Origin of the sequence: Nocardioides jishulii, assembly GCF_006007965.1 — a bacterium.
In the GTDB taxonomy this organism is placed as follows: domain Bacteria; phylum Actinomycetota; class Actinomycetes; order Propionibacteriales; family Nocardioidaceae; genus Nocardioides; species Nocardioides jishulii.
The window spans coordinates 1361240-1476582 of record NZ_CP040748.1; the positions used below are offsets into that span (position 1 = coordinate 1361240).

General features: G+C 70.4%; 103 protein-coding genes and 1 tRNA gene (2 of these 104 running past the window's edge). 72 read left to right on the plus strand and 32 right to left on the minus strand.

The annotated features are described in order from the left end of the window. The 13 genes from FCL41_RS06405 to pyk form a co-directional block, all read left to right on the plus strand. Window positions 1–155 carry the final stretch of an ABC transporter ATP-binding protein gene (locus tag FCL41_RS06405; RefSeq protein WP_137066693.1) on the plus strand. 1660 nt of this gene lie to the left of the window's left edge, so only the last 155 of its 1815 coding nucleotides appear in the window; its start codon lies beyond the left edge, outside the window; its stop codon occupies window positions 153–155. 67 nt (window positions 156–222) lie between these two features. Further along, complete coding sequence (gene hisI / locus FCL41_RS06410; RefSeq protein WP_137066694.1) at window positions 223–579, plus strand: phosphoribosyl-AMP cyclohydrolase; 357 nt, start codon at window positions 223–225, stop codon at window positions 577–579. Beyond that, the gene (locus tag FCL41_RS06415; protein ID WP_137066695.1) at window positions 572–1195 is read left to right on the plus strand and encodes a Trp biosynthesis-associated membrane protein; all 624 of its coding nucleotides are present in this window, start codon (window positions 572–574) and stop codon (window positions 1193–1195) included. The genes hisI and FCL41_RS06415 overlap by 8 nt, the downstream gene beginning before the upstream one ends. A gap of 61 nt (window positions 1196–1256) precedes the next feature. Further along, the gene (locus tag FCL41_RS06420) at window positions 1257–1457 is read left to right on the plus strand and encodes an HGxxPAAW family protein (protein WP_137066696.1); all 201 of its coding nucleotides are present in this window, start codon (window positions 1257–1259) and stop codon (window positions 1455–1457) included. A 25-nt stretch (window positions 1458–1482) separates the two neighbouring features. Beyond that, on the plus strand, window positions 1483–1926 hold the full coding sequence (locus FCL41_RS06425; protein ID WP_212723170.1) for a DUF2752 domain-containing protein: 444 nt from the start codon (window positions 1483–1485) through the stop codon (window positions 1924–1926). A 103-nt stretch (window positions 1927–2029) separates the two neighbouring features. Further along, window positions 2030–2812, plus strand: a complete 783-nt coding sequence (gene trpC, locus FCL41_RS06430) for an indole-3-glycerol phosphate synthase TrpC (RefSeq protein WP_137066697.1) — start codon at window positions 2030–2032, stop codon at window positions 2810–2812. Further along, a complete protein-coding gene (gene trpB / locus FCL41_RS06435) occupies window positions 2809–4029 on the plus strand; it encodes a tryptophan synthase subunit beta (protein WP_137066698.1) in 1221 nt (406 codons plus the stop codon). The genes trpC and trpB overlap by 4 nt, the downstream gene beginning before the upstream one ends. Continuing rightward, complete coding sequence (gene trpA, locus FCL41_RS06440; RefSeq protein WP_137066699.1) at window positions 4029–4823, plus strand: tryptophan synthase subunit alpha; 795 nt, start codon at window positions 4029–4031, stop codon at window positions 4821–4823. Before trpB ends, trpA begins: the two co-directional genes overlap by 1 nt. Then, window positions 4820–5440: an SCO family protein gene (locus FCL41_RS06445; protein ID WP_137066700.1), complete on the plus strand. Its 621-nt coding sequence runs from the start codon at window positions 4820–4822 to the stop codon at window positions 5438–5440. The genes trpA and FCL41_RS06445 overlap by 4 nt, the downstream gene beginning before the upstream one ends. A gap of 17 nt (window positions 5441–5457) precedes the next feature. Beyond that, entirely contained in the window at window positions 5458–6369 is a 912-nt protein-coding gene (lgt, locus tag FCL41_RS06450; protein WP_137066701.1) for a prolipoprotein diacylglyceryl transferase, read from the plus strand. 149 nt (window positions 6370–6518) lie between these two features. After that, complete coding sequence (gene gltB, locus FCL41_RS06455; RefSeq protein ID WP_137066702.1) at window positions 6519–11066, plus strand: glutamate synthase large subunit; 4548 nt, start codon at window positions 6519–6521, stop codon at window positions 11064–11066. Next, on the plus strand, window positions 11059–12519 hold the full coding sequence (locus FCL41_RS06460) for a glutamate synthase subunit beta (protein ID WP_137066703.1): 1461 nt from the start codon (window positions 11059–11061) through the stop codon (window positions 12517–12519). The genes gltB and FCL41_RS06460 overlap by 8 nt, the downstream gene beginning before the upstream one ends. A gap of 155 nt (window positions 12520–12674) precedes the next feature. After that, window positions 12675–14123 carry a pyruvate kinase gene (gene pyk, locus FCL41_RS06465; RefSeq protein WP_137066704.1) on the plus strand — a complete coding sequence of 483 codons (1449 nt, stop codon included), beginning with the start codon at window positions 12675–12677 and terminating at the stop codon, window positions 14121–14123. 66 nt (window positions 14124–14189) lie between these two features. Here the strand turns inward: pyk and FCL41_RS06470 are convergent. Beyond that, window positions 14190–14263 (minus strand) — tRNA-Leu (locus FCL41_RS06470). Between the two features lie 73 nt (window positions 14264–14336). Between FCL41_RS06470 and FCL41_RS06475 the strand changes: the two genes are divergently transcribed. The 5 genes from FCL41_RS06475 to FCL41_RS06495 all read left to right on the plus strand — a co-directional run bounded on the left by FCL41_RS06475 (window position 14337) and on the right by FCL41_RS06495 (window position 19235). After that, a complete protein-coding gene (locus FCL41_RS06475) occupies window positions 14337–14939 on the plus strand; it encodes an ANTAR domain-containing response regulator (protein WP_275403770.1) in 603 nt (200 codons plus the stop codon). 134 nt (window positions 14940–15073) lie between these two features. Further along, window positions 15074–16393, plus strand: a complete 1320-nt coding sequence (locus FCL41_RS06480) for a branched-chain amino acid ABC transporter permease (RefSeq protein ID WP_212723171.1) — start codon at window positions 15074–15076, stop codon at window positions 16391–16393. A gap of 11 nt (window positions 16394–16404) precedes the next feature. Continuing rightward, window positions 16405–17526 carry a branched-chain amino acid ABC transporter permease gene (locus FCL41_RS06485; RefSeq protein ID WP_239021814.1) on the plus strand — a complete coding sequence of 374 codons (1122 nt, stop codon included), beginning with the start codon at window positions 16405–16407 and terminating at the stop codon, window positions 17524–17526. After that, the gene (locus FCL41_RS06490) at window positions 17519–18478 is read left to right on the plus strand and encodes an ABC transporter ATP-binding protein (protein WP_137066705.1); all 960 of its coding nucleotides are present in this window, start codon (window positions 17519–17521) and stop codon (window positions 18476–18478) included. The genes FCL41_RS06485 and FCL41_RS06490 overlap by 8 nt, the downstream gene beginning before the upstream one ends. After that, window positions 18471–19235 carry an ABC transporter ATP-binding protein gene (locus FCL41_RS06495; RefSeq protein WP_137066706.1) on the plus strand — a complete coding sequence of 255 codons (765 nt, stop codon included), beginning with the start codon at window positions 18471–18473 and terminating at the stop codon, window positions 19233–19235. Before FCL41_RS06490 ends, FCL41_RS06495 begins: the two co-directional genes overlap by 8 nt. Window positions 19236–19443: 208 nt before the next feature. On the opposite strand, the gene FCL41_RS06500 is transcribed toward FCL41_RS06495, so the two are convergent. Further along, complete coding sequence (locus tag FCL41_RS06500; RefSeq protein WP_212723172.1) at window positions 19444–20769, minus strand: ABC transporter substrate-binding protein; 1326 nt, start codon at window positions 20767–20769, stop codon at window positions 19444–19446. Window positions 20770–21045: 276 nt separating this feature from the next. Here FCL41_RS06500 and FCL41_RS06505 point away from each other — a divergent pair, with 276 nt between their 5' ends. Beyond that, the gene (locus tag FCL41_RS06505) at window positions 21046–21621 is read left to right on the plus strand and encodes a GNAT family N-acetyltransferase (protein ID WP_170970302.1); all 576 of its coding nucleotides are present in this window, start codon (window positions 21046–21048) and stop codon (window positions 21619–21621) included. 21 nt (window positions 21622–21642) lie between these two features. Here FCL41_RS06505 and FCL41_RS17245 read toward each other — a convergent pair whose 3' ends face one another. Next, window positions 21643–22104, minus strand: coding sequence for a PaaI family thioesterase (locus FCL41_RS17245; protein WP_420846566.1), 462 nt, complete (start codon window positions 22102–22104; stop codon window positions 21643–21645). A gap of 72 nt (window positions 22105–22176) precedes the next feature. Here FCL41_RS17245 and polA point away from each other — a divergent pair, with 72 nt between their 5' ends. Then, on the plus strand, window positions 22177–24852 hold the full coding sequence (gene polA / locus FCL41_RS06515; protein WP_239021815.1) for a DNA polymerase I: 2676 nt from the start codon (window positions 22177–22179) through the stop codon (window positions 24850–24852). A 31-nt stretch (window positions 24853–24883) separates the two neighbouring features. On the opposite strand, the gene FCL41_RS06520 is transcribed toward polA, so the two are convergent. After that, window positions 24884–26137: a lipopolysaccharide biosynthesis protein gene (locus tag FCL41_RS06520; RefSeq protein WP_137066709.1), complete on the minus strand. Its 1254-nt coding sequence runs from the start codon at window positions 26135–26137 to the stop codon at window positions 24884–24886. 114 nt (window positions 26138–26251) lie between these two features. Between FCL41_RS06520 and FCL41_RS06525 the strand changes: the two genes are divergently transcribed. Together FCL41_RS06525 and FCL41_RS06530 are read left to right on the plus strand one after the other, a co-directional pair. Beyond that, a complete protein-coding gene (locus FCL41_RS06525) occupies window positions 26252–27493 on the plus strand; it encodes an acyltransferase family protein (protein ID WP_137066710.1) in 1242 nt (413 codons plus the stop codon). Then, the gene (locus FCL41_RS06530; RefSeq protein WP_137066711.1) at window positions 27490–28614 is read left to right on the plus strand and encodes a condensation domain-containing protein; all 1125 of its coding nucleotides are present in this window, start codon (window positions 27490–27492) and stop codon (window positions 28612–28614) included. Before FCL41_RS06525 ends, FCL41_RS06530 begins: the two co-directional genes overlap by 4 nt. Before the next feature lie 20 nt (window positions 28615–28634). Here FCL41_RS06530 and FCL41_RS06535 read toward each other — a convergent pair whose 3' ends face one another. Further along, complete coding sequence (locus FCL41_RS06535) at window positions 28635–29384, minus strand: class I SAM-dependent methyltransferase (protein WP_137066712.1); 750 nt, start codon at window positions 29382–29384, stop codon at window positions 28635–28637. A 170-nt stretch (window positions 29385–29554) separates the two neighbouring features. Between FCL41_RS06535 and FCL41_RS06540 the strand changes: the two genes are divergently transcribed. Genes FCL41_RS06540 through FCL41_RS06550 form a run of 3 tightly spaced genes read left to right on the plus strand, consistent with a single transcriptional unit; the run spans window position 29555 to window position 37117 of the window. Further along, window positions 29555–33541: an alpha-(1->3)-arabinofuranosyltransferase domain-containing protein gene (locus FCL41_RS06540; protein ID WP_137066713.1), complete on the plus strand. Its 3987-nt coding sequence runs from the start codon at window positions 29555–29557 to the stop codon at window positions 33539–33541. Further along, window positions 33538–35406, plus strand: coding sequence for a hypothetical protein (locus tag FCL41_RS06545; protein ID WP_137066714.1), 1869 nt, complete (start codon window positions 33538–33540; stop codon window positions 35404–35406). Before FCL41_RS06540 ends, FCL41_RS06545 begins: the two co-directional genes overlap by 4 nt. 10 nt (window positions 35407–35416) lie before the next feature. Beyond that, entirely contained in the window at window positions 35417–37117 is a 1701-nt protein-coding gene (locus FCL41_RS06550) for an MmpA family trehalose lipid delivery protein (RefSeq protein ID WP_137066715.1), read from the plus strand. Between the two features lie 413 nt (window positions 37118–37530). Here FCL41_RS06550 and FCL41_RS06555 read toward each other — a convergent pair whose 3' ends face one another. Continuing rightward, on the minus strand, window positions 37531–38619 hold the full coding sequence (locus FCL41_RS06555) for a glycosyltransferase family 4 protein (protein WP_137066716.1): 1089 nt from the start codon (window positions 38617–38619) through the stop codon (window positions 37531–37533). Between the two features lie 99 nt (window positions 38620–38718). On the opposite strand from FCL41_RS06555, the gene FCL41_RS06560 reads away from it, so the two are divergent. Together FCL41_RS06560 and pgfA are read left to right on the plus strand one after the other, a co-directional pair. Continuing rightward, window positions 38719–39492 (plus strand): class I SAM-dependent methyltransferase, encoded by a 774-nt coding sequence (locus FCL41_RS06560; RefSeq protein ID WP_239021816.1) that lies wholly within the window; start codon window positions 38719–38721, stop codon window positions 39490–39492. Window positions 39493–39619: 127 nt separating this feature from the next. After that, window positions 39620–40579: a cell envelope lipid trafficking protein PgfA gene (gene pgfA / locus FCL41_RS06565; protein ID WP_137066717.1), complete on the plus strand. Its 960-nt coding sequence runs from the start codon at window positions 39620–39622 to the stop codon at window positions 40577–40579. Window positions 40580–40689: 110 nt separating this feature from the next. On the opposite strand, the gene FCL41_RS06570 is transcribed toward pgfA, so the two are convergent. Next, window positions 40690–41529, minus strand: a complete 840-nt coding sequence (locus FCL41_RS06570) for a class I SAM-dependent methyltransferase (RefSeq protein WP_239021818.1) — start codon at window positions 41527–41529, stop codon at window positions 40690–40692. Between the two features lie 74 nt (window positions 41530–41603). On the opposite strand from FCL41_RS06570, the gene FCL41_RS06575 reads away from it, so the two are divergent. The 3 genes from FCL41_RS06575 (at window position 41604) to coaE (ending at window position 44989) form a co-directional block, all read left to right on the plus strand. Then, the gene (locus FCL41_RS06575; protein ID WP_239021819.1) at window positions 41604–42515 is read left to right on the plus strand and encodes a phosphotransferase family protein; all 912 of its coding nucleotides are present in this window, start codon (window positions 41604–41606) and stop codon (window positions 42513–42515) included. A 239-nt stretch (window positions 42516–42754) separates the two neighbouring features. Beyond that, window positions 42755–44230 (plus strand): 30S ribosomal protein S1, encoded by a 1476-nt coding sequence (gene rpsA, locus FCL41_RS06580; RefSeq protein WP_137066718.1) that lies wholly within the window; start codon window positions 42755–42757, stop codon window positions 44228–44230. A gap of 123 nt (window positions 44231–44353) precedes the next feature. After that, entirely contained in the window at window positions 44354–44989 is a 636-nt protein-coding gene (coaE, locus tag FCL41_RS06585) for a dephospho-CoA kinase (RefSeq protein WP_212723175.1), read from the plus strand. A 39-nt stretch (window positions 44990–45028) separates the two neighbouring features. Here the strand turns inward: coaE and FCL41_RS06590 are convergent, their stop codons facing one another. Together FCL41_RS06590 and FCL41_RS06595 are read right to left on the minus strand one after the other, a co-directional pair. Beyond that, window positions 45029–45994 (minus strand): sigma-70 family RNA polymerase sigma factor, encoded by a 966-nt coding sequence (locus FCL41_RS06590; protein WP_137066719.1) that lies wholly within the window; start codon window positions 45992–45994, stop codon window positions 45029–45031. Between the two features lie 211 nt (window positions 45995–46205). After that, complete coding sequence (locus FCL41_RS06595; RefSeq protein WP_137066720.1) at window positions 46206–48383, minus strand: S9 family peptidase; 2178 nt, start codon at window positions 48381–48383, stop codon at window positions 46206–46208. A 98-nt stretch (window positions 48384–48481) separates the two neighbouring features. Here FCL41_RS06595 and FCL41_RS06600 point away from each other — a divergent pair, with 98 nt between their 5' ends. Genes FCL41_RS06600 through FCL41_RS06610 form a run of 3 tightly spaced genes read left to right on the plus strand, consistent with a single transcriptional unit; the run spans window position 48482 to window position 50636 of the window. Further along, window positions 48482–49171 (plus strand): LamB/YcsF family protein, encoded by a 690-nt coding sequence (locus FCL41_RS06600; RefSeq protein ID WP_137066721.1) that lies wholly within the window; start codon window positions 48482–48484, stop codon window positions 49169–49171. Window positions 49172–49182: 11 nt separating this feature from the next. Further along, a complete protein-coding gene (locus FCL41_RS06605; RefSeq protein ID WP_239021820.1) occupies window positions 49183–49806 on the plus strand; it encodes a 5-oxoprolinase subunit B family protein in 624 nt (207 codons plus the stop codon). Continuing rightward, window positions 49803–50636, plus strand: a complete 834-nt coding sequence (locus FCL41_RS06610; RefSeq protein ID WP_212723176.1) for a 5-oxoprolinase subunit C family protein — start codon at window positions 49803–49805, stop codon at window positions 50634–50636. The genes FCL41_RS06605 and FCL41_RS06610 overlap by 4 nt, the downstream gene beginning before the upstream one ends. A gap of 15 nt (window positions 50637–50651) precedes the next feature. Here FCL41_RS06610 and FCL41_RS06615 read toward each other — a convergent pair whose 3' ends face one another. Next, window positions 50652–51965 carry a DNA polymerase IV gene (locus tag FCL41_RS06615; RefSeq protein ID WP_137066722.1) on the minus strand — a complete coding sequence of 438 codons (1314 nt, stop codon included), beginning with the start codon at window positions 51963–51965 and terminating at the stop codon, window positions 50652–50654. Window positions 51966–52122: 157 nt separating this feature from the next. Here FCL41_RS06615 and FCL41_RS06620 point away from each other — a divergent pair, with 157 nt between their 5' ends. Together FCL41_RS06620 and FCL41_RS06625 are read left to right on the plus strand one after the other, a co-directional pair. Then, window positions 52123–53094, plus strand: coding sequence for a DUF4192 domain-containing protein (locus FCL41_RS06620; RefSeq protein ID WP_170970306.1), 972 nt, complete (start codon window positions 52123–52125; stop codon window positions 53092–53094). Window positions 53095–53140: 46 nt separating this feature from the next. Further along, a complete protein-coding gene (locus FCL41_RS06625) occupies window positions 53141–54604 on the plus strand; it encodes a glutamate-cysteine ligase family protein (RefSeq protein ID WP_137066724.1) in 1464 nt (487 codons plus the stop codon). A gap of 34 nt (window positions 54605–54638) precedes the next feature. Here FCL41_RS06625 and FCL41_RS06630 read toward each other — a convergent pair whose 3' ends face one another. Beyond that, the gene (locus tag FCL41_RS06630; protein WP_137066725.1) at window positions 54639–55106 is read right to left on the minus strand and encodes a hypothetical protein; all 468 of its coding nucleotides are present in this window, start codon (window positions 55104–55106) and stop codon (window positions 54639–54641) included. Window positions 55107–55230: 124 nt separating this feature from the next. Between FCL41_RS06630 and FCL41_RS06635 the strand changes: the two genes are divergently transcribed. After that, window positions 55231–55629, plus strand: a complete 399-nt coding sequence (locus FCL41_RS06635; protein ID WP_137066726.1) for a universal stress protein — start codon at window positions 55231–55233, stop codon at window positions 55627–55629. A 44-nt stretch (window positions 55630–55673) separates the two neighbouring features. After that, window positions 55674–56234, plus strand: coding sequence for an HhH-GPD-type base excision DNA repair protein (locus FCL41_RS06640; protein WP_137066727.1), 561 nt, complete (start codon window positions 55674–55676; stop codon window positions 56232–56234). A 29-nt stretch (window positions 56235–56263) separates the two neighbouring features. Here FCL41_RS06640 and FCL41_RS06645 read toward each other — a convergent pair whose 3' ends face one another. Then, on the minus strand, window positions 56264–57022 hold the full coding sequence (locus FCL41_RS06645; RefSeq protein ID WP_137066728.1) for an HNH endonuclease family protein: 759 nt from the start codon (window positions 57020–57022) through the stop codon (window positions 56264–56266). Window positions 57023–57194: 172 nt separating this feature from the next. On the opposite strand from FCL41_RS06645, the gene FCL41_RS06650 reads away from it, so the two are divergent. From FCL41_RS06650 to FCL41_RS06660, 3 genes are all read left to right on the plus strand, one after another. After that, complete coding sequence (locus FCL41_RS06650) at window positions 57195–58706, plus strand: RNA polymerase sigma factor (protein ID WP_239021821.1); 1512 nt, start codon at window positions 57195–57197, stop codon at window positions 58704–58706. Between the two features lie 126 nt (window positions 58707–58832). Further along, complete coding sequence (locus FCL41_RS06655; RefSeq protein WP_137066729.1) at window positions 58833–60041, plus strand: SGNH/GDSL hydrolase family protein; 1209 nt, start codon at window positions 58833–58835, stop codon at window positions 60039–60041. An 88-nt stretch (window positions 60042–60129) separates the two neighbouring features. Further along, window positions 60130–60672 (plus strand): hypothetical protein, encoded by a 543-nt coding sequence (locus FCL41_RS06660; RefSeq protein ID WP_137066730.1) that lies wholly within the window; start codon window positions 60130–60132, stop codon window positions 60670–60672. A gap of 9 nt (window positions 60673–60681) precedes the next feature. Here FCL41_RS06660 and FCL41_RS06665 read toward each other — a convergent pair whose 3' ends face one another. Both FCL41_RS06665 and FCL41_RS06670 read right to left on the minus strand, forming a co-directional pair. Further along, window positions 60682–61158 (minus strand): DUF456 domain-containing protein, encoded by a 477-nt coding sequence (locus tag FCL41_RS06665; protein ID WP_137066731.1) that lies wholly within the window; start codon window positions 61156–61158, stop codon window positions 60682–60684. 120 nt (window positions 61159–61278) lie between these two features. Continuing rightward, window positions 61279–61482 (minus strand): DUF7455 domain-containing protein, encoded by a 204-nt coding sequence (locus FCL41_RS06670; RefSeq protein ID WP_137066732.1) that lies wholly within the window; start codon window positions 61480–61482, stop codon window positions 61279–61281. 183 nt (window positions 61483–61665) lie between these two features. Between FCL41_RS06670 and FCL41_RS06675 the strand changes: the two genes are divergently transcribed. Then, the gene (locus FCL41_RS06675; protein WP_137066733.1) at window positions 61666–63738 is read left to right on the plus strand and encodes a DNA gyrase/topoisomerase IV subunit B; all 2073 of its coding nucleotides are present in this window, start codon (window positions 61666–61668) and stop codon (window positions 63736–63738) included. A 136-nt stretch (window positions 63739–63874) separates the two neighbouring features. Continuing rightward, entirely contained in the window at window positions 63875–64216 is a 342-nt protein-coding gene (locus FCL41_RS06680; protein ID WP_137066734.1) for a hypothetical protein, read from the plus strand. A gap of 25 nt (window positions 64217–64241) precedes the next feature. Here FCL41_RS06680 and FCL41_RS06685 read toward each other — a convergent pair whose 3' ends face one another. The 4 genes from FCL41_RS06685 to FCL41_RS06700 all read right to left on the minus strand — a co-directional run bounded on the left by FCL41_RS06685 (window position 64242) and on the right by FCL41_RS06700 (window position 69747). Next, window positions 64242–64628, minus strand: a complete 387-nt coding sequence (locus FCL41_RS06685; protein ID WP_338088669.1) for a beta-class carbonic anhydrase — start codon at window positions 64626–64628, stop codon at window positions 64242–64244. A gap of 102 nt (window positions 64629–64730) precedes the next feature. After that, window positions 64731–66539, minus strand: coding sequence for an MFS transporter (locus tag FCL41_RS06690; RefSeq protein ID WP_239021822.1), 1809 nt, complete (start codon window positions 66537–66539; stop codon window positions 64731–64733). Continuing rightward, window positions 66536–67243, minus strand: a complete 708-nt coding sequence (locus FCL41_RS06695) for an LppX_LprAFG lipoprotein (RefSeq protein ID WP_137066736.1) — start codon at window positions 67241–67243, stop codon at window positions 66536–66538. Before FCL41_RS06695 ends, FCL41_RS06690 begins: the two co-directional genes overlap by 4 nt. Next, complete coding sequence (locus FCL41_RS06700) at window positions 67240–69747, minus strand: DNA gyrase/topoisomerase IV subunit A (protein WP_137066737.1); 2508 nt, start codon at window positions 69745–69747, stop codon at window positions 67240–67242. Before FCL41_RS06700 ends, FCL41_RS06695 begins: the two co-directional genes overlap by 4 nt. Window positions 69748–69824: 77 nt before the next feature. On the opposite strand from FCL41_RS06700, the gene FCL41_RS06705 reads away from it, so the two are divergent. From FCL41_RS06705 to FCL41_RS06715, 3 genes are all read left to right on the plus strand, one after another. Further along, window positions 69825–72554: a bifunctional acetate--CoA ligase family protein/GNAT family N-acetyltransferase gene (locus FCL41_RS06705; RefSeq protein WP_137066738.1), complete on the plus strand. Its 2730-nt coding sequence runs from the start codon at window positions 69825–69827 to the stop codon at window positions 72552–72554. Between the two features lie 103 nt (window positions 72555–72657). Beyond that, window positions 72658–73257 (plus strand): DUF5998 family protein, encoded by a 600-nt coding sequence (locus FCL41_RS06710; protein ID WP_137066739.1) that lies wholly within the window; start codon window positions 72658–72660, stop codon window positions 73255–73257. Continuing rightward, on the plus strand, window positions 73254–74375 hold the full coding sequence (locus FCL41_RS06715; protein ID WP_137066740.1) for an alkaline phosphatase family protein: 1122 nt from the start codon (window positions 73254–73256) through the stop codon (window positions 74373–74375). The genes FCL41_RS06710 and FCL41_RS06715 overlap by 4 nt, the downstream gene beginning before the upstream one ends. 42 nt (window positions 74376–74417) lie before the next feature. Here FCL41_RS06715 and FCL41_RS06720 read toward each other — a convergent pair whose 3' ends face one another. Continuing rightward, window positions 74418–75071 (minus strand): thymidine kinase, encoded by a 654-nt coding sequence (locus tag FCL41_RS06720; protein ID WP_137066741.1) that lies wholly within the window; start codon window positions 75069–75071, stop codon window positions 74418–74420. A gap of 60 nt (window positions 75072–75131) precedes the next feature. On the opposite strand from FCL41_RS06720, the gene FCL41_RS06725 reads away from it, so the two are divergent. Both FCL41_RS06725 and FCL41_RS06730 read left to right on the plus strand, forming a co-directional pair. Beyond that, window positions 75132–76142, plus strand: coding sequence for an aldo/keto reductase family protein (locus FCL41_RS06725; RefSeq protein WP_137066742.1), 1011 nt, complete (start codon window positions 75132–75134; stop codon window positions 76140–76142). Beyond that, window positions 76139–76951 (plus strand): sulfurtransferase, encoded by an 813-nt coding sequence (locus FCL41_RS06730; protein WP_137066743.1) that lies wholly within the window; start codon window positions 76139–76141, stop codon window positions 76949–76951. The genes FCL41_RS06725 and FCL41_RS06730 overlap by 4 nt, the downstream gene beginning before the upstream one ends. 26 nt (window positions 76952–76977) lie before the next feature. Here FCL41_RS06730 and FCL41_RS06735 read toward each other — a convergent pair whose 3' ends face one another. From FCL41_RS06735 to FCL41_RS06745, 3 genes are all read right to left on the minus strand, one after another. Continuing rightward, window positions 76978–77829: an MOSC domain-containing protein gene (locus FCL41_RS06735; RefSeq protein WP_137066744.1), complete on the minus strand. Its 852-nt coding sequence runs from the start codon at window positions 77827–77829 to the stop codon at window positions 76978–76980. Beyond that, the gene (sepH, locus tag FCL41_RS06740) at window positions 77826–78806 is read right to left on the minus strand and encodes a septation protein SepH (RefSeq protein ID WP_170970307.1); all 981 of its coding nucleotides are present in this window, start codon (window positions 78804–78806) and stop codon (window positions 77826–77828) included. The genes FCL41_RS06735 and sepH overlap by 4 nt, the downstream gene beginning before the upstream one ends. Window positions 78807–78972: 166 nt before the next feature. Continuing rightward, the gene (locus FCL41_RS06745; RefSeq protein WP_137066746.1) at window positions 78973–80277 is read right to left on the minus strand and encodes a D-arabinono-1,4-lactone oxidase; all 1305 of its coding nucleotides are present in this window, start codon (window positions 80275–80277) and stop codon (window positions 78973–78975) included. 60 nt (window positions 80278–80337) lie between these two features. Between FCL41_RS06745 and FCL41_RS06750 the strand changes: the two genes are divergently transcribed. From FCL41_RS06750 to FCL41_RS06760, 3 genes are all read left to right on the plus strand, one after another. Beyond that, window positions 80338–81450, plus strand: a complete 1113-nt coding sequence (locus FCL41_RS06750) for a ferrochelatase (RefSeq protein WP_137066747.1) — start codon at window positions 80338–80340, stop codon at window positions 81448–81450. Further along, window positions 81447–82286, plus strand: a complete 840-nt coding sequence (locus FCL41_RS06755) for an inositol monophosphatase family protein (protein WP_137066748.1) — start codon at window positions 81447–81449, stop codon at window positions 82284–82286. Before FCL41_RS06750 ends, FCL41_RS06755 begins: the two co-directional genes overlap by 4 nt. Window positions 82287–82450: 164 nt before the next feature. Continuing rightward, window positions 82451–82741, plus strand: coding sequence for a DUF4193 domain-containing protein (locus FCL41_RS06760; protein ID WP_137066749.1), 291 nt, complete (start codon window positions 82451–82453; stop codon window positions 82739–82741). Between the two features lie 139 nt (window positions 82742–82880). Here FCL41_RS06760 and FCL41_RS06765 read toward each other — a convergent pair whose 3' ends face one another. Both FCL41_RS06765 and FCL41_RS06770 read right to left on the minus strand, forming a co-directional pair. Next, window positions 82881–83195 carry a DUF4235 domain-containing protein gene (locus FCL41_RS06765; protein ID WP_137066750.1) on the minus strand — a complete coding sequence of 105 codons (315 nt, stop codon included), beginning with the start codon at window positions 83193–83195 and terminating at the stop codon, window positions 82881–82883. 32 nt (window positions 83196–83227) lie between these two features. Then, window positions 83228–83695, minus strand: a complete 468-nt coding sequence (locus FCL41_RS06770; RefSeq protein ID WP_239021823.1) for a DUF3093 domain-containing protein — start codon at window positions 83693–83695, stop codon at window positions 83228–83230. 76 nt (window positions 83696–83771) lie between these two features. Between FCL41_RS06770 and dut the strand changes: the two genes are divergently transcribed. Genes dut through FCL41_RS06790 form a run of 4 tightly spaced genes read left to right on the plus strand, consistent with a single transcriptional unit; the run spans window position 83772 to window position 86010 of the window. Continuing rightward, window positions 83772–84251, plus strand: a complete 480-nt coding sequence (gene dut / locus FCL41_RS06775) for a dUTP diphosphatase (RefSeq protein ID WP_137066751.1) — start codon at window positions 83772–83774, stop codon at window positions 84249–84251. A gap of 25 nt (window positions 84252–84276) precedes the next feature. Beyond that, the gene (locus FCL41_RS06780) at window positions 84277–84894 is read left to right on the plus strand and encodes a DUF3710 domain-containing protein (RefSeq protein WP_170970308.1); all 618 of its coding nucleotides are present in this window, start codon (window positions 84277–84279) and stop codon (window positions 84892–84894) included. A 1-nt stretch (window position 84895) separates the two neighbouring features. After that, entirely contained in the window at window positions 84896–85258 is a 363-nt protein-coding gene (locus FCL41_RS06785; protein ID WP_137066753.1) for an OB-fold nucleic acid binding domain-containing protein, read from the plus strand. Next, window positions 85255–86010 carry a DUF3159 domain-containing protein gene (locus FCL41_RS06790; protein ID WP_137066754.1) on the plus strand — a complete coding sequence of 252 codons (756 nt, stop codon included), beginning with the start codon at window positions 85255–85257 and terminating at the stop codon, window positions 86008–86010. Before FCL41_RS06785 ends, FCL41_RS06790 begins: the two co-directional genes overlap by 4 nt. Window positions 86011–86093: 83 nt before the next feature. Here the strand turns inward: FCL41_RS06790 and FCL41_RS06795 are convergent, their stop codons facing one another. Further along, window positions 86094–86765 carry a potassium channel family protein gene (locus FCL41_RS06795; RefSeq protein ID WP_137066755.1) on the minus strand — a complete coding sequence of 224 codons (672 nt, stop codon included), beginning with the start codon at window positions 86763–86765 and terminating at the stop codon, window positions 86094–86096. 1 nt (window position 86766) lies between these two features. Continuing rightward, window positions 86767–87417, minus strand: coding sequence for a potassium channel family protein (locus FCL41_RS06800; RefSeq protein ID WP_420846573.1), 651 nt, complete (start codon window positions 87415–87417; stop codon window positions 86767–86769). 85 nt (window positions 87418–87502) lie between these two features. Between FCL41_RS06800 and FCL41_RS06805 the strand changes: the two genes are divergently transcribed. The 14 genes from FCL41_RS06805 to FCL41_RS06870 all read left to right on the plus strand — a co-directional run bounded on the left by FCL41_RS06805 (window position 87503) and on the right by FCL41_RS06870 (window position 103108). Beyond that, on the plus strand, window positions 87503–89551 hold the full coding sequence (locus FCL41_RS06805; protein ID WP_420846567.1) for an APC family permease: 2049 nt from the start codon (window positions 87503–87505) through the stop codon (window positions 89549–89551). Beyond that, window positions 89548–90690 (plus strand): class I SAM-dependent RNA methyltransferase, encoded by a 1143-nt coding sequence (locus tag FCL41_RS06810; RefSeq protein WP_137066758.1) that lies wholly within the window; start codon window positions 89548–89550, stop codon window positions 90688–90690. The genes FCL41_RS06805 and FCL41_RS06810 overlap by 4 nt, the downstream gene beginning before the upstream one ends. A 191-nt stretch (window positions 90691–90881) precedes the next feature. Next, entirely contained in the window at window positions 90882–93719 is a 2838-nt protein-coding gene (locus FCL41_RS06815) for an aconitate hydratase (RefSeq protein ID WP_137066759.1), read from the plus strand. Window positions 93720–93892: 173 nt separating this feature from the next. Beyond that, the gene (locus FCL41_RS06820; protein ID WP_137066760.1) at window positions 93893–95263 is read left to right on the plus strand and encodes a hypothetical protein; all 1371 of its coding nucleotides are present in this window, start codon (window positions 93893–93895) and stop codon (window positions 95261–95263) included. Then, window positions 95250–95762 (plus strand): SigE family RNA polymerase sigma factor, encoded by a 513-nt coding sequence (locus FCL41_RS06825; RefSeq protein ID WP_137066761.1) that lies wholly within the window; start codon window positions 95250–95252, stop codon window positions 95760–95762. The genes FCL41_RS06820 and FCL41_RS06825 overlap by 14 nt, the downstream gene beginning before the upstream one ends. 91 nt (window positions 95763–95853) lie before the next feature. Then, complete coding sequence (locus FCL41_RS06830) at window positions 95854–96180, plus strand: thiamine-binding protein (RefSeq protein WP_137066762.1); 327 nt, start codon at window positions 95854–95856, stop codon at window positions 96178–96180. Continuing rightward, the gene (locus FCL41_RS06835; protein WP_137066763.1) at window positions 96177–96527 is read left to right on the plus strand and encodes a VOC family protein; all 351 of its coding nucleotides are present in this window, start codon (window positions 96177–96179) and stop codon (window positions 96525–96527) included. Before FCL41_RS06830 ends, FCL41_RS06835 begins: the two co-directional genes overlap by 4 nt. Before the next feature lie 103 nt (window positions 96528–96630). After that, entirely contained in the window at window positions 96631–97248 is a 618-nt protein-coding gene (locus FCL41_RS06840) for a GNAT family N-acetyltransferase (protein ID WP_137066764.1), read from the plus strand. A 34-nt stretch (window positions 97249–97282) separates the two neighbouring features. After that, on the plus strand, window positions 97283–97654 hold the full coding sequence (locus FCL41_RS06845; RefSeq protein ID WP_137066765.1) for a hypothetical protein: 372 nt from the start codon (window positions 97283–97285) through the stop codon (window positions 97652–97654). A 44-nt stretch (window positions 97655–97698) separates the two neighbouring features. Beyond that, on the plus strand, window positions 97699–98556 hold the full coding sequence (locus tag FCL41_RS17405) for an NUDIX domain-containing protein (protein ID WP_137066766.1): 858 nt from the start codon (window positions 97699–97701) through the stop codon (window positions 98554–98556). A 5-nt stretch (window positions 98557–98561) separates the two neighbouring features. Then, window positions 98562–98861, plus strand: a complete 300-nt coding sequence (locus FCL41_RS06855; RefSeq protein ID WP_137066767.1) for a hypothetical protein — start codon at window positions 98562–98564, stop codon at window positions 98859–98861. 40 nt (window positions 98862–98901) lie between these two features. Beyond that, window positions 98902–99546 carry a 4a-hydroxytetrahydrobiopterin dehydratase gene (locus tag FCL41_RS06860; protein WP_137066768.1) on the plus strand — a complete coding sequence of 215 codons (645 nt, stop codon included), beginning with the start codon at window positions 98902–98904 and terminating at the stop codon, window positions 99544–99546. Between the two features lie 108 nt (window positions 99547–99654). Beyond that, window positions 99655–101559, plus strand: coding sequence for a 1-deoxy-D-xylulose-5-phosphate synthase (gene dxs, locus FCL41_RS06865; protein ID WP_137066769.1), 1905 nt, complete (start codon window positions 99655–99657; stop codon window positions 101557–101559). Window positions 101560–101575: 16 nt separating this feature from the next. Further along, window positions 101576–103108, plus strand: a complete 1533-nt coding sequence (locus FCL41_RS06870; protein ID WP_212723177.1) for an amino acid permease — start codon at window positions 101576–101578, stop codon at window positions 103106–103108. A gap of 55 nt (window positions 103109–103163) precedes the next feature. Here the strand turns inward: FCL41_RS06870 and FCL41_RS06875 are convergent, their stop codons facing one another. From FCL41_RS06875 to FCL41_RS06890, 4 genes are all read right to left on the minus strand, one after another. Beyond that, window positions 103164–104276, minus strand: a complete 1113-nt coding sequence (locus FCL41_RS06875; protein ID WP_137066770.1) for a hypothetical protein — start codon at window positions 104274–104276, stop codon at window positions 103164–103166. Next, entirely contained in the window at window positions 104276–104812 is a 537-nt protein-coding gene (locus FCL41_RS06880; protein WP_137066771.1) for a SigE family RNA polymerase sigma factor, read from the minus strand. The genes FCL41_RS06875 and FCL41_RS06880 overlap by 1 nt, the downstream gene beginning before the upstream one ends. 266 nt (window positions 104813–105078) lie before the next feature. Then, window positions 105079–107163 (minus strand): 3-hydroxyacyl-CoA dehydrogenase NAD-binding domain-containing protein, encoded by a 2085-nt coding sequence (locus FCL41_RS06885; protein WP_137066772.1) that lies wholly within the window; start codon window positions 107161–107163, stop codon window positions 105079–105081. Next, window positions 107163–108362, minus strand: a complete 1200-nt coding sequence (locus FCL41_RS06890; protein WP_137066773.1) for a thiolase family protein — start codon at window positions 108360–108362, stop codon at window positions 107163–107165. The genes FCL41_RS06885 and FCL41_RS06890 overlap by 1 nt, the downstream gene beginning before the upstream one ends. Before the next feature lie 237 nt (window positions 108363–108599). On the opposite strand from FCL41_RS06890, the gene FCL41_RS06895 reads away from it, so the two are divergent. The 3 genes from FCL41_RS06895 (at window position 108600) to FCL41_RS06905 (ending at window position 112051) form a co-directional block, all read left to right on the plus strand. Further along, complete coding sequence (locus FCL41_RS06895; RefSeq protein ID WP_137066774.1) at window positions 108600–109535, plus strand: proteasome assembly chaperone family protein; 936 nt, start codon at window positions 108600–108602, stop codon at window positions 109533–109535. Window positions 109536–109537: 2 nt separating this feature from the next. Then, entirely contained in the window at window positions 109538–110395 is an 858-nt protein-coding gene (locus tag FCL41_RS06900) for an acyl-CoA thioesterase (protein WP_137066775.1), read from the plus strand. A gap of 162 nt (window positions 110396–110557) precedes the next feature. Further along, window positions 110558–112051, plus strand: coding sequence for a VCBS repeat domain-containing M23 family metallopeptidase (locus FCL41_RS06905; protein ID WP_137066776.1), 1494 nt, complete (start codon window positions 110558–110560; stop codon window positions 112049–112051). A gap of 41 nt (window positions 112052–112092) precedes the next feature. Here the strand turns inward: FCL41_RS06905 and FCL41_RS06910 are convergent, their stop codons facing one another. After that, on the minus strand, window positions 112093–112938 hold the full coding sequence (locus tag FCL41_RS06910; RefSeq protein ID WP_137066777.1) for a MaoC/PaaZ C-terminal domain-containing protein: 846 nt from the start codon (window positions 112936–112938) through the stop codon (window positions 112093–112095). Between the two features lies 1 nt (window position 112939). Continuing rightward, window positions 112940–114274 (minus strand): 3-oxoacyl-ACP reductase, encoded by a 1335-nt coding sequence (locus tag FCL41_RS06915; RefSeq protein ID WP_137066778.1) that lies wholly within the window; start codon window positions 114272–114274, stop codon window positions 112940–112942. Window positions 114275–114529: 255 nt separating this feature from the next. On the opposite strand from FCL41_RS06915, the gene FCL41_RS06920 reads away from it, so the two are divergent. Further along, window positions 114530–115343, plus strand: the 5' portion of a protein-coding gene (locus FCL41_RS06920) for an acetyl-CoA C-acetyltransferase (RefSeq protein ID WP_137066779.1). The gene runs 467 nt beyond the window's last position; only the first 814 of its 1281 coding nucleotides appear in the window; it begins with the start codon at window positions 114530–114532; its stop codon lies beyond the right edge, outside the window.

Genomic DNA, 115343 nt, shown 5'->3' on the forward strand with positions numbered 1-115343 from the left:
CGCATCGCCTCAGCACCGCCGAGCAGGCCGACGAGGTCGTCGTGGTCGACGCCGGACGCGTCGTCCAGCGCGGCTCGCACGCCGAGCTGGTCACCCAGCCCGACCTGCCCTACGCGCGCCTGCACGCCTCCTGGGTGGCCCAGCACGGACGGTGAGGCGTCGCCGGGCCCACCGCAGGAGTCCGGCACGGACGTCTCACCCGGCACCGGCGATACTGGGGGCGTGACTGCACTCGACCCCGACATCGCCGCCAGGCTCAAGCGCAACTCCGACGGGCTGGTGCCCGCCGTCGTGCAGCAGCACGACAGCGGCGAGGTGCTGATGCTCGGCTGGATGGACGACGAGGCCCTGGCCCGCACCCTGTCGACGGGCCGCGCCACCTACTGGTCGCGCAGCCGTCAGGAGTACTGGGTCAAGGGGGAGACCTCCGGCCACGTGCAGTGGGTCAAGGAGGTCCGCCTCGACTGCGACAAGGACACCCTGCTGGTCAAGGTCGACCAGGAGGGGGCGGCCTGCCACACCGGCGACGCGACCTGCTTCGACGCCGACCTGCTCCCCGTGGTGACCGGTCGTGGCTGACCGGTCCTTCGGTCCCACCGTCCTCGCCGGTCTGGCGGGGGCGGGTCTGGCCGCCACGGCGGGGCACCGTGACTGGGTCGAGCTCACCGCCCCCGGCGGTGGGCAGGCCGCGGCCGACTGGTTCTGGCAGAACGCGCCCGGCCTGGGCCAGATGCCGGCCTCGGGGGCGCTCGGCCTGGTGGCGCTCGCCTCCTGGGGCGTGCTGCTGGTCAGCCGTGGTGCCTGGCGCCGCGTGGTGGCTGCCGTGGGCCTGCTGGCGTCGCTGGGGCTCGCCGCGGTCTGGGTGACCGGCCTGCTCACCTTGCGCGACGACGTCTCCGCCGAGGTGCGAGGCGCCGACCTGGCCGCGGGCTGGTCGGTCGAGTGGACCTCGTGGTTCGTGCTCGCCGGGATCGCCCTCGTGCTGCTCGTGCCGGCGCACGTGGTGGCCCTGGTGCGCCTGCCGCGCTGGCCGGCGATGGGCAGCCGGTACGACGCTCCCACCATCCGCTCCGGCTCGCGTCCGGCAGTCGCCCCGTCACCCGCGCCGGCGGCCGACCTGTCCGAGGAGGACCCGGCCGACGTGTGGAAGGCCATCGACGAGGGCCGCGACCCGACCGAGCGGGCCGACCCCTAGACTGGCCCCCGACCCGTCGCTGCGGGTCTGACGTACTCGTCCTTCATCAGGAGCACATCTCATGGCTGACAACCACGGCAACACCCCCGCTGCTTGGACCGCGGTGGCGGTGGCGATGGTCGGGTTCGTGATCGGAAGCGTGGCGCTCATGCTGTCGCCCGTCTCCATGCCCCTCTTCTGGGTCGGCCTGGTCATCGCCGTGCTCGCCCTGCCCCTCTTCATCGTGATGTCGAAGATGGGCTTCAACGAGGAACGCCACTGACCCGAGCCGAGAGGCCGTGGTCCACGTGACCCCCACGGGGGACGTGGGCGGGACGAATGCTCCCGCCACGCGTGCACGCCGACTGCTTCCCGTCCTCGCGACGGGGGCGGTGGTGGGTGTCGCGGCCCTCGCGCTGCACCTGCGTGACCCGCACGTCCAGGGGAGCTGGGGCTTCTGCCCCACCGCACTGGTCGGTCTGGCCTGTCCGTTCTGCGGCAGCCTGCGTGCCGTGCACCACCTCACGGACCTCGACGTGGCGGCGGCCGCCTCCAGCAACCTCGTGCTGGTGGTCGCGGCGCCGTTCGCGGTGGCGCTGTGGACCGGAGCCCTGGTCCGGGCGTGGCGCGGACGTGCGCCGCTGCTGCCGAGCCTGCCCGCCCCGGCCTGGTGGGCCATCGGGGTGGCGCTCGCCCTCTTCGCCCTCCTGCGCAACCTTCCCCTGCCTCTGGGGGAGTGGCTGGCCCCCTGACCGTGCCGGCCGGCTCGTCGGCCGGGGCCGGACTGGTGCCCCGATCTCACCGTCGGGGTGAGAGGCTTGTCCCTGTTGTCCCGTCAGCCTTGGAGGAATCCGCGTGTCCGTCCTCGACGACATCGTCGCCGGTGTCCGGATCGACCTCGCGCGACGGGTGTCCGAGACCCCGCTGCGCGACCTGCGGGCCGCGTTGGCCGACGTCGACGCCCCGCGCGACCCGATGCCCCACTTCGCCGCACCCGGCTCCAGCGTGATCGCCGAGGTGAAGCGCAGCAGCCCCAGCAAGGGTCACCTCGCCGACATCCCCGACCCGGCCGACCTGGCCGCCGCGTACGCCCGTGGCGGCGCCGGCGCCATCTCGGTGCTGACCGAGGAGCGCCGCTTCAAGGGATCCCTCGACGACCTGCGGGCAGTGCGCGCCGCGGTGGACGTGCCGATCCTGCGCAAGGACTTCATCGTCGAGTCCTACCAGCTGGTCGAGGCGCGGGCCGCCGGTGCCGACCTCGCGCTGCTGATCGTGGCGGCGCTCGACGACGACACCCTGCGACGCCTCCACGACGAGGCCCGCGAGCTCGGGCTCACCGTGCTGGTCGAGGTCCACGACGAGGCGGAGACCGAGCGGGCCGTGGCCCTGGGGGCCGAGCTGATCGGTGTCAACGCCCGCAACCTCAAGACGTTGGCGGTCGACGACGCCACGTTCTCGCGGCTCGCGCCGCTCATCCCCGACGACCGGGTCAAGGTGGCCGAGTCGGGCATCAACTCACCCGCCGACGTGGCCGGCTTCGTCTCCCAGGGCGCCCGTGTCGTGCTCGTGGGCGAGGCGCTGGTCAAGGACGGCGACCCCGAGAACGCCGTACGCACCATGACGGGAGTAGGACTGTGACCTCGCAGGCAGGGCGTTACGACGCCGACGAGAGGGGCTTCTTCGGCGACTTCGGTGGCCGGTTCATGCCCGAGGCGCTGGTCGCCGCCCTCGACGAGCTGACCGACGCCTGGACTGACGCGATGGCCGACCCCGCCTTCATCCAGTCCTTCGACGACATCCTGGCCGACTACGCGGGTGCGCCCAGCAGGCTCTACCACGCCGAACGGCTGTCGGCGCAGTACGGCGCCCGCATCCTGCTCAAGCGCGAGGACCTCAACCACACCGGCGCCCACAAGATCCGCAACGTGATGGGTCAGGCCCTGCTCACCAAGCGCATGGGCAAGACGCGCGTCATCGCGGAGACCGGAGCCGGGCAGCACGGCGTGGCCAGTGCCACCGCCGCCGCCTACTACGGCCTCGACTGCACCGTCTACATGGGTGCCGTCGACACCCGCCGCCAGGCGCTCAACGTGGCGCGCATGCAGATGCTTGGTGCCACCGTCGTGCCGGTCGAGTCGGGCAGCGCGACCCTGAAGGACGCCATCAACGAGGCGCTGCGCGACTGGGTCGCCAGCGTCGACCACACCGCGTACCTCTTCGGCACCGCAGCCGGTCCGCACCCGTTCCCCAGCATGGTCCGTGAGTTCTGCCGGGGCATCGGCGACGAGGCCCGGGCCCAGTGCCTGGAGCAGTACGGCCGCCTGCCCGACGCGATCACCGCGTGCGTGGGCGGTGGTTCCAACGCGATCGGTCTCTTCACCGCCTTCCTCGACGACGAGGACGTCGCCATCTACGGCTTCGAGCCCGGGGGAGACGGCGTCGAGACGGGCCGCCACGCCGCGACGATCCACGCCGGTGCCTCCGGCGTGCTGCACGGTGCACGCACCTTCGTCCTGCAGGACGAGGACGGCCAGACCGTCGAGTCGCACTCGATCTCGGCTGGGCTCGACTACCCGGGCGTCGGCCCGCAGCACTCGCACCTGGCCCGGGTCGGACGCGCGACCTACCTGCCGGTGACCGACGCCGAGGCGATGGACGCGATGGCCCTGCTGGCGCGCACCGAGGGCATCATCCCTGCCATCGAGAGCGCCCACGCCCTTGCCGGGACGCTGCAGGTCCTCCCGGACCTGGTGGCGGAGAAGGGCCCGGAGACCACGGTGATCGTCAACCTCTCCGGCCGCGGCGACAAGGACATGGGGACCGCCATCGAGTGGTTCGGACTCGGAGGATCGTGATGAGCACCGCCACCGCCTTCGCACGCGCGAAGGCCGAGAACCGTGCGGCCCTGGTCGGCTACCTCCCCGCAGGCTTCCCCGACGTGCAGGGCTCGATCGACGCCATGAAGGTGATGGTCGACTCCGGCTGCGACGTGATCGAGGTGGGCCTGCCCTACTCCGACCCCGTCATGGACGGCCCGACGATCCAGGCCGCCGCCCAGCAGGCGCTCGACGCCGGCGTACGCACGAAGGAGGTGCTGGCCGTCGTCGAGGCCGTCGCGGCGACCGGCGTGCCGACCGTCGTGATGACCTACTGGAACCCCGTCGAGCGGTACGGCGTGGAGCGGTTCGCCGCAGACCTCGCCAGCGCTGGCGGCGCAGGGCTCATCACCCCCGACATCACTCCCGACAGCGGTGAGGAGTGGATCGCCGCCGCCGACGCCCACGACCTGGACAAGGTCTTCCTGGTGGCGCCGAGCTCGACCGACTCCCGCATCGCGATGACGACTGCGCAGTGCCGCGGATTCGTCTACGCCACCGCCGTCATGGGCGTCACCGGCGCGCGCGCCTCCACCAGCGACCTGGCAGGCCCGCTCGTGGCGCGCACCAAGGCCACCACCGACCTTCCCGTCGGGGTGGGGCTCGGCGTGAGCAACGGCGCCCAGGCGGCGGAGATCGCCCAGTTCGCCGACGGCGTCATCGTCGGCTCCGCCTTCGTACGGGTGCTCCAGCAGCACGCCGACGACCCGGCGACCGGGCTCCGTGCGCTCGCGGCGCTGACCGAGGACCTGGCCAACGGGGTGCGCGCATGACCCGCTTCGTCACGAGGTGTGCCCTCGGCCTGGCAGCCACGCTGCTGGCCGCCGGGGCGACGGCGTGCAGCCCTGCTGCCCAGCAGGAACCGTCGGAGGCGGGGATCCACGGCGCCGAGCTGGACCAGCCCTACGCCGCCTCCACCGCCGAGCTCACCACGACGTCGGGGGAGAAGCGCTCCCTGGCTGACGTGGACAACGACCTGACGCTCGTCTTCTTCGGCTACACCCACTGCCCCGACATCTGCGGCGTCGTGATGTCGACCATCGCCTCCGCCCTCACCCAGGTCGACGAGGACCTGCGTGACCGGGTCGACATGGTCTTCGTGACCACCGACCCGGCCCGCGACGACGCGAAGGTGCTGCGCGGCTACCTGGACCGCTACAACCCCGAGTTCGAAGGGCTGACCGGCGACCTCGACGCCGTCGTGGAGTCCGGCCGGTCGGTCAAGGTGGCCGTCGAGGAGGGCGAGAAGCTTCCCAGCGGTGGCTACGAGGTGGTCCACTCCGACCACGTCGTCGGCCTCGACGCCGAGGGCCAGGGTCAGATCGTCTGGACCAAGGACATCTCCGCCAAGCAGATGGCCTCCGACATCGAGACCCTTCTGACCCGCTGACCGTTGACGGAGACACCATGCTGAGCACGCTCGTCGCCCTCACCATCCCCAGCCCCGACCAGGGCGTGTGGCAGCTGGGGCCGTTCCCGCTGCGTGCGTACGCGCTCTGCATCATCCTGGGCGTCGTCGTGGCGGTCTGGATGGGGGAGCGGCGGTGGGTCGCGCGTGGTGGCCAGCCCGGTGACGTGCAGGACCTCGCCCTGTGGGCGGTGCCGTTCGGCCTCGTCGGTGGACGGCTCTACCACGTCGTCACCGACCACCACCTCTACTTCGGGGAGGGCAACGACCCGATCTCCGCGCTCTACGTGTGGCGGGGAGGCCTGGGCATCTGGGGTGCGGTGGCACTCGGTGCCGTGGGGGTGCTGATCGGGGCCAGGCTCAAGGGCATCAAGGTGCTGCCGTTCCTCGACGCGATCGCTCCGGGCGTGCTCCTCGCCCAGGGCATCGGACGATGGGGCAACTGGTTCAACCAGGAGCTCTACGGCCGGCCGACCGACCTGCCCTGGGGGCTGGAGATCGATGACGCGCACCGGCCCTACGAGTACCTGGGTGCCGACGTCGCCTTCCACCCGACCTTCCTCTACGAGAGCCTGTGGGCGCTCGCGGGGTGCCTGCTGCTGCTCTGGCTCGACCGCCGACGCACCTTCGCCCCCGGCCAGCTGGTGGCGCTCTACGTGATGGTCTACACGCTGGGTCGCGGTTGGATCGAGAGCCTGCGCATCGACTCGGTGCAGTACGACGACCTGCTCGGCCTGCGCCTCAACACCTGGACCTCGATCGTCCTCTTCGTGGTCGCACTCGTCTGCTTCGTGCTGCTGGGTCGCCGGGCCGCCCGCCATGACGTCGGCGACACAGGCGGCAGTGCGGCAGCGGGCGAGCGCCCCTCCGAGAAGGCCGTTGACGCGGGGCCGGAGGACGACCGATCCTGAGGGTGCGGGCCTCCTCCCGTGGTGGGGAGAACGGCTGCCGGGTGGTAAAGTTCCTCCGTCCGGGCCAACGTCGTCCCGCGAGATCTTCACATCGGTGGTCGCTCCTCTCGTTCTGAGGGTGTGGCCGACCACCCAGGACGACGGGAGAAATGCCCATGCACGCATTCCCGCCTCAGCAAGGGCTCTACGACCCCGCCTTCGAGCACGACTCGTGTGGCGTGGCGTTCGTGGCGACCCTGACCGGCGTAGCGAGTCACGACATCGTGGCGAAGGGCCTCGAGGCCCTGGTCAACATGGAGCACCGCGGTGCCGCCGGAGCCGAGACCAACTCGGGTGACGGTGCTGGCATCCTGATCCAGGTGCCCGACGCCTTCCTGCGGGAGGTCGTCGACTTCGACCTCCCCGCCGCTGGTGGGTACGCGGTCGGCACCGCCTTCATCCCGGGCGACGCCGCCGCCGTGGCCGACACCCGTCAGGCGATCGAGAAGATCGCCGTCGAGGAGGGCCTGGAGGTCCTGGGCTGGCGTGACGTGCCCGTCAACCCGGAGGTGCTCGGCGCGACCGCCCGCTCGGTCATGCCGACGTTCATCCAGCTCTTCGTCTCCTCGCCGGGCGCTGCCGTCACCGGCATGGACCTGGAGCGCCAGGCGTACTGCCTGCGCAAGCGCGCCGAGCGCCTGACCGAGGTCTACTTCCCGACGCTCTCGTCGCGCACGCTGGGCTACAAGGGCATGCTCACCACCGAGCAGCTCGGACAGGTCTTCCCGGACCTCTCCGACGAGCGGATGGCCTCGGCCCTGGCCGTCGTGCACTCGCGCTTCTCGACCAACACCTTCCCGAGCTGGCCGCTGGCCCACCCCTTCCGCTTCATCGCGCACAACGGTGAGATCAACACGGTCAAGGGCAACCGCAACTGGATGCGTGCCCGTGAGGCGCTCCTGGACTCCGACGCGTTCGGTGGCGACCTCGACCGCCTCTTCCCGATCTGCACCCCCGAGGCGTCCGACTCGGCCTCCTTCGACGAGGTCCTCGAGCTGCTCCACCTCGGTGGGCGCACCCTGCCGCACTCGGTGCTCATGATGATCCCGGAGGCGTGGGAGAACAACGCGCAGATGGACCCGAAGCTGCGGGCCTTCTACGAGTTCCACTCCACGATGATGGAGCCGTGGGACGGCCCCGCCTGCGTCGTGTTCACCGACGGCACCCAGATCGGCGCCGTGCTCGACCGCAACGGCCTGCGTCCCTCGCGCTACTGGGTGACCGACGACGGACTCGTGGTCCTCTCCTCCGAGGTCGGCGTGCTCGACATCGACCCGGCGAAGATCGTCCGCAAGGGCCGTCTCAAGCCCGGTCGCATGTTCCTCGTCGACACCGAGGAGCACCGCATCGTCGAGGACGACGAGATCAAGGCCGGCCTCGCCGCCGAGCACCCGTACGAGGAGTGGCTGAGCGAGAGCCTCATCAACCTCAACGACGTGCCCGACCGTGAGCACGTCGTGCACACGCACGCGTCGGTGACCCGTCGCCAGCAGGTCTTCGGCTACACCGAGGAGGAGCTGCGCATCATCCTCGCCCCGATGGCCAACACCGGGGGAGAGGCGCTCGGCTCGATGGGCACCGACACGCCCATCGCGGCCCTGAGCGACAAGCCGCGCCTGCTCTTCGACTACTTCCAGCAGCTCTTCGCGCAGGTCACGAACCCGCCGCTGGACGCCATCCGTGAGGAGCTCGTCACCTCGCTGTGGGGCACCGTCGGTCCGGAGTCCAACCTGCTGGAGCCCTCCCCGGACTCCTGCCGCCAGGTGGTCATCCCGTTCCCGGTGCTCTCCAACGACGACCTCGCCAAGCTCCGCTACCTGCACCAGGACAGCGAGCGCCCGGAGTTCGTCACCCACGTCTCCCGTGGCCTGTACGAGGTCGCCGGCGGCGGCGCCGCCCTCGCTGCGCAGATCGAGGAGATCTGCCACGAGGTGTCGGCCGCGATCGCCGACGGTGCGCGGATCATCGTCCTGTCCGACCGTCACTCGACGGCCGACCTGGCCCCGATCCCGTCGCTGCTGCTCACCGCGGCGGTGCACCACCACCTGGTGCGTGAGAAGACGCGTACGCAGGTCGGTCTGGTCGTCGAGGCCGCCGACGTGCGCGAGGTCCACCACGTCGCCCTGCTGATGGGCTTCGGCGCCGGGGCGGTCAACCCCTACCTGGCGATGGAGTCCGTCGAGGACCTGGCCCGTGAGGGTTACTACGTCAAGGTCGAGCCCGAGGACGCGGTCAAGAACCTCATCAAGTCGCTCGGCAAGGGCGTCGTCAAGGTCATGAGCAAGATCGGCGTCTCGACGGTCGCGTCCTACACGGGTGCGCAGATCTTCGAGGCCATCGGTCTGTCGAACGACCTGGTCGACAAGTACTTCACCGGCACCACCTCGAAGCTCGGCGGCATCGGCCTCGACACGATCGCCGAGGAGGTCGCCCTGCGCCACGCCCAGGCGTACCCCCGTGGCGGCGTGGTCGGCGCCAGCCGCGAGCTCACCACCGGTGGTGAGTACCAGTGGCGTCGTGACGGCGAGCCCCACCTGTTCGACCCGGAGACGGTCTTCCGCCTCCAGCACTCGACGCGTCAGGGCCGCTACGACATCTTCAAGCAGTACACCGCGCGCGTGGACGAGCAGTCCGAGCGCCTGATGACGCTGCGCGGCCTCTTCCAGTTCAAGGATCCGTCACAGACGGGCCGTGAGCCGATCTCGATCGATGAGGTCGAGCCGATCAGCGAGATCGTGAAGCGCTTCTCCACCGGCGCGATGTCCTACGGCTCGATCAGCCGCGAGGCGCACGAGACGCTGGCCATCGCCATGAACCGGTTGGGCGCCAAGTCCAACACCGGTGAGGGTGGCGAGGACCCGGACCGGCTCTACGACCCGGAGCGTCGTTCGTCGATCAAGCAGGTCGCCTCGGGCCGCTTCGGCGTCACGTCGGAGTACCTGACGAACGCTGACGACATCCAGATCAAGATGGCCCAGGGCGCCAAGCCCGGTGAGGGTGGTCAGCTGCCGGGCAACAAGGTCTACCCGTGGGTGGCCAAGACCCGACACTCGACCCCGGGCGTCGGGCTGATCAGCCCGCCGCCGCACCACGACATCTACTCGATCGAGGACCTGGCCCAGCTGATCCACGACCTGAAGAACGCGAACCCCTCGTCGCGGGTCCACGTGAAGCTGGTCTCCGAGGTCGGCGTCGGCACGGTGGCCGCCGGTGTCTCCAAGGCGCACGCCGACGTGGTCCTGATCTCGGGCCACGACGGCGGTACCGGCGCCTCGCCGCTCACCTCGCTCAAGCACGCCGGTGGTCCCTGGGAGCTCGGTCTCGCCGAGACCCAGCAGACCCTGCTGCTCAACGGCCTGCGTGACCGGATCGTGGTGCAGGCCGACGGCCAGCTCAAGACCGGACGTGACGTCATCATCGCCGCCCTGCTGGGCGCCGAGGAGTTCGGCTTCGCGACCGCTCCGCTGGTGGTCTCCGGCTGCGTGATGATGCGCGTGTGCCACCTCGACACCTGCCCGGTGGGCGTCGCCACCCAGAACCCGGTGCTGCGCAGCCGCTTCAGCGGCAAGCCCGAGTTCGTGGTGAACTTCTTCGAGTTCATCGCCCAGGAGGTGCGCGAGCTGCTCGCCGAGCTCGGTTTCCGCTCGATCGACGAGGCCGTGGGCCAGGTCGAGGTCCTCGACACCGTGCGTGCCGAGGGTCACTGGAAGGCTTCGGGGCTCGACCTCGCGCCGATCCTGCACAAGGTCGAGAACCCGCCGCAGTTCGCCGACCAGGACCTGCGCCGCACCAAGAGCCAGTACCACGCCCTCGACAAGGCCCTGGACAACGAGCTCATCCGGCTCGCCGCCCCGGCCCTGGAGAAGGCGGAGCCGGTGCGCGCCCGCGTCAAGGTCTCCAACGTCAACCGCACCGTGGGCACCATGCTCGGCCACGAGGTGACCAAGCGTTACCGCGGAGCCGGTCTGCCCGACGGCACGATCGACATCACCTTCACCGGTTCGGCGGGCCAGTCCTTCGGCGCCTTCGTGCCCAAGGGCATCACGCTCCGCCTGGAGGGTGACGGCAACGACTACGTCGGCAAGGGACTCTCGGGCGGTCGCATCGTGGTGCGCCCGGCCCGTGAGGCCACCTTCGACGCCAGCCAGCAGGTCATCGCGGGCAACACGATCGGCTACGGCGGCACGTCGGGCCAGATCTTCCTGCGGGGCCAGGTGGGCGAGCGCTTCTGCGTCCGCAACTCCGGCCTGACCGCGGTCGTCGAGGGCGTGGGTGACCACGGCTGCGAGTACATGACCGGTGGTCGTGTCGTGGTGCTCGGCCCGACGGGACGCAACTTCGCCGCGGGCATGTCGGGTGGCGTCGCGTACGTCCTCGACCTCGACCCCTCCCGGGTCAACCCCGAGCTGGTCGATCTCTCGCCCGTCCCCGACGCCGACGCCGCCGAGCTCGAGGCGATCGTGCGCGAGCACTTCGAGGAGACCGGTTCGACCGTCGCCGAGCAGCTGCTCGCCGACTGGCCCACCGCGGTGGGCCGCTTCACCGAGGTCATGCCTCGGGACTACCGCCGCGTGCTCATCGCACGCGACGAGGCCCTTGCCGAGGGCCTGGACGAGGACGAGGCCGCTGCGCGGATCATGGAGGTGCTTCATGGCTGACCCGAAGGGCTTCCTCAAGCACGACCGCCAGGTTGCTGGTCGTCGTGACGTCGAGGAGCGAGTCAAGGACTGGAACGAGGTCTACCCGGGCAAGGTGGGTCGCGCCCTGCTCCCGATCATCACCACGCAGGCGAGCCGGTGCATGGACTGCGGCATCCCGTTCTGCCACCAGGGCTGCCCCCTGGGCAACCTCATCCCGGAGTGGAACGACCTGGTCTTCCGCGACGACTGGGACGGGGCGATGGACCGGCTCCACAAGACGAACAACTTCCCGGAGTTCACGGGTCGTCTGTGCCCGGCGCCGTGCGAGACCGCCTGCGTCCTGGGGATCAACCAGAACCCGGTGACCATCAAGAACGTCGAGGTCTCGATCATCGACCGTGCCTGGGACTCGGGCTACGTCCGTCCCGAGGCGCCGGAGTGGCTCTCGGGCAAGACCGTCGCCGTCGTGGGTTCGGGTCCGGCCGGCCTGGCTGCGGCCCAGCAGCTCACGCGCGCCGGCCACACCGTCGCCGTGTACGAGCGGGCGGACAAGCCCGGTGGCCTGCTGCGCTACGGCATCCCCGAGTTCAAGATGGAGAAGGTGCACCTCGACCGTCGCCTCGACCAGATGCGGCGCGAGGGCACGATCTTCCGCAGCGGCGTGGAGGTCGGTCAGGGCACGCTCACGGGGGAGCGCCTGCAGCAGCGCTACGACGCGGTCGTCCTGGCCGTCGGCTCCACCGTGGCGCGCGACCTGCCCGTCCCCGGGCGTGAGCTCAACGGGATCCACCAGGCCATGGAGTTCCTTCCGCAGGCCAACCGCGAGGCCCTGGGCCAGACGGTCGAGGGCCAGATCCGGGCTGACGGCAAGCACGTCGTCATCATCGGTGGCGGTGACACCGGTGCTGACTGCCTCGGTACCTCGATCCGTCACGGCGCCGCCAGCATCACGCAGCTGGAGATCATGCCGGAGCCGACCCCGGACCGGCCCACGGGCCAGCCGTGGCCGACCTACCCGATGATCTTCCGGGTCTCCTCGGCGCACGAGGAGGGTGGCGAGCGGGTCTACTCGATCTCCACCACCGAGTTCGTGGGTGACGACGAGGGCAACGTCACGGCCCTTCGGGTGGTCGAGGTCGACGCCAAGTTCCAGCCCGTGCCCGGCACGGAGCGGGAGATCCCGGCTGACCTGGTGCTCCTGGCCATGGGCTTCGTCGGCCCCGAGCAGCCAGGCCTGGTCGAGCAGCTGGGCGTCGAGCTCGACGAGCGCGGCAACATCAAGCGCGAGAAGAACTACGAGTCGTCGGTCCCCGGCGTCTTCGTCGCCGGTGACGCCGGGCGCGGCCAGTCGCTCATCGTGTGGGCCATCGCGGAGGGGCGCGCTGCCGCCGCCGCGGTGGACGAGTTCCTCACCGGTTCCACCGAGCTGCCGTCCCCGATCCCGCCCACGGCTCGTCCGCTGGTGGTCTGACGGCGCGCTGCACGCACGCACGCACTGCACGCACTCGGCCGGGTCGCCCTCTGGGCGGCCCGGCCGAGGTCAATTCGTGACCGAAGGGGCTGCGTTCATCCCCTTGACACTTCGACGACACGGGGGGAGTCAGCCCGGACCGCTAGACTCGTCCCGTGCGTAGAGCAAAGATCGTCTGCACCCTTGGCCCGGCTGTCGACAGCCCTGAGAAGATCGCGGAGCTCCTCGAGGCGGGGATGAACGTCGCCCGCCTGAACATGAGCCACGGCGACCATGCCGAACACGCGCGGAGATACGCGATGGTCCGGGAGGTGAGCGAGCGGACCGGTCGTGCGATCGGGATCTTCGCCGACCTCCAGGGGCCGAAGATCCGCCTGGGCGCCTTCCGTGAGGGCTCGGCCGTCCTGATCCCGGGACAGGCGTGGACCATCACCACCCGCGACGTCGAGGGGGATGCCGACGAGTGCGGCACGACGTACCAGGGGCTGCCCGGTGACGTGCACCCCGGCGACCCGATCCTCATCGACGACGGCAAGGTCCGACTCGAGGTGGTCTCCGTCGACGGTCAGGACGTGCGGACCAAGGTGATCGTGGGAGGCCCCGTCTCGAACCACAAGGGGATCAACCTTCCCGGCGTCGCGGTCTCCGTGCCGGCCCTGTCCGACAAGGACACCGACGACCTGCGGTGGGCGCTGCACCAGGGCGTCGACTTCATCGCCCTCAGCTTCGTGCGCCATGCCGAGGACGCCGACGACGTGCGGGCGATCATGGCCGAGGAGGGCATCACCGTCCCGGTCATCGCCAAGATCGAGAAGCCCCAGGCGATCGACAACCGCGAGGCGATCATCGACGCGTTCGACGGACTGATGGTGGCGCGCGGCGACCTGGGCGTGGAGTGCCCCCTCGAGCAGGTCCCCCTGCTGCAGAAGACCCTGATCGATCTGGCCCGCCGTCACGCCAAGCCGGTGATCGTCGCCACCCAGATGCTCGAGTCGATGATCAACGCCCCGGCGCCGACCCGCGCCGAGACCTCCGACGTCGCCAACGCCGTGCTCGACGGCGCCGACGCCGTGATGCTCTCCGGTGAGACGAGCGTGGGGCGCCACCCGATCGCCACCGTCCGCACGATGGCGCGCATCGTCGAGAACACCGAGGACCACGGCCTGGCGCGCATGGCGGCGGTCGACTGGCAGCCGCGCACCAAGGGCGGCGTCATCTCCAAGGCGGCCGCCGAGGTGGCCGGCCGGATGGACGCCAAGTTCATGGTCGCCTTCACCCAGAGCGGTGACTCGGCCCGACGCCTGGCCCGCTACCGGGGCGCCATCCCGCTGCTGGCCTTCAGCCCCCTGGCCGAAACCGTGCGCCAGCTCTCGCTGAGCTGGGGCGTGGAGCCGCTCCAGACCGCTGACGTGGGCAGCACCGACGAGATGGTGCGCCAGGTCGACGAGGTGCTGCTGGCCTCCGGCCGGGTGCAGGAGGGGGACTTCATCGTCATCACCGCCGGCACGCCGCCGGGCATCCCCGGCTCCACCAACGCCCTGCGCGTCCACCGCATGGGAGACGCCATCAAGGGAGTGGCGCCGGCCTACCGGACCGAGGGCTGACCCACTGACTGACCCACCGCGTGACGAAGGGCGCTCGACCACTGGTCGAGCGCCCTTCGTGGTGCGTGCCCCGGGTGGGATTCGAACCCACACTGGACGGTGTTTGAGACCGCTTCCTCTACCGGTTGGGATACCGGGGCCAGCTCACCGCGACACAACTTACTGCAGACCCGTGGCGTCCACGCGCGCCGGGGGAGGGGATAACCTCGGTACGTGACTGCCGCCGCCCTCCCTGCTCCCACCGTCGTGATCGCCGAGGACGAAGCCCTCATCCGCATGGACCTGGCCGAGATGCTGGCCGAGGAGGGTTACGACGTGGTCGGGCAGGCCGCCGACGGGCAACGAGCCATCGAGCTCGCTGAGGAGCTGCGTCCGGACCTGGTCATCCTCGACGTCAAGATGCCCGTCCTGGACGGCATCGCGGCCGCTGAGCGCATCGCCGCCCAGCGGATCTGCCCGGTGGTGATCCTCACCGCGTTCAGCCAGCGAGAGCTGGTCGAGCGTGCCCGGGACGCCGGCGCCATGGCCTACCTGCTCAAGCCCTTCAGCAAGACCGACCTCGCGCCCACCATCGAGATGGCCGTCGCGCGGTTCGCCGAGGTCCGGGCCCTGGAGTCGGAGGTCGCCGACCTCGCCGAACGGCTCGAGACGCGCAAGACGATGGACCGTGCCAAGGGTCTTCTCCAGAACGAGCTGGGCCTGTCGGAGGTCGACGCCTTCCGCTGGATCCAGAAGACCGCGATGGACCTGCGCCTGTCGATGCGACAGGTCGCAGCGGGCGTCATCGAGCACGGTCCCGGGATCGCCCAAGGCTGACTTCTGCGGGGTCTCTCGCCCCAAGGTCACCATTTGGCATCACTGTGGCCGCTGAGGTGTGAGGTACTGCACAGCGGCTCGATTCCTCCCTACACTTCGGGTGCGTCCCAGAGGCGCGACGATGGGAGGAACGGGTGAAGAGTCATCCACGCACGTGGAGCGGTAACGGTCGACGTGGCGCGCTGACGCGCGCCGCTGCCCTGGCCATCGCGGTCGGCCTGACGTGGCTGCTGGCCCCGATGCCCGCCCACGCGGCCGACACCTTGTGCATGCCGACGCCGGAGGCGGGCTGCATCGCGGGCACGCTGCGTACGGAGGAAGGCGTCCTCGAAGGGGTCGACATCAAGCTCGTCTCCCCGTCCGGGGAAGAGCAGAGCGTCACCACGAGCGCGACCGGCAAGTGGAACCTCCAGGTCACCGAGGAGGGCCCCTGGGAGGTCACCATCGTCGAGGACACGTTGCCTGACGACGTGGCGACCGACGGCAAGGTGACCGCGCGAGCACGGCTCGGCGGCACCACCGCCGCGCTCATCGAGGTGCGGACGACCAGCTACTCCTCGGAGCGCAGCTTCGCCGAGTACCTCGCCCAGAGCACGGCCAACGGCCTCCGCCTGGGCCTGCTGCTGGCGCTGGCCTCGGTCGGCCTCTCCCTGATCTACGGCACCACCAAGCTCTCCAACTTCGCCCACGCCGAGCAGGTGACGCTCGGCGGCATGCTGGCCTACGGCCTGGTCAACGTGGGCGGCCTCAACCTCTGGCTGGGAGCCGCGTTGACCGTCCTCATCTGCGCGATGACCGGGTGGACCCAGGACCGGGTCATCTGGCAGCCGTTGCGACGTCGCGGGCTCGGCCTCACGCAGATGATGATCGTGACGATCGGTCTCTCGCTCGCCCTGCAGTACTGCTTCCAGTACTTCGTGGGTGCGGCCACCGTCCGGGTGGTCCGCGAGAACCCCAGCGTGACCGAGATCGGTCCCATCACGATGACCCAGCAGTCGTTCGCCGCCATGGCGATCTCGGTCGTGGTGCTCGCCGCGGTCGGCTTCGCGCTGCTGCGCACCCGGATCGGCCGGGCGACCCGAGCGGTCGCCGACAACCCGGCTTTGGCCGCCGCCTCCGGCATCGACGTCGACAAGGTCATCCGCCTGGTGTGGACGGTCTCTGCCGCTCTGGCCGGCCTGTCCGGGGTCATGTACGCCCTGGTCACCAACGGCATCAAGTGGGACTCGGGCATGCAGATCCTCCTGCTGCTCTTCGCGGCCGTCACCCTCGGCGGACTCGGCACGGCCTTCGGCGCCCTGGTTGGTTCGCTCATCATCGGCCTGGTCGTCGAGCTCGCCCCGGTCGTGGGCATCCCGGGTGACTTCAAGTACGCGACCGCCATGCTCATCCTCATCCTCCTCCTGCTGGTGCGGCCCCAGGGCCTGCTCGGCAAGGCGGAGCGAGTCGGCTAGAAGGGGACACGATGTCGATCGACGCAGAGGCTCGAAGCCTCACCGAAACGACCGAGTCGCGGCGCTCCCCGGCTCGTCGGGCACTCCTGATCGCCGCCTCGATGCTGGGGGGCTTCGTGCTCCTCCTGCTCGTGGGCGAGTTCGTGCCCGGCGAGGCCGGGTCGATCGCCCGGGCGATGGCCCGCGAGGCGATCAGCCCCCAGACCGCCGCAGTCGCCATCGCGGTCATCGGGCTCAACGTGCACTTCGGCTTCACCGGCCTGCTCAACATGGGTCAGGCCGGGTTCATGCTGCTGGGTGCCTACGGGTTCACCATCTCCCTGATCGAAGGCGTGCCCCTGGTCGGTGCCGTGCTGATCGGCCTGCTCGTGGCGGCGATCTTCGGCCTCGTGCTGGGCATCCCGACGCTGAAGCTGCGCGGTGACTACCTGGCCATCGTGACCATCTCGGCGGCGGAGATCATCCGCTACGTCGGTCGCTCGGCCCTGCTCACCGACGTGACGGGCGCCGCTCAGGGACTGCAGGGCAAGCGGTACCGCGACCCCTTCACCGAGCTGTCCTTCTTCGGTGACGGCGAGGCCAGCATCTTCTTCCTCGACTACCAGATGACCGGGGTCAACGGATGGTGGGTCCGGTTCGTCGCGTGGTCGCTCGTCGCGCTCTGCGTCCTGCTCGTCTTCCTGCTGGCCCGCAGCCCCTGGGGCCGCCTGCTGCGGGGCATCCGTGAGGACGAGTTCGCGATCATGAGCCTGGGCAAGAACGCCTTCGCGGTGAAGATGCAGGCGTTGCTGATCGGCGGCATGCTCGGAGCTCTCGGGGGCATGGTCTACGTGCTGCCGGCCTCGGTGCAGCCCGACTCGATGGGGCGCGCGATGACCTTCTTCGCCTGGACGGCACTGCTGCTCGGTGGGGCCGCCACCATCTTCGGGCCGGTGCTCGGCTCGATCCTCTTCTTCACCGTGCGCATCTTCATCAAGGGCACCGCCGACGTGGTCGTGCCCAGCGCCATCATGAACAGCCAGCAGACCGAGCAGTTCTCCTGGATCGTCGTGGGTGTCGCCCTGATGCTGCTGGTGATCTTCAGGCCTCAGGGGATTCTGGGCGACAAGAGGGAGTTGCGTTTCAATGTCTGAGAGCTCCACGCCCCGCGTCGTCCACGCGGATCCGGTTGCCCGTCGCGCCCTCGTGGAGGGCTTCGAGGCCCGCCCGGGCGGCGCCAAGCCCGATCCCATCCTGTCGGTCGACAACATCACCCGCTCGTTCGGCGGCATCACTGCCGTCGACGTCGAGCACCTCGAGGTGGAACGCGGCATCATCACTGCGTTGATCGGTCCCAACGGCGCGGGCAAGTCCACGTTCTTCAACCTCATCACGGGCTTCGACAAGCCCACGTCCGCCGGCAAGGGGGCGCAGTGGAGCTTCGAGGGCAAGAGCATGGGCAAGACCTCTCCGTCCCGGGTCGCCCAGGCCGGCATGGTCCGCACGTTCCAGCTGACCAAGGCCCTCAACCGGATGACCGTGCTCGACAACATGATGCTCGGGGCGACGGACCAGGCGGGGGAGAACCTCTTCAAGGCCTGGATCAAGCCGCTCTGGTCGGCCCAGGAGCGTGAGGTCGAGGCCAAGGCCAAGGAGCTGCTCGACCGTTTCAAGCTGCTGGACAAGAAGGACGACTACGCCGGAAGCCTCTCGGGTGGTCAGCGCAAGCTCCTCGAGATGGCGCGCGCGCTGATGACCGATCCCACCATGATCATGCTCGACGAGCCGATGGCCGGCGTGAACCCTGCGCTGACGCAGTCGCTGCTGGGCCACATCCAGAGCCTGCGTGACGAGGGCATGACCGTGCTCTTCGTCGAGCACGACATGCACATGGTGCGCCACATCTCCGACTGGGTGGTGGTGATGGCCGAGGGCAAGATCGTGGCCGAGGGCACGGCGGACGTCGTGATGAACGACTCCGCCGTGATCGATGCCTACCTTGGCGCCCACCACGACGCCGACCTGGGCGACGACTCGTTGCTCACCGACGAGACCATGGCCCAGCTGGCCACGGAGGTCAAGAAGCAGGAGAACGCGAATGAGTGACGCGACCTCGAAGCCGGTGGTCATCGAGACGCAGAACCTGGTGGGGGGATACCTCCCGGGCGTCAACATCCTCAACGGCTGCTCCATCAAGGCGCATGCGGGCGAGATGATCGGCATCATCGGTCCGAACGGCGCTGGCAAGTCGACGTTGCTGAAGGCCATGTTCGGCCTGGTCCAGGTGCACGAGGGCACGGTCCGGCTGCACGGCGAGGACATCACCAATGCGCGGACCAACCGTCTCGTGGAGATGGGCGTCGGCTTCGTGCCGCAGACCAACAACGTCTTCCCGTCGTTGACGGTCGAGGAGAACCTCAGGATGGGGCTCTTCCTGCGCCCCAAGAAGGTGAACGAGCGCCTGGCCGCGATGTGGGACCTCTTCCCCGTCCTGCACCAGCGCAGCAACCAGCAGGCCGGAGCGCTCTCCGGTGGTGAGCGTCAGTCCCTGGCGATGGCGCGAGCGCTCATGATGGAGCCGTCCGTGCTGCTGCTCGACGAGCCCTCCGCAGGGCTCTCGCCGGTGCGCCAGGACGAGACCTTCCTGCGCACCCGCATGATCAACAAGACGGGTGTCTGCATCGTGATGGTGGAGCAGAACGCCCGCCGGTGCCTGCAGATCTGTGACCGCGGCTACGTGCTCGACCAGGGCCGCGACGCCTACACCGGCACCGGGCGGGAGCTCGCCGACGACCCCAAGGTGATCCAGCTCTACCTCGGCACGCTTGCGACGGACGTCAAGACGAAGGACGAAGGGGCCTGAGCCCTTCGCGTACGCACGCAGGACGCCAGCACTGAGCCCCGTGCGCCACACGGCGTACGGGGCTCAGTGCTTGTGTCGTCGCGCGGTGAGGGCGACGCCTGTCCACAGGTGCGGGCATGACGGTCCCGGAGCCAGGACGCACGAAGGGCCCGGACCTGTCGGTCCGGGCCCTCCTGCTGCGCTCAGTGCGCGGGAGGTGCGAGTGGCATCAGCTGCTGGACTCGACCTCGGTGGCCCACTTGATGGTGTTGTCCTTCTGGAACTGGAAGATTCCGATGAAGGCCGAGCCCGGGTCGTTCTGCTTGTTGATCGGGCCGATGCCGGCAGGACCCTGGTAGTTGATGTCCTTGCCGTCCTCGAGGAGCTTCACGCAGTCCTCGTAGGTGCTGCACTCCTCGGAGCCGTCCACCGCACCGGAGACCGCAGCCAGGTTCTTCTGGATGGTCTGCGGAGTGGTGTCGCCACCCTTGGTCGCTGCGAGCGCGGCCAGGATCACGGCGTGGTAGGCCTCCGCGCCGTAGGTGAAGTCGGTGAGGTCCTTGTTCTCGGCCGACTTGAACCAACCCGACAGGTTGTCCTTGAACTTCTGGTCGGGGTTCGGGCCCGGGATGGTGCCCTGCGCGCCCTCGAGGGTGCCCTCGTCGAAGACCTCGCTGTAGTCGGCGGTGTTGCCGTCGGTGAAGTAGGTCTTGGACATGTCCCAGCCCTGGTTGGCCAGCTCCGGGATGATCGCCTTGGTCTCGTCGAAGGCGAGCACCACGATGGCGTCGGGCTGCGTGTTGAGCGCGGCCGTCACCTCGGCGGAGAACGTGGTCTGTCCGGCCGGGAACTCGTTGCCGTCACCCTTGCCGCCGTAGACGACCTCGCCGCCGGCTTCCTCGATGGCCTTCTGCGTGGAGTTGCGCAGACCGGTGCCGTAGGTGTCGTTGAAGACCAGGAAGGCGACCTTCTTGTGACCGTCGGTGGCGATCAGGGTGCCGAGCGCGCTGCCCTGGATGGTGTCCGGGGGAGCGGTGCGGAAGTAGTAGTCCGAGTAGCCGCTCAGGTCCGTCGCGGTGTTGGCCGGCGAGATCTGGACGATCTTGTTGCTGGTCAGCGTGTCGACGAAGTTCAGCGAGACGCTGGACGACGCGGCACCGATGACGACGGAGGGCTTCGCCGAGACCATCTCGCTGGCTGCGGCGGTGGAGACCGAGAGGTCTGTCGAGTCGCCGGAGTCCTCGATCTGGTGGCACGCCTTGGCGCCGTCGACGCCGCCTGCCGCGTTGATGTCGGAGACGGCCAGGCCTACTCCGGCGATCTCCGGCGGTCCGAGGAACGCCAGGTTGCCCGTGAGCGGGAGGATGCCACCGACCTTGAAGGTGTCGGCGCTGGTCACGTCGCCCTTGCAGACATCGTTGGTGTACGAAGCGGCGTCTGCGTCCTTGTCCTTGTCGTTGTCGTTGGACTCGCTGCCGCAGGCGGTGAGGGTGAGCGAGAGCGCTGCGGCTCCGGCCATCACCTTGAGCCACGATGGAGTGCTGGTGCGATTCACGTAGCGAACCTTTCTGGTCTGCACTGCTCGACTGATTCGACCCACGCCCGTCCCGAGGAGGGCCCAGTGGAGTCAATGTAGGGGCGGCAGGTGTGAGAGAGAACACGCACGGCTCGTCGTTGCCGAACCGTTACCGACGGGCGGGAACGCGCTGGCGGGGTGCGCTGCCCGACCGGGCGGGGAAGGCACTGGTGCCCACCGGTCCGATCCATGAGTACTCTGGTGGCGGCGCTGCGGGGGGCTCAGGCGCCGGGGTCAGTCAGTGGGAGGTGTGACATGTCGCGTGCGTCGGTGCTCATCCGGACCGCCACCGAGTCGGACGTGGTGGTTCTTCGGGAACTCTGGAGCGACGTGCTCCGTCCGACCACCCGGGAGGAACAGCTGGCCGACCTCCGTGCCGTGCTCGTCGCCGCAGAGGGGGACGACGACTGCCGCATCGTGGTCGCGGAGATCGACGGCCAGGTGGTCGGTGCGGTCCACCTGCGGGCCTGCGTCGTGTCGACGCTCAACCTCGAACCGATGGTGCGCACCTTTGCGCCCCACGTGATGCCGGGCCACCACCGTCGCGGCGTCGGCTCGGCCCTGATGGAGGCGGCTGCCGCCTTCGCCGAGGAGCGAGGCATCGGCATCGTCGGGGCTGCTGCACTCTCGGCCTCGCGTGACGCCAACCGCTTCTTCGCGCGCCTCTCGATGGGCCCGGTGGCCACGCTTCGCCTGGCGACGACGACCGGACTGAGGCAGCGCCTCCCCGCCGTACGTCAGTCGCGGATGAGTGCCGTGCCCAGCGGACGCCACATCGACAAGGTGCTGGCAGCCCGCCGGGGGCGGCGCGCACCGCGCGTCATCTCCTGACTCGTACGCAGCGACCGCCTCTCAGCTGCGCGGAGGGATCAGCGCGCAGGTGATGCGTGAGGTGCAGAGGCGTCGTCCCTGCTCGTCGGTGATGACGACCTCGTAGCAGGCGCTCGTCCGGCCGAGGTGGACGGCCGTGGCCACGCCGGTGACGGTGCCCTGGACCGCGGAACGGTGATGGGTGGCGTTGATGTCCACGCCGACGGGGATCCGCTCAGGGTGACCGTGCATCGCGGCACCGACGGAGCCCAGCGACTCGGCCAGGACCACCGAGGCCCCGCCGTGGAGCAGGCCGTAGGGCTGGGTGTTGCCCTCGACCGGCATGGTTCCGACGACCCGTTCGGCGCTGACCTCGACCAGCTCGATGCCCATCTTCTCGTTCAACGCGCCCCTCATGTCGCGCAGGCTCGCGAGCAGCTCCTGCGCCGAGGCGTCCTTGAGGTCGGGGTCGACGTCGGGCACGTTCATGGGGTGGTTGCTCATGGGCCCCATTGTGCAGACCGGGGGCCGCAGCACCGCGTGGGCACGTCGGTGGCTGCGGATAAGGTCTCTGTCGTGACTGAGACGTCCTCCTCCCGCCCCCGCCTCCTGCTGCTGGACGGCCACTCGTTGGCCTACCGGGCCTTCTTCGCCCTCCCCGAGGAGAACTTCTCCACGAGCACGGGGCAGCCGACCAACGCGGTCTACGGCTTCACCTCGATGCTCATCAACGTGCTGCGGGACGAGGAGCCGACCCACGTCGCGGTGGCCTTCGACCTGTCGCGGCAGACCTTCCGCCTCGAGGAGTACTCGGAGTACAAGGCGAAGCGGAACAAGACCCCCGACGGCTTCAAGTCGCAGGTCCCGCTGATCCAGGAGGTGCTCGACGCGCTCCACATCCCCCACCTCTCCATGGCGGGCTACGAGGCCGACGACATCATCGCGACCCTCTCCACCCAGGCCGTGGCGGCCGGGATGGACGTCCTGATCCTCACCGGTGACCGTGACTCCCTGCAGCTGGTGGGCGAGCACGCGACCGTGCTCTACCCGATGCGTGGCGTCTCGGAGCTGGCGCGCATGACGCCGGAGGCCGTGGAGGCGAAGTACGGCGTCCCTCCGCACCGCTACCCCGAGCTCGCGGCGCTGGTGGGCGAGGACTCCGACAACCTGCCCGGCGTGCCCGGGGTGGGGCCGAAGACGGCCGCGAAGTGGATCACCACCTACGACGGCCTGGACAACGTGATCGCGCAGGCCGACGCGATCAAGGGCAAGGCCGGCGACAACCTTCGCGCCCACCTCGGCGACGTCATCCGGAACCGCCGGCTCAACGCGCTGGTGTGCGACCTTGCGCTCGACCTCTTCCCCGAGGACCTGGTCCGACGTCCGTGGGACCGCCAGGAGGTGCACACGCTCTTCGACGGCCTGGAGTTCCGGGTCCTGCGCGACCGTCTCTTCGACTCGCTGACCTCCGTCGAGGAGACCGACGACTCCGGCTTCGACGTCACCGGACGCACCCTCGCGCCCGGGGAGGTCGCCGCCTTCCTCGACGAGCACGCCGGCGACACCATGGGCCTTCACGTCCGCGGCACGTGGGGCGCCGGCACCGGCAGGATCGAGGGCCTGGCGATGGCCGCCGGGTCGAGCCACGCGGCGTACGTCGACGTGGAGACCCTGAGCCCGGAGGACGACGCCGCGCTGGCGGCCTGGTTGGCCGACCCGGCCCGAGGCAAGGTGCTCCACGACGCCAAGGGACCGATGCTGGCGCTCGCCGCCCACGGGTGGGAGCTGCAGGGGCTGACGAGCGACACCGCCCTGGCGGCCTACCTCGTCCGCCCGGACCAGCGCTCCTACGACCTGGCCGACCTCACCGTGCGCTACCTGCGTCGCGAGCTGAAGGAGGAGAGCGACTCCGGCCAGGGGGCGCTCTTCGACGAGGACGACGCGGTCGCCGACAACGCGATGCTGCGGGCCCGTGCGGTGCTGGACCTCGCCGAGGCGCTCGCCGAGACGGTCGAGGAGCACGGTGGCACCGCGCTCCTGGCGGAGGTCGAGCTCCCGCTCGTCCACATCCTCGCCCGGATGGAGCAGACCGGGATCGGGGTCGACCTCGACCACCTCACCGGCCTGGAGCAGGAGTTCGCCGCGGAGGTGCGCAGGGCCGCCGACGAGGCGTACGCCGTGATCGGCAAGGAGATCAACCTCGGTTCCCCCAAGCAGCTCCAGGTCGTGCTCTTCGACGAGCTGGGCATGCCCAAGACCAAGAAGACCAAGACCGGGTGGACCACCGACGCTGACGCCCTCCAGCAGCTCTTCGAGAAGACCGAGCACCCGTTCCTGCTGCACCTGCTGCGCCACCGCGACGTCACCCGCCTGCGCCAGACCGTCGAGGGACTGCTCAAGACCGTGGCTCCCGACGGCCGCATCCACACGACGTTCAACCAGATCATCGCGGCCACCGGCCGTCTCTCCAGCACCGACCCGAACCTCCAGAACATCCCGGTCCGGACCCAGGAGGGGCGTCGCATCCGTGAGGCGTTCGTCGTGGGCGAGGGCTACGAGTCGTTGATGACCGCGGACTACTCCCAGATCGAGATGCGCATCATGGCGCACGTCTCCCAGGACGAGCTCCTCATCGAGGCGTTCCGCTCCGGCCGCGACTTCCACTCGACCACCGCCTCGCGCGTCTTCGGGGTCGCCCCCGACGAGGTGACGTCGGAGATGCGGGCCAAGATCAAGGCGATGAACTACGGCCTCGCCTACGGCCTCTCGGCGTTCGGCCTCTCCCAGCAGCTCAAGATCGAGCCGTCCGAGGCTCGGGTGCTGATGGAGGACTACTTCGAGACGTTCGGGGGAGTGCGTGACTACCTCCAGGGCACGGTCGACGAGGCGCGGCGCACCGGGTTCACCGAGACCCTGATGGGGCGTCGCCGCTACCTGCCCGACCTGACCAGCGACAACCGGCAGCGTCGCGAGATGGCCGAGCGGATGGCGCTCAACGCCCCGATCCAGGGGTCGGCGGCCGACCTCGTCAAGGTGGCCATGCGCGGGGTCGACCGGGCACTGACCGAGTCGGGCTCGGCGTCGCGGATGCTGCTCCAGGTCCATGACGAGCTCGTCCTCGAGGTCGCTCCGGGCGAGGCGGAGACGCTCGAGGCCCTCGTCCGCGAGCAGATGGGCGCCGCGGCCGACCTGCTGGTCCCGCTCGACGTCTCCGTGGGCACCGGCCACAGCTGGCACGAGGCCGCGCACTGAGGGCCTGACGCTCAGAGCAGGAGTCCGGCGCTCAGACCAGAGCGTCGGAGTCCACCCGCGTCACCATGGGCTTGCGCACCAGGTAGTAGCTGACCCCGATCAGCAGCGCGAGCAGCGAGCCGATCACGAGCATGACCCAGGTCAGCAGCCCCCCGACGCTCTCGGTGGTGAGTCCGCCTGCCACGAGCACGGCCAGGGCGGCCCACACGACGTACGAGGACCGCTGCCCCTGACGGGCGAGCACGGAGTAGACGACGAGGTGGAGCAGGGCGAGCATCGTGCCGAGCAGGGCGAAGACCCACAGCTTGCCCTGGATCTCGGCGAACTCCTGGCCGCCGACGAGGGAGAGCACCAGCGGCGCGGCGATCGTCACCGCTGTGGTGCACAGCAGACCCAGCCCGGCCACGGCGAAGAGGCTGCGGGTGAGGGCACGCGTCCGCTCGCCGGCGGTGGCCATCGAAGGGAAGGCCACGACGACGACGAACTGGGGCAGGAAGGTCAACATCTTGGCCAGGATCAGGCCGCTCGCGTAGAGACCCGCCTGGTGGCCGTCGAGGGTGTTGCGCGCGACGATCACGTCCACGTTGGAGAGCGCGAAGAAGGCCAGCAGCGCCTGGGAGTTGTGGACCATCTCGCGCAGGACGGCCGCTCCGGAGTGGGAGTCGCTGCGTTCGCTGGCGGCGCGGGAGCCGCGCAGGATCCACCATCCCAGTGCGACCGGGACCAGGGAGCCGAGGACGACGGCCAGGAAGGCGATCAGGGCGCTCGGCCTCCACGCCATCAGAGCCACCCCGATGGCGAGCCGCGGGACTCCGCTGGCCATGTAGAGGACACCGAGAGGGAGCCAGCGCCGTTCGCCCTGGAGGATGCCGAAGTAGCCACCGGCCACCGTCAGGGGGACTGACGCGGCTGCGATCAGCAGCGAGAGAGCGAGGTTGTCCAGCTTCAGCACCCGGTCGACGACCGGAGCGAGGAGCAGCAGGGCAAAGCCCAGGCCCCAGGCCACCCTCCACGAGATGCGCAGGATCTCGGCCTCGATCTGGGCGACGCTCTCCGGGTGTGCCGAGATGCGGCGGGCACCGGTGGCCTGCAGCCCGAGGGCCCCCACCCCGATCACCAGCAGCAGGTTCATGGAGGCGGCCAGCACGCCGTACTCGCCGGGCCCGAGCATGCGGGCCGCCAGCATCGTGAGGCCGTAGCTGCCCACATTCATCACCACCATGGCGACGGCGATGCCGGCGCCCGTGCTCATGACGGCTCCAGCCCTGCGGGTCAGCGAACTCACTCGCGCGAGTCTAGGCACATGCCCTACCCGCGGGTAAGGGGACGCGGCTTCCTGGCCTCCCGGAGCCTGCCGATCACGTGAGACAGAGCACGTTCGTCGTGCTTAGATGTGGCCGTGGCAGCGACAGAAGTGACCGGGGTCGACCCCTCCGTCAGGCAGGTGAGGGACGCCCAGATCTCGTCGCTCACCGGCATGCGTGGATTCGCCGCCATCATGGTCGTGGTCATCCACACGGCTGGGCGCACGGAGTATCCGTGGCTGGGGGTCCACGGCTACGGGCCGATCGCTCTCTTCGTGCTCTCGGGCTTCCTGCTCTACCGGCCGTTCAGCCGTTGGACGCTCGGGGTGGGACCGCTGCCCTCGTTGCGCAACTACTCGATCCGACGCATCCTGCGCATCTTCCCGGCCTACTGGGCGGTGCTCCACGTCTGGTACTTCATCTACCCGGCGGCGGTGCCCAGCTCGTTCGGGCAGTACCTCAAGGAGCTCACCCTCCTGAACACGCTGCAGTACTTCGGGCTGACCCAAGGGCTCCAGCAGGCCTGGTCGATGGGCACCGAGCTCACCTGGTACGTGTTCGTCCCGGCCCTGGCGGCCATCTCGTTCGTGGTGATGAGCCGCGTGCCCGCCAGGCACCGCGTGAAGGTGCAGGTGTGGCTGATGCTCACCGCGCTCCCCATCTCCGCCGGCTGGGTGTGGTACGTCCACGAGGGTGCGCCGTGGCAGAGCGCGGGGATGTGGCTGCTCAAGTACATCGTCTGCTTCGCGTTCGGGGCGATGGTCGCCACGGTGATGGAGGCCGAGCGGGCAGGGATGCTCAGCATCTCTCGTGGGCGCCTGCTCATGGAGGACCCGTGGCTGCTGCCGCTGCTGGCGCTGCTCTTCGCCCTCGTCGGGACCTCCCAGTTCGGCGGCGAGCACAACTTCGGCTTCCTGAGCCTGTCGGAGGAGCTGGTCCGTGACGGATGCGCCTTCGGGCTGGCGGGCACCCTGCTGCTGATCGCGATCTTCTCGCCGCCCAGAGCCCCCTTCAACCGTTTCCTCGCCACGCGCTGGATGCAGGCCAGCGGCCGCTGGTCGTACGGCATCTACCTGTGGCACCTGCCCCTGGTCGTCATGCTGTACGAGGACTACACGTTCCCCGAGGGGGTCTTCGGACTCGTCGTGTGGTTGCTGGCCATCCTCCCGCTCTCCTACCTCCTCGGAGCCGCGAGCTATGCCTGGGTCGAGGTGCCGGCGATGAACCTCTCGAAGAGGCTCACCCCCTCGAGTCCCAGGGGAGGCGCGCGCGCCGCGCGTCCGGCTGGCGTGCGCGTCGCGAGCGCCGACGAGGCCCGGGGAGGGACGGCCACGTGACCCCGGCGCAGGGGCCCGACCGGCCGCCCCTCGCGCCGGTGGCTGTGCCCGAGGTGGATGGCGCCGAGGCGCTGAGGATGGCCCGGGCGGTCGTCGGTCTCTACGGCGATCCCGACGTCACGTGGGGCATCTCCTTGGAGGCGACCTTCGACGCCCCGGTGGACCTCGCCGAGGTGGGCGCCCGGATCAATGCCCTGGTCGCGGCGCACCCGCACCTGGGCGTGGTGCCCACGCTGCAGGTCGTCGGGGAGGACGAGTGGACGGACGTACGCGAGCAGAGCGCGAGCGCGCCGTTCGGCGACGACGGTCACCTCGTACGGCTGCTGGCGTCGCAGGACGCCACCACCTTCTTCGTCACCGCCCACCACGGGGTCTGCGACGGCCTCGGCCTGATCGCCATCATGTCGGCGGTGGTCGGGCGTCCCCTCGCCTCGTCCGCCCGGGGCGTGGGGGAGCGGACGTCGTCACGCGGCTTCCTGCTCTCCAGCGTGCTGCGCCTGGCCGAGGCGATCGTCGCGCCGCCCGCGCGGTTCTCGGGGACGCCGGAGCCCGAGGCGGCCGGACGGCCGGAGCGGCTGCGGCAGCTGCGGGAGCCCTCCGGCACGGTCAACGGCGCCCGGGTCTGCGCCGCCCTGAACTCGATCCATGCCTCGTGGCCGCGGCGCGGCACCAGCGGCGGACGGCGCTTCCTGGTCGTCATGGGTGCCTCGCGCCGGGTGCCGGGGGAGACCGCTCCGGACCGGCAGACCGCGTACTTCCGCATCGCCCTCAAACCCCAGTGGGGGCTCGACGAGGTGAGGCAGGCCCTGCGTGCCGCGGAGCCCGAGCCGACCTTTCCGGAGACGTCGGCCGGCGGGATCGGCCCGATGGTCACGCGAGCGCTGAAGAACCGGCTGGGCTACACCGTCAACGTCAGCAACCTGGGCATCGTGACGGGGGAGGGGCTCGTCTCGATGGCGATGTTCCCCGCGGTCAACGGTCCCCAGGCGGTGGGTGTGGGTCTGGTGTCGACGACGCACGGCTCCACGCTGTCCTTGCGGACGCGTCGCAGCGACTTCTCCGACGACGAGGCGCAGACGCTGCTGCGCCTCGTCGAGGAGCGGGTGGGCTCGACCCCGTAGCCCCGAGCCGCCAGGTCGGCTCAGTAGGGGTCGTAGGGCGAGTCGTGACCGACCAGCCGGGCGAGCGGTCGCAGACGCAGGCGCAGCAGCACCTTGATGAAGACGTTGCGGATCCACCACGGCATCTCGGCCAGGATCCGCGCGCGGTCCGCAGCGCTCGGCCGGCCGACCCGGAAGAGCGCCTGGGAGTTGCTGCGACGCTCGTAGGCGATGGTCGACGAGAAGAGGACGTGGCGCAGGATGCCGAGCGTCACGCCGATCGACGAGAAGCAGTCATGGATGACGATGGCCCCGCCCTCGGGCAGGTGGACGCTCCACCTGAGGTCGTCCGACAGCGTCCAGTAGTCGTGCTTGCCGTCGATGTAGAGCATGTCGAAGCTCGTGGTCCAGCCGGGGCGCAGACCGGTGCTGTAGTCCTGCACCAGCTCGACGACCGAGCCGAGGTCGTTCGCGGCGATGTTGCGCTCGAACTTCTCCTTCGTCGACAGACCACCGAAGAGGCGCCCTTCGACGAAGGGGTCCACGGCGTAGACCGTGCCGTGCTTGGCGCGCAGTGCCTCGCCCAGGATGATCGTGGAACGACCCTGGTGGGAACCGATCTCGAGGACCTTGGCGCCGGGGCCGAGCTTGCTGGCCTCGTCCCACAGGATCCGCGCCTGGCCCTCCTTCAGCCAGCCCGGCACGTCCTGGACGGCTGCCCAGGCCTCGTCGAACGTCACGGGGGCTGAACCGCGCTCGCTGGGCACGTGCGGGACATCTGCCTGGGACATTGCTTTGGACCCCTCGTGGAGTGAGTGTGCTGCAGGTAAGGTGCCCCGCAGGTTACTACCGAGTTGTCTTATTGCAAGGCGGGATTCTCACTGTGCGGTTGGGTCTGAGGACAGCGTTCACCGATGTCCACCGACGGTTCTGGCCGCACGTGCTCGTGTGGGCGGCCCTCATGGCGTTCTCCTTCCGCCAGCGCGTGGGTGACACGACCTTCGACACGAAGCTCGACCTCTCCGTCGACGCCAGCGGATTCCTCGACCGCACGCTGACCGCATGGAACCCGATGAGCGCCTTCGGGGAGATGCAGAACCAGGCCTACGGCTACCTGTTCCCGCACGGCGCCTTCTTCTACGCCGGCGAGGTGGCAGGGCTCCCGGAGTGGGTGGTCCAGCGACTGTGGTCCGGGCTGCTGCTCGTGGTGGCGTACGAAGGAGCGCGGCGGTTGTTCACCGTGCTGGACGCGCCCCGTTCCCGCCCGTGGCTGCCGATGCTCGCGGGGTTGGCGTACGCCTTCTCGCCGCGCCTCCTCGGCCTGTCCGGCCCGCTGACGGGCGAGATCCACCCGACCGCCATGCTGCCCTGGGTCGTGCTGCCCCTCGTGCTGGCCCTGCGTGGCCACCTCTCGCCGTTGCTCGGCGCGGCGTGGTCGGGCGTCGCGGTCCTGCTGATGGGGGGCGTCAACGCCACCGAGGTCCTGATGGCGCTGCCCCTTCCGGGGTTCGTGATCCTCTGTGCGATGAAGGAGCGCACCGGCCGCCGCCTGGCGTTGTGGTGGCCGCTCGCCGTCATCCTCGCCACCCTGTGGTGGGTGCTCGCCCTGCTCACCCAGGGCAAGTACAGCCCTCCGTTCCTGAACTACATCGAGACGGCCGCCTCGACCACCGCCCCGCTGGGATGGGCCAACGTCGCGCGCGGCGCCGACCACTGGCTCTCGTTCGTCTGGGTCGGCGGACGCCCGTGGTGGCCGGGTTCCTACGAGCTGTCCACCGACCCCTGGCTCGTCGGCATCACGGGAGCCGTCGCTGCCGTGAGCCTCTTCGGCCTCTTCCACCCCCGGATGCCGTGGCGGTTGCCGCTCGCCCTCAGCGCCCTGACGGGGATCCTGCTCCTGGGCATGGGGCACAACGACGTCCTGGCCGGGCCGTTCGCACCCACGTTCCGTGAGCTGCTCGACGGTGTCCTCAGCCCGTTCCGCAACATCCACAAGCTCGACCCCATCGTGCGCCTGCCGATGGCCATGGGCTTCGCCCACGGCGTCGGCGTGCTCGGCTCGTGGGCCGTGGGCCTGACGCGGCAGCGCCTCGGCGCCGAGCGGGCACGGTACGCCCGTCCCGTCGTGCTGGGGCTCTCGGTCGTCCTGCTGCTCGCCTCCGCCCAGCCGCTCTTCGTGGACCAGATCCGCAAGCCGGGCTGGAAGGAGATTCCGCAGGCCTGGTACGAGGCTGCCGACTACCTCGAGACCCACTCGGGACAGGGGCGGACCCTGATCCTCCCGGGCGCCGGATTCGGCCAGCAGACGTGGGGCTGGACCATCGACGAGCCCATCCAGCCGTTGGCCAGGTCGCCCTGGGTGTCGCGCAGCCAGGTGCCGCTCGCCCCGGGCGCCACCATCCGCTACCTCGACGCGATCGAGGAGCGCATCCAGGACGGCGTGGGCTCCCCGGTGCTCGCCGACGCGCTGGCACGCGCCGGCATCAAGCACGTCCTCGTACGCCGTGACCTCGACCTGTGGGCCACCGAGGCGCCTTCCCCTGCCCGTGTCGACCAGGCGCTGAGCCTGAGCCCGGGGCTGGAGAAGGTGGCCTCCTACGGCACCGCCGCGGTCGGTGGGCAGTCGATGATCGACATCTTCGAGGTCGACCGCAACGTCCCGTTGCTCGAGGCCGTCGACATCGACTCCGTCAAGACGCTCGCGGGTGGCCCCGAGGACACCCTGTCGGCGATGGAGGCCGGGTTGCTGAACCCCGGCGAGGTGACGGTCAACCGCTCCGAGGAGGGCTGGTCGCAGACGCCCGACGTGGTCGGCGACGGCTTCCGGCGTCGTGAGCGCCAGTTCGGCCGACTCGCCGACTCCGTCAGCCAGGTGATGTCGTCCGAAGAGGCCTACCGCGTCAAGCGGGTGGCCCACGACTACCCGGGCGTCTCGGAGAGCGACCGCGTGGTGGCCCAGTACACCTCCCTCGCGGCGGTGACCGCCTCGTCCTCGTCCGGCTACGTCGACTCGCTCGGGGCCATCCAGCCCGAGATGGGGCCTTTTGCCGCGGTCGACGGGGAGGAGCAGACGTACTGGCGCTCCGCCCCCATGGAGTCGCCGACGGGGCAGTGGCTCGAGCTGCGCTTCTCCGAGCCCGAGCCGCTCGACGAGATCCGTCTCGTGGCTGCGGTCGACCTCGCCTCCACCGTGCCGATCCGCAAGGTCCGCGTGGAGGTCGGGAACCGCACCTTCGAGCGCAGCGTCGACCCGGCCACCGGCGAGGTCGTGATCCCGCTGACCGGAGCACCGACCTCGAAGGTGCGCATCACCGTCCTCGAGGTCTTCGGAGACCCCGAGTACGGCTACGTCGCCCTGCGCGAGGTCTCCTTCCGCGGCGTGGAGATCGAGCGCAGCCTCGTCCTGCCTGACAGCGGCGCCGACGGTGACTCCTCCTTCGTCTTCCGTGCCCGCCCGCACCGGCGCGCCTGCGTCGACATCGGCTTCGGCCCGCAGTGCGACGTCAGCACCGCGCGCGCGAGCGAGGAGGAGCACGGCCTCAACCGACGGTTCGCGACGTCGGGCAAGGGTCGCTACACCGTGCGGGCGCAGGTGGTGGCCCGCAGCACCGAGGAGGCAGCGGTGCTCCTCAACCCGTTCCCGAAGAAGCTCAAGGCGTTCGCGACCAGCACGACGGCCTGGGACCCGTCGGTGAGCGGCCAGCGAGCCGTCGACGACAACCCGACGACTCCGTGGGTCGCCGCGCCCGGTGAGACCAACCCCGGCCTCAACCTCGAGTGGGGAGTCGAGCGGACCATCGACCGGATCCGCTACGACCTCGCCTCGCTCAACTCCTCCCAGCCGGTCAAGGCCATCATCGAGGCGGGCGGCGAACGCCGCGAGGTCGACCTGCGCGAGGGCTCGCTGGGCCGCTTCGAGCCCATCACGGCCACGGGCGCACGGATCACGTTCCCCACGCTCGCCAACCGCCCCAGCGGTGAGGAGCTCCCTCCGCTGGCCATCGGCGAGCTCTACCTCGACGGGGTCGACGACCTGAAGGTGCCGTGGCTCCCCAACCAGGTCACCGGCGCCGGCTGCGGGTTCGGCCCCGAGCTCATGGTCGACGGCGAGAAGTACCGCACCAAGGTCATCGGTGAGACCGGCGCGGTGGTGGCCGGGACGCCGCTCGACCTTGAGCTGTGCAGTGACGACGACCTCGTGCTCGAGGCGGGGCAGCACCGGCTCTCGGTCACCTCGACGGACCAGTTCGCGGTCACGACGCTGACGCTCACGCCGGCCGGGGGAGCTCCGCTGCAGGAGCGCAGGCGCGGACGTGAGGTGGCGATCCTCGACTGGGGTCCGACCGAGCGTCGGGTCTCCGTCGGGGCGGGCCCCGAAGGCGTGCTGCGCATCCCGGAGAACGTCAACATCGGGTGGCGCGCCACCCTCGACGGTGAGGAGCTCGAGCCGCTGCGGCTCGACAGCTGGCAGCAGGGCTTCAAGCTGCCCGAGGGCGCGGGCGGCGAGGTGACGCTCCAGTTCGTCCCTGACCTGACCTACCGCACGCAGCTGTACGTCGGCGCCGTGGCCGCCCTGCTGCTCTTCGCCGTGGCCGTGGTGCTCGAGCTGCGGCGCGGGGGCCGCTCGAACGGTCGCGAGGCCGTCCAGCCGCTGCGGTGTCTGCGTCGTCGCTCCCGCCTGTTCTACGTCGCCCTCGCCGTCATGGCCTGGATCCTGACGGGCGTCCCCGTCGCCGTGGGCATCCTCATCGGGTTGTTCCTGATCGACCGCGCCGCACCTCGCCTGGTGCTACCGTCCGTGCTCGTCGTGGTGGCCACGACCGCGCAGGCAGTCTCCGCGTGGCGGGGCGAGGGCGTGCACGTGTCGTGGGCCGACTGGACCGCTGGGGTGGCGGTGGGTCTGCTGCTGATGAGCCTGGTGCGACCGGACGGGGAAGAGGAACGATGAGCGACACCGACACCGAGGTCCACCCCACCAGGACGCAGCCGCGACGCCGCGCTGAGGCGCCTGCGAACTTCTCGTGGCTCGCCATGGCCAAGGACTCGTTCCGGTCGCCGGTCGGGATCGTGGCCGTCCTGCTCATCACGGTCCAGGCGATCTGGCGCGGCACCTCGGTCGCCGGTGGCTTCTTCACGCAGGACGACTACCTCATGCTCCGCCGAGCGGCGGACGAACCGCTCGACCTGGCCCACCTGGCCGCGCCGCACGCCGGTGAGTTCTCGCCGATCGGCAACCTCGTCTTCTGGGCGACGACGCGTGTGGCCGGCATTGACTGGGGTGCCGTGACGCTCGTGGTCGTGGTCCTGCAGGCCGTGGCGGCGGTGCTCATGTGGGTGGTGCTCACCCAGATCCTCGCCGACCGCTGGGTCAAGCTCCCGCTCCTCGCGGTAGCGCTCTTCACGCCCCTGACCCTCGGCACGACGATGTGGTGGAGCCTCGCTTCGACCCACCTCCCCACGGTCGTCCTCCTGCTGCTCGGGGTCTCCGCCCTCCTGGCGAACCTCCGGCGTGGGTGGCAGCCGGGCGTGGGCGTGGGCACCGTCTGCCTCCTGCTCGTCCTGGTGTGCAGCGACCGGTCCCTGGCGCTGCCGTTCCTCGCGTTCGTCGTGGTGGCCGCGATGCTCCCCGACGAGGAGGCCGGCGTCGGCGCCCGGTTGTGGGGCGCCGCGACCCGCTACGCCAAGACGTGGCTCCTGCTCGTGGTCGCCCTCGTCGCGCGGGTCATCGTCGGGGTCGGGCGAGAGGGCTCCGGCTACGGGTGGAACAACTCCTTCTCCGACGTGAAGTACGTGCTGGAGCAGTACGTCCGTCAAGGCGTCTCCGGCCTGCTCGGCGGGCCGTGGGGCGGCACCATGAACTCCACGGTCCTCGAGCCAGAGGAGAACTGGCCACTCGCGGTGGCCGCGGCGCTCTGCCTGCTGCTCCTCGTCCCGATCGTGCGTTCCCTGCGTCACCCCGTGGTGCTCGTGGCCGGGGTGGGGCTGGTGGTCAACTTCCTGCTGGGGGGCGTCGTCCTGCTCCTGACCAAGGAGGGTCTCACCGCCATGGGGATGGTCTCGCGCTTCGTCGCGGACGTCGTCCCGGTGGTCGTGGTGATCGTTGCCCTGGCGTTGCGCAAGACGCTGGTCCCGGCCGAGCTGCGTCGCGTGGTCGTCGCCTCGCCCGTGGCGGTGGCCCTCGGGCTGACGGTCGCGGTGACGGTGTCGGCGGGCGTGACCACCCGGGTGATGGTGCCCGAGCTGGACAACTCCGACGACCGCTCCTACGTGGACTACATCCGGTCAGGACTTGAGCTCGATCCCCGCATCGTCCTGCTCGACGGGCCGGTCCCCGAGGGCATCATGTCGGCGCTGTTCGGCAAGGACGCGACGGTCTCGACCGTCGTGGGGCTCTTGCCGCAGCAGCCCACCTTCGACATGCCCAGCGAGGTGCTGAGGATCGTCGACGGGGCAGGCATCCTGCGCGAGGTCAACGTCGACATGGCGGTGTCCTCGAAGCCGGCGCCGCCGGGTGACTGCGGGTGGGCCGTGACCGGTGCCCGCAGCACGATCCCGATGCGGGAGGAGGTGCCGGACGGCGACCACGTCATGGAGATCGCCTACCTCAGCGGAGGAGACACCTACGCCGAGGTGCAGGCGGGCGACTCGACGGTGCGGATCCCGATCCGGTCCGGCGTCCACGAGGTGACCCTGCCGGTGAAGTCTTCGTTCTCCGAGGTGACCTTCGTGCTCGAGGACCCGGCGCAGACCGTCTGCGTCGCCACCCTGGTGGCGGGCGCGCCCGGGGCGGCGCCCCTGCCCGACATGCCGTGACGAGGGCCCGGTGACCGTGCTGGGAGGCCGCCGCCTGTCGAGGTGGCCCGACCTGGTGCTGACGATCGGCGTGATGCTGCTCGTGCTCGGGCCCGTGCTGTTCGACCGCGGGTTCGTCCTGGTGGGTGACATGGTCTTCGTCCCTGACCAGCCGTGGAAGGACACCTGGACCGGCGGCGACGGGGGAGTGCCCCGCGCCGTGCCCGGTGACGCGATCGTCTCGCTCCTGACCACCGTGGTCCCCGGTGAGCTCCTGCAACGGCTGGTGCTGACCGGCACGTTCATCGCCGCGGGTGCGGGCATGTCGCGCCTGACGAGGAACCTGCCGTTCCTCGCCCGTGCCGCCGGCATCGTCCTCTTCCTGTGGAACCCCTACGTCCACGAGCGCCTCGCGATCGGGCACTGGGCGCTCCTGTGCGGGTACGCCGCGCTGCCCTGGGTGGCGGACGCCGTCGCCACCCTCCGTTCCGACGAGGGAGGGCGGGCCAGGCATCGCGCCTGGGCGCTGCTCGTGGTGGCGCTCGCGGTGGCCGGGTGGGGGTCGCCCACAGGAGGCGTGCTCACCACGGTGACGGCGCTGGTGCTCGCGCTGGGCCAGTGGCGCACGGCCGCGCGCGTCCTGGGACTCGGCCTCTTCGTCAACCTGCCGTGGATCGTCCCGGCGTTCGGCAACGGTGCCGACCAGCTGCCCCCGGACGCGTTCGGGGTGGAGGCCTTCGCCTCGTCGTCCGACACCCCCTTCGGGGTGCTGGGGTCACTCCTCACGTTCGGGGGCATCTGGAAGGAGTCGATCGTCCCGGCAGACCGCGGGGACGTGCTGTCGGCGACGCTCGGCCTCGCGCTGGTGCTCGTGGCCGCGTACGGGTGGTGGGCCTCGCGCCGGGCTCCGGTCCTCCCGTGGCGCCAGGCACTGGCGCTGGGCCTGGGATCGGTGCTCGTCGCCGCCGTCGGAGGCGTGGGTCCCCTCCAGGGAGCGGTCGAGTGGTGCGTGCTCCACGTGCCCGGAGGGGGCCTGCTGCGCGACGGACAGAAGTGGGTCGCTCCGTGGGTGCTGGTCGCCGCCGTCGGGCTCTCCGCAGCGGTGGCGCGGCTGGCTGAGTGGTCGACGGGCCGCAGTGGTGCGGGTCGGGCCTGGCTGGTCTGCTTCCTGCTCGCCCCGGTGGCCGCACTTCCGTCGTTCGCCCTGGGGCTCGGCGGCTTCCTGCACTCCGACGAGTTCCCCGCGCAATGGCACGACGTCCGCGCGGAGATGGAGCGGCTCGACGTCGACGACGACCTCGTCGTGGTGCTGCCCTTCTCCACCTACCGTCGCTTCGACTGGACCCCACGCACCATCCTCGACCCCGCACCGCGCTTCTTCCCCGGGCGCATGGTGACCGAGGATGCGCTGACGGTGCCCGAGGGGACGGTCGGTGGAGAGAGTGCGCTGTCCGCCCGGGTCCGTGGGGCCGACGACGCCGACGAGCTGGCCGACGTGCTCAGCGCGGCGGGGGTGCGCTGGGCGCTGGTCCACCGCAGCACGGAGGACGTCGTCCTGCCCGCCGGCACGCAGGTCGTCGCCGAGGGCGACCAGCTCACCCTGCTGCGTCTGCGCGAGCCGACCGGGGACGCTGCGTACGCGGGGGAGTGGCGGCCCGTGGCGTACGCCGTCCTCGACCTGCTGGTCCTCTGCGGAACGGCGGGCCTGGCGCTCCGGCTCACGCTCAGGTGACGACTCAGGTCCGCAACGTGGGCAATGTCTCCCACGCCCGGGCTGGGGATGCCTATACTGCAAGGAAGTAACGAGGTCTGGGAGGACTACATGTTCGGGTTTGGTTGGCTGATTTCGCTCCTCACGGGCGCTGTTGCCGCAGTCATCACCGTGATCATCGCTGTTGCCAGCCTGACCGGTGTCGACGCGGACCACGAAGGTCCCGGCTCCCCGGGCGCCGGCCAGTACGGCGACGACTGACACTTCGGTCGGCCACCCGACCTCACGTCTTCGAACCTCGGACGGACCTTGGTCCTTCCGAGGTTTTCGTGCGTCCCCGTGATGCGGCAGAGACGTTCCTCCGTCAGCCTGAAGAAGGCCTCGACCCGGAGGGGTCGAGGCCTTCTTCGCGAGCGGCGCGCGGGGGCGCCGGGTCAGGCCGGCAGGCAGCCCTCGACCACGGCGGTCGTGGCCTCCCAGGTGAACTGTTCGCTGCGCATCTGCGCCTTGGTGCCCAATCCCTCGCGCAGGGCGCGGTCGGCGAGCAGACGGCGTACGCAGTCGGTGAAGTCGTCCTGGTCCTGGGCCAGGAGTCCGGTCACGCCGTCGAGGATCGACTCCTGGACGCCTCCGGCGGAGCGGTAGGCGACCGACGGCACTCCTACGTGTGCGGCCTCGACGATCGAGAGGCCCCACCCTTCCTTCAAGGAGGGCATGACGTGCACCCAGGCGCGTGAGAGCTCCTCGAACTTGGTCGTGTCGTCGACGTGGCCGAGCAGGCGTACGCGGTCCTCGAGGTCGAGCTCGACGACCATCTCGCGCAGCTGGTCCGCCCACCAGCCGTCGCCCATGACGGTGAGCGTCGCGTCCGGGACCTCGTCGCGCAGGGCGTGCAGGGTACGGACGGCGTGCTCGATCTGCTTGTGCGGGACGAGCCGGCTGAGCGCCACCAGGCTCGGGTGCGGGTCTCGCGGGGGAGCAGTGAACTCGGGCACCGGAGGCACGCCGTTGTAGGCGATGCGGATGCGGTCCTCGGCGACGCCCAGCGAGACGAGCTCGGCAGCCGTGATCTGGCTGACGGCCACGTAGTCGTTGGAGCGGTTCACCCAAGGGGCGACCCGGGACTCCATGAACCATCCCACCTTCGCCAGCAGAGGGCCGACGACCGGCCACTGCTCGCGGTGGACGTGGTGGACCAGCACGGTCACCTTGGCGCGGGTGAAGAGGTGCGCGAGGAACGGCATGCCGTTCTGCACCTCGATCACGTGGTCGATGCGTCCGAGCCGCCGGGTCATCAGGTAGAAGGCGGCCCAGAGGTAGACGGTCATGTGCTGGCCGACGCGCACGTAGCGCACCCCGTCGATGACCTCTTCCTTCGGGCTCCCGGGATAGCGAGCGGTCAGGGTCGTGACCTGGTGCCCCGCAGCCGCGAGGCGCGTGGACACCTGGAGCAGGTAGGTCTCCGAGCCCCCGCCCTCGGGGTGCCGGTGGTCACGCCAGTTGAGGATGGCGACGTGGCTCATGCGTGCCGCCTCCTCGTACCGACAGACTGGACCGTTCGGATGGTGAACACCACCTGGTCTCCCTCCTGGTGCTGATTACTCGAGGGTAGCATCCGCGATGTGAGCCATTCCACAGACCAGATCAGTTCTTCGCGACCGCCGGCGGGTGGTCTCGCCCGCGACGACTGGCGCCGTTCGGTGAAGCTCTTCCGGTCGTTCCTGACCGAGCAGACCGACCCGGAGGGCTTCTACGGGTTGATCGCGGACGACACCCTCGACCTCCTGCGTCGTCACGTGGACATCGAGGGCAGGACGATCGCCGACTTCGGTGGGGCGGCCGGCTTCTACTCCGACGCCTTCCGGCGCGCCGGCGCGACGTCACTGGTGGTCGACCTCGACCACACCGAGATCGTGGCGCACGGGGTGAAGCACCCGTTGTCGGTCGTCGCACGTGCCGAGCAGTCCCCCTTGCGCGACGAGTCCGTCGACATCGGCTTCTCGAGCAACATGCTGGAGCACGTGCCGGACCTGGCTTCGGTGGCCGACCAGATCGCTCGCGTGGTCAAGCCAGGTGGCTACGTGGTGCTGTCCTACACCGCTTGGTACGGACCGTGGGGTGGTCACGAGACCTCGCCCTGGCACCTGCTGGGAGGTGAACGTGCGGCGCGTCGCTACGAGCGCAAGACCGGGCGCCCGCCCAAGAACGTCTTCGGCGAGAGCATGTACGCCGCGACCGTGGCCGAGGGGATGGCGTGGGCGCGCTCGCGTGACGACCTGGTCCTGCTCGAGGAGCGGCCCCGTTACCTCCCGCCGGCGAGTCGGCACCTGCTCAAGGTGCCGGGTCTGCGTGAGGTGTTGACCTGGAACCTGTGGCAGGTTCTGCGCAAGAAGTGATCCACCTCATGGTGTGATCACCCCAGGGGCCTTCGGGTCAGTCGCGCCCCCGGCTCAGCCGACACATTGTGGGCTGCGTCACCGTTTCGTCTACCGGCTGGTAGCGTGCGGCTACTTATTGGCAGGGATGTCTGGAGGGAGCACGCAAGTGCGAGGAAAGTTGGGCCCGATCCTCTCGGGCATTGGTGGGTTCCTACTCGTCGTGGGGATCCTCCTGAACGTGTACGCATACCCGAGGTTGGCCACGGCTCCGCTGGACCAGGACAGCACCTCGACGCTGTCCGGCCCTGGTGCGACCGTCTTCGACACAGGTTCGCTGACCGAGATCGACACTGAGCTCACCACCACCGCGAAGACCGTCGGTGACGTCGAGGACTCCGAGGAGGCTGGCGACAACGTCCGTGTCTGGGTCAACGCCACCTCGACGAAGTCGGCCGACGGCGTGGTTCGTTCGCGCACCATCGAACGTGTGGCGTTCGACGGCTTCACCGGCGAGGCCGTGGACTGCTGCAACGCTTGGTCCGAGATGGAGATGGGCCAGTCCGAGGAGACGAAGTTCGAGGGACAGGTCTTCAAGTTCCCCTTCCAGACCGAGAAGAAGACGTACAAGTGGTGGGACGGCACGCTGAAGCGGGCCTTCGACGCCGAGTACGAGCGTGAGGAGAAGGTCAAGGGGATCAACACCTACGTCTTCGTCCAGACGATCGAGCCGGAGATCTGGACCCAGGCCCCCGCACTGCCCCCGGAGATCCTCGGTCTCAAGGGCAAGGAGCCGATCGTCGCCGACCGCACGTACGGCAACATCCGTACCTTCTGGGTCGAGCCCGAGACCGGCGTCGTCATCAACCGCGTCGAGCAGCAGTCGGCCGCCCTCCAGGTCGACGGTGAGGACAAGATCACCGTGACCGACGTGGAGACGCAGTTCACCGACGAGACCGTGGCCGCCAACGTCAAGGAGTACGGCGACAAGGCGAAGCAGCTCAAGCTGATCCGCTCGACCCTGCCTCTTGCGCTGGGCATCGGCGGTCTCGTGCTGATCCTGGTCGGCTTCCTGCTCCACCGCCGCGCCAAGGCTTCGGAGTACTGAGCCGACGCACAGAAGCACGCACCCCCTCAGGAGCTCGGTCGGACCACTGGTCCGGTCGGGCTCCTGGTGCGTTCGGAGGGATCCGTCGGTGACTGCCTCGTGTGGGGCCCTCAGGGGGCGAGGTCGGTGACGAAGAGCGCGGTCCCCGGGGTCAGTGAGCCACGCGTACGCGACCAGCCTTCCCAGACGCGTTCGTGCCCCTCGGGCCACTCGGGCTCGAGGAGGTCGACGAGGCGGAAGCCCGTGGCGGCCAGCAGCCGCACCCAGTCGCCCAACGTGCGGTGGTGCTCCACGTAGGTGACGATGCCGGTCTGCGGGTCGGTCTCCACGTAGGGGGTGCGGTCCCAGTAGGACTGCGAGGCGGTCAGCCCTTCGGGCCCGGGATCGTCCGGGAAGGACCACCGCGTCGGGTGGGTGATGGAGAAGGCGAACCGGCCGCCCGGACGCAGCACTCGCGCCGTCTCCTCCACCGCGGCGTCGAGGTCCGCCACGAACTGCAGGGCGCCGAAGGACGAGAAGACCACGTCGAAGCTCGCGTCCCGGAACGGCAGCTGGGTCGCCGTCCCCAGGACTGACGGGACGGGTGTGCCCGTCTCGAGGTCGATGCGGCGTGCGTGCTGCAGCTGGCGCATCGACAGGTCGATCCCGATGCCGGTCCCGCCCTGCTGGCGCACCCAGCGCGAGCACTGGCCGGCCCCGCTGCCCACCTCCAGGACCCGGCGACCGCGCAGCTCACCCAGGGCGCCTGCCTCCTGCTCGGTCAGTCCCTCGGGGCCCCAGACGAAGCCGATGTCGCCGAGGAACTCGCCGTGCGTGGCCTGGTACTCGTCGGCGTAGCGGTCCCACTCAGGGCCGTTGGCCCGGCGTGACTCCTCCTCCGAGACCTCTCGGCGGTCGACGGAGACGGACTGTGGCAGGTGTTCCCACTGCGGGGTGCGCGACTCGGACACCCCTCGGATGCTAGTCGTGCGTGGTTGCGTCGTCCTGGGGCAGGCGTCGCCCAGGGAGGGGTGGGAGTGGCACCATGCCGCGGGTGGACATGCGGATGGACCTGGGGATGGACATGGAGTGGCAGCCGCTGCCCGGCGGGTGGTCGGGGGAGAGCTTCCTCACCGGGATCGGTGACGAACGGTCGGTGGTGCGCATCTTCGCCAGCGCCGGTGAGGGGCGTCCGTACGCCGCCCAGGTCGACGCTGCCCTGATGCGACTGGTGAGAGGTCTCGTCCCGGTGCCGGAGGTGCTGGAGGTGCGTCCGGCGACCGCCGGGTCGCCGCCGCTCCTCGTCACGCGCTACGTTCCGGGTGCCCGCGCCGACGACGTCGTACGCGACGCTGACGACGTGGTGCTCGCGGAGGTCGGCCGACACCTCGGACACCTCGCCGGCACCCTCGCCGGGATGCCGACCCTGCGGGCGGGGGAGTTCGCGGACGAGGACCTGCGGATCGAACCGTTCCCCGGGGACCGTGGCGACCTCCCCGCTCACGTCGAGGCGCACCTCGACGACCTGCGAGCGCTGGACGATGCCGGCCGTGACGGCCTGCGGCGACTGGTCCGCGAGGCGCAGGACGTGCTCGACGAGGTGGGGCGCACCTGCCTGGTCCACGGCGACCTGACGCCCAAGAACGTGGTCCTCACCCCTGAGGGAGACGTCGCCGCACTGGTCGACTGGGAGCACGCGCACAGCGGCATGCCGCACGCCGACCTGGGCAGCCTGCTGCGCTTCGACCGGCACCCTGCGTGGGAGGACGCGGTCGTCGCCGGGTGGTGCGAGGTGCGCGACGAGGAACCAGCCCTGGCGAGGGAGCGGGCGCGCTGCGCCGACCTCTTCGCGCTGGTGGACCTGGGTGCGCGTCAGGGAGGCAACCTGGTGGTCGACCTGGCCGAGCTGTTCCTGGCCGAGATCGTGCGGACCCAGGACGTGCACGCCCACCCTTAGCAGCGGAGCGGGCAACGCTCTGGTCAGGGCAGCGGGCAGGACGCGGGCAGGACTGCGGGATGGGCCGTCTCCCCGGTTGGACGCCTGACGTGCCCGCTGAGTAGAGTGGGCCATTGCGCCAGAGGTCTGCGACGAGCCCATACGGAGCGGTTCCTCGCTCATCGTGAACGGTCGCGGTGAACAACGGATTCTCCGGCGCTCCGAACGACTCCATCCATCCCCAAGGACAACTCTTCCTAATGACGAGCACCAGCATCCCTCTTCCCGACTACGACGCCCCCCAGGTGGCGATCAACGACATCGGTTCTGAAGAGGACTTCCTCGCCGCGATCGACGCGACGATCAAGTACTTCAACGACGGCGACATCGTCGACGGCATCATCGTGAAGGTCGACCGTGACGAGGTGCTCCTCGACATCGGTTACAAGACCGAAGGTGTCATTCCCTCCCGTGAGCTCTCGATCAAGCACGACGTCGACCCGTCCGAGGTCGTCTCGATCGGCGACAAGGTTGAGGCCCTCGTTCTCCAGAAGGAGGACAAGGAAGGTCGTCTGATCCTGTCGAAGAAGCGCGCCCAGTACGAGCGCGCCTGGGGCACCATCGAGCAGGTCAAGGAAGAGGACGGCGTCGTCGAGGGCACCGTCATCGAGGTCGTCAAGGGTGGTCTCATCCTGGACATCGGCCTGCGCGGCTTCCTGCCCGCCTCGCTCGTCGAGATGCGTCGCGTCCGCGACCTGCAGCCCTACGTGGGTCAGACCCTCGAGGCCAAGATCATCGAGCTCGACAAGAACCGCAACAACGTGGTCCTGTCGCGCCGTGCCTGGCTCGAGCAGACCCAGTCCGAGGTTCGCCACGGCTTCCTGACCCAGCTCCAGAAGGGTCAGATCCGCAAGGGTGTCGTCTCCTCGATCGTCAACTTCGGTGCGTTCGTCGACCTCGGCGGCGTCGACGGTCTCGTCCACGTCTCCGAGCTCTCCTGGAAGCACATCGACCACCCCTCCGAGGTCGTCACCGTCGGCGACGAGGTCACCGTCGAGGTCCTCGACGTCGACATGGACCGCGAGCGCGTGTCCCTGTCGCTCAAGGCCACGCAGGAAGACCCGTGGCAGCACTTCGCCCGCACCCACCAGATCGGTCAGATCGTGCCCGGAAAGGTCACCAAGCTGGTGCCCTTCGGTTCGTTCGTCCGCGTCGAGGAGGGCATCGAGGGCCTCGTGCACATCTCCGAGCTGGCCGAGCGCCACGTGGAGATCCCGGAGCAGGTCGTCCAGGTCAACGACGACGTCATGGTCAAGATCATCGACATCGACCTCGAGCGTCGCCGGATCTCGCTGTCCCTCAAGCAGGCCAACGAGACCTCCGCTGCCGCCGACGTCGACGAGTTCGACCCGACGCTCTACGGCATGGCTGCCACGTACGACGACCAGGGCAACTACGTCTACCCCGAGGGCTTCGACCCGGAGACCGGCGAGTGGCTCGAGGGCTTCGACGAGCAGCGCGCGACCTGGGAGGAGCAGTACGCCAAGGCGCACGCTCGCTGGGAGCAGCACGTCAAGCAGCAGGCGGAGGCCAAGCAGGCCGAGGCCGAGGCTGGCGAGGCCACCTCGTACAGCTCCGGTGGCGACGTCGAGGCTGCCGAGGAGGTCGGCGGTTCGCTGGCGTCCGACGAGGCCCTGCAGGCCCTGCGCGAGAAGCTGACCGGCGGCGCCAACTGAGCCACGGCTCACCCGCACGTCACGAGACGGCCCGCCCGGAGAGATCCGGGCGGGCCGTCCCGCATTTCCCGCCCACGCACGCGCGCCGCACGGACCACCTTGCTACTGTCGCGCCGTCCAGCGATGCGCCGTTTCGTCATGGTGGAGGAGTGCACAGTGGTGGTGAGGGTCGGTCTGACCGGAGGCGTGGCATCGGGCAAGAGCACGGTGTCGGCGCTCCTCGCGGAGCGTGGCGCCGTCGTCGTGGACGCGGACCTGCTGGCCCGTGAAGTCGTCGCCCCCGGCACTGACGGGCTCGCCGCCGTGCTGGCGGAGTTCGGGCCGGAGGTCCTCGCCGAGGACGGCTCCCTCGACCGTGCTGCACTGGGCGCCGTCGTCTTCGCGGACGAGTCCAGGCGTCGTGCGCTGGAGGCGATCATCCACCCGCGGGTGCGCGCCGCCGGCGCCGCCCTCGAGGCCGCCGCCACCGGTGACGCGATCGTGGTGCACGACATCCCGCTGCTCGTGGAGACCGGGCAGGCCGAGCTCTTCGACGTCGTGGTCGTGGTCGACGTGCCGGTCGAGGAGCAGCTGCGCCGCATGGTCGGGCTGCGAGGGATGACCGAGGCAGACGCGCGGGCGCGGGTGGCGGCCCAGGCGAGTCGCGAGCAGCGGCTGGCGGTGGCCGACCACGTCATCGACAACACCGGGGACCTCGAGCAGCTGCGGGCCCGAGTGGACGAGGTCTACGACGCACTACGGGCCCGCACCGACGCCTGACGGCATCGATACGGGCCCGTGTCAGCCCCCGGAGGAGGGTCAGGCCGCCAGGTCGGGGTCTCCCAACCGGCGCAGCTTCTGGAGGGCCTCACGCTCGAGCTGGCGGACGCGCTCGGCGGAGATTCCGTGGCGGGCGCCGATGTCGGCCAGCTTGTGCTGGCGTCCGTCGGTGAGGCCGTAGCGGGCGCGCACGATGTCGGCCGAACGCTCGTCGAGCTGCCCGACGAGGCTCTCGAGGCGGGCGCGCGACTCGACGTCGAGGACGTTGGCGTCGGGACCGGGGGCGGTCTCCTGGGCCATCAGGTCACCCAGCGACGTGTCGCCGTCCTCGTCCAGCGGGGTGTCCAGTGAGACGTGGTCACGGCCCCACGCCATCAGGTCGAGGACGCGCTCGGTGGTCATGCTGAGCTCTGCGGCGATCTCCACCGGCTCCGGGTCGCGGCCGAGCTGGCGCTCGAGGGTGCGGCGGGCGTTGCCGACCTGGTTGAGCTCCTCGACCACGTGCACGGGCAGGCGTACGACGCGTGCCTGCTGCGCGATGCCGCGGGTGATCGCCTGACGCACCCACCAGGTCGCGTAGGTCGAGAACTTGTAGCCCTTGGTGTAGTCGAACTTCTCGACCGCACGGATCAGGCCGGTGTTGCCTTCCTGGATCAGGTCCAGCATCGGCATCTGGGCGCGGCCGTACTTGCGCGCGATCGAGACCACGAGGCGCAGGTTCGCGCTGATGAAGGTGTCCACGGCACGGTGACCCTCCTCCGCCAACCACGTCAGCTCCTCCTCGGTGGCCGACATGGGGGCGCCGCCCTTGCGGCGGCCGACACGACCCTGCGCCAGCAGGTGCTCAGCCATCAGGCCGGCTTCGATCGTCTTGGAGAGTTCGACCTCGGTGGCTGCGTCCAGCAGGGGAGTGCGTGCGATCTCGTCCAGGTAGAGACCGACAGAGTCGCGCCCCTCGATCTCTCGGTCGGCGCTGTGGGCACGGGGTGCCGTGCGAGTTGCCATCGTCTTGCCTCCTGCTCCGTGTCCGCTCGTAGCGGTCACACCGTGGTCAACGGTCGGTGGAGCCGGATGATTCCCCTGCGTTCTGGGTTCAACCCTGCGCATCCACCGATCGAGTCTCTCGGTGGTTTGACGAGTGGCAGAGCCCTGAAGTTGCCGGGTGGGCCGACTCTCAGGGAGTTTTCAGCCCACCCCGGCGTCTCTCCGGAAACCCTCAGGGTTGGGAGGCTCGATCAGGCGCGGCGTGCGCCAGACCCATCCGGTCCAGGATCCAGGCCAGCGAGAACGCGCGGTCGTGCCAGGCCTTGTAACGGCCCGAGACGCCGCCGTGGCCGGCGCTCATCTCGGTGCGCAGCAGGAAGTCACGTCGGCCCACGGCGGTGGCGCGCAGCTTCGCGATCCACTTGGCAGGCTCCACGTAGAGGACCCGGGTGTCGTTGAGCGACGTCTCCGCCAGGATCGGGGGATAGTCCACCGCTGCCACGTTGTCGTACGGGGCGTAGGAGGACATCAGGGCGTAGACGTCGGGGTCGGCCTCGGGGTTGCCCCACTCCTCGTACTCGCCGATCGTCAGCGGGAGCGTCGCGTCGAGCATCGTGGTCAGCGCGTCGACGAAGGGCACGTTGGCGACGACGCCGGCGAAGAGCTCGGGCGCCTGGTTGACCACCGCACCCATGAGCAGGCCGCCGGCGCTGCCGCCCTCCGCGACGAGGGTCTCGGGCGACGACCAACCGGTCTCGACCAGGTGGCGTGCGACGTCGACGAAGTCGTTGAACGTGTTGGGCTTGTGGTCGAGCTTGCCCTCGTCGTACCAGCGCCGTCCCATCTCGCCGCCCCCCCGCACGTGGGCGATGGCGAAGGCGGCGCCGCGGTCCAGGAGCGACAGGCGTGGCACGGAGAAGTAGGGGTCGATCGAGGCCTCGTACGCCCCGTAGCCGTAGAGCAGGGTGGGCAGCGGGCGGCCGCCGTCGTGGGCGCCCTTGCGGCACACGAGCGAGACGGGCACCTGGACCCCGTCACGGGCGGTCGCCCAGAGCCGGTGCTCCTCGTAGTCGTCGACGTCGAAGCCGCCGAGCACGGGCGTACGCCGCAGCAGCGTCAGCTCGCGGGTGCGTACGTCGTAGTCGTAGACCGACGATGGCACGGCCAGGGAGGTGTAGCCCAGGCGCACGGTCGGCTGGGTGAACTCCGGGTTGGAGCCGGAGCCGATGGTGTAGACCGCCCGGTCGAACTCGACCAGGTGGCCCTCGCCGACGCCGTCCGGGCCGAGCGGAAGGATGCGCAGCTGGGTCAGGCCCTCGCTGCGCTGGTGCAGCACGAGGTGGGTGGCGAACGCGTCCACGTCCTCGAGACGCACCGCGGGGTCGTGCGCCACCAGCGGGGCCCACTGGGCGGGCGTGGCCGGTGCCGGTGGGGAGACGGCGAGCTCGAAGTCAGGACCGGTGCCGTTGTGCAGTACGAGGAACGCCGGGGCGTCGGCGATGACGGCCGACTCGAGGTGGTACTCCAGCCCGTCGGTGCGGGGGTGGAAGACGGTGAACTGCGCCTGCTCGTCGGTGGTGTCCAGGATCGACCACTCGGTCGTGGTCTTCGAGCCGGAGACGACGTACAGCCAGCGGTCGTCGCGGCTGCGGCCCACCGCCACCCAGTAGCGCGCGTCGGTCTCGTGGTGCACCAGCTCGTCCTCGGCCTGCGACGTCCCGAGCCGGTGTCGCCACACCTTGTCGGAGCGCCACGCCTCGTCGACGGTCGTGTAGAAGAAGGAGGTGCTGTCCGGGTGCCAGGTGACTCCGCCGAGCACGCCCTCGACGACGTCGTCGAGGAGGGTGCCGTCGGCCAGACGCTTGACGCGCACGGTGTAGCGCTCGTCGCCGGCGGTGTCGACCGAGTAGGCCAGCAGGGTGTCGTCCAGCGAGAGTGCGGAGCCGCCGAGGGAGAAGAACTCGTGGCCCTCGGCCAGCTCGTTGAGGTCGAGCAGCACCTCTTCGCCGGGCAGGGCCGGTTCGTCGACCTTGGCGTCGGCGTCGGGGACCGGCGGGGTCCAGTCGTCAGGGTCGCTGACCGGCACGCGGCAGCTGGCGCCGTACTCCTTGCCCTCGAAGGTGCGCCCGTAGAACCACCATCCGCGGTTGCGGGTCGGGACCGACAGGTCGGTCTCCTTGGTGCGTGCCCGGGTCTCCTCGAAGAGCGATGCCCGCAGGTCCGCGAGGTGGGCGGTGGCCTGCTCGGTCCAGGCGTTCTCGGCCTCCAGGTGGGCGAGCACCTCCGGGGAGTCCTTCTCCCGCAACCACTCGTAGTCGTCGGTACGGGTGACTCCGTGCCACTCGCGGCTCACCGGGTGGCGGGGAGCGACGGGTGGCTGGGCGGGGGACGACTGGGCGCTGTCGGACATGGCCGACAGCGTACGGGGCAGCGCCGACCGCGGCGAGGACCCGTCGGACTTCGTCGACACCTGACGTCCACGACGCGGAGAGGCGTCAGAATGGCTCCGTGCACCTGGACCTGAATGCCGACCTCGGCGAGGAGATCACCGACGACGCGGCCCTCCTGGGGGTCGTCTCGAGCGCCAACGTGGCGTGCGGCTATCACGCCGGGTCGGTGGCGATCATGCGTGAGGTCTGCGCTCGCGCGGTGACGTCCGGGGTCTCGGTGGGGGCACAGGTCTCCTACGCGGACCGCGAGAACTTCGGGCGCCTGGATCGTGACGTGCCGGCCTCCGTGCTGCGGGAGCAGGTGGCTGACCAGGTCGGGACCCTCGCCGCGATCGCCGCTGCCGAGGGCACCAGCGTCCGCTACGTCAAGCCGCACGGCGCGCTCTACCACCGCGTGATCGACGACGAGGTCCAGGCCACTGCCGTGCTCGACGGGTCCGGCGAGCTGCCGGTGCTCGCCATGGTGCCCGGGGCGCTCGCCCACCTGGCGAGTGAGCGCGGCCGCACGGTCTGGTCCGAGGCGTTCCCCGACCGGGGGTACACCGACCAGGGGCGACTCGTGCCGCGTGGCGAGCCCGGGGCCCTGGTCGAGGGGGAGGCGGCGATCGCGTCCCGGGCGGTCGAGCTCGCCGCCCGTCCCGACATCCACTCGCTCTGCCTCCACGGCGACAGCCCAGGTGCCGTGGCCGCCGCCCGCGCGGTGCGGTCGGCGCTGCGGGGTGCCGGCTGGCAGCTGCGCGGACTGTGAGGGCGTACGCCGTGCCCTCCGACCGTCCACTGCCGCTGGGGGCCGTGCGCCTCGGATCGGACGCCTGGCTGCTCCGGGTGGACGGCGCCGAGCAGGCAGCATCGCTGGCGACAGCTCTGCGTCACGGAGCGCTGCGGTGCAGCGACGTCGTGCCGGCCGCCACGACGGTGCTGGTCGACGGCGTCGAGGAGCCCGATGAGCTGTGGCGGATCGTCGAGGGGTGGGACCCGACGGCGGTGCAGGCCCACGCCGGTGAGCTGGTCGAGGTCCCGGTCATCTACGACGGGGCGGATCTCGACCGAGTCGCCGCCCACTGGGGCGTCGACGTCGGCGGGGTGGTCGCGCGGCACACCGGCCTCGAGTTCGTCGCCACCTTCTCCGGCTTCGCGCCGGGCTTCAGCTATCTGAGCGGTCTGCCCGCGGAGTGGGCGGTGCCGCGCCTGGCGTCGCCGCGCAGCCGGGTGCCGGCCGGCTCGGTCGCGCTGGCAGATCGCTGGTGCGGTATCTATCCCTCGGAGTCGCCGGGAGGCTGGAGCCTGCTGGGCCGCACCGAGCTGGCGGTCTGGGACCTCGGGCGGGGGGAGGCCCCGGCCCTCCTGGTGCCGGGTGCGCGGGTGCGGTTCGTGGTCGCGTGAGCGTGCACGTCGTCGAGCCCGGTCCGCTCACCACCGTCCAGGACGCCGGCCGTCCCGGCTGGGCGCACCTCGGCGTGCCGCGGGCGGGCTTCCTGGACGCAGGGGCAGCGACGCTGGCCAACCGGCTCGTCGGCAACCCGGAGGGTGCCGCGCTGCTGGAGACCACCGCTGGCGGCCTGCGCTTCGTGCTCGGCGCGGCCCGGACGCTGGCGGTGACCGGAGCCCGGTGCCCCGTCACGGCGGCAGGCCGGTCACTGCCGTTCGCCGAGGCCGTGACCCTGGCAGCGGGCACCGAGGTCGTCATCGGCACTCCCACGCACGGTCTGCGGACGTACGTCGCCCTGGCCGGCGCCATCGACGTGGCGCCCGTCCTGGGCTCCCGCTCGACCGACACGCTCGCCGGGGTCGGACCCCCCGTGGTGCGGGCCGGCCAGGTGCTGCCGCTCGGCGTCCCCGGCCGCGTGCCGGCGGCCGGAGTGGTGGTCCGGCCCCCGGCAGAGGCCGTGCTGCGCCTGCACCCCGGACCGCAGGCGGACTGGTTGACGCGTCCCGACGACCTCGACGGTGCCGTCGTCCGGGTGGGCGCGGCGTCGAACCGGGTCGGCCTGCGGCTGGAGGGCGTACGCGTGGGGCGTCGCCCCGGGGAGCTGCCGAGCGAGGGCATGGTGCTCGGTGCCGTGCAGGCTCCCGAGGGTGGCGAGCTCGTCGTCTTCCTCAATGACCACCCGCCCACCGGCGGCTACCCCGTGGTGGCGGTCGTGGCCCGGGCGGACCTGGCCTGGTGCGCCCAGGCACGCCCCGGCGACGAGGTCGTGCTCGAGCTGCTCTGACGCAGGCGCCGGACGTCAGTCGGCGTCGAGCGTCCCGTGCTCCAGGAGGGTCAGTGCGCGATCCTCCAGGGAGAAGGAACGCACCGGCCCCGGACCGGTCTCGGCCGTCTCGAACCGGACCGTGACCACGCCTCGGCCCGAGCCCCAGACCCATCCGGGACCGTGGTCGGCGTGCACGACGTCGGAGCCGGGCGCCCAGGCCGGGCGACGTGACGGCGGTGCGGCGTCCACAGGAATGGGCTCCTCCTGCTCGACCTCGTCGCCGAAGAGCCCTTCCTGGATCCAGTCCGCGAGTCCGGAGACGCCGACTCCGAGGAGGCGGACGCCGCCGGCGGTCTCCACCTCACCCAGCAGGCGTCGGGCGGTGCGGGCGATGACCTGGGCGTCGTCGGTGGGGGAGTCGAGGGTGGAGGACCGGCTGAGCGTGGTGAAGTCGTGCAGCCGCACCTTGATGCTCACCGTGCGTCCTGACTGACGCGCCTTGGACAGTCGCTGCGCGACGGTGGTGGCCTGGCGTGCCAGCAGCCCCTCCATCAGCACCCGGTCGTTCACGTCCTCGGAGTAGGTGTCCTCGACGCTGACCGACTTGGCCTCGCGCTCGGCCACGACCGGCCGGTGGTCGACCGCGTGGGCCAGACGGTGGAGGCCGTGGCCGTGTGCCTTGCCGACCAGCCGGACGACCTCCTCCTCGCTGGCCCGGGCCAGGTCGGCGACGGTGTGGATGCCGTCGCGCCGCAGTCGCTCCACGGTGGCCGGTCCGACCCCGGGGATGACGCGTACGTGCATGGGCCACAGCAGCTCCAGCTCGGTGCCCGGGGCGACCACGGTGAGCCCGTCGGGCTTGTCCAGCTCGCTGGCCACCTTGGCCATGAACTTGGAGCTGGCCACGCCCACCGTCGCGGTGAGGCCGCCGGTCACCTCGCTCACCTGCTGGCGCAGCTCCTCGGCGACGCCGGCGACCGTCTCCAGCGACAGGTCCGGCAGGTCGGCGGCAGCGAGGTCGACGAACGCCTCGTCGAGGGAGAGGGGCTCGACCAGCGGGGACACCTCACGCAGGGCCTTCATCACGAGCCTGCTGGCTGCGCGGTAGGCGTGGAACCGTCCGGAGAGGAAGGCCGCGTGCGGACAACGGGCGCGGGCCTCGCGGGTCGACATCGCCGACCGCACACCGAAGGTCCGCGCTTCGTAGGAGGCGGTGGCCACGACGCCCCGACCCCCGACACCGCCGACCACGACGGGCTTGCCGCGCAGCGAGGGCTTGTCACGTTGCTCGACGGCAGCGAAGAAGGCGTCGAGGTCCAGATGGAGGATCGAGGCGGTGGCACGCATCACGACCTCGCGTCCCGGCAGCCCGCACTCATGCCCCCATTGTCGTCGTCACCGCCGACGATGTGGAAAAGCCGCAGCTTCTCCCCAGGCGATGGCCCCTCCACAGGGCCCTCCGTGGCGGCTGCGAGCGGGGAGCCGGCCGGGCCAGAGTCGCGGCATGACTCCCACCTCGCTCACCGTCCGTACGCCCGACGACCTGCTGGCATGCGTGCCACTGCTGCTGGGCTTCCTGCCGCAGCGTTCGGCCGTGGTGGTCTCGCTGCCACCGGGCAGCGGGCCCCACGCCCGGGCCGACATCCTCGACGACACCGACCTGTCCGAGCTGGCGGACGGACTGCTCGACCCGCTGCTGCGGCACGGGGTGAGGCGGGTGGCGGTGGTCACCTACGCCGACCTCGACCGGGCGCGCTGGGTCGGTGCCCACCTCGCTGAGGTGTTCGGTGCCGCCGGGGTCGAGGTGGCCGCCGCTGTCGCTGCCGACGGCTCCCACTGGGTCTCGGTGACACCGCCGACGACGGTGCCGCGGGAGTACGACGCCATGAGCCATCCCTTCGTCGCCGAGGCGGTGGTGGGCGGCCAGGTCGTCCTGGGGTCCCGGGAGGCGCTGCGTGACCAGCTGCGGCCCGACCCTGCTTTCTGTGGCGAGGTCGGGAGGAGACGGGCTGACGTCGCTGACCGGCTCGACTCCGGGGTCGACGCCGCGTGGGTGCTGGAGTGCCTGGACGGACATCTGCGGGAGCACACGTTGCCGGACGCCGCGGAGGTGGCGCGGCTGTGCCTGGGGGTCGCCCACCAGGACGGGCGGGACGCGGCGTGGGGGTGGGTCGAGCGGAGCGACGCGCGCCAGCACGTCGAGATCTGGCTGCGGGTCCTGCGCGGGTGTCCGCCCGACGAACGGGCGGCGCCCGCGGCGGTCCTGGCCTTCCACGCGTGGTTGGCCGGCGACGGGGCGCTGGCGTGGTGCGCGGTCGAGGTCTCGCAGGCGTCGGGGGAGACATGCTCCCTCGCCCGTCTGGTCGAGGACCTGCTCACCCGCGCCGCTCCACCGGCGCTGTGGCAGCCCTTGCTGGAGGGGCCGCACCGAGGCGGGTCGGCGGGGAGGGACCGGTCTGGACACGACGTCGCGTGATGTGGGACGAGGTTTCGACGGCCACCGGGGTGGCTATCGTCGCGGCATGGGCGAAGAAGTCGACGCACAGGAATTCTCCCGGGGTGACCGGACCCGTCACCGCGCGAAGGTGCGCCAGTGCCTGGACGTCTTCGCCCGCATGCTGGCTGACTCGCGCTTCGACACCGAGGACCCGATGACCGGTCTCGAGGTGGAGTTCAACCTCGTCGACCAGCTGGGCGACCCCGCGTTGAAGAACGAGGAGGCGCTGGCCGCGATCGCCGACCCTGCCTTCCAGACGGAGCTGGGCCGGTTCAACGTCGAGATCAACACCGAGCCCGGCCGACTGCGACAAGGCGCGCTCTCGACCTTCGAGGCAGGGCTGCGTGAGAGCCTCAACCGGGCCGAGAAACGGTCCAGTGACGTGGGCGCCCACCTGGTGATGATCGGGATCCTGCCGACCCTGGGGGCGATCCACTTCGCCGAGGAGGCACTCAGCGCCAACGCGCGCTACCGCTTGCTCAGTGAGCAGATCCTCGACGCGCGGGGCGAGGACATCGAGATCGCCATCGACGGTCCGGAGTCGCTGCGTACGACCACGGACTCGATCATCCCGGAGGCTGCCTGCACGAGCACCCAGTTCCACGTGCAGACCACTCCGGAGGAGTTCGCCTCGCACTGGAACGCCAGCCAGGCGATCTCAGCCGTCCAGGTGGCCCTCGGCGCCAACTCGCCCTTCCTCCTGGGGCGCGAGCTGTGGCACGAGACGCGCATCCCCCTCTTCGAGCAGGCCACGGACACGCGCAGCGCCGAGCTCAAGGCCCAGGGCGTGAGGCCCCGTGTCTGGTTCGGCGAGCGGTGGATCACCTCGGTCTTCGACCTCTTCGAGGAGAACGTGCGGTTCTTCCCCGCCCTCCTCCCGGTCACCGACGACGAGGACCCCGACGAAGTGCTGGCGGCCGGCGGAGTCCCGACCCTCCACGAGTTGAGGCTGCACAACGGGACGATCTACCGCTGGAACCGGCCCATCTACGACATCGCCGACGGCCGGCCCCACCTGCGGGTGGAGAACAGGGTGCTCGGAGCCGGTCCTACGGTGGTGGACATGATCGCCAACGCGGCCTTCTACTTCGGGCTTGTCCGTGCGCTGGCCCGCAGCGAGCGCCCCTTGTGGTCGCGGATGTCGTTCAGTGCGGCGGAGGACAACTTCCACGTGGCGGCCCAGCAGGGGATCGGCGCCCAGCTCTACTGGCCGGGCTACGGCCAGGTCGACGCGACCGAGCTGACGCTGCGCTCGTTGCTCCCCCTCGCCCACGAAGGGCTGGAGAGCTGGGGAGTGGACCAGCGCGAGCGTGACCACTACCTCGGGGTCATCGAGCAGCGGTGCCTGACCGGGATGAACGGCGCCTCGTGGTTCATCCGCGAGGTCAGGCGGCACGGTGCAACGGACCGTTCGGCCGCGCTCCGCCGGGTGCTGGAGGACTACCGCTCGAACATGCACACCAACGAGCCGGTGCACACCTGGGCCTGACCGCTCACGCGGTGGCCCGAGGGTCCCGGGTGCCTCAGGCCCGCAGGCGTTTCCAGCGGTGCACCGTGCCGCTGGGCTCGTGGTGCCACCCCTCGCGGGTCACGACGGCGAACTGGTGCTCCAGGTCGAGGACGTCGCATGCCCCTCGGGTGGCCGCGAGCCAGGACAGGTCCGGGTCGCACAGGTCCGGGGTTCCGGACCGCGTCACCCAGAAGATCGGTGCGCGCACCAACGGTCGTACGACGTGGGCCAGGGCGAGGGCGACCTCCAGGTGGTCGCTCCGGTCGAGCGTCTGGCGGCGCGGCACGACCCCGGTGTCGAACGCGGCGGCACGGGCCTCCTCGCCCGGGACCCCGGCCCACAGGACGGGGGAGACGTGGCCGCGCGCACGTCTGGCCTTGAGGTCGAGGGCGACCGAGCGCAGGCCCTGACGCAACCATCGGGGCACGGTGGTGTCTCGGGGCAGAGAAGCGTCGAGGGGTGCGTTGGCGTCGAGGGGCACGGGACCACTGTCGCGCACGCGGGCGCGGGGGCGAGCCCACCTTCCACAGGCCTCCCCAACGTCTCCCGTACCGGGTACGGTCAGGGCAGGTCCGGCCGGGCCGCATGCGTGGAGGAGGGGCCCGATGAGCACGGTGGTCGTGGGATACGTCGCGACGGCGGAGGGCGAGGCAGCCCTGGATCGAGCGGTGCAGGAGGCGCGTCTGCGCAACGCCCAGCTCGTCGTCGTGAGCTCGCACCGAGGGGGCAACGACTTCGACGGGGAGGACTCCATCAGGGTCGAGGCCCAGACCGAGAAGGTGCGGGAGCGGCTGCAGGGCGAAGGGCTCGACTTCGAGATCCGGACCCTGGTCCGCGGCTTCGAGCCGGCCGAAGACCTGATCGGCATCGCCGAGGCCGGCGGCGCCGAGCTCATCGTGATCGGTCTGAGGCGCCGTAGCCCCGTCGGCAAGCTGCTGCTGGGCAGCAACGCGCAGCGCATCCTCCTCGACGCCCCCTGCCCGGTCCTGGCCGTCAAGGCCTGACACCAGCAGTCCAGGGCGCGGACCCGGACTGGCATGCTGGCCCCATGGCCATCCAGATCTGCCAGGACCCTGCCGCTGACGCCCTGCTCGCGGAGTCGGACTTCGCTCTGCTGATCGGCATGATGCTCGACCAGCAGTATCCGATGGAGCACGCCTTCCGCGGGCCCGAGAAGATCCGCGAGCGCCTCGGATCCTTCGAGGTGGAGGAGATCGCCCACGCCGACCCGGAGGCGTTCGCTGCCATGGCTGCGACCACCCCGGCGATCCACCGGTTCCCCGGCTCGATGGCCGCACGGGTGCAGGAGATCGCGCGGATCGTGCTCGAGGAGTACGGCGGCGACACCTCTCGGCTGTGGACCGAGGCCAAGGACGGCAAGGACCTGATGAAGCGCGTGACGGCGCTCCCGGGCTTCGGCAAGCAGAAGGCCCAGATCTTCGTGGCGCTGCTGGCCAAGCAGCGAGGCGTCAAGCCCCAGGGATGGGAGTCCGTGGCGGGGGACTACGCCCTGGACGGGTTCCGCTCGGTGGCCGACGTGATCGACGCCGACTCCTTGCAGAAGGTGCGTGACTTCAAGAAGGCGAAGAAGGCAGCTGCGAAGGGCTGACCCTCCGACCGCGGCCGCCACCAGCTCGCTCAGGCCGGGCAGGCGTCCAGCATCTCGGTGAGAGCGCGCCGCTCGCTGTCGTCCACCGCCAGGGCCCAGACATGCTTCACCTGGACCCAGCGCGCCGCGTACGCACACTGGTGCGCCTGGCGCGGTCGCCACGCCGCCGGGTCGGCGTCGCCCTTCGACATGTTGGTGGGGCCGTCGACCGCCAGCAGGCCGTCGAGGTGGTTGGCGAAGCTGCGGCGCTGGTCCGGCGTCCAGCGGTGGGCACCGGAGCGCCATGCCTCGGCCAGCGGGACGACGTGGTCGATCTGCACGGACTGGGCCTGGGACCGCTCCTTCAGGTCGTCGAGAACCAGTCGCCGGCCGCTGTAGGGATCGACCCAGGTGCCTGCCAGGACGTCGTGCGAGCACGTCCCCTGGCGGGCGACGACGGTCGTCCCGGGCTCTGCGTCGCGGAGCAGGACGTCGTCGCGCTGGTTGCACCCGTTGCCGTCGACGTCGTGCCACGCCCGGCCGAAGGCGTCTCGGTCGTACGCCGGGAGAGTGGTCGGGGCACGCGGGACCCGAGGCAACGACGCGAGCGCCGCCAAGGACTCGACCGGCGATGGCAGGTCGGCCGACGGGTCCGGCGGCCGTGCCTCTTCCGAGCCACCCAGCCCGACGACGGAGCAGCCCGTGGCCGCCAGCAGGAGGGCGAGGACCCCGTGAGCCAGGGCCATGACCCGACGTCGGGGCGACGACGTACGCGACGCTGCGGCGGGAAGGACGGGGGAGTCGGGCACGCGAAGAGCGTGCCACGTGCCACCGACACCCGCCTGCGAGCCCTCGCCGCGGCGTCTCGTACGCGCCTCGCGACGAGGGCGGCGGCGTGCGTCACCCACCCCATGGCACAATGGTTGATGCGGCTCTTGACGTTACCGGGCCTCGCCGCGCCCCTTTTCCGTTCCCCGAGAGGTGTCAGTGTCTTCGAGCGCACGCAAGATGCTCCCCGCCGAGGTGCTCACGCACCCTGCAATCGTCCTCCTGGTGGAGGCCGGTTCCATCGATGGCACCGTGACCCCCGACCAGGTCCGGCAGGCCAGTGACGCTGCCGCGGTCGAGCCCCGGCACCTCAAGGCGCTGCTGACCCACCTCAGTGGCGTCGGCATCACCGTCGACGTGAGCGCCGCTCCTGTGGCGCGCGCCGCGGCTGCGGAGAGTGGCCGCCGCGCCACGACCGCCAAGGCTGCCAAGAAGGCGCCGGCCGCGAAGGCCGACGGCGCCGAGGCGCCGGCCAAGAAGGCGACGGCGAAGAAGGCCACCGCCAAGAAGGCCACCGCGAAGAAGGCGGCCGCCAAGGGCGCCGTCGACGTCGTCGAGGTCAACGCGACCGATGCGGCCGAGGTGGTCGTTCTCGGTCCCGACGGCAAGAAGATCCTGCCGGACATCCCGGACGAGCAGTTCGAGAAGGACGTCGTGGCCGACCCCACGATCAAGGAGGACGAGAAGGAAGCATCCTTCGTCGTCTCCGCGGCCGACGACACCGACGAGCCCGAGCAGCAGGTCATGGTCGCCGGCGCCACCGCCGACCCGGTCAAGGACTACCTCAAGCAGATCGGCAAGGTGCCGCTCCTCAACGCCGAGATGGAGGTCGAGCTCGCCAAGCGCATCGAGGCCGGGCTCTTCTCCGAGGAGAAGCTCGCCAAGGGCGGCAAGCTCAGCCCGAAGACACTCGAGGAGCTCGAGTGGATCGTCGAGGACGGTCGCCGCGCCAAGAACCACCTGCTCGAGGCCAACCTGCGACTCGTCGTCTCGCTGGCCAAGCGCTACACCGGTCGCGGCATGCTCTTCCTCGACCTGATCCAGGAAGGCAACCTGGGCCTGATCCGTGCGGTCGAGAAGTTCGACTACACCAAGGGCTACAAGTTCTCGACCTACGCGACGTGGTGGATCCGTCAGGCCATCACCCGCGCGATGGCCGACCAGGCGCGCACGATCCGCATCCCCGTGCACATGGTCGAGGTCATCAACAAGCTCGCCCGCGTGCAGCGCCAGATGCTCCAGGACCTGGGCCGCGAGCCCACCCCGGAGGAGCTGGCCAAGGAGCTCGACATGACCCCGGAGAAGGTCATCGAGGTCCAGAAGTACGGCCGCGAGCCCATCTCCCTCCACACGCCGCTGGGCGAGGACGGAGACTCCGAGTTCGGTGACCTCATCGAGGACTCCGAGGCCATCGTCCCCGCGGACGCCGTCTCGTTCACCCTCCTGCAGGAGCAGCTCCACGCCGTGCTCGACACGCTCTCCGAGCGTGAGGCGGGCGTGGTCTCCATGCGCTTCGGCCTCACCGACGGTCAGCCCAAGACGCTCGACGAGATCGGCAAGGTCTACGGCGTGACGCGCGAGCGCATCCGTCAGATCGAGTCCAAGACGATGTCGAAGCTGCGTCACCCGAGCCGCTCGCAGGTCCTGCGCGACTACCTCGACTGACGCCTCTGGCAGCAGCGATCTCCCCGTCCGGCACGCCCGGGCGGGGAGTTCTGCGTTTCAGGGCCACGGTGGTCCATCCCGCGTCCCGCTCTGGAGTGGTGTGGCCCCACCGGCTAGGTTTCCGGGGTGCCCCGACGAGTGAGATACCTCCTGTACGCCACGGTCATCGCGGTGATGGTGGTCTACGTCGGTGTGAAGGCGTGGGACCGCTCCTCCTCCGACGCGTCAGTGGCCGCCGGGCTCGAGGATTTCCTCGAGCCGTGGTACGACGCGGTCGAGAACCAGGACGAGGAGCCCGCCACCGTCGTCTTCGTCGGTGACTCGATCTCCGAGGGAGTCCTGCTGCCCGCCCCCGTCTACGAGAACCGCATGGTCGGCCGGCTGCAGACCGCCCTGCGCGACGCGGTGGACGTCGACGGGGGAGTCGGGTTCATGCCGCCGTACTACGGCGACATGAGAGGGCCCGACGACACCGTGCGTACGGGGCTCCCGATGGTGGAGCAGACCTTCGGCCGGTGGGGCCTGGGGCTGCGCTCGCTCTCCATGCCGGGCGGCTCGGAGCTCACCTACCCCGACCAGAGGGCGACCCACGTACGCGTCTGGTACGGGCAGATGTCGCTCCTGGGTGGCCAGGGCAAGGTCTTCGTCGACGGCGTGGACGTCACGGCACAGGGCGAGCTGAGCACCGGTGAGGCCAGCGGTGAGACGCTCAGCTCGGTCGGCGCCGAGAACGCCTCGGGGCTGTACTGGACCTCGCCCGAGCTCAGCAGCACCAGCCACGTCGTGCAGGTGAAGAGCGTGGCGCCGTCGACCTCGTTCATCCACACGGGCGTGGACTTCTTCGACGGTGACGAGGACTCGGGTGTGCACGTCGTCGACGCCTCGCACTCCGGTGCCACGGCAGCCCACTTCACCAGCGACCGTGCGGTGGCCGGCCACTGGGAGGACGTCGCGGCACGGGAGCCCGACCTGGTCGTGGTCAACCTCGGGACCAACGTCGAGGCGGACTATGCAGGCGCCCTGCGCAAGCTCGTCGACCAGGCGTTGGCGGCGGCTCCGAGCGCGCGGGTCCTCCTGGTGGACGGCTACGAACCCGGGACCTGGACGACCGAGGCGTGGCAGGGCATCCGTCAGGCGCGCCAGGACGTGGCAGCCGACCACCCCGACCGGGTCGCTGTCTTCGACCTCGCGGCCCACTGGCCCACGCTGGCGAAGGACGGCACGACCAACGACGGACTCATGCTCGAGGACGCCCGGCCGGTGCACCCCAACCTGGTGGGCAACCAGCGGATGGCGGAGATCTACGCAGAACTACTGACCCCTTCCGGAAACTGACTTGAGAGGGTGGTCAGCCCTCTCGGCACGCGCGTAGCGTCGCCGAGGTCGGAGGGCCATTCGGGGTCCTCCACCAAGGGGGATCATCATGAAGAAGAGTCATGTCGTGGCGGTTGCTGGCACTGCGCTGATGAGTGTCGCCGCCCTCGTGCCACCCGCGAGCGCGGCTGCGGTCACCGTGGTCGACGGGAACGACAGTGAGGCCGCTGCCGACCTCCTGCGCGTCCGGGTCACCCACACGCCCAAGCAGGTCCGCGTCCGCATGGTCCACGACAACCTGTTCCACAACGGCATCAAGGCCAGCCAGGGTGTCTCCGTCTTCCTCGACACCGACCCCGACGACCCGGGGCCCGAGTTCCGCCTCCTGTCCGGGCTCAACGGTGGCACCGACTACGTCTTCGAGCGGGTGGGCCGCTGGCAGGGCAAGGGGTCCCCGGTCAGCTGTCGCTACCAGTTCTCGATCTCGTGGAAGGACGACGTGGCCGTCTTCACCACGGGGCGTGGCTGCCTGGGGCGTCCCGACCGAGTGAAGGTGGCCGTGAAGGTGGGGGAGACCAGTCACGAGGGGGAGGAGTACGTCGACTGGATGACGGGCGTTCGCCGCTTCACCCCGCCCGTCGAGGTGGGGTGATCCAGCACGTCACACGAGGACGAGGCCGACGCCCCAGGTCAGGGCGGCGAGCACGGCGGCGACGAGTTCGATGAGGATGCTGAGCCCCACGGCTCGCAGGGCGCCCTTCGTTGCCGGCCAGGCCCGCTCCGGACCGAGGCGGCGGTACTCCGCCAGGTAGACGCCGAGCGGGAAGCCGAGGAAGAGTCCCACCACCGGGACGACGAAGAAGCCGACGATGCCCAGCGCGGCGCCGAACCAGAGCGTCGAGCTCGGGACCCCAGCCGTCTGCAGGCGCCGCCCCGGGACGAGGAACTTCACCACGGTCCCGGCGACGAGGAAGGTGGCGGCGACGGCGAAGACCACCCAGGCGGCCGGTGCGTCGTGCACGATGGCCCAGGCGAGGACGGCGCCTCCCACCAACAAGGATCCGGGCAGGACGGGCACCACGATGCCGACCAGGCCGATGGCGATCGCTGCGCCCACGAGGACGTTCGTCAAAGTCACGCGGCACACCTTGTCACACGCGTTGTCAGGCCCCGCGCCCTGTCACGTCGTGGGAGGTGAGGAACGCGAAAGGCCCCGGACCATGAGGTCCGGGGCCTTTCGTGACGTCTCGGTTCGGGGTCAGCGCTCGTCGAGTCGGTGGGTCTCGTCGACGACGGTCGCCGCGATCTCACGGATCTTGTCTCCGTGCTCACGCGCGTGGTGGGCGCAGAAGAGCAACTCGCCACCGCTCTGGAGCTCCACCCGGAGGTAGGCCTGGGCTCCGCACCGGTCGCAGCGATCCTCCGCCGTGAGGGCGGGGTTGGGGGCAACTGCTGTAGTCACATCGGCCTCATTTCTGTGCTTCGGTGTCAGGACCAACGTACCGGTGAGGGAAAAGATTCCCTGCGGGTCCTCACCAGAAACCATCCAACCACGGAGTTGGTCGGAACGCCTCACATTCCACCCTCTGGTGTGCCAGGCGTGGCGGCGACGATGCAGTGGTGACGCCGGGTAGATTCGGCTCCCGTGGCAGCCCCCAGCGACAACACGTACAACGCAGCACACCTGCTCGTCCTCGAAGGACTCGAGGCGGTGCGCAAGCGTCCCGGCATGTACATCGGCTCGACCGACACCCGCGGTCTCATGCACTGCCTGTGGGAGATCATCGACAACGGCGTGGACGAGGCGCTTGCTGGCCACGCCAGCAACGTCGAGGTCACCATCCACCGCGACGGGTCGGTCGAGGTCTTCGACGACGGCCGAGGCATCCCGACCGACAAGGAGCCGAAGACGGGCCTCCCGGGAGTCGAGGTGGTGGCCACCAAGCTCCACGCCGGTGGCAAGTTCGGTGGCGGTTCCTACAACGCCACCGGCGGTCTGCACGGCGTGGGTCTCTCGGTCGTCAACGCCCTGAGCGCGCGCGTCGACATCGACGTCGACCGCTCGCCCGCCCAGCAAGGAATTTCCTTCCGGCGCGGTGTGCCCGGCATCTTCGACGGCGAGGGACCGGAGGCACCCTTCACGCCGCAGTCGGGCATCACTCGCAAGGGCAAGAAGGTGGCCAAGGGGCGCAGCGGCACCCGCATCCGCTTCTGGCCCGACCGCCAGATCTTCACCTCCGACGCCCGCATCGAGCTGGAGGGCCTCGTCGGTCGCGCCCGCCAGACCTCGTACATCGTGCCCGGCCTCGGGCTGACGATCACCGACCTGCGTCCCGAGGAGCCGGTCACCGAGAGCTTCCGTCACGAGGGCGGCATCGCCGAGTTCGTCGACTACCTCTCCGGCGGCGAGAAGGTCACCGACGTCCTGCGGCTCCAGGGCCAGGGCTCCTTCACCGAGACCGTGCCGCTGCTCGACGAGCACGGCCACATGACGCCCCAGGAGGTCGAGCGCGAGCTCGGCGTCGACATCGCCCTGAAGTGGGACATGGGCTACGACTCCAACATCCGCTCGTACGTCAACGTGATCGCCACCCCCAAGGGAGGCACGCACGTCAGCGGCTTCGAGCAGGGCCTCACCAAGACCTTCAACGAGGTGATGCGCACGACCAAGGCGCTCAAGGTCAACGACGCCGACGTCGTCAAGGACGACGTCATCGAGGGCCTCACCGCCGTCGTCACCGTGCGGCTGGCCGAGCCGCAGTTCGAGGGCCAGACCAAGGAGATCCTCGGCACCCCCGCGGCGCGCAACATCGTGCGCAAGGTCGTGCAGACTGAGCTGAAGAAGTACCTCACCTCCAGCAAGCGCGACGAGAAGGCCGCCGCGAAGCTCGTCATGGACAAGGTGGCCGGTGCCGCCCGCACCCGTCTGACGCTGCGCCAGCAGAAGGAGACCCAGCGCCGCAAGAACGCCCTGGAGTCCTCGGCGCTGCCCGCCAAGCTCGCCGACTGTCGCGCGACGGACAACGAGCGCACCGAGCTCTTCATCGTCGAGGGTGACTCGGCGCTCGGCACGGCCAAGCTGGCCCGCAACTCCGAGTACCAGGCGCTGCTGCCCATCCGCGGCAAGATCCTCAACGTGCAGAAGGCCTCGGTCGCCGACATGCTGAAGAACGCCGAGTGCGCCTCGATCATCCAGGTGGTGGGCGCGGGCTCGGGGCGCACCTTCGACCTCGAGGCCCGTCGCTACGGCCGCATCATCTTCATGGCCGACGCCGACTCCGACGGTGCCCACATCCGGTGCCTGCTGGCGACGCTCTTCTTCAAGTACATGCCAGGCCTGCTCGAGGACGGTCGCGTCTACACCGCGGTGCCGCCGCTGCACCGGATCGAGCTGACCAACCCCAAGAAGGGGATGGACAAGTACGTCTACACGTACTCCGACGACGAGCTGCAGCGGAAGCTGGCCGAGCTCAAGAAGAAGAACGTGCGGTGGAAGGACCCGGTCCAGCGGTACAAGGGTCTGGGCGAGATGGACGCCGACCAGCTCCAGGAGACCACGATGGACCCGCGGCACCGTACGCTGCGCCGGCTCACCGTCGACGACGCCGCAGAGGCCGCCGAGGTCTTCGAGCTGCTGATGGGCTCCGACGTCGCTCCGCGCAAGGAGTTCATCGTGCAGGGTGCCTACGAGGTCGACATGGCTCTGCTGGACGCCTGACGGCGCTGCGCGGCGCGCCGGAGGCAAGCGGGACAGGGCGCCACGATCAGGAAGTGGCAGGATCGTGGTCGTGCCGTCCACCGCTGTGCCGCGCCCAAGGTCCTGGAGGCCGCGACGACGTACGTGGGTGCTCGCGGTGGGTGTCCTGACCCTGGCGCTCGTGGGCGCGCTCGCGTGGTGGGTGCTGGTCAGGACGGAGCCACGGCCCTGGGGCACGGTCGACGTCGAGGGCGACGTGGTGCGCGTGCACTACGTCGGAGGCGAGTGCGACCGCGGCGAACGGCTCGAGGTCGAGGAGACGGCCACCGAGGTGGTGCTCACGGTGCGGCTCAGGGCCTGGGAGATGTCGTGCAGCGACGTGGGCGTGCCGCGCACGCTGAGCGCGACGCTCGACTCCCCGGTGGGGGAGCGAGAAGTCGTCGACGGAGCCTGCCGGGAGCCGGAGCACGCCACGAGCATGGCGTGCAGCGACGACTGAGGACGACAGGCAGGCCCCGTCGGCGTCACTCGACGGGGGAGAGGAGTCCCGTGTCGACGTCGTAGATGAAGCCGCCCACCGTGACGGTGTCCGGGATGAGCGGGTGCGACTGCACCTTGCGTACGTCCTCGCGCAGGCCGGCGACCTGGTCGGGGACCACGCCGAAGGACTGCCACGAGGCGTCGACGCCGGAGGCCTTGGTGATCAGCTCGCGCAGGACGGGCTCGCTGTGCTTGGTCATCGCGCACTTGGTGTGCGGCACCACGAGGATGCGCTCCACTCCGAGCAGGTGGACGCCGAGCACGAGCGCCTCCAGCGCCTGAGGCGTCACGCGCCCGCCCGGGTTGCGGAAGATCTTCGCGTCGCCGTGCTTCAGCCCGAGCATCGCCAAGGGGTCGATGCGCGAGTCCATGCAGGTCACGAGCGCGACACCAGCGTGTGCCTTGCCGTCGAACCCGCCCACAGGTCGAAGTTGTCGGCAAATGACTTGTTGGCCTCGAGGAGGTCGTCGAATTCACCCATGCGGCAAGCCTAGACCTGCCTGTGCGCGCACCTGCGAGGGAGTCGCCGTTCGGAACACCCACAGGGCCACCAGTGCGGCCAGCGCGGCCACGAGCGCCGCCCCGGCGAAGACGGTCGTCTCCTGGGCGATGCCCGCCTCCTTCAGCAGGAGGGTGAACTCCGCGCAGCGCGAGCGGCCGTCGCAGACCTCGCGTACGGCGGGGAAGTCGGCCTGCACCGCGTAGTAGCGGTGCAGACCCACGGCGGTCAGTGCCGAGACGCCGACGAGCATCCCGACCATGCGCGCCACCACGACCAACGCGCTGCTCAGCCCGTGCACCGAGGGGGCGGTGAACGCCAGGACGGCCGCGTTGACGGGCGCGAGCGCCAGCCCGAACCCGAGGCCGCAGACGACGAGCGACACGCTCGAGTGCCACTGCTCAAGAGCGTCCAGGCCCCAGCGCGACATCGCCGCGAAGGCGCCCGCGGCCAGCGCCATGCCGAGCGCCGTCGTGGGGCCGGACCCCCACCAGCGGGTGAGCCACCCGCCCGCCACGGCGCCGACGGGCAGGGCGATGAGGAAGCGTACGAGGACGAGGCCTGCCATGAGCTGGGAGTCGCTGTGGACGGTCGTGCGCGCGAAGAGCGGGATGTCGACCACCGCCGCGATCAGGGCGGCCCCGACCAGGAAGCTGACCACCAGCGCCCCGCTGGCCGGCAGTGCCGAGAACGTGCCACGGGGGATCAGCGGGTCATGGGCCCGACGAAGGTGGACGACCAGGCAGACGGTCGCCAGCGCGGCACCCAGGAGGTACCACTCACCCTGCTCCGCGAAGAGCTGCACCTTCGGGTCGGCGGTCGCGAAGGCCAGGATCACGCCCCCGAGCGCCACCGCCAGGAAGGCCGAGCCGACGAGGTCGGCGTCGCGCGCGGCGCGCAGCCACGGACGTACGTCGAACAGGGGACGACGGGCGGTCAGGAGTCGCAGCACGAACAGCAGCGCGGCGAACATCGCGACGCTCCCGACCGGGCTGAGCCAACGCCCGTCAGGGACGAACGGCACGAACATCTCGCCCCAGACCAAGTCGCGCATCACCGCAGCCGGCCGCAGCACGACGAGGCCTGCGGCGACGAGGGTGAGGAGCAGCAGGGCGGCTCCCAGCAGGTCGAACGAGTCGCTGCGCGCGCGCCGTTCGGCCAGCAGGGCCCGCGCCCGGTCGTCCAGGAGCTGCGGACGTCGCGTGGCGAGCACCCGCAGGGCAGCGGCCAGCACGCAGGCCACGGCCAGGTTGAGCGCGAAGATCGCTCGCCAGTCGGACAGGACCAGCACCGCCGCCCCCAGCAGCGGCCCCAGCACGGAACCTGCCTCCTGCACCGCGGAGACCACGCCCAGCGGCACCCCGCGGCGATCGGCGGGGTAGAGGTCGGCGACCAGCGCCAGCGTCGCGGGCACCAGGGCCCCACCGCCGACCCCTTGGAAGAAGCGACCCACCACCATCGAGGGCAGGTCGTAGGCCATCGCCGTGACCAACGACCCGACCGCGAAGACGGCCAGGGCCAGGACCAGCACCGGCACCCGTCCGTGCAGGTCGGCGATCCGTCCGATCAGCGGGAGCATCGCGACGTAGCCCAGCAGGAAGCTCGACACGATCGGGGCAGCCCGCTGCAGCTGGTCGATCGGGATGCCGGCGCTGCCCATCATGTCGGGCAGGGCGAGCACCACCACGTAGGTGTCGGCCGCAGCAAAGGCGACGGCGATCGCCGCCAGTGCCAGCAGGGCACGCGTGCCCGGCGGTGCCACGGGCCGGGCCTGCCCGGTCACGGCTTCCTGATCGTCTTCTCGAGGCCGTAGTCGGTGATGTCGAGGACGTAGGTCATCTCGTCGTTGCCCTCGTAGAAGACGCCGGTCACCTCGGCGCGACGGAGCTCGCCGTCGTCGGTGACCAGGTAGGTGGCGTCGAACTCGGAGCTGGCGCTGCTGCTCGGGATCACCCGCTTCACCACCTCGCCGGGGATGGTGCCGGTGTAGGAGGTGAGCACCTCGTCGTTGTCGCGGCCGCCGCGCTCGCTCGCCCCGGCCTCGGGGTCCTCGGTGCCGCGGAGCAGTGCGACGACGCCGTTCTCCGCGCCGATGAGCCGGGAGGGGTCGGGGGCGCCGTAGTCGGTCGGGTCGATGTCCTGCCACGTGGTGGTGAGCGGCACGGTGGCCCAGACCTTGTCGTCGAGCGCCACGACCGGCACGTCGAAGTCGGTGCCGGCGACCCGGACCTTCAGGGTGCCCTCGAAGGCGGGGGCATCGGTGACCGCGCCCACCGCCTCGACGATGCCGTTGACACCCGAGGGCAGCTCGTCGGTGCTCAGACCCAGGGTGACGCCACTGGTCGACTCCAAGGTCTCAGCGGCTTCCGAGAGGGCCTGGGCTGGATCGCGGTCGCCGTCGTCGTCGCCGCCACTGCAGGCGCTGGCGCCGAGTGCGAGCACGACCAGGGTGGCCGCCAGGCGGGTCCGCACGCGTACGCCCCTCATCCCTCGCTCCCCGACTGTGCTGACGTCTGGGCTGCTGCCTGCACCGCTGGCTGGAGGGCGACCGGCGACGCGCAGGCGACGATGGGCATGGGGGAGGGGACGCCGGATCCGTCACGCTTCCCGTTGGCCTCGGGCAGCGGGACCGGAGCTCCGCTCGCCGCCGCGGCACGGGCCGGTGCGGAACCGGCCCAGGCGAAGACGAGGGTGTCCTCGCCCTTGAGGAAGCGGTGGCAGCGGACGCCTCCGGTGGCGCGGCTCTTGCTCGGGTACTCGGAGAAGGGGGTCACCTTCACCGAGCCGTTGTCGGTGCCCGGCAGGGCGGTCGAGGAGCCGGAGGAGGTGACCACCACGGAGTCGTCCGGGTTCACCGCGCCGAACCACGTGACGGAGGCGCCCTCGGCCAGGCGCACGCCGGCGACGCCGCCGCCGGTGCGGCCCTGGGGGCGTACGACCTCGGCGTCGAAGTGGAGCAGCTGGGCGTCGCTGGTGATGAAGCAGAGGGTCTCGGTGCCGGTGGTGAGCTCCAGGGCGCCCACGACCTCGTCGTCGCCCTTGAGCGAGATGACCTCCCACTCGTCGCGGGTGAGGATCTCGTTGGTCACCCTCTTCACCACGCCGTCGCGGGTGCCGAGGGCAAGGCCGGGTCCGTCCTCCTTGAGCCGCGTCAAGGCCAGGGGTCGCTCGCCCTGGGCGAGCTCGACGATCTCGCTCAGCGGCAGGCCGCCCTGGATCGACGGGTCGTTGGCCGAGGCGGGCAGCTCCGGCAGGTCGAGGGCCTGGAGGCGCAGGATGCGCCCGCGGGAGGTGAGCAGCCCGACCTCGCCGCGCACGGTGGTCCGCACCGAGGAGACGACGACGTCGTGCGACGTACGGTCGCCGCCCAGGCCAGGTGTCTCGACGTCGGCCGAGCGGGCCAGCAGGCTGCTCGAGGAGAGGAAGGCCAGGCAGGGGTCGTCAGGCACCTCGAGCGAGGCTCCCGCGCCCGCCGCGGTGACGGTCGTGCCGGCCGAGGCGAGCAGCACCGTACGTCGCGGGGTGCCGTAGGTCTTGGCGACCTCGGTGAGCTCGTCGGCGACGACCTTCCGGAGCAGGGTGTCGTCGGCGAGGATGGCCTCGAGGTCCCGGATGGTCTGCTCCAGCTCGGCCTTCTCCTTGTCGAGCTCGAGCTTGGAGAACTTCGTGAGCCGGCGCAGCGGCATGTCGAGGATGTAGTCGGCCTGGATCTCCGAGAGGTCGAAGATCTGGATCAGCCGCTCCTTGGCCATCGCGGCGTTGTCGCTGCCCCGGATGATCTGGATGACCTCGTCGATGTCGAGGATGGCGACCAGCAGGCCGTCGACCAGGTGGAGACGCGCCGCGGCCTTGTCGCGGCGGAACGTCGAGCGACGGCGTACGACGTCGAAGCGGTGGCCGAGGAAGACCTCGAGCATCTCCTTCAGCCCCAGGGTGCGGGGCTGGCCGTCGACCAGCGCGACCGCGTTGATGCCGAAGGAGTCCTCCAACGGTGTCTGCTTGTAGAGCTGCTCGAGCAGGACCTCAGGGACGATCCCGTTCTTCACCTCGATGACCAGGCGCAGGCCGTTGACGCGGTCGGTGAGGTCCTTCACGTCGGAGATGCCCTGGAGCTTCTTCGACTGCACGAGCGTCTTGATCCGCTCGATGACCTTCTCCGTGCCGACGTTGTAGGGCAGCTCGGTGACGATGATGCCCTTCTTGCGGGCGGTGACGTTCTCGATGCGCGCGGTGGCGCGCATCTTGAAGGTGCCGCGACCCGTCTCGTACGCGTCACGGATGCCGTCGAGCCCGACGATCTTGCCGCCGGTCGGCAGGTCGGGACCCGGGATGAAGCGCATCAGGTCGTCGAGGTTGGCCTTCGGGTGCTTGATCAGGTGCTTGAGCGCCTGCACCACCTCGACCAGGTTGTGGGGGGCGATGTTGGTCGCCATGCCGACCGCGATGCCGGAGGCGCCGTTGACCAGCAGGTTGGGGATGGCCGACGGCAGGACGGTGGGCTCGAGCTCGCGGGAGTCGTAGTTGGGCTTGAAGTCGACGGTGTCCTCGTCGAGCGAAGCGGTCATCGCCACCGCGGCGGGCGACATCCGGCACTCGGTGTATCGCATCGCGGCGGGCGGGTCGTCGGGCGAGCCGAAGTTGCCGTGGCCGTCGATCATCGGCAGCCGCACGGAGAAGGGCTGTGCCATCCGGACCAGCGCGTCGTAGATCGCCGAGTCGCCGTGGGGGTGCAGCTTGCCCATCACCTCGCCGACGACGCGCGCCGACTTCACGTGGCCGCGGTCGGGCCGCAGGCTCATGTCGTCCATCGTGTAGAGGATGCGCCGCTGCACGGGCTTCAGCCCGTCGCGAGCGTCGGGGAGTGCCCGCGAGTAGATGACGGAGTAGGCGTACTCCAGGAAGGACGACTTGATCTCGTCGCCGACGCTGATGTCGAGGATGTGTTCCTCGAAGTCGTCAGGGAGCGGATCCTTGGTGCTGCGGCGTGCCATGGGCCCATTGTCCCCAACGAGGGGCACGATGCGGCCACAGGGCGCGCCGTGGACGGCGTACCGATAGATTCGACCCCGTGAGTGACGCAGACAACGGTGCAGCGGTCGGCGCTGAGGTCCCTGAGGCCCCCGAGGCCCCCAGCCACTGGGAGGCCGACGTGTTGCTGCGCGACGGCAAGGTCGCCCACATCCGTCCGATCCGCCCCGACGACGCCCAGCTGCTGGTCGACTTCTACGGGCGCGTCTCGGACGAGTCGAAGTACTACCGGTTCTTCGCCCCGATGCCGCGCCTGAGCGACAAGGACGTGCGCCGATTCACCCAGGTCGACCACGACGCGCGGGTGGCCTTCGTGCTGCTCTCGGGTCGGCAGATGATCGCGGTGGGGCGCTACGACACCGTCGATCCCGGTGAGGCCGAGGTGGCCTTCCTGGTCGAGGACCGCCACCAGGGGCGCGGCATCGGCCAGCTGCTGCTCGAGCACCTGGCGCAGGCCGGGCGTGAGCGCGGCATCGAGCGGTTCACCGCCGAGGTGCTCCCGGACAACCACCCGATGATCCGCACCTTCAAGGACGCCGGCTACAGCGTCGCGAGCCAGTACGACGACGGCGTGGTCAGCCTCGAGTTCCCGATCGACGCGACGATCACCGCGCTCGACGTCATGGAGCAGCGCGAGCACCGCGCCGAGTCGGCCTCGATCGAGCGCTTCTTCAACCCCCGCTCCATCGCGGTGATCGGCGCCAGTCGCCGCCAGGACACCATCGGCCAGGCACTGGTGCGCAACCTCGTGCTGGGCGACTTCTCCGGGCGGGTCCACGCGGTCAACCCCAGCGCCGACGCGGTCTCCGGCCTGCCGGCGTACGCCTCGGTCGCCGACATCCCCGGTGACGTGGACGTGGCGATCGTCGCCGTCCCCGCCGAGGCAGTCCAGGACGTCGTGCTCGACTGCGCCGCCAAGGGCGTCCACGGACTGGTCGTCATCTCGTCGGGCTTCGCCGAGACCGGGGAGGAGGGACGGCGGCGCCAGCGCCAGCTCGTCGGCCTCTCCCGCTCCTACGGACTGCGCCTGATCGGCCCCAACTGCCTGGGCGTGATCAACACCCACCCGGAGGTCTCGCTCAACGCGTCGCTCTCCTCGGTGATGCCGCCCCGTGGACGCGCGGGCTTCTTCTGCCAGTCCGGAGCCCTGGGCTCGGCCATCCTCGAGAAGGTCAACAACCGTGGACTCGGCCTGACCACCTTCGTCAGCGCCGGCAACCGTGCCGACGTCTCCGGCAACGACCTCCTGCAGTACTGGGAGGAGGACGACTCCACCGAGGTCGTCCTGCTCTACCTGGAGTCGATCGGAAACCCCCGTAAGTTCTCGCGCATCGCGCGCCGCGTCTCGCGTCGCAAGCCGATCGTGGCGGTCCGCTCCGGGCGTACCACCCAGGGTGTGCCGATGGGCCACGCCGTGCGCAAGATCGCGGCGCCGTCGCAGGCCGTCGACGCGATGTTCCGCCAGGCCGGCGTCATCCAGGTCGACACGCTGGAGGAGATGTTCGACGTCGCCCAGCTGCTCGCCCACCAGCCGCTGCCCCGCGGTCGTCGGGTCGCGGTGGTCGGCAACTCCGACGCGCTGGCCCTCCTCGCCGCCGACGCCGCGGCCGGCAACGGGCTGGTGGTCAACAAGACCGTCGCCCTGGGCGCGGACGCCGGTGCCGACGACTTCGAGGACGCCCTCGACGCGGCGATCGACGATCCCGAGGTCGATGCCGTGGTCGCCATCTACATCCCGCCGCTCAACGTCTCCGGCGAGGACGTGGCCAACGTGCTCGCGGCGATCGGCGAGCAGTCGGACAAGCCGCTGGTCTCGACCTTCCTTGGCGCCGAGGGTGTCCCCGAGCTCCTGCGCGTGCCTGACCTGGCGGGGTCGACCGCCGGTCGTGGATCGGTGCCCTCCTACCCGGCCGTGGAGGCCGCGGTCCGTGCGCTGGCACGGGTCGTGGAGTACGCGGTGTGGTTGCGGACGCCGCAGGTCGCGCCCACCGACGAGGCGCTGGTCGACCGCTCGGCCGCCAAGAAGCTCGTCCACCAGTGGCTCACCGCGCACCCGCAGGGCCACGACCTCACCGACGCGGAGCAGCAGGAGCTCCTGGCCTGCTACGGCATCGACCTGTGGCGCAGCATCAGCGTCTCCTCGGTGGAGGAGGCCGTCGCGGCGGGGGAGCAGATCGGGTGGGAGGCCGTCCTCAAGGCGACCGCCCGCCACCTGCGCCACCGCCCTGACCTGGCCCACGTGTGGCGCAACATCGACACGCCCGAGGAGATGCGACAGGCGTGGGAGACGCTGCGCGAGGTCATCACCGACCCCGCCAACGCGGGCTTCGTGGTGCAGAAGAACGCTCCGCCCGGCGTGCCGGTCACTGTGTCGACCACGGAGGACCCGCTCTTCGGACCGGTGATCTCCTTCGGCATCGGTGGTCCGCTCACCGAGCTCCTCCAGGACCGTGCCTTCCGCATCCCGCCCCTGCAGGAGCACGACGCGCAGGACATGATTCGCGAGATCAAGGCCTCTCCGCTGCTCTTCGGCTTCCGGGGCAGCGAGATCGTCGACGTCGGCGAGGTCGAGCGCATCGTGCGTCGCGTCGCACAGCTGCAGTACGACGTGCCCCAGATCCGGCAGCTCTCCCTACCGCTGGTCCTGGCCGGCGAGAAGGGGTGCGCGGTCCTGGGCGCGAGCACCCGCATCGAGCCGGTCGTCGACCCCCGCTCGGACTGGTTCGTGCGTCGTCTCAGCGTCATGCCAGGCGACACGCTGCCGGGCTGACCGGGCCTGAGATGGGCTGGTGGCCCGGCCGCCGTCGGCGTGTTGTCGTCCCGGGTCGTTGACTCGACTCCGCGGGGGCAGCCCGGCGTGACAGACTGACTCCATGCGCAGTCGTACGTCCGACCACCCTCGTTCCGAGTTCGACCGCTCCCACGAGCTGCGGGTCGCGATCGACCGCACCGGCTACTACCCCGAGGTGGTGGCCGACGGCGTCTTCGCCGCGCTGGGCGGCGAGCCGGTCGTGGCCTTCTACGTGCACCACGAGCCCACCTTCGAGCGGGACGAGGTGCGCCGCCACCAGACCGTCGTCGTGCTGACGCCGTCGCGCCTGATGCTCGCCCACACCGACGAGCACCCCGGCGACGACATGCTCCCGGAGCCCTACACCTCGACCTCCACCGAGGCGATCACGCTCAGCGCCGTGCGCTCCGTCGTGGTCACCCGCATGGTGACCAACCCGACCTCCGGTCCGGCTCCCGCGGTCGAGGCGGTGCTGACCATCGGCTGGGGCGGCGTCTCGCGGATCGACCTCGAGCCCGCAGGGTGCAACGACCCCCAGTGCGACGCCGACCACGGCTACACCGGTGTGGTCGCCGGCGACGACTTCTCGCTGCGCGTCTCCGCGGCCGCCGACGGTGGCGACGCCGTGGGCGGGCTGCTCGCCTTCGCCGAGGCGCTCTCGGCGCGGACCCGCGGGGCATGAGCCAGAGCTTCGTCGAGCCGGCGTACGGAGAGCGGTCCCTGGTCGACGTGGTCCCGGCCGTTGCCACGGCCCTGGGGCGACCGCTCGCGGGGTCGACGACCTCGCTGGTGCTGCCCGAGGCAGCCTCGTACGTCGTCTTCCTCGTCGACGGCATGGGGGCCGAGCTGCTGCGGCGCTACGCCCACGCCGCCCCCTTCCTGTCGTCCCTGCTGGCCGACCAGGCGCCCGCGACCGCGGGCGTGCCCTCCACGACGGTCACCAGCCTCACGTCGCTGGGCACGGCGCTGGCGCCCGGTGCCCACGGCATGGTCGGCTTCACCTCCCGCATCCCCGGCACCGACCGGTTGCTCAACGGCCTCCAGTGGGCCGCGGACGTCGATCCGGTCGAGTGGCAGCCGCACCGCACCGCGTTCGCCCGCCTGGGCGACGCGGGTGTGACGACCACGGTCGTCAACAAGCGTGACTACGAGGGCAGCGGGCTCACCGTTGCCGCCAACCGAGGCGCGGAGTTCGTCGGTGCCGACCTGGTCGGTGAACGGATCGCGGCCGTCGTCGCGGCCTCAGCCGTCCGGCCGTCCCTCACCTACGTCTACGACTCGGACCTCGACTGGACCGGGCACCGCTTCGGCGTCGCCTCTGTCCAGTGGCTCCAGCAGCTGGCGATGGTGGACGCCGAGGCCGAGCAGATGCGCGAGGCGCTGCCCGCGCACACCAAGCTCCTGGTCATCGCCGACCACGGCATGGTCGACAGCCCGCCCGAGGCGCGTGTCGACGTCGACGAGCAGCGGGAGCTGCGCGACGGGGTGTGGCTGCTGGGCGGCGAGGCCCGCTTCCGCCACCTCTACTGCCGGGGCGGCGCCGTCGACGACGTCGTGGCGACCTGGCGCTCCGTGCTGGGCGACCGCGCCGAGGTCCTCTCCCGCACCGACGCCCTCGCTCGTGGCTGGTTCGGCCAGGTCGAGGCGGGGGTGCTCCCGCGCCTGGGCGACGTCATGGTGGCCTGCCGCGACGACGTGGCGATCCTCTCCAGCGTCGACTTCCCGTACGAGGCGAAGCTGGTCGGGCTGCACGGCTCCCTCACGCCGGCCGAGATGCTGATCCCGATGGTGGTGGCCTGACCGCAGGCCCGCCACCGGCGGCCCAGAGCTGTCGGCGAGCCCTCAGCCGAAGGGCAGCGGGTCAGGGGCGAGGCTGACCGCCTTCGCGCGGGCGGCGGTGAGCCGGCGCCGGTGGTGCTGGCGGCAGAGCACCTCGTACGCCACGTCGGCCGGCGGCTCGTCCGCCGCCTCCACGTCACCCACCACGACGACCTCGCCGTCGGTGACCATGGCGCCGTTCTCGGTGCGGGCGTTGTGGGTGGCCCGCTTGCCGCACCAGCACAGGGCCTCGACCTGGAGGACGTGCATCCGGTCGGCGAGCTCGACGAGGCGGGCGCTGCCCGGGAAGAGGATGCTGCGGAAGTCGGTGAGGATGCCGAAGGCGAAGACGTCGATCTGCAGCTCGTCGACGATCTTGGCGAGCTGCTCGATCTGGAGGGGGGAGTAGAACTGGGCCTCGTCGCAGATCAGGTAGTCGATCCGTGCGCCCTGGGTGAGCCCCGTGACGACGTAGTGCCAGAAGTCGAAGTCCGTCGGCACCTCGAGGGCGCGGTGGGTGAGTCCCAGCCGGCTGGAGAGGACAGCTTCGCCGCCGCGGTCGTTGGCGGTGAAGATGCGCCCGATCCGGCCGCGGGCGGCGTGGTTGTGGTTGGTCTGGAGTGCGAGGGTGCTCTTGCCGGAGTCCATGGTCCCCGTGAAGAATTGCAGTTCTGCCACGAGGCCCGATCCTGTCATGTCGGGTTGTCGACCGCTAACTCCAGTCAGTAGGTTGACTTGATGGAATTCAGGTATCTGGGAAACAGTGGCCTCCGCATCTCCGAGGTCACCTACGGAAATTGGCTGACCCACGGGAGCCAGGTCGAGAACGACGTCGCCGCGACCTGCGTACGCGCTGCGCTCGACGTCGGCATCACGTCCTTCGACACCGCTGACGTCTACGCCAACACGGTCGCGGAGTCGGTGCTGGGCGACGCCCTGAAGGGGGAGCGGCGCGAGTCCCTGGAGATCTTCACCAAGGTCTTCTGGCCGACCGGCCCCGGGGGTCCCAACGACTCGGGCCTCTCGCGCAAGCACATCCTCGAGTCGATCAACGGCTCGCTCCGCCGCCTCCAGACCGACTACGTCGACCTCTACCAGGCGCACCGCTACGACCCCACCACGCCGCTCGAGGAGACGATGCAGGCCTTTGCCGACGTCGTCCGCCAGGGCAAGGCGCTCTACATCGGCGTCAGTGAGTGGACGGCCGAGCAGATCACTGTCGGCGCAGCGATGGCCAAGGAGCTGGGCTTCCAGCTCATCTCCAGCCAGCCGCAGTACTCGATGCTGTGGCGCGTGATCGAGGACGAGGTCGTGCCGGCCTCCCGCGAGGCCGGGGTCTCGCAGATCGTCTGGTCCCCGATCGCCCAGGGCGTTCTGACCGGCAAGTACCTGCCGGGCCAGGCCCCGCCGCCGGGGTCGCGTGCCACCGACGAGAAGGGCGGGGCCAGCACGATCTCCCGCTTCATGACCGACGAGACCCTGACGGCCGTGCAGCGGCTCAGGCCGATCGCGGAGTCGGTCGACCTGTCCCTGTCGCAGCTGGCCGTGGCGTGGGTGCTGCAGAACGAGAACGTCGCCTCGGCGATCGTGGGTGCCTCGCGCCCCGAGCAGGTGCACGAGAACGTCGGCGCCGTCGGGGTGGAGCTCTCCTCGGAGACGCTCGCCGCCATCGACGAGGCCCTCGGTGGCGTCGTCGAGCGGGACCCGCGCCGGACCTCCGAGAACGCGCCGCAGGACCGCCCCTCGTGAAGAGTCCGTTGATCGGTGTCGAGGAGCTCGCCGAGCTCCTCGACACCGTCACGGTGCTCGACGTGCGCTGGCGCCTGGGTGGTCCTCCGGGACGCGACGAGTTCCGCCGCGGCCACGTGCGCGGCGCACGGTTCGTCGACCTCGACACCGCACTGGCTGACCCGCCGGGGGAGCGAGGCCGTCATCCGCTTCCTGCTCACGACCGCTTCGGTGCTGCGATGCGGGCAGCCGGAGTGAGCAGCCACCGACAGGTCGTCGTCCACGACGACTGGGGCGGCCGGGCCGCAGCGCGGGCGTGGTGGTTGCTGCGGCACCACGGGCATCCGTGGGTCCGGGTGCTCGACGGGGGCTGGGCGGCCTGGCAACGGGCCGGGGGACCGACCGCCACCGGCGACGAACCACCGTTGCACGGTGACTTTCGTGCGCAGGTCCGGCCGGCGGGCATGCCGACGGTCGAGGTCGGCGAGGTGCTGGACGTGGCGGTCCTGGTCGACGCGCGGGCGCCGGAGCGCTACGCCGGTGAGGTCGAACCCGTCGACCCGGTGGCGGGGCACATCCCCGGTGCGGTCAACGTGCCCACCGACGCCAACCTCACCGCCGAGGGGCGCCTGCACAGCGCGCCCGTCCTGCAGGCGTTGTACGCCGCCCACGGCGCCGTGCCCGGGGCGGACGTGGTCGCCTACTGCGGGTCCGGAGTCACCGCGACCCACGACGTCCTCGCGATGGAGGTCGCCGGCATCAAGGCGGGGCTCTACCCGGGGAGCTGGAGCGAGTGGGTCACCGACCCCACGCGCCCGGTGGAGCGCTGAGCTGCTGCCAGCACAGCTGCTGCCGGTCAGTCCTCCACGACGACCTCGTCGCCGACCGCGACGGTCCCCGGTACCTCCGGCACCAGGTTGACCGCGAACCAGGTCTTCGAGTCCCAGCGCCGGTGCTTGGCCAACGTCCGGAGGGGTTCCTTGCCCCGCGCGAGAGTCTGCGGGTCGAACGTCGTCATCACGCACCGGTCCGTGGGCCGGGCCATGCGCAGCACCGTGTCGCCGATCCGCACCCGCCGCCACCCGTCCTCCTCGAAGGGCGAGGTGCCGGCCACCACCACGTTGGGCCGGAAGCGAGCCATCGTCATCGGCACGGGCGCCGCCTCGCCCCGCCTCGATGCCTCCTGTGCGACCCAGTCGTTGAGCTGGCGCAGGGAGTCCTCGCTCGCCAACGTCACCGGATAGCCGTCGGCGTAGGCGGTGTGGTCACCGGGGCGGGAGTACGCAGGGTTCAACCGCCGCTGCTCGGGCGCCTGGCACCAGAGCAGGCGTACGTCGTCACGGCCCACCGCGGCGCGCACCCACCGCTGGGCCTCCTCGTCGGCCGGAACCCCGGTCAGGTCGTTGCGGTGCAGACGCAGTGGCACCGGTGAGCCGTCGGGCACCTCGACGGCGTGGTCGGGCAGTCCCGCCGAGCGCAGGCGCAGCGCGTGGGTGACCGTGGGGTCGGTGGAGGGGGTGTCGGCCTCGACCGCGAGGAGCTGGGGATCGGTCCGAGCCGAGACGAGGACGCCGTGGGCGTCGACCAGCACCCAGGACCGGTCGTCGGCCAGGCCGCGCGGCAGCAGCCGAGCACGGTGGAGCGGACGCAGGGCCATGCTCTTGACCGGGTGGACGAAGAGACCCGTCACCCGAGGCGCAGCCGTCATTCGCCCGTTCCGCCACCGAACATGATCTCGTCCCAGCTCGGGACGGCGCGGCGCTTGCGCGACGACTTGCGAGGCGTCTCCGCAGGCGCCTCCTGGGGCTCGGCCTGCGGCGTGGCGTCGGTCTGGGCGACGGGGGACGACTCGCGGCCCGGCTCGTCCTGGCCCGCGGTCTCCTCGGGGACGCCGCCCTGCAGTGCGCCGGTGAGGTCCTGGGTGGCGTCGTGGTCGGCGGCGAAGTCGCGCAGGAAGTCCGGGGTGGTGTCCTGGGCCCGCGGCGTGGTGACCAGCTGGATCGCGTCGTCGCCCAGCGAGGTCTCCGAGCGGACGGCGCTCAGGCGCCGCGGCCCGGGGGCCCCGGCCGGCGGCTCCGGCGCGACAGCGGTCTCGGGGCGCGCGTCGCCGACGAGCCAGCGTGCGTCGTCGTCGTCCAGCGTCACGTAGTTGCCGGGCATGTCGAAGGTGAAGGTCGCGACGCCACAGCGCGGGCCGCTCTCGAAGAGGCCGGTGAGGGTCCACTTGCCGTCCTCGCGGCGGAAGGCGTCCCACTCGACCGTCTCGGGGTCGACGTTGTGGCTGCGCAGCTGGTGGGCGACGGCGTCCTGCAGGGTGCGGGCGCCACTCGGGGAGGCGCCGCCCTCGGAGGCGCGCCGTCGGATGGAGGAGCGCTGGGCCCGGTCGGCGACGTGGGCGCGCTCGGCGAGCACGGGCGCGGCGTACGGCATGATCTTGTCGACCGACGTGTGGGCCGCCTCGGCCACCGCCTCCGCAGACTCTCCGGAGCGGATGCGGGCCTGGATGTCGCGAGGGCGAAGTGCGCTGTCCATACGTGTCTCCAAGTGGCCTGGGCGGGGCTGCTCGCCGCGGACGGCGGAGCGCAGAGCGTTGTCGACGTCGAGGGTGAACTCATCGCCGTCGCCGTTGACCAGCAACAACCGCGTACGGTCCTCGCTCAGTCCGACGAGCGTGAGGTGCGCCATCGCCTGCCGTGCTCCTGCCCCGTGTGCTGCCCGGGAGTCTTCCCGGGACGTCGTGCGTGCGTGGGTTGAGCCTACGCCAGCCCCGGGCGTGGCGCAGGTCGTGGAGGTGGCGGGTGCGTCCGACCGGCTCGGGGGCGCGAGCTGTGACGGGTGAGACCCGTGGGGTTCAGTCGCCGAGGACATGTCGGAGGTAGGGGTTGGCGAGGACGCGGTCGGGATCGAGGCGGTCACGCAGGGTGAGGAACTCGTCGAACCTGGGGTAGAGGGCCGCGAGGTCGGTGGCGCTCCGAGTGTGGATCTTGCCCCAGTGGGGGCGGCCACCGAAGCTCTTCATCACGTCCTCGACGGCGGCGAAGTAGGCCCTGTGGTCGGCGTCGCGGTGCACGTGGAAGGCCAGGTAGAGCGAGTCCCGTCCGTACGCCGTCGACAGAGCCACGTCGTCGGCCCTGGCCGTGCGGATCTCGACCGGGAAGCCGATCCGCCAGTCGTGCGCGTCGATGACGCGACGGGCCTCGCGCAGGGCCTCGAGGCCGACGTCGCGGGGGAGCGCGTACTCCATCTCGCGGAAGACGACCCGGCGCGGCGAGACGAAGACGCGGTGAGCGACGTCGGTGTACGTCCGGGGCGTGAGCGCCCCGGCGGCGAAGGCGTTGATGCGGGGCACGAGGCCCGGGCGGCGCGACCCCAGCCACGAGGCGGCGCCGAAGACCGTGTTGGAGAGGAAGTCGTCGTCCCACCACGACCGCAGGACCGACGGCGGCGAGGCCGTCGCCGGTGGGTCGGTGACCCGGGTGTTCGCCTTGAGCAGTGCCCCGTCGGTGTGCGGGAACCAGTGCACGTCCACGTGGTGGTGCGTACGGGTGAGCTCGTCGAACGACTCGAGCAGCTCCTCCCACCCGATGGGTCGTTCCTCGGCCTCGAGGCAGAAGAGCGGCTCCACCTGGAAGGTGACCTCCGTCAGGACGCCCAGCGCGCCGAGGCCGACCCGTCCGAGCTCGAAGAGGTCACGGTGCTGCGTGGCGTCGGCCCGGAGCAGCTCGCCGGCGCCCGTGACGATCTCGAAGCCGGCGACCTGGGCCGCTAGCCCGGCGTTGGTGCCGCCCGAGCCGTGCGTCCCCGTGGAGATGGCGCCGGCCAGCGTCTGCTCGGCGATGTCACCCATGTTGTGCAGCGACAGTCCGGCCGACTCGAGCAGCGTGTTGAGGTGTTTGAGCTGGGTGCCCGCGCGGGCGGTCACGGTCATGGCGTCGCGGTCGACCCGCACGAGGCCGGTCAGCTCCTGCGGGGTGAGCATGGTGTGCTCAGGCGCAGAGACGGCGGTGAAGCTGTGGCCGCTGCCGACCATCTTGAGGGTGGTGCCCTCCGCCCGTGCCCGATCCACCGCGGCGAGGACCTCGGCGGCGTCGCGGGGCTGCTCGGTGCGCGACGGCGTGGCCCGTTCGAGTCCCGCCCAGTTGCTCCACGTCGTCATGGCTGTGAAGCGTAGTGCGGAAGGGCAGTCCGGTGGGACGGCCTCCCTACGATGGCTGACATGACTGCTGTGGACCAGCCCCAGGCCGCCCCCCAGGTCGTCCCCTACGACGCCCTCCTCCTGCTCTCCTTCGGGGGTCCGGAGAAGCCCGAGGACGTGGTGCCCTTCCTCGAGAACGTGACCCGCGGTCGAGGCATCCCGCGGGAACGCCTCGAGGAGGTCGGCCAGCACTACTTCGGCTTCGGGGGCCGTTCCCCGATCAACGACCAGAACCGGGCCCTGCTCGCGGCCATCCGTGAGGATCTCGCGGCGGCCGGAGTCGACCTCCCGGTCTACTGGGGCAACCGCAACTGGGACCCCTACCTGGCCGACGCGGTGGAGGAGATGCGCGCCGACGGCATCCAGCGGGCCGCCGTCTTCACCACCTCGGCGTACTCGTCCTACTCGTCGTGCCGTCAGTACCGGGAGAACCTCGCCGACGCGGTCGCCGAGGTCGAGGGTGCCCCGCGCCTCGAGCGACTGCGCCAGTACTACAACCACCCGGGCTTCGTGGAGCCCTTCGTCGACGAGACGCTCCGGGCACTCGACTCGCTGCCCGAGGCGGTACGCGACGAGGCTCGGCTGCTGTTCGTCACGCACTCGATCCCCACCGCGATGAACGACGGGAGCGGCGCCGACGGCGGTGCCTACCTCGCCCAGCACCTGAGCGTGATGGCCGAGGTCGTCGACCGTGTCGCCGCCCGCACCGGACGTACGCCCCAGCACGAGCTCGTCTACTGCTCGCGCTCCGGGGCGCCGCACGTCCCGTGGCTCGAGCCGGACGTCAACGACCGCCTGGAGGAGCTCTCGGCCGAGGGCGTGAGCGGAGTGGTCATGGTGCCGATCGGGTTCGTCTCCGACCACATGGAGGTCGTCTACGACCTCGACACCGAGGCGATGGCCACTGCCGAAGGGCTCGGCATGGCGGCGGCGAGGGCCGGTACGCCGGGCACGGACCCGCGCTTCGTCGCGCTGGTGCGTGACCTGCTCCTGGAGCGGGCTGCGGCCGAGAGGGGCGAGGCCCCGGTGCGTGTGAGCCTCGGCAGCCTCGGCGCTGGACCGGACCTGTGTGCCGTCGGCTGCTGCCCCAACCCGCGAGGCCCCCGCCCGGCCGCGTGCGGAGTCGACTCGTGACCCCGTCCGGAGCGCCTGGGCCTGCCGGGGCGGAGCCTGAGCAGCTGCGTGACCTGGCCGTCGAGGTCGCCACGGCTGCGGCCGCCCTCGTGCGGGAGCACGCCGACGGCGTCGAGGTCGCCGACACCAAGTCGAGCGCGGTCGACGTGGTCACCGAGGTGGACCGGCGCAGTGAGGCGCTGCTGCGTGAGCTGATCCTCGCCGCCCGGCCCGACGACACGATCCTGGGCGAGGAGGAGGGCGAGGCCGCCGGCACCAGCCGGGTCCGCTGGATCGTCGACCCGGTCGACGGCACCGTCAACCTGCTCTACGGCATCCCGGAGTACGCGGTCTCGGTCGCTGCGGAGGTCGACGGCGCGGTCGTGGCCGGCGCGGTCGTGGCCGTCGTCCAGGGCCACGTCTACGCCGCTGCGCGCGGCCACGGGGCGACGAAGGACGGCGTGCCGATCGGCGTACGCGGTGCTGCCCCCGCAGGGGCCCGCCTCGTGCTCACCGGTTTCGGGTACCTGCCCGAGGTGCGCGCCCACCAAGGTGCCTGCGTGGCCAGGCTCCTGCCGCGCGTCCGGGACATCCGTCGCGCCGGGTCCTGCGCCCTCGACCTGTGCCACCTCGCCGAGGGGCTCGCTGACGCCTACGTGGAGGAGGGGCCACGCATCTGGGACTGGGCCGCGGGCCAGCTGGTCCTCACCGAGGCGGGCGGCCGGTTCGCCCTGATGCCGGGGGAGCTGGGACGTCGTCTCGCAGGATGGTCCGAGGATTCGGTCGTGGTTGCCAGCACACCGTCCGAGTGGGACGGTTTCGTCGCGGATCTCCGGGACACCGGGTTCGTGGGATGAGCGTTGTGCGTCACATTCGGCTCCGGAATACCGCCGGGGGATGTCCTGTTGGGCACGAAGCGAGCCGCCATTGGTGTTGACGGCGGCCTCATGGGGCACAATCCTCGCGCCGACCACGCAGCGAGGCCGACCTACGGCACGAATTTCGGGAACTGGAAGAAGAGATGGCGACCGACTACGACGCACCCCGCAAGACCGAGGAAGACCAGAGCGAAGAGAGCATCGAGGAACTCAAGGCTCGACGGCACGACAAGAACTCCGGCAAGGTCGATGAGGACGAGACGGAGGCCGCTGAGTCCTTCGAGCTGCCCGGCGCCGACCTGTCGCACGAGGAGCTCGCCGTCGAGGTGAAGCCCAAGCAGGAGGACGAGTTCACCTGCATGAGCTGCTTCCTGGTGCACCACCGCTCGCAGCTGGCAGATGCCGATAAGCTGATCTGTCGCGACTGCGTGTGATCCCTGCCGGACCACGGCACGCCCAGCCTGAGTCAGGGCTGGGCCCAGTGGGCCGCAGCGTCGCACGTCGTGCCTGAGCACACACACAACGAAGGCCGTGTCCCCGAGGGGGCACGGCCTTCGTCATGTCGTCAGCAGCTCAGGCCTGGGGCTTCGCCTTCGAGGCGTCCTGCCCGTCCTTCTCGAGGCCGGGGGGCAGGTGCCCGGTGGACTTCGCGTAGTACGTGGCCGCCTTGCGCGTGGCGAGCATCCGGGCCAGGGCGACGGCGGTGCCGCTCACCGCGGCCCAGGCCACTGCCTCCCACAGGTCGACGTCGGGATCGGCCGGGTTGGCGGGCGGGTTCTTGCCGGTGGCTGCTCGCCAGGTCTGGTCGAGCCCCTTCTTGGCGACCGCGGCCGCTCCCACTGCGGCGGCGAGGGAGAATGCGGTCCAGAGCTTGGAGCCGGATGCCATGCGAGTTCCTCCTGTAGGTCGGTCGACCCAGCCTAGCGAGCCGAGGTGCCGCTGCGCGCCGACGCGGCGGCACCGGTGATCGCGGCCGCCAGTTCCTGCGGGTGCCGCGTGTGGAGCAACCAGTAGGGGGCGGGGTCGTCCGGGTCGGTCAGGTGCACCTTGACGGAGCGCTTGAGGTAGGGCCGCAGCAGCAGGAACGCACGGGCGTCCGCCTCGACGCCGGCGAGACGCTTGGTGGCCGCGTCGTCCAGCGGCTCCACGTCACCGACGTACGCCAGGGAGATGTGCGCCTTGCCAGCGTGCAGGACGCCGTCGGAGACCCGGATGCGGGCGCCGTAGGCGAGGAACAGGGCGCTCATGAGGGCCAGGGTGACCGCCGTGATCGCCCAGGCGGCGGCCTCGGGGATCGACACGACGAGGGCCAGCCAGAAGGTGGCGATGAGCATGGTGCCCTGGACCCACCACCGCAGTGGTACGTGCAGTCGCTCGGAGTAGTCCACGACCACCAGCCTATGTGGCGACCGGGGACGGGACGGAGGTAGGTGCGCGTGCCCGGCCCCCGGTAGGGTCCGGCGCGTGAATGACCACGACCTCGACGTGCAGATCGTCCGTCTCGACCAGGGGCTCCCGTTGCCGGCGTACGCGCACCCGGGTGACGCGGGCGCTGACCTGCGGACGACGGTCGACCTCGAGCTGGGGCCGGGGGAGCGCGCGCTCGTGCCCACCGGCATCGCGGTGGCCCTTCCGCCCGGTTACGTCGCCCTGGTGCACCCGCGCTCCGGCCTGGCGGCACGCCACGGCCTCTCCATCGTCAACACGCCCGGCACTGTCGACTCCGGCTACCGGGGCGAGGTGAAGGTGATGCTGATCAACCACGACCCGCGCGAGAGTCTGCGCCTGTCGCGTGGCGACCGCATCGCCCAGCTCGTCGTGCAGCGCTACGAGCGCGTGCGCTACGTGGAGGTTGAGGCGCTTCCCGACTCCGTGCGTGGCACGGGGGGTTACGGTTCCACTGGGGGGTTTTCCGACTCCTCCGACCGGGCCGCACAGGCCTGACGAGCAGCATGAGGAGGCAGCACCTGTGAAGTTCCGTCGAAAGCCCACCGAGGCTCCCGCCGCGGAGCCTGTCGAGGACGTGACGTCGCAGGAGCCGGCCCAGTCCGGCCCGTACGACTCCTCGTCGGTGCCCGACGACCTCGACCGGATCGACCTGGGCTCGCTGCGCATCGCCCCCGTCCCCGGCCGTGAGCTCCGGCTCCAGGTCAACGAGGAGAGCGGCGACGTGGCCGCGGTGCTCCTGGTCGGCGAGGACGGGGCCATGGAGATGCAGCCGTTCTCCGCGCCCCGTACCGGCAGCCTGTGGGACGAGGCGCGTCCGCAGATCGTGCAGGACGTGGCCCGTCGTGGGGGCCAGACCGCGGAGCGCCAGGGCCGCTTCGGCACGGAGCTGCTCTGCCAGGTGCCCGCCCAGATGCCCGACGGCAGCGCGGGCGTCCAGCCGTCGCGGGTCATCGGCATCGACGGTCCCCGCTGGATGCTGCGCGTCACGTTGCTCGGCCGACCGGCCGTGGAGCCCGAGGACTCGGCTGAGTGGGAGGACGGGCTCGCCCAGGTCGTGGTGCACCGCGGGGACCAGGCGATGCCCCCGGGGCGTCCGCTTCCCTTCGTGATGCCTCCCCAGGCCCGTCGGAGCGACTGAGGTGGAGGTCCGCGGCAGGCTGCGTGGCGCTCTCTCCCGGTGGGCAGACTCGGCCGACCAGGAGCAGCGCGACCTGCGCAAGGAGCACGGCGGCGCCGGCGCGATGACCATCGCCTCCGCTCCCGACCGGGAGCGTGTGACTCTGCGAGGCAGCCTGCGGGCGGTCACTTTGATGCCGCGTGGCGGGGTACCGACCCTCGAGGGCGACCTCGACGACGGCACCGGAATCGTCACGCTCGTCTGGCTGGGCCGCCGGCACATCGTCGGCATCGAGCCGGGGCGGGCCCTCACCGTCACCGGCCGGATCGGTCTCCATGACGGCCGGCGCGTCCTCTACAACCCTCGTTACGAATTGATGCCATGAGCCAGGACCAGCCCCAGGGCCAGCAGCAGGACCAACACGCGGCGCGCGCCGACGTGACCACCGTCGAGGCGCTCGTGCGCAAGCAGCTCTCCGAGTCCCTCGGGGGACGACGGGGCATGGCCGAGGCGGCCGCGCCCACGATCCTCTTCACCGCCACCTGGCTCACGACCAAGGACCTTGGCCTCGCGCTCATCGTCTCGATCGGTGCTGCCGTCCTCCTCCTGGCGATCCGGGTGGTCCAGCGCTCGAGCGTGCAGTTCTGCGTCAACGCACTCGTCGGCATCGCGATCGGGTGGTTCTTCATCAACCGGGCAGCTGCCGCTGGTGGCACGGTCGACGAACAGGCGCTGGCGTACTTCCTTCCCGGCGTCCTCTACAACGCGGGGTACGCCGTCGTGCTCGCCCTGTCGTGCCTGACGCGCTGGCCGCTGGTCGGCTTCATGGTCGGCAGCGTGACCGGCGACCCGACCGCCTGGCGCAGCGACCGGCAGATCGTCCGGCTCACCAGCACCCTGACCTGGGTCCTGGCGGCCCCGTGCGTGCTGCGCGTGGTCGTGCAGGCGCCCATCTACATGGCCGGAACGTCAGGGGCCATGGACGCGGACGCGGCGGTGGCGACCCTGGGCCTGCTCAAGATCGGACTCGGCTGGCCGTTGCAGCTGGGCGCACTGGCCTTGATGGTCTGGCTGCTCGGGCGCAACCACACGCCTCTGGAGTCGCCGAGCACCCCTGCGTCGGAGACCACCGCCTGACACCTGCCGCCACCGGGACCATGCCCGTCACCGGGGCGCTGGACTGTTCGGGGCGCTGGACTGACCGGGGAGCTGGGCCCGGGTCAGCGGCCGGTCGCCCGAGGGGCGAGCAGCTGCTGGAGCTCGTCCTCGGAGTCCTCGCCGACGACGAAGAGGAGCTCGTCGCCCGACTCGATCGGCTGCTCGTCGTTGGGCGGGTAGACCTGTCCGTCGCGCAGGATCGTGACGAGCTGGCAGTTCTCCGGGAGCGGGACCAGACCGGCCTGCTTGCCCACGTAGGGGGAGTCGTCGGGGAGCGTCATCTCGACGAGGTTGGCGTTGCCCTTGCGGAAGGTGAAGAGCCGCACCAGGTCGCCGACCGTGACGGCCTCCTCGACCAGGGCCGACATGATTCGTGGGGTCGAGACGTTGACGTCGACGCCCCAGGCCTCGGTGAAGAGCCACTCGTTGTCCGGGTGGTTGACCCGGCCCACGGTGCGCGGCACCCCGAACTCGGTCTTGGCCAGCAGCGACGTGACCAGGTTGGCCTTGTCGTCACCGGTGGCGGCGATGACCACGTCGCAGGAGTCCAGCCCGGCCTCCTCGAGCGAGGAGAGCTCGCACGAGTCGGCCAGCAGCCAGCTGGCCTCGGGGACGCGCTCGGGCTTCACGGCGGTGGCAGCGCGGTCGATGAGCAGCACGTCGTGGCCGTTCTCGATGAGCTCACGGGCGATGGCGCGTCCTACGGCGCCGGCTCCGGCGATGGCGACTCGCATGTCAGTACTCCTCCTCAGGGCCCTGCTCGATCGCCCTGTAGGTCTCCGCGGCGGTCGCCTCGCGCATGACGAGGTGCAGGACGTCGCCCTCCTGGATCACGGACTCGCGGTTGGGCAGCATGCCCTCGCCGAGACGGTCGATCCAAGCGATCCGGCTGCGGGTCTGCATCTGGAAGACCACGGTGCGCTGGCCGATCCACTTCTCGGTCATGGGCACCTGGTCGAGCCGGATCGTGCCGGTCGGGTCACGGAAGTTGGGCTCCGCCCCGGCGGGCAGGATGCGCCGCATGATCTGGTCGGCCGTCCACCGCACCGTGGCGACGGTCGTGATGCCGAGACGCTGGTAGACCTCGGCGCGGCCGGGGTCGTAGATCCGGGCGACGACCTGCGGGATGCCGAAGGTCTCGCGGGCGACACGGGCCGCGATGATGTTGGAGTTGTCACCGCTCGAGACGGCGGCGAAGGCGTCAGCGCGGCGGACGCCCGCCTTCTCCAGCACGCCCTGGTCGAAGCCGACCCCGGTGATCTTGTCCCCGTTGAAGTCGGCGCCGAGGCGCCGGAACGCGTCCGGGTCGGTGTCGATCACCGAGACGGTGTGGTTACGGTCCTCGAGGCTGCGGGCCAGCGTGGAACCCACGCGTCCGCAGCCCATGATCACGACGTGCACGGCCACACGCTATACCCAGAATCCCCGGCCGGGTGCCCGACCGCCACCGATGGGTCTAGCCTTCATTCCCGTGGGTGTCGGAGATGTGTCGAAGCGGATCATTCTTGGCCGCAAGCTGCGTAGTTCCCAGCTGGGGGAGACGCTGCTGTCCAAGCGCATCGCGCTGCCCGTCTTCGCCAGTGACGCGCTCAGCTCGGTGGCCTACGCCCCGGACGAGATCTTCATCATGCTGTCGCTGGCCGGCGCCTCGGCGTACAGCATGTCCTGGCAGGTGGGGCTGGCCGTCGCGGTCGTCATGACCGCGGTGATCGCGTCCTACCGCCAGACCGTGCACGCCTACCCCAGCGGTGGCGGCGACTACGAGGTCGCCAAGGTCAACCTCGGGCGTACGGCCGGGGTCACGGTGGCCAGCGCGCTGCTGGTCGACTACGTGCTCACGGTGGCCGTCTCCATCAGCGCAGGAGCCCACTACGCCTCCTCGGCGGTGGGCTTCCTGGACGGGCACGAGACCACCTTCGCGGTGCTGACGATCGTGGTGCTGGCGGCGCTCAACCTGCGCGGCGTCCGCGAGTCCGGGATGTACTTCGCGGTGCCGACGTACGTCTTCATGGTCGCGATCCTCGGCATGTGCGCCTACGGACTGGTGCGCCTGCTCCAGGGCACGCTCCCGCAGGTGGAGAGCGCCGACCTGCGCATCGTGGAGGCGCCCGGCTACGAGGGCGAGCTGACGATGGTCGCGCTCCTCCTGCTGCTGGCGCGGGCGTTCTCCTCCGGCTGTGCGGCGCTCACCGGCGTCGAGGCGATCTCCAACGGGGTGCCGGCCTTCCGCAAGCCGAAGAGCAAGAACGCCGCCACCACCCTCTTCCTGCTCGGCCTGATCGCCATCTCGATGATGATGAGCGTCATCGTGCTGGCCAAGCAGATGGGCCTGCGCTACGTCGACCCCCTCGACCGCTCGCGCCTCCTCAACCCCGACGGCACACCCGCCGACACCTACGACCAGCACGCGGTGATCGCCCAGATCGCCCGCGGCATCTTCGACGAGTTCCCGCCGGGCTTCTACCTGGTCGTCGTGATCACCGGCGTCATCCTGGTGCTGGCCGCCAACACCGCCTTCAACGGCTTCCCGGTGCTGGGCTCGATCCTGGCCGAGGACGGCTACCTGCCCAAGGCACTCGGCTCGCGCGGTGACCGACTGGCCTACAGCAACGGCATCGTCTTCCTCGGGGCGATGTCGGTCGTGCTCGTGATCGCGTTCGACGCAGAGGTCACCCGCCTCATCCAGCTCTACATCGTGGGCGTCTTCGTCTCCTTCACGCTCAGCCAGCTCGGCATGGTGCGGCACTGGACCAGGCTGCTCGGCAGGGAGTCGGACCCCCAGGAGCGTGGACGCATGCAGCGTGCGCGGGTCATCAACGCCGTCGGCATGTCCTTCACCGGCGTGGTGCTGGTGGTCGTGCTGATCACCAAGTTCACCCACGGCGCGTGGATCACCGTGCTGGTCATGGCCGCCTTCTTCGTGCTGATGCGGGGGGTTCGCCGCCACTACGAGGAGGTGGCCCACGAGCTGGCCATCGACGAGCAGGACAAGGTGCTGCCGACCCGCGTCCACGCAATCGTGCTCGTCTCCAAGCTCCACAAGCCGACCCTGCGCGCCCTGGCCTACGCCAAGGCCAGCCGTCCCAACGTCCTCGAGGCGATCTACGTCGACACCGACCGGGCCACCACGCAGGCCCTGGTGAAGGCGTGGGAGGAGCGCAACTTCGACGTCCCGCTGAAGGTGCTCCACTCGCCCTACCGCGAGGTCACGCGTCCGATCGTGGAGTACGCCCAGGCGATCAGGCGGGCGAGCCCGCGAGGCGTGGTGGCGGTCTACATCCCCGAGTACGTGGTGGGCCGCTGGTGGGAGCAGCTCCTGCACAACCAGAGCGCCCTGCGGCTCAAGGGGCGCCTGCTCTTCTCGCCGGGCGTCATGGTGACATCGGTGCCCTACCAGCTCGAGTCGTCCCAGGTGGCGCGCGAGCGCGCGGCCCGTGACCAGGGCCGGGTGAAGGCCGGCGACCTGCGTCGCGGCCGGGTGGTCGACGACGACGACGGAAGCGGACAGGTGCACCGATGAGCAGGAACCCACGGCAGCGCAAGGTGCGAGGACGGTCGCGCGTGGGCGAGCGGTACGAGGCCTTGGTCGGTCCCGTCGCGCACGGCGGCCACTGCGTGGTCCGGGTGCCTGCAGGCGACCCGGACGACGAGACCGCGACCCGCGTCGTCTTCACCCGGCACACGCTGCCGGGGGAGGTGGTGGTCGTGCAGATCACCGAGGGCACCGACGGTGACCGCTTCTGGCGAGGCGACGCCGTCGAGGTCCTGGAGCCGTCGAGGGACCGCGTCACCCCGCCGTGCTCGTTCTCCGGCCCCGACCGCTGCGGCGGTTGCGACTTCCAGCACGTCTCGCTCCCTGCGCAACGTGACCTGAAGCTCGACGTCGTACGTGAGCAGATGGTGCGGCTGGCCAGGATGTCGCCGGAGGACCCGCTCCTGGCCGGTCTCGTGGTGGAACCCGTGCCGGGTGACGTCGACGGGTTGCGCTGGCGCACCCGTGGCCGGTTCGTCGACCTGGGCGACGGTCGGCGGGGGATGCGGAAGTTCCGGTCCACCGACGTCATCGAGGTGGACGACTGCCTGATCGAGTCGCTCGAGCCGGCCTCCCACACCGTCCACGGCGTCGCCTTCCAGGTGGCTCCCGGGGGTTTCTGGCAGGTGCACCCCGGAGCGCCGGAGGTGCTGGTCGACACCGTCCTGGAGATGCTGGACCCGCGTGCCGGCGAGGCCGTGCTCGACCTGTACGCCGGCGTCGGACTCTTCGGCCGGTTCCTGGCCGAGCGGGTGGGCGCCGAGGCGCGGCTGGTCGCGGTGGAGGGAAACTCCACCGCCGCCGGGCTCGCCAAGCGCAACCTGTCCGGACTGGCGAAGGTCCGGGTGAGCGCCGGCGACGTCGCAGGGGTGCTGGGGCGGGAGTACGACGAGCCCTTCGACCTGGTCGTGCTGGACCCGCCGCGCGAGGGCGCACGCCGTGCCGTGGTCGACCAGGTCGTCGACCGCGCACCGCGGGCGGTCGCGTACGTCGCGTGCGACCCGGCTGCGCTGGCCAGGGACGTGGCGCTCTTCGCCGAGCGCGGCTACCGGCTCACGGCGCTGCGCGCCTTCGACCTCTTCCCGATGACCCACCACGTGGAGTGCGTCGCCCTGCTCGAGCGCTGAGCGCACGCGACGGACTCCCTCTGGCCAAGGCCGACGTTGGGTGGTAAGTGGATGTCGTGTATCTTGACATCGAGAGATATTGCCTCGGCCCAGGCGCCAAAGTAAGGCAAGCCTTCCTTTTTCCGCACCCCCGGGCAGCGGCAAGATGGTCCGAGCGTGACAACCACAATCCCCGGTAGGAGATGCGACTGATGGCCAGTCAGGACAGCTTCGGTGCCAAGAGCACCCTGGACGTGGACGGGAAGTCCTACGAGATCTTCCGTCTGGACGCGGTGACGGGTGACGACGTCGACGTCAAGACCCTCCCGTTCTCCCTCAAGGTCCTCCTCGAGAACCTGCTTCGCACCGAAGACGGTGCCAACATCACCGCGGACGACATCCGCGCGCTCGCCGGCTGGGACGCCGACGCCGAGCCCGACAAGGAGATCCAGTTCACGCCTGCCCGCGTGATCATGCAGGACTTCACCGGCGTTCCCTGCGTCGTCGACCTCGCCACCATGCGTGAGGCGATGGCCGACCTGGGTGGCGACCCGGCCAAGATCAACCCGCTCGCGCCGGCCGAGATGGTCATCGACCACTCCGTCATCGCTGACGTCTTCGGCACCCCGGACGCCTTCGAGCGCAACGTCGAGATCGAGTACGAGCGCAACCGCGAGCGCTACCAGTTCCTGCGCTGGGGCCAGGGCGCCTTCGACGACTTCAAGGTCGTCCCCCCGGGCACCGGCATCGTGCACCAGGTCAACATCGAGCACCTCGCCCGCACCGTCTTCACCCGTGAGGTCGAGGGCGAGCTGCAGGCCTACCCCGACACCTGCGTCGGCACCGACTCGCACACCACCATGGTCAACGGCATCGGCGTCGTCGGCTGGGGCGTCGGCGGCATCGAGGCCGAGGCAGCCATGCTCGGCCAGCCGGTCTCCATGCTGATCCCGCGCGTCGTCGGCTTCAAGCTGTCCGGCGACCTGCCCGAGGGCTCCACCGCCACCGACCTGGTGCTCACCATCACCGAGATGCTGCGCAAGCACGGTGTGGTCGGCAAGTTCGTGGAGTTCTACGGCCCGGGCGTCTCCGCCCTCCCGCTGGCCAACCGCGCCACCATCGGCAACATGTCGCCGGAGTTCGGCTCCACGATCGCGGTCTTCCCGATCGACGAGGAGACCGTCACCTACCTGCGCCTCACCGGCCGCTCGGAGGAGCAGATCGCGCTCGTCGAGACGTACGCCAAGGAGCAGGGCCTCTGGCACGACCCGGCCGCCGAGCCGCGCTTCTCGGAGAAGCTCGAGCTCGACCTCTCCACCGTCGTCCCCTCCATCGCCGGCCCGAAGCGTCCCCAGGACCGCATCCAGGTCACCGACGCGAAGCAGTCCTTCCGGGGCGCGCTCGCCGACTACGTCACCGAGGGTGAGCAGGAGACCAGCGGCTACGACGAAGAGGTCGAGGACTCGTTCCCGGCCTCCGACCCGCCCAGCCACAACGGCAACGGCTCCGAGCGCCCCACCGACCACCTGTCGGCAGCGCCCAAGGACGGCGGTCGTCCCAGCAACCCGGTCGAGGTCACCCTCGAGGACGGCACGAAGTTCACCCTGGACCACGGTGCGGTGACGATCGCCTCGATCACCTCCTGCACCAACACGTCCAACCCGTCGGTGATGATCGGTGCCGCCCTGCTGGCGAAGAAGGCGGTCGAGAAGGGCCTGTCGCGCAAGCCGTGGGTCAAGACCACCCTCGCGCCCGGCTCCAAGGTCGTCTCGGACTACTACGAGAAGGCCGGCCTCACGCCCTACCTGGAGAAGCTCGGCTTCAACTTGGTCGGCTACGGCTGCGTGACCTGCATCGGCAACTCCGGTCCCCTCATCCCCGAGGTCTCGGCCGCGGTCAACGAGAAGGACCTCTCGGTCGTCTCGGTGCTCTCGGGCAACCGCAACTTCGAGGGTCGGATCAACCCCGACATCAAGATGAACTACCTGGCGTCGCCGCCGCTGGTCGTGGCCTACGCCCTGGCCGGTTCGATGGACGTCGACCTCTACGGTGACCCGCTGGGTCAGGACGCCGAGGGCAACGACGTCTTCCTCAAGGACATCTGGCCCTCGCCGGCCGAGGTCGAGGAGACCATCCGCGGAGCGATCAACTCCGACATGTTCGACGAGTCCTACGCCGACGTCTTCGCGGGCGACGAGCGCTGGCGCTCGCTGCCCACCCCGGAGGGTGACACCTTCGAGTGGGACAGCGAGTCGACCTACGTCCGCAAGCCCCCGTACTTCGACGGCATGCCGGCCGAGCCCACGCCCGTCAACGACATCGACGGCGCCCGGGTGCTGCTCAAGCTCGGCGACTCGGTCACCACCGACCACATCAGCCCTGCTGGTGCGATCAAGAAGGACTCGCCCGCGGGCAAGTACCTGGCCGAGAACGGTGTCGACCAGCGTGACTTCAACTCCTACGGCTCGCGCCGTGGAAACCACGAGGTCATGATCCGCGGCACGTTCGCCAACATCCGTCTGCGCAACCAGATCGCGCCCGGCACCGAGGGCGGCTTCACCCGCGACTTCACCGCGGCCGACAACGCGGCCGACGCCCCGGTCACCACCGTGTACGACGCCTCGGTCAACTACCAGGCCGCCGGCATCCCGCTGGTCGTCCTGGCGGGCAAGGAGTACGGTTCCGGCTCCTCGCGTGACTGGGCCGCCAAGGGCACCTCGCTGCTGGGCGTCAAGGCCGCCATCGCCGAGTCGTACGAGCGCATCCACCGCTCGAACCTCATCGGCATGGGTGTCATCCCGCTGCAGTTCCCGGCCGGCGAGAGCGCCGACAGCCTCGGCCTGACCGGTGAGGAGACCTTCTCCTTCTCCGGCATCACCGAGCTCAACGAGGGTCGCATCCCCAGGACCGTCAAGGTCACCGCCACCAAGGCCGACGGCTCCGTCGTCGAGTTCGACGGCGTGGTCCGCATCGACACCCCCGGTGAGGCGAACTACTACCGCAACGGCGGCATCATGCAGTACGTGCTGCGCAACCTGCTCAAGGGCTGAACCCAGCGCTGAGTCGGCTGTCACCAGCCTCCCGAACCCCCGTCCCGCACTCGCGGGGCGGGGGTTCGTGCATGCTCCCTGACGACGTCGAGAGAAATAGTTGCGTCCGCCACCCAACCTCCCGCCGGATGCAGGCGTACTCCTGTGTGAACATCACTCACCGAGGGGGAGACATGACCACCAGGGCGGACCTGCAGAGGGAGCTCGGCCGGCTCAGTGCCGACGAGGTCGACACTGCCATTCCGGTGCCGGAGGCACTGTGGACGCGAGGGCGTCGTTGGCAGCGACGTCGCCTGGGTCGGGCCATCGTGACGGTCGCGTGCGTGGCTGCGTTCACTGCTGGCCTGGCGGGTGCGGTCCTGCCTTTCGTTCCGGGTGTTCCGGGCACCAGCGACGCTGCCAGCAGTGGCATCGCTCCACGGATCCCCGACCGAGTGCACGCTCCACCCCTGTGGGCCGCCTCGGTGAGCGGTACCGCGCTGGTCGCGGTGACGGAGGCGGAGAGGGGGACATGGGTGGGCCGGGAGCCGGCGCTGGCGGTGATCACCGCAGCCGGGGCGTACGGCTACCTCGACCTCCCCGACCGCTCGGAGGGCTTCGCCCTCTCACCGGACGGTGAGCGGCTCGCGTACTGGACCGCGGGAACTCCGAGCGGGGACCCGCAGACCAACGACGCACAGAGCAAGGTCACCACGGGCCTGGCAGTGCGAACGCTGCGCACGGGTGTGGAGCAGCGTCACGAGGTCCCGACGGTCCACGGCCTCGACCCCGGTTCGTTGGCGTGGCTGGATGACACCACCGTGGTCTTCGAGTACGGACAGAACATCGTGGGCGACAGCGCCCCCTCGGCCGAGCAAGGGGGCTCGAACGAACACGGCGGATGGTGGTGGCGCCTGGCCGCCGATGAGCCGGAGCCCTGGCCCTGGGGTGACGAGGACGTGGTGGACCCGCTGTTCTGGGGTGTGAACGAGGGCGCCGCCATCGGCACCAGCTCAGGTGAGGCGTTGACCTTGGTGGACCCGGGTGTCCGCCTCCGCGAGGGTCTCGCTGCCCGAGCGAGCGGGGGCGGCGCCTCGCACATGGCTCCGACCGTGGCATGGGGTGGGGACGGGCAAGTGGCACTGCTGGGCGAGGAAGGCGGCTCGGAGACCCCGGCGCAGGTGCGCACCGGGCGCCTCGCCGTGGAGGGTGGGGATGCCCGGCTGGTCGACCTGACCCTGATCCCCGGCGGGGAGGTCGCCAATGGGCTCCTGGGGTGGCGCGACGGCGACCTGCTCGTGGTCGTGCTCGGTGACGATCCGCACATCGCGACCGTCGATGTGGAGACCGGCAACCGACGCGTGCTCGTGTCGTGGGACGTCGATGAGCACGACCGCGGTGCTGCGTGGCGCTTCGCCCGCGGTGTGCTGGAGACCGGTGAGGTGGTCCCGGCAACGGCGCCCAGGGATCCGGACGACCCTCGTGCGGTGGGCGGGGTGCTCTCGGTCGGGCTTGTCGGCGTGCTCGGCTGGTCGGCGTTGAGGAGGCGTCGTGACCGCCCCTGACACGTTCTCGGAGTTCGTGGCATCGCGCTACCCGGCCCTGGTGCGCACCGCGCGCCTGCTGGTCGCCGACGCCCATGCCGCCGAGGACCTGGTTCAGGAGACGCTGGCTCGATGCGTGCCGGCGTGGAGCCGGATCGAGGGCAACCCGGAGGCGTACGTACGGACCGTGATGGTGCGCCAGAACATCTCACGCTGGCGTCGTCGCCGGGTGGGCGAGACGACGGTCGCGGTGGTGCCTGACGTGGCGGTGCGCGACGGCGACGTCGCGGAGCAGGACGAGCTCAGGCGAGCCCTGGCGGCGCTGCCCGCCCGGCAGCGGGCCGTGGTCGTCCTGCGCTACGTCGAGGACCGTCCCGAGCGGGAGGTCGCCGACGTGCTGGGGTGCAGCCTCGGGACCGTGAAGTCGCAGGCGCACGCCGGGCTCGCGAAGCTGCGTACGTTCCTGGCCGAGCACGAGGTCGACGCTTCGCCGGAGCCCGCGGCTAGCCTGTTCCCATGATCGTCGCCTTCGGCATCAGCCCCGCCGCCGAGGACGACGACAGAGTGGTGGTCGCCGCGACTGCCCCATCGACTTCGAGGAGATTGCACTGATGCTGGTTGCGTTCTCGGTGGCGCCGAGCGGAACGGGACGTGAGGACGCTTCGGTGTCCGACGCTGTGGCGGCCGCGGTGGAGGTCGTGCGTGAGTCGGGACTGCCGAACCGCACCGACGCCATGTTCACGACGATCGAAGGACCGGACTGGGACACGGTCATGGACGTCGTGAAGCGCGCGACGGAGGCGGTGGCGCCGTTCGGCTCCCGCGTCTCCCTGGTGCTGAAGGCGGACATCCGTCCTGGCTACGAGGGTGAGCTCGACGCCAAGGTGGCGCGGGTGGAGTCGGCGCTCGAGCGGCAGCTCCAGGGTGGTGAGTCATGAGCCTGAAGATTGAGCACGTCACCTTCAACTCCACCGACGCGCGGAGCTTGGCCGACTGGTGGGCCTCGGCGCTGGGCGGCACCGTCGTAGACCTCCACGACGGTGGGTTCGTCACGGTGCGTCTGGATGACGGCTTCGTCGTGGCCGTGCAGCAGGTGGGAGACCCGACGCCGGGCACGAGGCGGCTGCACCTCGACCTGGTTGCCGACGACCTCGATGCCGAGGCCGAGCGACTGGTGGAGCTCGGTGCCCGAGTGCACCAGCGCAACGGAGAGCCCGGCGGCTTCCGGTGGATCGTCTTCACCGACCCCGACGGCAACGAGTTCTGCGTCGCCTCGGGCGACTGACCGCTTCCTTGACGTTCCTGGCCTGCTGAGATGTCTGGTCCAGGGCAGCCTGGGTGTGGAAGGTGGGCCGGGACGGCGCTGGGGTGGTGCCACACTGTGCCCCATGGGACTGAGGAGGAGCACCACCGGCGTGAAGGTGCGCACTGGCCGGGTGACCGATGCTGCTGCCGTCCGCGCGTTGGTGGAGGCGACGTTCGGCCCTGAGGAGGGGCGCACCTTCAACTCCGCCGTCTCCGAGCTGGACGCCCGTGGCCTGTCCCAGGCGTTCTTCGTCGCCCTCGTCGAGGAGAAGGGCGCCGAGAAGGTGGTCGGTGTCGTCGGACTGAGCCGTGCCTGGCTCGATGCCAGGCGCCGTCTCGTCGACGTGCTGGTGCTGAGTCCGCTCGCTGTCCACCCCGACCACCAGGGGCAGGGGGTCGGCGCTGCCCTGCTGCGGGCGAGCACGGCCTACGGCGACGAGGTGGGGGCGCCGATGATCGCCCTCGAGGGCAGTCCCGGCTACTACGGCCGACGGGGCTGGTTCGAGGGAGCGACGCGCGGGGTCGAACGTCCGTCCGACCGCATCCCGGAGGCCGCCTTCCAGGTGCGCCTTCTGAAGGCCTACGACTCCTGGATGACCGGCCGACTGGTCTATCCCGACACCTGGTGGCGCCACGACGTCGTCGGCCTGCGGGATCCCCACCTGGCCGAGGCCGAGGCAGCGCTGGACCCCCACTCCTGACGTGTTCGAACAGGTGTTCGAGTACGATGGCTGAGTGTCACGTCATGTCGCTCCACCCGGTTGGCCCTCCGAGGTCCGGCCGCCCGATGCCCCGGACTGGGAGGCCACTGCGGTCAACTGGCTCCTGGACCTCTGTCCGCCCGAGTACCGCCGCTACCAGGGGCTGCGTCGGCACGCCGTGGTGCTGGCCCGCTTCGCCGTGATCCACGTCGAGGCCGACCAGGCAGCGGTGCGGCGCGGCCTCAGCGGGATCCGGGTCGACCTGCGTGACGTGGCCACGGACGCCGTCGTGGAGGCTGCCGTCCAGACCTTCCTGATCGAGGACGCTCGACTGGCCACCGTGCGCCGGGCGGTGGGCCTGGTGGAGGAGGCGCTGCGCGGCCGCCGCTACGTCGCGCGACTGTGAGGCCGTACGAAGCTCGCCGTACTCCACCGCGCTAGGTTCGCCCCATGGTCGACTTCGCCTGCACCGCCCTCGTCGACCCGCGGGGATGGGTGCTCATGCAGCAGCGTGACGAGCTCACCGAGCGCTGGCCCGGTCAGTGGTGCTTCCCCGGCGGCCGCGCTGAGCCCGGCGAGTCCGGTCGTGACTGTGCGGCGCGGGAGCTCGCCGAGGAGACCGGCGTACGCCTGCCGCCCGAGCAGCTGACCAGCCTTGGCGAGCAGCAGCTGGTCGTGCCGGGGGTCGGGGAGTGGACGTGGGAGTTCTTCGCCGCCCGCACAGACCTGGGGCAGTCGGAGATCGAGTGCCACGAGGGCCTGCAGATGCTCTTCCGCGACCTCGACGACCTGGACCTCACCGACGTCGTCGTCAGCGCGGTCGACGTGCTGGGTCTCCTGCGCGACTGGGTCGCGCGCACTCCCGCGACGCTGGGGGAGAAGCGGTTCGCCGGCGTCCTCCTGCGCGACCGTCGTGGGTGGATCCTCCTGCAGGAGCGCGACGAGCACGCCCCGATCGATCCGGACGCCTGGGGTCTCCCAGGGGGCCACGTGGAGCCCGGCGAGAGCTTTGCGCAGGCGGCCCCCCGGGAGCTCGAGGAGGAGACCGGCCTCGTCCTCCCGGCAGGGCACCTGCAGCTGTGGCGTGACTTCGTCGTCGACCACCGTCGGTCCCACGGCACCTGGGACCGGATGCAGGTCTTCGTGGCCGATGTCGACCTCGCTGATGACGACGTCGAGTGCCACGAGGGGCGGAGGATCGTCTTCGTCGCCCCTGACGAGATCGCGACGTTGCCGCTCACGCGAGCGGCCGAGCAGATCCTCCCGGCCTTCCTGCGTGAGCAGGCGGCGGGTGACGTCGTAGGGTGAGCCACATGAGCATTCCCACCGCACCCCTGGTTGCCGTCGGACTCGTGGGTGGCTCCGCCGCCGCCCGCTTCAGCGGAAAGCGTCCCCTCGGCGGGGCTGTCCTCGCCGTGGCGGGAGCCGCTGCCGCCAAGGAGTGGGCCACCAAGGTCGGACCCGTGGGCGCCGCTGCGCTCACGGCCGTCTACGTCGGTGCCTTCGGGGCGTCCCACCCGTTGGCGAAGAAGATCGGCGCCTGGCCCTCGGTCGGCGTCGTCACCGCCGTGGCCACCGCGGCTGCGGTCGCCGCCGACGTCAAGGGACGCTGACGTCCGACCTGCCCCGGCAGGTCTCATCTCGGGAGGCAGCATGACCACGCTCCACCACGACCAGGTCGCTGAGGCCGGCCTCGCTGACTGGCGGTTCCTCCAGGGGGCGCTGCACACGCGGTTCCTCACGGGTGACTTCGCGACCGGGCTCGACCTGGTCAACAGGATCGGCGCCATGGCCGAGGAGATGGACCACCACCCCGACCTCGACCTGCGCTACGGCAACCTCGGCGTGAGGCTGCTCAGCCACGACGCGGGCGGTGTCACCGGGCGGGACGTACGCCTGGCGCGCAGGATCAGCCACGCCGCGGCCGAGCTGGCCGTCCTGGCCGACACGGCCGGCCTGTCGGTGACCGAGCTCGCCCTCGACACCCCCGACGCCGAGCGCGTACGCCCGTTCTGGGCAGCGGTGCTGGACACGACCGACGAGGGGGAGGACGAGGTCGCCAGCGACACAGGTTCGATGCCCCTCCTGTGGTTCCAGAGCAGCGACAGCGAGGAACCGCGCCAGCGCTTCCACCTCGACCTCGTGCTGCCGCCCGAGCAGGCCGGGCCGCGCATCGAGGCGGCGCTCGCGGCCGGGGGGACGCTGGTCAGCGACGCCGACGCGCCGAGCTTCACCGTGCTCGCCGACGCCGACGGCAACCGCGTCTGCATCTGCACCCCGCTGGACGGCGAGGACTGATGGACCGCTGGCCCGATCACCTAGACTTGTCCCTTCATCGTGGGCCGGTACGACGTCGTGCCGCCACCCCGCGCTGAACCACTGCCACACACCGGAAAGCGGAGGACCATGGGTCACCTGGACTCGATCGCCACGCCACGCGACCTGCGGGGCCTCAGCGACGACCAGCTCGAGGAACTGGCTCAGGAGATCCGGCAGCTGCTGGTCTCCACCTGTGCCGTCACCGGCGGCCACCTCGGTCCCAACCTCGGCGTCGTCGAGCTGACGCTGGCGATCCACCGCACCTTCGACTCGCCGCGTGATCGCATCGTGCTCGACACCGGTCACCAGTCCTACGTGCACAAGATGCTCACCGGGCGCGCGGGTGACTTCGCCACGCTGCGCCAGGAGGGTGGGCTCAGTGGTTACCCGAGTCGTGCCGAGTCCGAGCACGACATCGTCGAGAACTCCCACGCCTCCACCGCACTGAGCTACGCCGACGGCCTCGCCAAGGCGTACGCGATCAAGGGCGAGGACCGTCACGTCGTCGCCGTCATCGGCGACGGCGCCCTCACCGGCGGCATGGCCTGGGAGGCCCTGAACAACATCGCCGTGGCCCAGGACAGCCGACTCGTCATTGTCGTCAACGACAACGAGCGCTCCTACACCCCGACCGTCGGTGGTCTCGCCAACGCGCTGACCACCCTGCGCACCAGCCCGCGCTACGAGCAGTTGCTCGACGTCGTGAAGCGTCGGCTCAACGCCGTGCCCGGGGTCGGGCCGGCGGCGTACGACGCGTTGCACGCCATGAAGAAGGGCATGAAGGACGCGATCGCGCCCCAGGGGCTCTTCGAGGACCTCGGCCTGAAGTACGTCGGTCCCGTCGACGGGCACGACCGTGCGGCGCTCGAGCACGCCCTCTCGGCGGCCAAGAAGTTCAACGGCCCGGTGATCGTGCACGCGCTGACCAAGAAGGGCTACGGCTACACCGCCGCCGAGGAGCACGTCGCGGACCAGTTCCACGCTCCGCGCCCGTTCGACATCCTCACCGGTGAGGAGCACCCCACCGGTCGCATCTGGACCGACCACTTCTCCGACGCCATGGTGAAGCTGGGCGAACGCCGCTCCGACGTCGTCGGCATCACCGCCGCCATGATGCACCCGGTCGGCCTCGACGCCTTCGAGCGGCGCTTCCCGAAGCGGACCTTCGACGTGGGCATCGCGGAGCAGCACGCCGTGACCTCCGCAGCCGGACTGGCGATGGGTGGTCTCCACCCCGTCTTCGCCGTCTACGCCACGTTCCTCAACCGTGCCTTCGACCAGGTCCTCATGGACGTCGCCCTGCACCAGTGCGGCGTGACCTTCGTGCTGGACCGCTCGGGCGTCACCGGTGACGACGGCGCCAGCCACAACGGCATGTGGGACATGTCGATCCTCCAGGTCGTCCCGGGCCTCCAGCTCGCGGCACCCCGTGACGCCACGCGCCTGACCGAGCTCCTCGACGAGGCCGTCGACGTCGACGACGCTCCGACGGTGGTGCGCTTCCCCAAGGGCCCGCCGCCGGCCGACATGGAGGCCGTGGGCCGCATGGGCCGCGCCGACGTCATGGTGCGTGAGGGGGACAAGGACGTCCTGATCGTCGCCGTCGGTTCGATGGTCGCCACGGCGCTCGAGGTGGCCGACCGGCTGCTCGCCCAGGGCATCGGCGTCACGGTGGTCGACCCCCGGTGGGTGAAGCCGGTCGACCCCGCGATCGTCGCCGCTGCCGGCGAGCACCGCCTCGTCGTCAGCGTCGAGGACAACGGGATCATCGGTGGGTGCGGATCGGTGCTGCTGCAGACGCTCAACGAGGCCGGGGTCACCACCCCGGTACGGCTGCACGGCATCCCGCAGCAGTTCCTGGACCACGCCAAACGTCCGGTGATCCTCACCCGCTGTGGGCTGGACGCCCAGTCGCTCGCCCGCTCGATCGTCGAGGACATCACGGCCACCGAGGCCGGGCAGCCACTCGTCGACGTCACCCAGAGCGCATGAGGACGCGCTCGACCTCATGAGCCTCCTGCTCAACAGCCTCCTGCGCACCAAGAGCGTCGAGCAGTCGATCGCCGAGACCGACGAGCCCGAGCACCGGCTGAAGAAGAGCCTCAGCGCCCTCGACCTGACGGTCTTCGGCGTGGGCGTCATCGTCGGCGCCGGGATCTTCGTCTACACCGGCACGGTGGCGGCGCAGAACTCCGGACCGGCCATCTCCATCTCGTTCCTGGTCGCCGGTCTGGCCTGTGCGCTCGCCGCCCTCTGCTACGCGGAGTTCGCCTCGACGCTGCCCGTGGCTGGCAGCGCCTACACGTTCTCGTACGCGACCTTCGGTGAGTTCATCGCGTGGTTGATCGGCTGGGACCTCGTCCTGGAGTTCACGGTGGGCGGGGCGGCCCTGGCCTCTAGCTTCTCCGGCTACTTGCAGAGCCTGCTGGCCGACACCCCCTTCGAGGTGCCCACCGCGTTGGCGTCGTCGACCCACGGGGTCGTCAACCTGCCCGCCATGCTGATCGCCCTCCTCGTGACGGCGGTGCTCGCGCGCGGGATCAAGCTGGCCAGCGTCGTCAACCAGGTGGTCACCGGCCTCAAGCTCGCCGTCGTGGCCCTGGTCATCGTGATGGGGGTGTCCTACGTCAAGGTCTCCAACTGGGTGCCGTTCGTGCCGGAGAGCAAGAGTGTGCCTGCCGGTGACGCCTCCTTCTGGAGCTCGCCGCTGATCAGCTCACTCTTCGGCCTCGAGCCCGCCGTCTACGGCTGGGCAGGCGTGATGGCCGGAGCCGCCGTGGTCTTCTTCGCCTTCCTCGGCTTCGACGTCGTGGCCACCGTGGCGGAGGAGACGCGCAACCCGCAGCGCGACGTGCCGCGGGGCATCCTCTTCTCGCTGGCGATCGTGACCGCGCTCTACGTCGCGGTGAGCCTCGTCATCACGGGCATGCAGAAGTACACCGACATCGACCCCGAGGACTCCGCGCCCCTGGCCACGGCCTTCCGGGCGGTGGGTCAGGACTGGGTCGGCACCGCGATCGCGATCGGTGCCACGATCGGGCTCACGGTGGTCACGATGACCCTGGTCATGGGGCAGACCCGCGTGGGCTTCGCCATGGCGCGTGACGGCCTGCTGCCGCGATGGCTGGCGAAGGTCCACCCCGAGTACCGCACCCCGTCGCGGATCACCCTGATCAGCGGCGCGGGCGTGGCCCTGCTCGCCGGCTTCGTGGACTTCGAGACGCTCGGCCACCTCGTCAGCATCGGCACGCTCTTCGCGTTCATCCTCGTCGCCGTGGGCGTGCTCGTGCTGCGGCGTACGCGTCCTGACCTGCAGCGCGGCTTCCGGGTGCCGGGCGTCACGGTGGTCGCGCCGCTCTCGGTGCTCCTGAGCTTCTACCTGATGCTCAACCTGGTGGGGGAGACCTGGATGAGGTTCCTGGCCTGGATGGCGATCGGCATCGTCGTCTACTTCGCCTACGGCCGTCGCCACTCCCGGTTGGGGCAGCGACTGGCGGCCGAGGCCCGCGAGGCCCGCGAGGCCGGCACGCCGGCGTCCTGACAGGCGTACGCCCCGGCCCGCGGTGCGCGGACGGGGCGTACGTGCGGTGGTCGGCTCAGCCGTCCATCGGCTCCCCGAAGGAGAGCACCAGGCCGTCGTCGAAGCTGCCGATCTGGGGCGCCGCGACCGTGCAGTCCCCGCCGACCTCGCACTCGAGGATGTCCACCGAGGCGTTCGCGTAGGGCGGGTTCATGCCGATCATCAGGTAGGTGTCGGCGTCTAGCCACCGGTAGCCCACCACGAACTCGTAACCGGGCACGGTGACGTTCTCGTGGCTGCCGGTGGCGACGTCGAAGAGGGCGAAGACGTCCGGGTCGGTCTCGCCCAGGAGACGCGTCCCGTCGTCGGAGAGGTCGAGCATGTTCCAGGCTGCGATCTCGCCGCCCTCACCGACGGTGCGCGTCACCCGGCTGACCACGTCTCCCGACTCGGGGGACGGCTGGGCGCGGTAGGCGACCAAGCCCTGCTCCACGTCGGCCAGCTCCAGGTCGCCGGTCCAGGGCATGAGCACGGTGGACTCCTGCTCCGTGGTGTCCCACTGCACGACGTCACGACCGTCGCGGGCATAGACCACCTCGTCGTCCAGGGCGTAGACGTCGACGGCGTCCGGCCCTGCGGACGCCGGCAGCGCCACCACCGAGCCCTCGGTCTGGTCGAGGAGTGCGAGCTCGGCGCCGTTGTCGGTGGGCTGTGCCCACGCCGCCCTCGGGCCGTCTGCCGTGAGGCGAGGCTCCTCGGGGTCGATGCTCCCGACCTTGAACGGCCGCTCGTCACCGGTGGCCGACCAGACGTCGCCCTTGCGGTCGGCGTAGACCACGCCCTCAGTCGTCTGGACGAAGGCGTGCACCTCGGTCGGCACGGTGAAGTCGCGACCCGCGACGTGGAAGGAAGTGCCGACAGCGTAGGCAGGGCTGCGGTCGGCGAAGGCGCCGGCGAAGGAGAACTGTGACCCTGGCGTGCGTCCCGGGCCGTTGCCGGGGCCGAGCTGCGGAAGAGCGACGGCTCCCAGCAGCACGGCCGCGGTGGCGGTGGCCATCCCCGCCCCGGCCAGGGCGCGTCGACGACGTACGAGGCGCTCACCGGTCGAGACCACGGCGTCGAGGTCGACGACGGGCGGCGACAGTCGGTCGGCACGGTCGTGCATGAGGTCGGACAGTCGAGGGGCCATCAGAGTGTCTCCATCAGGACGGGAAGTTCGAGCTCGGGGGAGTGGCCCTGCTCGGCGAGCACGGACCGGAGGCGGCGCAGGCCGGCGGAGACCTGGCTCTTGACGGTGCCGACGGCGCAACCCATGACCTCGGCAGTGGCGGCCTCGGAGAGGTCGTCGTAGAAGCGGCAGACGATCGCGGCGCGCTGCCTCGGCGGCAGTTCCTGGAGCGCCCGCCAGAGCCAGTCGCGCTCGGTGACGGCCGCCTCGTGCCCGTCGCCGGCCGTGTCGGGGAGGGTCTCGGCCGGACGCTCGGAGCTCCACGCCCGCTTGCGGTACCAGGAGATCGCCGTGGTGGTGATCGCCTTGCGGGCGTACGCCTCGACCCGGCTGCGGTCGCGCAACCGCGGCCATGCCACGTACGTCTTGGTGAGGGCCTCCTGGAGGAGGTCCTGCGCCAGCCCGCGTTCACCGACCATCAGGTAGGCGGTGCGGTGGAGCGCCGGGGAGCGGTGGGCGACGAACTCGGCGAACTCATCGATGTCGCGCGAGGGCATGGCCACCTCCTGCGCTGCTCGGGTGCCCGGTCGGGGCCATGGGTGTCTTCACGTCCCTACCGACGTGATGGGACGTCGATCAGGTTCGGAGGACTGGGCAGAATCTTTGCGCGTCCAACCCTGCGCCGGGCGGGAACCGGCGATCAGGGGAGGGCCCGTGGCGGAGAAATGCCACGAGGGCGCCCGGCCAACTGGCCGGACGCCCTCGCGTCGTACTGCGTGAAACTCGTACTGCGTGAACTTGTACTGCGTGAACTACGTGCGGATCAGTGGAACCGCTTGCCGTTGACCTTCTCCGAGATGCCGGAGGAGTCGAGCAGCATGGTCAGGCCACCGTTCCAGAAGGAGAAGCCGGCGCCGGTGATCATGGCGAGGTCGATGTCCTCGGCAGCCACGGCGACACCCTCGTCGAGCATCAGCTTGACCTCCTCGGCGAGCCCGGAGAGAGCCTTCTCGCGCAGCTCCTCCTTGGTCAGCTCGACCGGCTCGGGCGGAGCCACCTGGAGCGCCTTCACCTTCGGGTCGATGGTGAGGTCGGGCAGGTAGAAGGAGGAGATCTTCTCCTCGACGACCTTCTCCAGCAGCGGCGACACGTAGAAGCGCTCGGGGAACGCCTTCACCAGGGTCTCGTTGTTGTGGAGCGCGATGGCCGGACCCACGAGGCCGAGCAGCATGAACGGCGGCATCGGGGCGACACCGGCGAACGCAGCGTCGGCGGTCTCGATCGGGGTGCCGGCATCGACCGCCTTCGCGACCTCGCCCAGGAAGCGACCCAGGAGACGGTTCACGATGAACGACGGGCTGTCGGAGACCAGGATGGTGGTCTTCTTCAGGCCCTTGCCGGTGGCGAAGGCCGTGGCGAGGGTGGCGTCGTCGGTCTGCTCGCCCTTGACGATCTCGAGCAGCGGCATGATCGCGACCGGGTTGAAGAAGTGGAAGCCCACGACCCGCTCCGGGTGCTCCAGCTCGGAAGCCATCTCGGTGATCGACAGCGACGAGGTGTTCGTGGCCAGGATGCACTCCGGGCTGACGACCTTCTCGACGTCCGCGAAGACGGACTTCTTGACCGACATCTCCTCGAAGACGGCCTCGATGACGAAGTCGGCGCCGGCGAAGGCGGTGGCCTTGTCGGCCGAGCCGGTCACCAGCGACTTGAGGCGGTTGGCCTTGTCGGAGTTGATGCGGCCCTTGGCCAGCAGCTTCTCGACCTCGTTGTGCACGTAGGAGACACCCTTCTGGGCGCGCTCCTCGTCGAGGTCGGTGAGCACGACCGGCACCTGCAGGCGACGGGCGAAGAGCAGCGCCATCTGCGAGGCCATCAGGCCCGCGCCGACGATGCCGACCTTGGTGACCTTGCGCGCCAGCGACTTGTCCGGTGCGCCGGCGGGACGCTTGGCGCGCTTCTGCACGAGGTCGAACGCGTAGAGGCTGGCGCGCAGCTCAGGCGTCTGCGACATGGCCTCCAGTGCTGCGTCCTCGGCGGCGAAGCCCTCCTCGCGGGTGGCGGTGCGGGCGTTGGCGATCAGCTCGACGATCTTGCGCGCGGCGGGGGAGGCGCCACCGGTGCGGGCCAGGACGATGCCTTCGGCACGGTCGATGGCGGCATCCCAGCCGGCGCCCCGGTCGATCTCGGGACGCTCGACCACGACCTTGCCGGTGAGCACGTCAGCGGCCCAGCGCAGCGAGGACTCGAGGTAGTTCACGCCGCCGAAGACTGCGTCGGCCAGGCCGAGCTCGAAGGCCTTCTTGCCGCCCACGGTCTTGCCGTTGTTGAGCGGGTTCTCCAACGCCACGGTGACGGCCTTGTCGGCACCGATGAGGTTGGGGACCAGCCACGCGCCACCCCAGCCGGGGACCAGGCCGAGCATGGCCTCGGGCAGGCCGAGTGCGGGGGCGCTGTCCTGCACGGTGCGGTAGTCGCAGTGCAGACCGACCTCGAGGCCACCGCCGAGGGCGAGGCCGTTGATGAAGCCGAAGGAGGGCTTGGTGCCGTGCAGCTTGCCGAAGACGGCGTGGCCGAGCTCGGCGATCGTACGCACGCCCGACGGCCCGGAGGAGGCCACCGAGGTCAGGTCGGCGCCGGCAGCAAGGATGAACGGCTTGCCGGTGACGCCGATGGCGACGATCTCGTCGTCGGCCAGGGCGGCGTCGATCGCGGTGTTGAGGGAGATCAGACCCTTGAAACCGAAGGTGTTCGGCCGGGTGTGGTCGTGGCCGTTGTCCAGGGTGATGAGGCCCATGACCCCGGCGCCGCCGGGCAGCGTCACCTTGCGCAGCTTGGCCTCGGTGACGACCTCGGCGTCGGAGGCGAGCGCGGTCGCCTTCTCGAGCAGTGCGTTCACGTCGTACATCAGGCGGACTCTCCGTTCCAGTGCGGGTTCTCCCAGACGACCGTTCCACCCATGCCGATGCCGATGCACATGGTGGTGAGGCCGTAACGGACCTCCGGCTTCTCCTCGAAGGTGCGGGCCAGCTGGTTCATCAGGCGGACGCCCGAGGAGGCGAGCGGGTGACCCATGGCGATCGCGCCGCCGTAGGGGTTGACGCGAGCGTCGTCGTCGGCGATGCCGAAGTGCTCGAGCATGGCCAGCACCTGGACGGCGAAGGCCTCGTTGACCTCGAAGGCGCCGATGTCGTCGATGGTCAGCCCAGCCTGCTTGAGGGCCTTCTCGGTCGCCGGGATCGGGCCGGCGCCCATGACCTCGGGCTCGACACCCACGAAGGAGTAGGAGACGAGGCGCATCTTGATCGGCAGCCCGAGCTCCTTGGCGGTCTCCTCGTCGGCGAGGATCGCCGCGGTGGCGCCGTCGTTGATGCCGGACGCGTTGCCCGCGGTGACGTTGCCGTGCGGACGGAACGGGGTCTTCAGGCCGGCCAGCGACTCCATGGAGGTGCCGGGACGGGGACCCTCGTCGGTGGTGGCCAGGCCCCAGCCCTGCTCGACCGAGCGGGCGGCGACGGGGACGAGGTCAGGCTGGATCTTGCCGGCGGCGTAGGCCGCAGCGGTCTTCTCCTGGCTGCGGACGGCGTAGGCGTCGCAGCGCTCCTTGGTGATCGAGGGGTAGCGGTCGTGCAGGTTCTCCGCCGTGTTGCCCATGACGAGCGCCTCGGGGGAGACGATCTTCTCGGCCACGATGCGCGGGTTGGGGTCGACGCCCTCACCCATGGGGTGGCGGCCCATGTGCTCGACGCCGCCGGCGATGGCGACGTCGTAGGAGCCGAAGGCGATGCCGCCGGCGACCGTGGTCACCGCGGTCATGGCGCCGGCGCACATGCGGTCGATCGAGTAGCCCGGAGTCGTGTTGGGCAGGCCAGCCAGCAGCGCGGCGGTGCGGCCCAGCGTGAGGCCCTGGTCGCCGATCTGGGTGGTGGCCGCGATCGCGACCTCGTCCACGCGCTCCGGCGGCAACTGCGGGTTGCGCTCGATGAGCTCGCGGATGCACTTGATGACGAGGTCATCGGCACGGGTCTCGGCGAACTGGCCCTTGGCCTTGCCGAACGGCGTGCGCACGCCGTCGACGAAGACGACCTCTCGCAACTGTCGGGGCACTGAGTCTCCTGTGATCGGTGGTATCCCGACCGGCTGGGTCGGGTCAGCCCTACGTTACCCCCCGGTAACCAACCAGTCAGCACCGTGGGGTGTGCCCGTCGTCACCTGGGTGCAACGGTGGGTCCGCAGGGTGGTGCCGGCGGTCGGCTCGCGCGGGCGCGCGTCGCGGGAGGCGTACGTTTCGGCGTGGCGGGGCCGCAGCGCCCGTTCGTGGGCCGGGACGAATACCCTTGCTCCATGGCAGACCAGGGACCCAGGCTCGTGCACATCGTCGACGACGTCCCCGAGCTCGACGGCACGGACGAACTGACGATGGTGGTCGCCCTCAGCGGGTTCCTCGACGCGGGTCAGTCGAGCGCGCTCGCCGTGCAGCACCTGCACGAGCTGAGCGACGGTCCGGTCGTCGCCACCTTCGACATCGACGCGTTGTACGACTACCGCGCGCGGCGCCCTCCGGTGACCTTCCTCCAGGACCACTACGAGGGCTACGAGGCGCCGAGGCTCAACGTACGGCTGCTGCGCGACACCGGTGGCACGCCGTTCCTGCTGCTGCGCGGGCCCGAGCCCGACATCCGCTGGGAGGGCTTCGCGCTGGCGGTGCGCGAGGTGGTGGAGCGGCTCGGCGTCACCCGCGTGGTGAGCCTGGGTGCGATCCCGATGGCCGTGCCGCACACCCGCCCGGTGGCGGTGACCTACCACTCCAACGACCCGTCCCTGCTCACCGGCCGCAGCGCCTGGGCAGGAGAGGTCCGGGTGCCCTCGAGCGTCCAGGCCTTGCTCGAGGTCCGCCTCGGCGAGTGGGGTCATGCTGCGCTGGGCTACATCACCCACATCCCGCACTACCTCGCGCAGATGGAGTACCCGGTCGCCTCCGTGGTCCTGCTGGAGCAGCTCGAGCGCGGTGGGCGGCTGACCGTCGACCTGACCGCTCTGCGCCAGGCGGCAGAGATGTGTGAGGAAGAGATCGTCGACTACCTGGCCGACCACGCGGAGGTGGCCGACGTGGTCACGGCGCTGGAGCAGCAGTACGACGCCTTCCGTCGCTCGGAGGAGGCTGGTTCGTCCCTGCTGGCGCCCGACGAGCCCTTGCCCACCGGTGACGACCTGGGGGCACAGTTCGAGCAGTTCCTGGCCGGTCTTGACCGACCCGACGCCGACGGCGAGCAGGAGTAGTCGTGGCTGGGAGCGTGGAGAAGCTGCTCGCACTGCTGGAGCTGGAGCAGCTCGACGTCGACCTCTACCGCGGGGCCCAGCCGGAGACCGATCGGCAGCGCGTCTTCGGTGGCCAGGTGGCCGGCCAGGCGCTGGTGGCCGCCTCGCGCAGCGCGGACCCGGAGTTCGAGCTCCACTCCCTCCACTCGTACTTCCTGCGCCCGGGTGACACGCGGGTGCCGATCATCTACCAGGTGCAGCGCATCCGTGACGGGCGCTCCTTCGAGACCCGCCGTGTCGTGGCCAGGCAGCACGGGCGCGAGATCTACTCCCAGACGACGAGCTTCCAGAAGCCCGAGGACGGCTACGAGCACAGCGACCGGATGCCCTCCGTGGGCACGCCGGACGAAGGGCTCTCCCTGGCCGACCTGGCGGCTGCCCGCAGCGAGGAGGACCTGCGCCACTGGCAGCACGAGTGGGCCGGGCTCGACATGCGACACATGGGCATGTCGGGGCGAGGGCTCGAGGTCGATCCCGCCACGCCTGCGCAGGCCCGGCTGTGGGTGCGCGTGGGGGGAGAGCTCCCGGACGACCCGGTGATCCAGAAGGCAGCGTTCACGTACGCCTCAGACCTGACGCTGATCGGCGCCACGCTCGTGCCCCACGGCATCCACATCAACTCTCCCAAGCTCCAGCCGGCCTCGCTCGACCACACCATCTGGTTCCACCGGCCCCTGCGCGCCGACGACTGGTGGCTCTACGACCAGGCGTCTCCGTCGGCGTCCGGAGGCCGCGGGCTCGCGATCGCGCGCGTCTTCTCGCAGGCGGGGGAGCTCGTCGCCACCGTGGCCCAGGAAGGGCTGATCCGACGCATCGGCTGAGGCGGGCGCCTATAGCACTACATCGTTGTAGTTCTAGACATTTGGGGACAGACACGCCGTGCGTGTTTACTGTGGGCTCTGTTGTGACGCCTGTTTCTGGTGTGGCGAGCGGGGCTCGTCGGGCAGGAGTGGCGTCGTCCTTCGTCCCTAGGTGGTGCCGCTGTGCCGACGTCCCGAGGTCTTCGCCTGACGGGTCTGGCGCTCAGCGCCCTGCTGGTGACATCCGGCTTCGGGATGGGTGGGCCTGCGTACGCCGCTGATGCCGCTCCGGGGGCGGGTGCTGCCGCGTCGCCTGGTGCGGTGACGGGCCCGGCGGCCACCGCCACGCCGATGGCGGCGGCCACCAAGGCAGCCACGAAGAAGGCCGCAGCGAGGAAGGCCGCAGCGAAGAAGGCCGCGGTGAAGAAGGCCGCAGCGAAGAAGAAGGCCGCGGCGAAGAAGAAGGCGGCGGCGAAGAAGAAGGCGGCGGCGAAGAGGGCAGCAGCCAAGAAGGCAGCCGCGGCGAAGAAGGCGGCGGCGAAGAAGGCGGCGGCGAAGACGCCCGTGCCGGTCACGCCCTTCCACATGCCGTTCGTGTGCGGCCAGTCCTGGACCGGGAGCACCCGCTCGCACCACTCGCCCAGCGCCCACTCGATCGACTTCAACGCCCCCAACGACCTGGGTCAGCCGGTCGTCGCCTCGGCCCCTGGTCGCGTGATCACCTCGAACAACACCAGCACCTCCGGCTACGGACGCTATGTCGTCCTCGAGCACGGCAACGGTGAGACCACCGTCTACGCCCACCTGCAGCACGCGCACGTGGTCGTCGGCACCTGGGTCGACCAAGGAGCCCTGATCGGCCAGCTCGGCACCAGCGGCAACAGCTCGGGCCCCCACCTGCACTACGAGCAGAAGGTCGGCAAGACGGTCGTCGCCCCCTGGCTGAACCGGGCGAAGTACGTCTACGGCACCTCCACCTCCACCAACTGCGTCGACGTCCCGCTGGCCGGCACCATCTTCGAGGGCGACGGCGCCCAGGTGGCGGTCTTCCGTCGCGACGCGGGCGGGCAGGTGCACGTGCGTCGCGCAGACGGCAAGACCCGCCTGCTGTCCGTCGGGCAGGCGTACGACGAGCCGATCCTCGGGGACTGGACCGGCGAAGGACTGCAGTCGGTCGGGTCGTTCGCCCCTGCCACCCGGCGCTTCACCCTGCCGGGCGAGGCCGGATTCTTCTCGATCACCTTCGGCCAGCGGGGCGACCGCCCGGTGGCGGGGGACTGGAACGGCGACGGCGTGTGGGAGGTCGGCGTGCACCGGCCGGCGACGAGCACCTTCGTGCTCCGCAGCGCCAGCGGCAGCACGACGAGCATCAAGCTCGGCAAGCCGGGCGACCTGCCGGTCACGGGGGACTGGGACGGCGACGGCCTGACCGACGTGGGCGTCTTCGACCGCGCCACCGCCACCTTCACGCTGCGTACGCGCGCCGCCAAGCCCGTGACGACCACAGTGCGTCACGGCGTGGCGGGCGACATCCCGCTCGCTGCCGACTGGGACGGCGACGGCCTGACCGACGTGGGCACCTGGACGCCCGCCAACGCGACCTTCAGCAAGCGGGTCGTGACAGCCCCCAAGGCTGCTCCGCGCGTGCAGACGGTGCGGTACGGCCGCGCCCGCTGACGCCTCAGGGTGCGCTCAGCGGAGCGCCTCAGGGTGGACGATCAGCGTGCGGTCGCGCGTCCGAGGACGTGCGGTGAGCCGTCCCGTGGGTTGCGCAGGGCGAAGCGCCAGTCCTCACGGCTGCCGTTGACACCGTAGGCCACGGTGCTCGGAAGGAAGATCGGCTTCTTGAAGGCGGCCTCGATCGTCACGGCGTCGGGCAGCCGGTTCTCGATCGCTGCGACGCAGCGGGCCAGGGTCCACATGCCGTGGGCGATCTGCCGCTTGAAGCCGAGCGCCCTGGCCGTCCACGGGTAGAGGTGGATCGGGTTGAGGTCGCCGGAGACCGCGCCGTAGCGTCGGCCCGCGCCCTCGTCCAGGCGCCACTGGATCCGGCCCTCGGGGGTCTCGAACGACATCGAGGGCGGAGCGTCCTCGCTCCCGCGCCCACGGACCAGGTAGGCCGAGACCGACTCCCACACCACGTCGCTGCCCGAGGTGACGGTCGACACGAAGTCGACCACCGTGCCCTTGGCGTGGGGGCGCGTCGTGGTCACGGAGACCTCCACGCCCAGGACCTCGTCAGTCGCGACGGGGCGGTGCGAGGTGATCGTGTTCTCCAGGTGCACGCTGCCCATGGGCGCCCACGGGAAGTCGGGACTGGCCATGACCTCCATCTGAGCATCGAACGTCAGCAGGTGCGGGTAGGTGACCGGGGCCGTGTCCTTGCGCGGGAAGCCGCAGACCTCGGCGTACCGCGCCACGTGGGCGGGGTCTATGGGCGCGGCCGGGGTGCGCACGGTGACGCCGGAGAACTCCTCCGGCCTCACCTTGCGGATGCCGGGCAGCTGGTTGACGACGGGGAGCGACGGCAGTGCCGCCTTCCCCAGCTGGGCCAGGGCGCTCATCTCAGGCTCCGAGCATCATCTGGCCGCAGACGCGGACCACGTTGCCGTTGACCGCGGTCGAGCCGGGGGAGGCGTACCAGGCGATCGTCTCGGCGACGTCGACCGGCAGGCCGCCCTGCGACATGGCGTTGAGGCGCTGACCCACCTCGCGGGTGGCGAACGGGACGGCAGCGGTCATCGCCGTGATGATGAAGCCGGGGGCGACGGCGTTGACGGTGATGCCGTCGGTCAGGTCGTCGGCCAGGTCCTGGACCCACCCGATGACGCCCGCCTTGGAGGCGGCGTAGTTGGTCTGGCCCACGTTGCCGGCGATACCGGCGATCGACGAGACGCCGATGACGCGGCCGTTGGGGTTGATGACGCGCTGGGCGAGCAGCTCACGGGTGATCGTCGCGGGCGCGGTGAGATTGACGGCGATGACGCTGTCCCACCGGTCCTCAGCCATGTTGGCGAGCTTCTTGTCGCGGGTGATGCCGGCGTTGTGCACGACCACGTCGACGCCGCCGTGCTCGGTGGCCAGGTGGTGGGCGATCCGCTGGGCCGCATCGGGGTGGGTGATGTCGAGCGCGAGGTGGTCACCGTCGAGCTCGGCCATCAGGGTGACGAGCTCGCTGGCGGCCTGCGGCACGTCGACGCCGACCACGGTGGCGCCGTCACGGTGCAGCACCCGGGCGATCTGCTCGCCGATGCCGCGGCTGGCACCGGTGACGAGGGCGACCTTGCCCTCCAGCGGCCGACGCAGGTCGGTGACGTCGCCGGCCGACGTACGACCGCCGAGGCCGATCCGCACCACCTGGCCCGAGACGTAGGCCGACTTGGGGGAGAGGAAGAAGGAGAGGGTGGAGTCCGCGGCCCGCTCCGCGCCCGGGGCGACGTAGACCAGCTGGGCGGTGCCGCCGCGGCCGATCTCCTTGCCGAGCGAGCGTGTGAAGCCCTCCAGCGCGCGCTGGGCGATCCGGGCGTCACCCTCGAGCAGCTCCGGCGGGGTGCCCAGCACGACCACTCGCGGGCACGACGTCAGTCGGCGCATGAGGGGGGTGAAGAAGTCGCGCAGCGCGACGAGGGCCTGGGGTGACTCCAGGCCGGTGGCGTCGAAGACCAGACCCTTGTACGTCGCGCCCTCGGCGTCCTGGTCGGTCGCGGTGACCTCGAGCTCCTTGAGCTGGGCGAGGAGCTGGGGGACGAGGCGCCCCGTGCCACCGACCAGCACGGTGCCGTCCACGAAGGGAGCGCCCTCCGACCAGCGTTCGAGGCGGGTCGGGCTCGGAAGTCCGAGGTTCTTGACGAGGAACTTGCCGACGGGCGAGGAGACGAAGCCCTGGTACTTGTCGCTCATGGGGGTGGACCTCCGACGAGAGTGTGGCGTTGGATGTGGGGTGCAGGACACGAGGCACGCGGCCCGACCATGGACACCGCGGAGCGGTCACGCACAGTGTGTAACTGTAGGTGTAACTCACAGTTCGACCCGATACGTCCACCATGTGTGACGGCCTTGGAGAGCGCAAGGCTGAGACAAGAGACTGTGAAGCACAAGCACAAGACTGTGAAGTCAAAAGACTGAGACCCCAGAGACTGCGACAGGAGTCACGTGATGCAGGCCCAGACCCGCCGCGTTGCCATCATCGGCGGCAACCGGATCCCCTTCGCCCGGTCCAACACCGTCTACGCGGGTGTCTCCAACCAGGAGATGCTCACCGCCGCCATCGACGGGCTGGTCGCCCGCTTCGGCCTCGAGGGCGAGCGCGTGGGTGAGGTCGTGGCCGGGGCCGTGCTCAAGCACGCCCGCGACTTCAACCTCACCCGGGAGAGCGTGCTGGGCTCGAAGCTCAGCCCCGAGACGCCGGCGACCGACATCCAGCAGGCCTGTGGCACCGGGCTCCAGGCGGTCATCCAGGTCGCGAACAAGATCGCGCTCGGCCAGATCGACGTCGGCATCGCGGGCGGTTCGGACACCACCTCCGACGCACCGGTCGCCATCAGCGACAAGCTGCGCAAGAAGTTGATGAAGGTCAACACCGCCAAGGACACGAAGTCCAAGCTCCTGGCCCTCGGCCAGATCCGCCCGGGCGACATCGGCCTCGAGGTGCCCCAGAACTCCGAGCCCCGCACCCGGCTGTCGATGGGTGAGCACCAGGCCCTCACCACCCTCGAGTGGAAGATCAGCCGCGAGGAGCAGGACGAGCTCGCGGCCCGCTCCCACCAGAACCTCGCCCGCTCGTGGGAGGAGGGCTTCCAGGACGACCTCGTCACGCCCTTCCGCGGTGTCGAGCGCGACACCAACATGCGCGCCGACTCCACGGTGGAGAAGCTGGCGAAGCTTAAGCCCGTCTTCGGCAAGGGAGCCGCCGCCACCATGACGGCCGGCAACTCGACCCCGCTCTCCGACGGCGCCTCCGTCGTGCTCC

Coding starts and splice junctions, on each gene's coding strand:
- FCL41_RS06420 (WP_137066696.1), top strand. CDS start 1,257: ATGGCTGACAACCACGGCAACACCCCCGCTGCTTGGACCGCGGTGGCG.
- trpA (WP_137066699.1), top strand. CDS start 4,029: ATGAGCACCGCCACCGCCTTCGCACGCGCGAAGGCCGAGAACCGTGCG.
- FCL41_RS06445 (WP_137066700.1), top strand. CDS start 4,820: ATGACCCGCTTCGTCACGAGGTGTGCCCTCGGCCTGGCAGCCACGCTG.
- lgt (WP_137066701.1), top strand. CDS start 5,458: ATGCTGAGCACGCTCGTCGCCCTCACCATCCCCAGCCCCGACCAGGGC.
- gltB (WP_137066702.1), top strand. CDS start 6,519: ATGCCCATGCACGCATTCCCGCCTCAGCAAGGGCTCTACGACCCCGCC.
- FCL41_RS06460 (WP_137066703.1), top strand. CDS start 11,059: ATGGCTGACCCGAAGGGCTTCCTCAAGCACGACCGCCAGGTTGCTGGT.
- FCL41_RS06485 (WP_239021814.1), top strand. CDS start 16,405: ATGTCGATCGACGCAGAGGCTCGAAGCCTCACCGAAACGACCGAGTCG.
- FCL41_RS06490 (WP_137066705.1), top strand. CDS start 17,519: ATGTCTGAGAGCTCCACGCCCCGCGTCGTCCACGCGGATCCGGTTGCC.
- FCL41_RS06495 (WP_137066706.1), top strand. CDS start 18,471: ATGAGTGACGCGACCTCGAAGCCGGTGGTCATCGAGACGCAGAACCTG.
- FCL41_RS06505 (WP_170970302.1), top strand. CDS start 21,046: ATGTCGCGTGCGTCGGTGCTCATCCGGACCGCCACCGAGTCGGACGTG.
- FCL41_RS17245 (WP_420846566.1), bottom strand. CDS start 22,104: ATGAGCAACCACCCCATGAACGTGCCCGACGTCGACCCCGACCTCAAG.
- FCL41_RS06535 (WP_137066712.1), bottom strand. CDS start 29,384: ATGTCCCAGGCAGATGTCCCGCACGTGCCCAGCGAGCGCGGTTCAGCC.
- FCL41_RS06540 (WP_137066713.1), top strand. CDS start 29,555: ATGGCGTTCTCCTTCCGCCAGCGCGTGGGTGACACGACCTTCGACACG.
- FCL41_RS06545 (WP_137066714.1), top strand. CDS start 33,538: ATGAGCGACACCGACACCGAGGTCCACCCCACCAGGACGCAGCCGCGA.
- FCL41_RS06555 (WP_137066716.1), bottom strand. CDS start 38,619: ATGAGCCACGTCGCCATCCTCAACTGGCGTGACCACCGGCACCCCGAG.
- pgfA (WP_137066717.1), top strand. CDS start 39,620: ATGTCTGGAGGGAGCACGCAAGTGCGAGGAAAGTTGGGCCCGATCCTC.
- FCL41_RS06575 (WP_239021819.1), top strand. CDS start 41,604: ATGCCGCGGGTGGACATGCGGATGGACCTGGGGATGGACATGGAGTGG.
- rpsA (WP_137066718.1), top strand. CDS start 42,755: ATGACGAGCACCAGCATCCCTCTTCCCGACTACGACGCCCCCCAGGTG.
- coaE (WP_212723175.1), top strand. CDS start 44,354: ATGCGCCGTTTCGTCATGGTGGAGGAGTGCACAGTGGTGGTGAGGGTC.
- FCL41_RS06590 (WP_137066719.1), bottom strand. CDS start 45,994: ATGGCAACTCGCACGGCACCCCGTGCCCACAGCGCCGACCGAGAGATC.
- FCL41_RS06595 (WP_137066720.1), bottom strand. CDS start 48,383: ATGTCCGACAGCGCCCAGTCGTCCCCCGCCCAGCCACCCGTCGCTCCC.
- FCL41_RS06615 (WP_137066722.1), bottom strand. CDS start 51,965: ATGCGTGCCACCGCCTCGATCCTCCATCTGGACCTCGACGCCTTCTTC.
- FCL41_RS06620 (WP_170970306.1), top strand. CDS start 52,123: ATGACTCCCACCTCGCTCACCGTCCGTACGCCCGACGACCTGCTGGCA.
- FCL41_RS06625 (WP_137066724.1), top strand. CDS start 53,141: ATGGGCGAAGAAGTCGACGCACAGGAATTCTCCCGGGGTGACCGGACC.
- FCL41_RS06635 (WP_137066726.1), top strand. CDS start 55,231: ATGAGCACGGTGGTCGTGGGATACGTCGCGACGGCGGAGGGCGAGGCA.
- FCL41_RS06640 (WP_137066727.1), top strand. CDS start 55,674: ATGGCCATCCAGATCTGCCAGGACCCTGCCGCTGACGCCCTGCTCGCG.
- FCL41_RS06660 (WP_137066730.1), top strand. CDS start 60,130: ATGAAGAAGAGTCATGTCGTGGCGGTTGCTGGCACTGCGCTGATGAGT.
- FCL41_RS06685 (WP_338088669.1), bottom strand. CDS start 64,628: ATGGACTCGCGCATCGACCCCTTGGCGATGCTCGGGCTGAAGCACGGC.
- FCL41_RS06695 (WP_137066736.1), bottom strand. CDS start 67,243: ATGAGGGGCGTACGCGTGCGGACCCGCCTGGCGGCCACCCTGGTCGTG.
- FCL41_RS06700 (WP_137066737.1), bottom strand. CDS start 69,747: ATGGCACGCCGCAGCACCAAGGATCCGCTCCCTGACGACTTCGAGGAA.
- FCL41_RS06710 (WP_137066739.1), top strand. CDS start 72,658: ATGCGCAGTCGTACGTCCGACCACCCTCGTTCCGAGTTCGACCGCTCC.
- FCL41_RS06715 (WP_137066740.1), top strand. CDS start 73,254: ATGAGCCAGAGCTTCGTCGAGCCGGCGTACGGAGAGCGGTCCCTGGTC.
- FCL41_RS06725 (WP_137066742.1), top strand. CDS start 75,132: ATGGAATTCAGGTATCTGGGAAACAGTGGCCTCCGCATCTCCGAGGTC.
- FCL41_RS06735 (WP_137066744.1), bottom strand. CDS start 77,829: ATGACGGCTGCGCCTCGGGTGACGGGTCTCTTCGTCCACCCGGTCAAG.
- sepH (WP_170970307.1), bottom strand. CDS start 78,806: ATGGCGCACCTCACGCTCGTCGGACTGAGCGAGGACCGTACGCGGTTG.
- FCL41_RS06745 (WP_137066746.1), bottom strand. CDS start 80,277: ATGACGACGTGGAGCAACTGGGCGGGACTCGAACGGGCCACGCCGTCG.
- FCL41_RS06750 (WP_137066747.1), top strand. CDS start 80,338: ATGACTGCTGTGGACCAGCCCCAGGCCGCCCCCCAGGTCGTCCCCTAC.
- FCL41_RS06760 (WP_137066749.1), top strand. CDS start 82,451: ATGGCGACCGACTACGACGCACCCCGCAAGACCGAGGAAGACCAGAGC.
- FCL41_RS06765 (WP_137066750.1), bottom strand. CDS start 83,195: ATGGCATCCGGCTCCAAGCTCTGGACCGCATTCTCCCTCGCCGCCGCA.
- FCL41_RS06790 (WP_137066754.1), top strand. CDS start 85,255: ATGAGCCAGGACCAGCCCCAGGGCCAGCAGCAGGACCAACACGCGGCG.
- FCL41_RS06795 (WP_137066755.1), bottom strand. CDS start 86,765: ATGCGAGTCGCCATCGCCGGAGCCGGCGCCGTAGGACGCGCCATCGCC.
- FCL41_RS06800 (WP_420846573.1), bottom strand. CDS start 87,417: ATGGGCTGCGGACGCGTGGGTTCCACGCTGGCCCGCAGCCTCGAGGAC.
- FCL41_RS06810 (WP_137066758.1), top strand. CDS start 89,548: ATGAGCAGGAACCCACGGCAGCGCAAGGTGCGAGGACGGTCGCGCGTG.
- FCL41_RS06815 (WP_137066759.1), top strand. CDS start 90,882: ATGGCCAGTCAGGACAGCTTCGGTGCCAAGAGCACCCTGGACGTGGAC.
- FCL41_RS06820 (WP_137066760.1), top strand. CDS start 93,893: ATGACCACCAGGGCGGACCTGCAGAGGGAGCTCGGCCGGCTCAGTGCC.
- FCL41_RS06830 (WP_137066762.1), top strand. CDS start 95,854: ATGCTGGTTGCGTTCTCGGTGGCGCCGAGCGGAACGGGACGTGAGGAC.
- FCL41_RS06835 (WP_137066763.1), top strand. CDS start 96,177: ATGAGCCTGAAGATTGAGCACGTCACCTTCAACTCCACCGACGCGCGG.
- FCL41_RS06840 (WP_137066764.1), top strand. CDS start 96,631: ATGGGACTGAGGAGGAGCACCACCGGCGTGAAGGTGCGCACTGGCCGG.
- FCL41_RS17405 (WP_137066766.1), top strand. CDS start 97,699: ATGGTCGACTTCGCCTGCACCGCCCTCGTCGACCCGCGGGGATGGGTG.
- FCL41_RS06855 (WP_137066767.1), top strand. CDS start 98,562: ATGAGCATTCCCACCGCACCCCTGGTTGCCGTCGGACTCGTGGGTGGC.
- FCL41_RS06860 (WP_137066768.1), top strand. CDS start 98,902: ATGACCACGCTCCACCACGACCAGGTCGCTGAGGCCGGCCTCGCTGAC.
- dxs (WP_137066769.1), top strand. CDS start 99,655: ATGGGTCACCTGGACTCGATCGCCACGCCACGCGACCTGCGGGGCCTC.
- FCL41_RS06870 (WP_212723177.1), top strand. CDS start 101,576: ATGAGCCTCCTGCTCAACAGCCTCCTGCGCACCAAGAGCGTCGAGCAG.
- FCL41_RS06875 (WP_137066770.1), bottom strand. CDS start 104,276: ATGGCCCCTCGACTGTCCGACCTCATGCACGACCGTGCCGACCGACTG.
- FCL41_RS06880 (WP_137066771.1), bottom strand. CDS start 104,812: ATGCCCTCGCGCGACATCGATGAGTTCGCCGAGTTCGTCGCCCACCGC.
- FCL41_RS06885 (WP_137066772.1), bottom strand. CDS start 107,163: ATGTACGACGTGAACGCACTGCTCGAGAAGGCGACCGCGCTCGCCTCC.
- FCL41_RS06895 (WP_137066774.1), top strand. CDS start 108,600: ATGGCAGACCAGGGACCCAGGCTCGTGCACATCGTCGACGACGTCCCC.
- FCL41_RS06910 (WP_137066777.1), bottom strand. CDS start 112,938: ATGAGCGCCCTGGCCCAGCTGGGGAAGGCGGCACTGCCGTCGCTCCCC.
- FCL41_RS06915 (WP_137066778.1), bottom strand. CDS start 114,274: ATGAGCGACAAGTACCAGGGCTTCGTCTCCTCGCCCGTCGGCAAGTTC.